Origin of the sequence: Bdellovibrio bacteriovorus (assembly GCF_002208115.1) — a bacterium.
Classification (GTDB): domain Bacteria; phylum Bdellovibrionota; class Bdellovibrionia; order Bdellovibrionales; family Bdellovibrionaceae; genus Bdellovibrio; species Bdellovibrio bacteriovorus_C.
Window position 1 is genome coordinate 2,233,887 of sequence record NZ_CP020946.1, and the last position, 115,343, is coordinate 2,349,229.

A 115,343-nucleotide genomic window follows, 5' to 3' on the forward strand; every position below is an offset into this window, starting at 1 on the left:
ACCGTATCGGGTCTGGATGTTGTTGCCTACAAGTACAAACTGGGTTTATCTGGATCTGTCGACTGTTCAACGTCCACGGGCTATTCAGCTGAAATTCCTGCAGCGACGCACATCACTGATGATATCAGCGTGCATCCGAAGTATTCATTCCTGAAGATCTGTGTGCTGGGTAAAGACAGCGCCGGCAACTGGCAAAAAGCCTTTGCTGTGACTCAGGCGCAATGGCATTACGTTGAAAATCTGCCATCCTTCAATCTGTGCGGAACCGTCAAGTCCACGACTGCCCCCAAAGGCCGCCTGTATGATTCTGGCGGACCTACAGCAAATTATGGCGACAACGAAACCATTGCCAACTGTTACTTCTCGATCACGACGGGAGCCGCAATCTCTGCCACAGTCACTTATGACACTGAAAATAATATCTCTTACGACTTCCTGAGACTGCGTGAAACAGGTGCGGCAGGAACGGTGATTTTGGGACCGGTGGCAGGGACCGTTTACAACACAGCGGTCAATTCAACATCAGGCACTCTGTTCGCCGAATTTAAAAGTGATGGGTCTGTGACCGGGACCGGGGTTGCCCTGATTTGGGGTGGAGCTCCGAACCTGTCCCCGATCCTGACCATGACCAATGTCAGCAATGCCAACGTGAACACGGTTTACACGCGCACCTCTGCCGTCACGGGGCTGACCACAGCCACAGTCATCTCGGTTTCTGGCTATGATGCCGAAATCCGCAACATCACGACCTCTTCGGGATTCGCAAGCTCTATCGTGGCCAACCCCGGCGACGCCATCGAAGTCCGCATGACTTCACCGAATGCCACTGACCAATACCGCCTGGCCCATGTTCGTGCTGGCGATGCCAGTTACTACTGGATGATATCAACGCCCCTGCTGCCAACAACAGTCACCCACGTCACAGCGACAAACCCGGATGGCACTTATAAGCCGGGTGATAACATTGATATTCAGGTTGTCTTCACAAAACCAGTCACGGTTATAAGCCCGAACCCGGTGATGACGGTGGCTGCCGGTTCCGGTGTGACGGCGACTTATCTTAGCGGCAGTGGCACCACGGAACTGACGTTCCGTTACACCGTGGCCTATGAACACAGTGCTGCGGATCTGGACTATTCTTCAACAGCTTTGACCAACGCCACCTCGATCAAGGATGCCGGGGGTGCCAATGCCACGGCCACCCTTCCGGCCATTGGATCTGCAAACTCTTTAGCGGGCAGAAAAAACCTGGTTATCGAAGGTTACCCGTTCGTTGTGGCAACAGCCAGCAACGTGCCTGCTTCCAACAACAGCACAAATACCCTGGACGCTACGGTTGGCGGCACCAATGTTGTGTCTTATAGATATAAACTTGGAACATCTGCAACCACGGACTGTGCCGTCAGCACAGGTTATGGATCAGAAACTGCCATTTCAACCAACATCACCGCAGACCTTAGCGCCTTTGCAAATGAACGACTGAAGCTTTGTCTCCTGGGCAAACACACCAATGGAACCTGGCAGGCCAACTGGCACCCAACGGAATATCAATGGGACCGTTACAATGTACAAAACTTTTACTCAATGTGTTCGGCGACCGCCGCGACCGCAACGGATGGATTTATTTACGACTCCGGCGGCGCCAATGGCCAGTATCAGAACAACGAAAACTGCCAGTTTGAGATCAACACTGGGGCCCCAATCAACCTGACCTTCATAGCCTTCAACACCGAAGCCGCCTGGGACAAGGTCAGTGTTTACGACGGGACGACCGCCGGGACTCTGCTGCTGAATCAGGTCAGCGGAACCACAATCCCGGCAACCCAAACGGCCAACTCGGGAAAAATGACGATCAAGTTCACCAGCGACGGCAGTGCCGTGCGTGATGGCTGGGTTGCTTACTGGGGAAATCCGGGTCCGATCCTGTCAAGTCCACCCACTTTTGCAAAAATTCATAATGCCGCCTTGAACACTCGATACACGACATCGAACACCACCGTTGGCTCTCTTAACCAGACAGCTATTGCCACTGTCAGTGGATCCGATGCCCAGATTCGCAATATCACCACGGGAAGTTATTGGGGCAGCTCCGTTCCGGTTTCTACCGGACAGGTCATCCAGTTGCGCATGACGTCCCCTGCCGCCAATGCGCAGACAAACACCGCCACCGTCACCATCGGTAACGCAGTCAGCACTTGGGAGATCAGCACACCATATCCACCTCCGACTCCAAGTCTGGCCGGATACCCGGTCGGCACTTCCACGACTTCCACGTTGAATGTCACGGTGTCGGGCTTCCGCGTGTCACAATATAAAAAAGCAATCATCACTTCCGGCACCTGCGCTGCTGCCACCTACTCGGCTGCATACAACGTCTCAACAAACATTACAGACAATATCTCTGCTTTACCCAACGGTCCGGTGACTTTGTGTGTGCTGGGAGGCGATGCCACCGGAGCATTCCAGGCTGCGACTGATGCGGTGTCTGTCAGCTGGACCAAGGATTCTATTTCAACTGTCAACATCACCAGCGCAAGAATGAACCGTGTGCAGGAAGGATCAGGCTCAAGAACCATCAACATCAGCCTGTCCCCGGCGAAAAGCTATGATGTGACCGCCTACTATCGAATTACAGGTGATGCTGTGAATCCGGATCACCATGACCTGAGCTCTGGCTTTATCACGATCCCAGCGGGATCGACCTCCGCCACGATCTCCGTCAACTTCCCGGATAACAGCCTGGTCGAAGGTGAAAAATTGATGAGCCTGCATTTCACCCACACCGACACTTTGCTTGCAACCCTGGGTAATGACTATCAGACCCAGTTCTTTATTGCCGATGACGAAAAAGATCTTAAAGCTTCGCAGCTTTCCATGGCCCGGGGTCACCAGTGTGCGATCATGGAAGATTCTTCGCTGCGATGCTGGGGTACAAACATGTACCGCCAAATTGATGGCACGGTCAGTGACTTCAAGGCTTCTCCGTTCGTTATCACTATTGCAGGCGTGACGGGGTATAGAAGTATTTCTACAGGTGAATACCACACCTGCACCGTTACTCTGGACAACCGCCTATTCTGCTGGGGCGACAGCGCCGACGGTCAGGCCGGTGGCGGAGTGACCGGCTCGCAGCAAACACCACTGCACGTCGACAACACGACGACTTATCTTACGGTGTCTTCCGGCGACTATCATTCGTGCGCCATCACCACAGACAACAAGCTGAAATGCTGGGGCAAAAACGACTATGGCCAACTAGGCTTGAATGATACCACCAGACGCCTGTCGCCTACAGACGTCGACAACGCCAATTCCTACAAATTTGTCCATGCCGGATCCAGATCAACCTGCGCTATTCGCAGTGACGACAAACTGTTCTGCTGGGGATCCAACGTCAACTATCAACTGGGTGATGGCTCGGCCACATCTAAAAGCGTTCCTACCGCCATTGATGCCGCAGAATCCTACAAGTCTGTTTCGATTGGTTCAAAACACGCCTGTGGCATCACGCTGACGAACAATCTGAAGTGCTGGGGCACGAACAACTATGGTCAGGTTGGCGACAACGGTGTCACCACACGCTCCACTCCCGTTGCAGTCACCAGTGCTGAAACTTATAAAACTGTGGCCGTGAATGATGACGGGAATATCGCAACGGCACGCGGATTCACCTGTGCCATCACATCCAATGACGTCTTGCAATGCTGGGGTGTGAATTCACTGATCCAGCTTGGAAATGGCACCTCCAATATTCAATACGTTCCAGCGGCATCTGACGCCGGAACCGCTTATGCTGCCATTCAAGTTACTGGCGCCCGCGCTTGCGGCATCACCCTAGCCGGAGCCTTCAAATGCTGGGGCAATCTGCTGGGCGACAATTCGCCACAAAATGCTTACAGTTACGGAAGTGGTAACAACCGCCACATCTATGCAGAAAAAATGACCAAAGCTTTGGAATGGACCTTTGATACACTTTCGGTCTTTGGTGCTGATGCCATTGACGATCATTATTCAGGAACTTGCGGACTGTCTTCGAATAAACTTTATTGCTGGGGATCCATGCGATCGACAGAAGGGCCGTTTGGTGACGGCTCGCAAACAGATGCGCGCAGACCGGCCCCGGTGATGATTGATCCGGGCACAAACTACAGCTACATCCATTCCAAGCGCACGCATGATTTCTGCGCCATTACCAGCACAGGACAAATGAAGTGCTGGGGCATAAATAGTTCCGGAGAGCTCGGGGAAGCTGGCGCCATCGGGGCGACTGTTTATTCTCCGACAGTGGCCGATACCACCGACACTTACACGAAAGTGGTTTCCTATTACAACGCCACCTGCGGCATCACCACAACAGGCGTTCTGAAGTGTGCTGGATACAACAATAATGGCAGACTGGGGCTGGGAGATACGAATTCCCGAACCAGCTTCACGGTTGTTGACAGTGGCGTCAGCTACAGCGACATCGAACTGGGCATGTCCCACGCCTGCGGTCGCACAACTACGGGAGTTATTAAGTGCTGGGGCTCTAACTCCCATGGACAGATCGCAAAACCAAGTGGCACATCGTCCTCTTATCTTCCGGAAGAGGTGGATTCTGGCGTCACTTACACGAAGATTTCCACGGGCCCCTACAACAGTTGCGGCATCACTTCTGCCAACAAGCTTAAATGCTGGGGTTCTAACTTCAATGGCTTACTGGGGGATAGCACAAGCACAAACCGGTACACACCGACCGCGATTGATTCGACGGCCGATTATACAGATATTTCCATGGCCTCGGGACATACCTGCGGCATCACCGCAAGTAAGATCAAATGCTGGGGTAATGCCACGTTCTCGGGCCTGTACATGCCGCACTATACAGGAAGCCACAGTCTCTTCATGGTCCCACTGGCGGTGGATGGCGCCAACACGTACACCAAAGTGTGGGCCGCGAATTCATCCACGTGCGCCAAGGCCACCTCGGGCGAAGTACGCTGCGTGGGCCGGGCTTACGGAGGCAACTTTGGTTATGTCGATTCCGCCGTCCTGATGAACATCGGTGGCAGTATTACCAAATCGGTTCACCACCCGACCTTCATACACAAGTGGCAAGGGTATTGACCTGACCGGTGAACGTGGCAGAATTTCAGCCATGATAAACCATGAAGTTCTGCCCAACTATCGCTCTTATGAAACCCCGCAATTCAAGGTTGAGACTCTGAAAATCGAGTCCTCGGTTTTGAAATCAAACCCTCTGCAAGATTCCCCGACTCGTTTTAATCCCCTGCTGGTCCCGCATGGGACGGGTCCGTGGCCGGTGGTGGTGGTCCTGAGCGGTTTCACCAGCAACGCACCATTCAACTTTAATGGCAAATTCAATGAAAAGAATCCGGTGCAGGTTATCAATGAAGCCGCTGCCAAAGGCGAAGCCCCGCAGGCGCTTTATGTCTTTGTGGATGCGCTAAGCACCTGGGGCGGTTCGCAGTTCATCAATTCAAGTGCTGTGGGAAATTACGAAGACTATATCATGACTGAGCTGATCCCGGCGGTGAAGTCCCAGTTCCCGGTTTCTGAAAATCCTTCCCACTGGTGCGTGACCGGTGGTTCCAGCGGCGGATACGGCGCGCTTCATCTGGGGTCAAAATACTCTGAGGTGTTTGGTGTGATCGCAGCGATTGCGCCGGATTCATTCTTTGAAGCAAGTTTGCTGTCAGAGTTTTATCAAACGGCCCCTCTGTGGGAAAAGTATCAGTCCGGTCTGAAAGCGCTGGAAGAACTGCGCAACGGCAGACTTACTAAAATGCGCAACTGGCACACTCTATTAAATGCATTCGGGATGGCGGCTTGTTATGCGCCGAAGGGCGATCACGGCGACTTCCACTTCCCACTGGAAAAAGACGGCACCCGCAACGAAACCGTATGGGCCACGATCCTGGAAAAAGATCCGCTGCACTTTTTACCCCAGCGCCTGAACGCTTTGAAAAACACCGCGATCTATCTGGATGTGGGAAACAAAGACAACTTCCATTTGCAGTACGGCTGTCGCCAGATTTCCGGAATGTTTAAAAAGAACGGGATCAATCACGACTATGTGGAATTTGACGGCAACCACTTTGATATCGGTGAACGCCGGGTGGAAGTGTGGCGCTGGCTGTCCACCCAGTGGAGAACCTAATCAGACTTCCAGAATCAAAGTCACCGGGCCGTCATTCAAAAGACTGACCTTCATGTCGGCTCCGAACTGACCGCCTTGGGTTTTCACCCCTTGTGATTCGCTGAACGCCAGGGCTTTTTCATACAGGGCATTCGCGCGCTCGGGCGCTTCAGCACCGACAAAACTGGGACGATTGCCCTTGGAGGCATCCCCCAGCAAAGTGAACTGGGACACAATCAGATGCTCCCCGCCCACATCTTTTAACGACAGATTCATCTTGCCGGCTTCGTCCGGAAAAATTCGCAGTGCCAGAATTTTTGTCATCAGCTTCTGCAGCTGTTCGTCGGTGTCACCCTTGGCAACCCCCAACAACGTCAAATAGCCTTTGCCGATACTGGAGATGGTTTTTCCGTCGACCACGACCGAGGCATTTTGAACTCTTTGCACGACTGCTTTCATTTGCGACCTCCTAAAACAACAAAACCCACATTTTCATGTGGGTTTTGCATTTGCCGACGGTGGTTTTTATTCCTCGTCTTCGCCTTCAACTTCTTCAAGCTCAGCAAGTTCTTTAGTGTCCTGCTTGGACTTGTTCGGGTGAAGCTTCTGGTATTCCTTGATCTTAAGTGGGTCTGGACCCAGCATCAAGAACATGTTCTTACCTTCCATTTTCGGCTGAGATTCAACCAAAGCCAGATCATCAACGAAAGCGATACATTTCTTCATCACTTCCATACCCAGCTCTTGGTGGGCCATCTCACGACCCATGAAACGCAAAGACACTTTCACTTTGTCGCCTTCCAGAAGGAAGCGGCGGGCGTGATTCATCTTGGTTTCAAAGTCATGCTGGTCCGTACGAGGACGCATCTGGATTTCTTTGATCGTCACAACAGTCTGTTTTTTACGGGCTGCAGTGGCTTTTTTCTTATTCTCGTACTTCCACTTGCCGTAATCCATGATTTTACAAGTAGGAGGAGTTGCTGTTGGAGCAATCTCAAGAAGATCGAGGCCTCTATCTTCAGCAATACGTAACGCCTCAGGAACGGTCATCACACCCAGCATGTTACCTTCATCATCGATAACACGAATCTGTTGAGCGCGAATCTCGCGGTTGACTCTCAATGAGTCTTTAGAGTCTTTCTTGTTGCGATCGAAGCGACCGCCACCTCTAAAATTACCTTCAAACTTGCTAATGGCAAACCTCCGGGGTTTAGTTAAATCCTAGCGTCGCGTAAGTGCGACGTCTAGTTTGTCGTTGCAGACTTCGCAAGAGAGCTCTGCAAACTTCTTGTTTTAATATCAGTCGTAATCAAATTCATCACCTGATCCACAGTCAGACCTTTGTGTTCTGAACCGTCTCGCAGACGCAATGAAACCGTTCTGGATTCAGCCTCTTTATCCCCCACGATAATCATGTATGGGATTTTTTGCAGCTGAGACTCACGGATTTTATAATTCAACTTCTCGTTACGGCGGTCAAACTCAACGCGAACGTTATGTCCTTTCAAAGAGTTTTGTAACTCTTCACAGAACGTATTCACACGGTCCGTCACGTTCAGGATCGCCACTTGCACCGGCATCATCCATGGTGGCAGGTGACCTGCGGTGTGTTCCAGGTAAACGCCGATAAAGCGCTCCAAAGAACCCAGGATCGCACGGTGAAGCATTACTGGACGGTGTTCCTTGTTGTCCTCGCCCGTGTATTTCAGATCAAACGCCTGCGGAAGATTCGGATCCACTTGCAGTGTACCCAACTGCCAAGGACGATTCAACGCATCCACGAACATGATATCCAACTTTGGTCCATAGAAGGCCCCGTCGCCGGGATTCAGTTCAAATGGCAAATTCAGGGAATTCAGCGCTTCGGCCAAAGCACCCTCTGCCATATCCCAGTACTCTTCACTGCCCATACGGTTGTCCGGACGAGTGGAAAGGAAGATCTTGTAGTTGCTCATGCCCAGCTTGTCGTAAACACGATTCAGCAGGTTCATGAACTTGGCGATTTCTTCCTGCAACTGGTCCATACGGCAGAAGATGTGCGCGTCGTCCTGACAGAACGTACGAACACGGGTCAAACCGTGCATGGCACCGGATTTTTCATAACGGTGCAAACGACCAAAGTCCGCCATTTTGATTGGCAGATCACGGTAAGAATACTTCTCAGAGTTATAAAGCAAACAGTGAGAAGGACAGTTCATTGGTTTGGACGCAAAATCACGCTCATCCACCTTGGTGAAGAACATGTTTTCTTTGTAGTTCTGATAGTGCCCGGAAGTATGGAACAGGTTCACGTCAAAGATTTGCGGCGTGATCACTTCCTGATACCCGGTTTCGAAATACAGCTCACGCAGATAAGTCTGCAAAGAGTTATAAACCGTCGCGCCCTTGCCCGTGAAGAACGGAGAACCCGGAGCCAGTTCGTTGAAATAGAACATGCCCAGTTCTTTACCCAGTTTACGGTGATCGCGTTTTTTCGCTTCTTCGATGTTGTGAAGATACGTTTCCAGATCCTTCTTGTCGTTGAACGCAGTTGCGTACACGCGCTGAAGCTGGGCGTTTTTCTCGTCACCTCTCCAGTACGCACCCGCCACACTCAAAAGTTTGAACGCCTTGATTTGGCCGGTGGATTGGATATGAGGACCACGGCACAGGTCAAACCAGCTGGTGCCGTTGAAGTAGATACCCACAGTGGTCTCGCCCTTTTTAGCCAGGTCTTCGATCAACTCGACCTTAAAGCGCTCGTTCATACCCTTGAAGGTGTCGATCGCTTTTTGAATCGGCCAGTTTTCACGGTGGATGGGCAGATCCTTGGAAACGATGTCGGTCATTTTCTTTTCGATTTTCTCGAAATGCTCTTCAGTGAAAGCAAACGGAGAATCAAAGTCGTAATAGAAACCATTGTCGATCACCGGACCGATGGTCACTTTCACTTCAGGCCAGATGTCCTGAATTGCCTGCGCCATGATGTGCGCGCAAGAGTGACGAACAACCTCAACTGATTCAGGAGATTTTGTAGTGACCAGAGCCACCTTCGTTTGATCTTTCAAAACGGTGCGAAGATCAGAAATTTCAGTAGATCCGTTGATTTTTACACCCAGAGTTTCCTTGGCCAAGCGAGGGCCAATGGACGACGCCACTTCCAGCGCTGTCGGTTCATGGTCAAAAACCTTCGTAGAGTTATCCGGCAGAATGATTGTAATTTGTGACATTAGAATGCTTGCACTCCGGTTGTACCGGAGTCAGAAAGGGTCGTCGCAGAATGCGCCGTACTGGTTTGAAAATGTGATGAATAATTATGCATTTGCATCACATTAGTAGTAATCCCCCACCCTCAAGGGGTCAAGCACTCACCGCAAGAAATTGCACACCAATAATCTGTTCTCCTTCGGGCGAACAGGCGACCCAGCGGACCTGAGATTCCACAGACACCCAGACACCGTGCTGGTTCTTGTACATCAAACTAATGAAGTCCTTTTTCTGGACAGGTTCCTGCCCCAGGGAGATCTGCGCCCCGCCTTGGGAAAAGTCTACCATATGCCCTTCACGCAGGAACTGCACCCACGCCCCGGTCGGCGAACTTTCGGCCATCACGGACTTCTTTAACATCACCGGCGAACTGACGATCATGCGATCCTGCTTGCGGCTTTTTAAGCTCTCACCATTTAGGCGACGCGTCACAAGCTGTTCTATGCGTTCGCGTTCAGACTCCCTCAGGACAAGGATGTCCGGGCGATTCAGAATAAGTTGATGTACAGAGTTTTCAATATGTTGGGCGATAAAAATAAACGACGCCTTTACTTGTGAATGGCTCCAGCTAAGAAAGGCCTGAACAGCACGCAGACTGAGGTTTTCGGTGCGAATAATCACGTGAAGATCCCCTTTTGAAGATTGAAGTGTTTCCTTAAGTTCAGCCGCACTTCGCGACCGATACCAGCGCACACCCCGCAGTCTTTGCAGATACAGTGGCAGATGCTGGCTCGAACTGAGATAAATAAGGTCCTTAAAACGCTCATTGGGCATAAGGGACTTCATTGCAAAACGGAAGCCCGCGGATCAGCCCCGTCTATATTTGAGATCACCGTATAGCCCGTGGACAGTCGTATAGAATGCTTTAAACAACATTGTTAAATTACTGATTTACCTCAGCAAAAATACAAATGAACATCTTTGAATATTGCTCATAAAAACCCAACCCTTTTCAAGGAGAAGCACGTGAAATCGATCCTTATGGCAAGCGCCGCATTCCTGGCAATGACCTCTTTTGCAATCGCGGAAGAACCCAGCATGGCCGACAAAGCCGGTGCCCAAATGGAAAAAGCCGGCGAAGCCACCAAAGACGCCATGAACAAGGCCGGAGACAAAACCAAAGAGATGTATAAAGACGCCGAAGTCGGCACAAAAAAAGCCGCCCGCAAAGCCAAACGAACCGCGAAGAAAACCATGAACCGCGCCGAAGAAGCCGTATGCATGGATGGCGACATGAAGTGCGCGGCCAAGAAAGCCGGCAATCGTATGGAAGAAGGCAAAGACGCCACCGTCGACGCCGTGAAGGATGCTTCCGACACACTGAAGAAGTAATCCCCCGAAGTCCTGAAAAAGAAAACGACCGGCTTTCAAACCGGTCGTTTATTTTATTCAGATTAGGGAAGCCCGCGAACTATCGACATTGCTGAGCCACTTCCCGCAGCTCTGAAATCTCGTCGCACTCAAACCTCGACAGACGCGAACACACGTAATCAATACAGGACACATCCACCACACCCCGACAAAGCCCGGCAACTTCAAAGACCTCGACCTTTTCATCGCAGGCAAAACGCGACATGCGACTGCAAATGCTGGTCACACAAGGCCCACTGACATTGCGACAAGCCCGGGTGACTTCATACATGTCATCCTTGTCGTCACAATCAAAGCGACTAAGCTGCTTGCACACAGCCTCAACACACCGACCAGGAAATCCCCCACCCCCACCACTGTCCGGAGGACAATTCGGAGGCCGGTTCGGCGGCGGATTGCCAGGGTTGTTAGGAGAATCCGGCGGATACTGTTCCGGCGGTAAAGGCCGAGGCGGATTCCCCAGCACAGAGACCCACAGGTCTTTAGCAGCATAATACTGGTCCACTAGCTGCTGAGTTTTGTCGCCAGTTTTAGGCGAAGCCGCCAGCGAATCCACGGTCGTTAAGAGCAACAAGATCACAAGCACAGAGAGCAAGTTTCCCATACGTCCTCCACACAGCCCAAGCATCTGCCAACACAAATCAGAAACAACTAAAGACACCAAATAAGGCCAAAATACAGATCCAGCCCCCAACGATTGACACACCGTAGGTGTAAAAAATCACCAGGCACCTTCTCTCCCCCGCCCCCGAGCGGGCGCCTTTCACCAAAGGTGAAACAGCCAGAAGGTATTCGAGGCGGCAATGAAGCACCACGATGCTGGATAAGAGCACGAGGCTGGCGGAGTGGGGGCCTTGGCCCTCAAAACCGAGTTCCGCAGCACCTGAAAAAAACTGCCGTAGTAATCAGAAGAGTAAAAAGAATAAAAAAAGGGAGCCAAGATAGGCTCCCTTTGTGCGAGGACTGCCTGAGCGTTTTGAGGGCCAAGGCCCCCACTCCGTCAGCCGACCACGTGCTACTTAGTAAGCAACGTGGTGGTTCAGCGCTTCGTGCATTCTTGGGTCTTTCAACGGAACCAAAGAGTGCTTAGACCAGAAGGACATGATTGTCAGAAGGAACGCACCCGCGAAACCAGCGAAGATGCCGATTTCCCAGAATCCGAAGGTCACGTGACCGTCGAAGAAGTTCGGGTAAACCATCCAGTAGATGTCCACGTATTGCATTACCAATACCAAGACAGAGATCAACAACACGTTGTTGTCGTTGCGTTTCATTCCACGAGGCAAAAGTGCCAGGAACGGAACCACGAAACGGAAGATCAGAAGAGCCATGGAGATGCTCATCCAGCCGCCTTGAGCGCGCGCGATGTAGTACTCAGTTTCCTCAGGGATGTTAGCGTACCAGATCAACATGAACTGAGAGAACGCAATGTAAGCCCAGAAAATGGAGAAACCTTTAAGGTATTTCACCACGTCGTGCTGGTGCTCTTCAGTCACATAACCTTTAACCAAACCAGAGCGTCTCATCAAAACGATAACGATCGCCAGGAATGCCATGCCCGCCTGGAACATACCAGAGAAGCCATAGATACCAAAGATGGTGGAATACCAGGTTGGCAGCAAGGACATCAACAGATCCACGCAGAACAAAGAGAACATCAAAGCGTAGAACACGATGAAACCAACAGACGGAGCCACAGACTTCGTCGTCAAAGACTCGTCACCGGACTTGTCTTGTTTCAAAGAGTTGCCCACGATCACATGACGGAAGATCATGCAGCCGACCGCAAAGATGAACAGACGAATCACGAAGCCACCCATGTTCAGGTAGCCGGTTTTCGCCGCGATCACCGGATTTGCAGCCACCACCTCTGGGTTCGCCCAAGGGTAAAGGTGCTTGAAACCAACCAACAGAACCAAACCACCGATTAGAATCGCCGGAAGGAAGGACGTAGTTGCTTCAGCATAACGACGGATGGACACGGACCAGCCGGCTTTAGCCACGTTGTTGATTACGATCCAGAACAAACCACTCAAGGCCAGGCAAGAGAAGTAGAAATAGGACACCAGATAAGAAGTCCACAATCTGTCCTGATTTTTCATAAGACCGATCACGAAAGTCAAAAGACCGATCGCGATCAGGGCGAAGCTCAGCGTTTTCAATTTCGCTGGAGCTTCAAATTTCGATACATGCAGATTCACATGATGATTGCTTGCGCCCATTTACAACCTACTTAGCTTCTTGCTTCTCTAGGAAGCGGATATAGTTAACAACCTGCCAGCGGTACTGCTGAGGAATGTGGGAAGCATAAGGACCCATCACACCCTGACCCACTGTGATCACATGATAAAGGTGACCATCGGTCCAGCCTTTAACCTTGTCGCTCACAACTGCAGGCGGCTTCAAAGCCATTTTTGCAGAGATGGTGGACTTCGCAGCCTCACCGCCTTCACCTTTGTAACCATGACAAAGAGCACAGTTGGTCTCGTAGAATTTCTGACCTACGATCAAAGTCTCTTCGTCCATTTTACCAGCCAGTGGATTTTTCAGATTCTTGGAAGCTGCTTCCACGTCGGTAGCATACTGGTACGGTTCAAAACCAACCGGAGCTGTCCCTTCCGGAGGAACACGCATACCACGGTGATGAGGAGCATCCGCATCGTAGGACTGAGCCTTCACGGCCGGAGTCACCATCATATCCTGGATCAATTCCACATTCGGCTTGTTGCCACGAGGACCGCAGCTGGACAACGCCAGAACAGCCAATCCCGCTGCTGCAACACCCATTGAAATATTCACGATGTTTCTCATCTTACTAGTACTCCGTCTTCTTCACTTCAGTTGCGCCAAGCTCTTTGAACATAGATTCAATTTTAGCTTCGTCGTAACCGTTGTCATTGTGCGGGATAAAGATAGCGAACTTGTGGCAGCTTAGATCCGGATCGATCACCGGTGGATCCATGCGCGGAATACCGCAGGCATAGAACAAAGCCCCTACTGAAGAAAGCGCCGACAACAAAATCGTCAATTCGAACATGATAGGTACAAACGCAGGCAAGCTGAAGAACGGCTTACCACCCACGTTCACCGCCCAGTTCACAGCAGATGTCCAGTAAGTCAATGCAAGACCACCAGCCAAACCAGCCAGACCCATAGTGAATGCCACGTAAGGAATCCAGGAGCGTTTGATACCCGCTGCTTCTTCCATTCCGTGAATAGGATAAGCAGAGATCGCTTCAAACTTCGTGAAACCGGACTCACGCACTTTGCGGGTCGCTTTCAGAATTTGAGCCTCTTCCAACCAGATACCAGCAATACCTTTTGTATATTTAGCCGCCATTAGTGGTGCCCTCCTTTATCATCGTAACCCACATGCAATACGGGCTTCACTTCCGCGATAGAAACCGCAGGGAACAGACGCAAATACAACAAGAACAGCGTCAGGAACATACCGAAGGATCCAACCAGAACCCCGGTATCGAACCAAGACCAAGCATACATGCCCCAGGAAGAAGGCAGGAAGTCTCTGTGCAAAGAAGTCACAGTGATCACGAAACGCTCGAACCACATACCGATGTTCACCAGGATGGACACTACGAACATCACCGGTATGGAACGACGGAATCTGCGGAACCAGAACAACTGAGGGAAGATGGTATTACAAGACACCATGATCCAGTAAGACCAGCCGTAAGGACCGAACGCACGGTTGATGAACACGAAGCGCTCGTATTGGTTGCCAGAGTACCATGCAATGAAGAACTCAGACGCATAAGCGTAACCAACCAGCATACCTGTGGTCATGATGATCTTATTCATCACTTCCATATGATCCAAAGTGACGTAGTTCTTGAATTCAGGGAATCCAATACGAACCAAAGTCATCAGAGTCACAACCATCGCGAAACCGGAGAAGATCGCACCGGCAACGAAGTATGGAGGGAAGATCGTGGTGTGCCAACCTGGCAAGTTAGAAACCGCGAAGTCGAAGGATACGATCGTGTGAACGGACAAAACCAGCGGAGTGGAAAGACCTGCCAGAAGCAAGTAAACCATTTCGTAGTGAGACCAGTTCTTCGCAGTACCTCTCCAACCCAAAGACAACGCACCGTAAACGGTACGGCGAAGTTTGTTTTTCGCACGGTCTTTGATAGTTGCAAAGTCAGGAACCAAACCGATGTACCAGAACACCATGGAAACTGTCGCGTAAGTGGATACCGCGAAAACGTCCCAAAGAAGCGGAGAACGGAAGTTCACCCACAATGGACCACGTTGATTCGGGTACGGGAACAACCAGTAATCCAACCAAGGACGACCGGTGTGCAACAGCGGGAACAGACCCGCGGTCATAACCGCGAAGACGGTCATCGCCTCTGCGGTACGAGCTACGGAAGTTCTCCACTTTTGACGGAACAGGAACAGAACCGCGGAAATCAGAGTACCGGCGTGACCGATACCGATCCAGAATACGAATGTAACGATCATCGTACCCCAGAACACCGGGCTGTTCACACCCAGAAGACCGATACCCACACCCACCACGGATGCCAGGATACCGATATAGAACAGAAGCAACGTCTTCGCACCCAGGAACATCCCCACCCAACCTTTGGATGGGAAGCGTTCCACCGGAGCGCAGATGTCGTCAGTAACATCTTTCAAAGTTTTATTGCCAAGGACTAATGGGCTACGCTTCATCATGAGTGCTCACCTTGTTTTGCAGTACCGTGACCTTTTTGATCACCAGTTGATTCTTTATCATTGTTACGGATCTTGGAAAGATAGCGAACGGACGGAGCCGCATGCCACTCTTCAAGAAGTGCGTAACCACGTTCTTCAGTTTTGAAGATTTTGGCTACCGCACTGTTTGGATCGTTCAGGTCGCCGAATACGATACCGCCTGCAGGACATGCAGTCTGACACGCAACCTTAACATCCCCGTCTTTCAACTGACGTTTTTCATTGCGAGCCACTGTTTTGGCATCCTGGATTCTTTGAACGCAGAATGTACATTTCTCCATCACCCCGCGGGTACGAACACCCACAGAAGGATTCAGAGCCATGTGCATCGGCTTCTCGATCAGTTTCGCATAGTTGAACCAGTTGAAACGACGTACTTTGTACGGGCAGTTATTCGCGCAATAACGAGTACCAACGCAACGGTTGTAAACCATGTCGTTCAGACCCTCGTCAGAGTGAACCGTCGCCAGAACCGGACACACCGTTTCGCACGGAGCATTGTCACAGTGTTGGCACATCACCGGCTGGAAGACCGCTTCTGCGTTTTCCGGATTGCCGATGTAGTAACGGTCGATACGCAACCAGTGCATTTCACGACCTTCGATCACATAGCGCTTACCCACAACCGGGATGTTGTTCTCGGATTGACATGCAATCACGCAGGAAGAACAGCCTGTGCAGGAGTGAAGATCAACCGCCATGCCCCATTTGTGACCACTGTATTCGTGGCCGGACCAGATGGACCAAACGTGTGGGTGCGGGATGCCTGTGGATTTCTTTTTGTTGTAATCAGCCAATGTCGCTTCAACGGCGATCGTACGGCCTTCCATTGTGTGGTGACCTTGCGTGATCGCAAGTTCATACTTTTTGGAAGTTTTCTTGAAAGTCGCTGAAGAACCAGCGGCAACAGTTTTACCGTCTTTAGCAGTCACAAAGACAAAGGCGTTTTGACCGATGCCATTACCCACTTTACCAGCGCGCGTGCGACCGAAGCCGACAGCCACTGCCAAAACGTCATCATGCAGACCCGGCTGGATCAACACTGGAAGTTCCAGAGTTTTACCGCCCACAGTCAGTTCAACCACAGTCGCTTGTTTCAGGCCGTGCTTTTCAGCCGTCGCCAAAGAAACCATCACATAGTTGTCCCAAACTGCTTTGGTCACTGGATCTGGAAGCTCATGCAACCAGGAAACGTTCGCAAGCGATCCGTCACCGTGTTGAGAAGTGGAATAAAGAGCCAGCTCAAAGCCTTCTTTAACCGCTGCAGGTTTGATGGATGTGAATGCATCCACTTTGAAGGAACGAGAAGAAGAACCAGAGTTGATCTCCCCGACATAACCTTTTTGCAGAGCCGTCTGCCAGAAGTCCTCGAAGGACTGACCTTTTCCGTATTTAGGGAAGATGTCAGATTTCCAGAAGACGCGCAGGTAATCATAGAAGGTCTCGTAGTCACGAAGACGGGATGGACCCATGTTCGCAAGGTACGCCCAAGTCATCAATGACAACTGGAAGGAACGAGTGTCGTACATTGGACGGATGGACGGCTGGCAGATGCTGTAAACACCGGAAGCCAGTTCCATATCGCTCCAGGATTCCAACGCGTGGTTGTCCGGAGTGATGTAGTCAGCAAAGACGCCTGTTTCGTCGATACGGTCACCTGTGTAAACAACCAGGTCGACTTTTTTGATAGCCTCAGCAAAGCCCATGTCCGCGCCCAGAACGAAGCCTGGATTCACACGGTGGATGATCAAAGTTTTCACTTTGCCATCTTTCATGTCTTTGATCAAAGCAGCCATATCCGCCTGAGAAGCTTTGTCACCTTTGTTTCCACCGTTGTGGTCAACTGTCTTGCCGTCGTTACCCAGGATGGAGTTCAGGAAGTTCACTGCCACCTGAAGTTCTTTGGATTTTTCAGTCAGAGTGGTGATACCACCTGCAACCACCAGGGAAGTGCCCTGATTAGCCCAAAGATCTGCCGCCACTTTCGCGAACAAAGCAGGTTCCACATTCAGTTTTTTAGCTACGTCAGCAAACGGAGCCAAAGCCGCTTTCACCGCGCTGTTGCCAGCGTGAGAGGAAGCACCTTTCTTCACGATGATTTCGTGAAGAAGACCCATCACAACATCCAGTTGCTGGGAAGGCTTGATTTTCATGCGGATGTCCGCATTGGCGCCAGTCAAAGAGTAATTAGAATCGAAGGACACCAAACGGTTCATGTTTTTGATGTCTTTACGGCCTTCAACGAACTGATTCGTGAACGCTGTAGGAGAAATCCATGTACCCAGGAAGTCAGCGTCGATGGAAACGATCATTTTCGCTTTATCGAAGCGGAACGCCGGAACCACGTCGTCGCCGTAAGAGGCTTTTTGACCTTCACGAACGTCGTCATTGGAAAGAGCTTCCCAAACCACGTGTTTGGCTTTGAAACCTTGAGCGAAATCACCGATCACCGCGCGGGTTGCCGGAGAAGCCACGTTGCCGGAAAGGATGACAACGTCACCTTTTTTCAGCTGCTCGGCAACTTTTTTATCCAGGTCTTCCCACTTAACGTCGATAACCTGACTGTTGGATTTCTTTTCGTTGAACAGGTTGCGCTGAGGACCTTTCAGTCTTTCAGGATCATACATGGACAACAAAGAAGCCTGGGAACGGATGCTCAAACCGCTGATGCTGAATGGATGACCAGGGTTTGCTTCAATTTTAATAGGACGGCCTTCGCGTGTTTTAACCAAAACACCCAAAGCGTCAGAACCATCGAAGTAAGCAGAGGTATAGTAGTTCGCCATACCCAGAGTCACTTCTTCTGGTTGTTTATTGTAAGGAACGATTTTCTGAACCGGACGACGGATGCAACCTGCAGAAGCCATCGCAAGGGATGCACCCATCAGCTTCAGGAATTCACGGCGTGCCCAGCCGCCTTCATCGTCGCTCTCACGCAGTGGAGAGGACTGGAATTCAGTGGAAGCAATTTTGTTGAACTCTGGATCGTTGCTCCATTGTTCAAGACTGTTCCAGTATTTTGTGTCGCGCTCCACTTTCGGGCGAAGCGCTTTTTTCATTTCTAAATCGTGATCGTGATCATGATGTTCAGACATTTTACCAAACCCTTAGTAGTGGCAAGTTGAGCAGTTAAGTGGAGCTTTGTTCTCTGGCTGACGGTGACAGTTCACGCACCAACCCATAGAGAGATCAGAGAACTGTTGAACGGTTTTCATGGTCTCGATTGGACCGTGGCACGTCTGACAGTTCACGCCTTTGGCAATGTGGGCGTTGTGGTTGAAGTGAACGAAGTCCGGAAGCATGTGAACGCGAGTCCATTCAATGGAGTCCCCGTTATCATAAGCTTCACGCAGCTTTTGGATTGCCGGCTTGTCGGTGGCAACCTGCAAGTGACAGTTCATGCACGTTGAAAGCGCAGGAATGTTTGCGTGTTTTGTTCTCTCGATTTGATTGTGGCAGTACTGACACTGCATTTTGTGCGTACCCACATGTAGAGAGTGATCAAAAGGAATCGGCTGCTCTGGAGCGTATCCTTTATTATATCCCCAACCCGGCTGGAATTTACAGCCTGTCAGAAGTGTTGTAACCATGAGCGCGCCAATAAACGCCATTGCGCCCGCCGCTGTTCTTTTGAATACCCGATGCATAATCATCCTTCGCTAACTCATTACGATGTGGGCCAAAGACAAACGAATGCTGTCCTAATTTTAGTTTGCTCCTATTTAATGGTGGAAAAGTCCAGTTGTCCATATTCTTTTTGCAAGCATATTGAAAAAGAGAGAAACTCGGACCCGTCCGCTCAAAAAGTGTGCACACCAAATTTAAGACTCTTTCGTCGCCTTCTTCCCTCTGCCTTGTCTAATCACACTCACATAAACCACTAACAGCATGTGCGCTGCCACGAAAGCAGACACATACTCAACCCCACCAGCACCGAAGCCGTAGGAATGGAGCCCCGCGCCAAGTACGAAGTTCACTCCGTACCACGCCATGATCACCAACGAGAAAGTGATAACCGCTGTCACTACCATTCCGAAATGCTTCAACATGCCTGCGTAGCGCGCATGCAACACCGCCAGATAACCCAGCAGCGCGATCAAAGCCCAAGTTTCTTTTGGGTCCCAACCCCAGAAACGGCCCCAAGAGTAATCCGCCCAGATACCACCAAGGATGATCCCCGGAGCCAGGAACGCGACACCAATCTGCATAGCGCGATAGATGCTGGTGGTGATGGCTTTGATCTGCGCCTGGTGCTTTTCTTCCCCACGCAGATAATAGATCAATCCCAAATCACCCAACCCGAACGCCAGGAAGAAGGCCGCATAACTGATAGTGATTGTCATCACGTGGATCGTCAGCCAGTAGTTGCTGCGCAAAACCGGCTCCAGCGGCTGCAAGGAAGGATCCAAAACTGCCGGCGCAAAGTCCGCGATCACCAGACCAAAGGCAGCCACCAAAGTCCCGGCCACCAGAATCAACCGGTACTTGTAAATGATTTCCAAAATCGCCGCAAACAACACAGTTCCCCAGGCAACCCAGACAACTGTTTCATACATATTGGATACCGGCGCACGGTCCATGATGTACATGCGCAAACCAAATCCATAAGTGTTCAGCGCAAAACCAATGCCCAACAGCACCCACGCCGCCGTCATCAGGGACTCTTTGCTCAAAGCCCACACCAGCAACAACACAAGGAATGCCAGGAAATAGAACACATACGCCCAACGGAACGGATGGAAGGAGTTATAGTGAACCTCTGCCGTGATTTTACCACCCAGGCTGTACAATGCCGGATTTTCCGCCTGCGCCGCCGTTTCAAAGGCCGCCACGGCTTCATCCAGAGCTTTGCCGGAAACAGAAGAGTCCCCTTTTTCCGCGATCACACCCAGATAAGTCACAAAGGCTTTGGTCACATCCAGGAATTTCGCCTGAAGATGCTCTGGCAAATCCGCCACCGCCAGCCACGTGTCCCCTTCTTTAGGAGGAGCGACCTTCAGCATACGGCCGGCTGCGATTTCCTGAAATACAAAGAACTGGTTTTCCAAACGCTGCAAAGCCTGGAAGTACGGATCCAGCTTTTCTTTGGTTTCACGCTTGGCCTGAAGTTCCTGACGAAGCAGGGTGAATCTTTCGTTGGCAAAAAGCTCTTCACCGTTGAAATAGCGCTGGTCTTTCGGAAGATTCATCGCCTGCAGAACCTGGTGGTTGCGCACTTCAAAGATTTTTTTGCCTTCCCACGCCTGCGGAGACAGCATCCAGGTCAAAACGATTTCGGTGGCATTGCGGCCCTCGAATTTGGTTTTGCCATAGACGATTTCCAGCATTTCTTTGGCAAAGCTGTCGTAAGGCTTGATACGACCGCCGTCCTGAACCGGCATGGATTTCAGCAGATCACCGGGCTTGGCCACAGCGGCACAAGTCACCAACAATGAAGCAATGATGAGAAATATTTTTTTCATGATTCTTTCGTCCCTGCTCCCGTTTTACGGGCAAGTTTGAAGTCCAGATGTTTAAACCACATTAACAGCACGATACCCAATGAAAGCACCAATGAGCCCAGATATTTCAGGAATCTTCCCGGGTCATGATTGATGGAGAAGATGGAGGCCACCGGACGCCCGTCTTCCTCCTGGAAGCTCGCCTGATAGATGGTCAAACCCTTATATTTCAAAGGCTCGTTCATCGAAATCAGATATTCGCCAAAGTCCGGAACTTCCACCAGACTTTCGTAGGCGGCCGCACGCATGGTTCCCTGATAGCGCGCCACCTCGAATTTTTTAAGCTTCAGGTTGAAACCCAGATCGATACGGCGGTTGCCGTAGGTCAGCAGATAGACTGAATTCGTGGTGAACAGCTTCACCATGTCATTCAGCAGAACCCAGTTTTCTTTACCATCAAAGATGATCTTCACTGCGGAAGTGGTCAGCGGGGTTGGACGGCTGGAATCCTGCAGATCCCAATCTTCACGCGCCGCCGGCAGGAAGCGCAGCACACGGAAATTCAGGGCCATTTTAAAGCCCGGATCAAACACGTCGCCCTCTTTCACAAAGCCTTTCTTCAAGGGCTTGTCAGAGTCTTTCTGGAAAACAACATAACGAAGACCGTCTTTTTCCGGAGTCAGGAAGATTTCATTGGCACCACGAGGCTTTTCCGGAGCCGGACCCATAAAGATTTGTGCCGGACCGAAATTGTGACTGACCAGATTGCCTGGTTTTTTCTGAACCAGCCATTCGATCACATTCACGTTGTCATTCTGAAGCTGGAAGCGCAGGCCCGAACCGGCCTTCCCCACTTCGCCTTCGATCACCTTCTTTGAAGGAACAACGTATTTTTTGTAATCAACAATTCTGATTTCGCCTTCATACGCAGGAATGATGAAGGGCTTTTCGACAGTCGGCGGATTCTTGAAGAAGTCCACTTCTTGTTCCAGAGTTTTTGTGTAGCGGTCACCGTCAAAGGACGTGTACACGACGATGTCAGTTTCTGCGGTTTGCACGAAGTTGTTGGCTTCACCGATGCCCACACGCATGGATCCATCCAACCCCCACTTCCAGGTCAGAAGCGAGCCTGCCAGCAGAATGATAATCCCGATGTGAGCCAGAACGAAGGCGGCATGACGTTTTTTCCAAGGCCAACGATCCGCCATCACGGCGGTCAGATTGATCACCAACAGACCCATGATTCCGTACATGTACCAGGTGTCGTAAACCAGCTTTTTTGCCGCATAAGCATCATAGCGGGCTTCAACAAATGTCCCCACCGCAGTGATCACAGCCAGAGCCACGATGATGAAAACCGCGAGCTTCAAGGACGCCAATGGCTTGTTGATTCTTTTAAACAGGGATTTTTGGGGCGCAGAGGTCTTATCCAAAGCCGATCCTTATTGAGAGCTTATTAATTTTGGTATAGCTATCAATAGTTTAGATCGGCTTTTATGACCACGCTTTTTGCCTTTACGACGCCCTACATTATATGCAGCAAATTGTTGCGGACATAACTGACGGCGAACAACAGCTTCTCTTGAACCTTTTTCGCTTCTTCAGGTTTGAGCTTTTTGGTCTTTTCATCCATATACAATGAGCGGTTCAGCTCCACCTGAAGTGTATGTTGCTCGCGTTTAGGATCACCGTATTGCTCCGTGACGCGCCCGCCAAAATACGGCCAGTTGTAACCGACTTTGAATCCGGCAGAGGCATAGGCCGCAATCACCAGATCTTTAAAGCGCGGGTCACAGCTTTTGCCTTTGCTGTCGCTGACAACGATATCGGCTCTCAATTCGCCCGGATCGCGGTGCTCGCTGGTCCCCAAAGAGGGCATGCTGTGGGCATCAATGTGATAAGTTTTCTTGAAACCTTTTTCATGCAGGTCCGCATACAGCTTGCGAACGCCGGCATGGAAGGGCTCATAAACCAGCTTCACCAGTTCGTTGTGCGCATCCAGTGACATTGGCTCTTTCATCAGCTGATGTTTGTAAGTCGTGATCACCCAGTGAAAGCCACGGTTGTGCATGCCGGCCGGGTTGCTGTTGCCGATAACGGACGTTGCGTCCACGTCTTCAGGCACCCGGTTCAAGTCGGCCGCATAACGATGCCATTCGGTTTTCACATAGGGAATGTGCAGCTTGTGCAAAGTCGGTTCATACAGAAAGTCGACAAAACGATCCACGTCGCACATCAAAACTTCCTCGGGCAAAGACTTCAACCACGGCGTTTGATCCGGAACTTTTTCACCGGAATGGGGGATCGTCACAATCAAGGGTACTTCATTTGCATTAGCCATATCACTCTCACTTCTTGACCTGATAGACCTTAACCGTGACACTAAATACAAGAAGGGTCAAATCTATGACGAATGCTCCCAAAGCCAAAATTTATACGCGCACTGGCGACAAAGGCAGCACCCGCCTTGTGGACGGCTCCTGTGTTGAAAAATTCAATCCACGCGTCGAGGCTTATGGGACCGTGGACGAACTGAACAGCTATCTGGGGGTGGTGCGTTCGACATTGGCCCCCTTCCCCGAGATGTCAGATCTCAATCATTCCCTGGAAAAAGTCCAAAACGAGCTTTTCAACATCGGAAGCCTGCTGGCCACCGAAAAAGATGAGGTCTTCAAACTTTTGCCACCCATTACGGAAGAACAAATCCGTTATCTGGAGCTGCAAATCGATGAACTGACCACAACCCTGCCGGAACTGCGCAACTTTATTCTGCCGGCCGGCCACCCGACATCCGCGCACCTGCATGTGGCGCGCACTTTGTGCCGTCGCAGCGAGCGTCGTTCTGCCGAAATCGCCGTGAAAGACGAACGCTATTCCATGACTTTGCAGTATTTGAACCGACTGAGCGACTATCTGTTCGTAGCGGCCCGCTGGGCCAACATGAAACACGGGGTTGCCGACGTTCTTTGGAAGAAAACCTAGGAAAAACTTAATGAGATTAGAGATCGCAAAACCTGAGGACTCCAAAGCCCTTGTTGAGTTTTACAAAAGCTTCCCGCTGAACGGCCCGGTTGAAATCCGCATTGATCGCGAAAAGGATTTTTTCGCGCCCTATTCCGTACAATCCGACCAGCATCTGACTTATCAGCTTAAAACCGATGAAAATAAAATCGAGGGCATGGCAAGTTTCGTCGTGCGCGATGTGTGGCTGGATGGGAAAGTTTCCACCGTCGCCTTTGGCCGGGATCTGCGTATTTCTTCCAACCGCCGTGCGATTCTGGAATGGTCCCAGCACTTTTTACCCGTCATGGACGAAGTGTCCCAAACTCTGGGGAACAAGTACCTCTTCTCAGTGATGAGCATGGCGGATGTGCAGGCTTTAAATGCCTTTGTCCGCCCCCGCTCGATGAAACGTCCTTTGCCGAACTATCATCTGTTCCGACGCTTTAACATGGTTTCAGTGCACGGACGCCTGCCGTGGGCTTCCAATCCATTGCCCCATTTGCGCCTGCGCCGCGGAAGCGCGCAGAACGTCGATGCGTTGATTTACTATATCACGCAAAAATCCCGTCAGCGCGATCTGGCCACGACCTGGGATGAAACCAGCTTTATGGAAAAACTCGAACGCTGGAAGGGTTTGAAGCTGGAAGATTTCATCATCGCTTTTGACAAGAATGAAAACATCGTGGGCTGCGTGGCCCCGTGGTCTGCCGGAGGCATGCAGGAATTCATTCCGATGCAGTATTCTTTGCGCGGGCACAACTTCCGTCAGTTCCTGAAATTCGGAAAAATGCTGGGTTGGACCCGCACTTTGACGAAGCCTTATTCCCGTCTGAAAATTGAAGCCGGTTTGAATTTCAAGTATTTGAATTTCCTGTTTGCCGACAACGGCGACATCTTTGAAAGTCTGCTTTGGAAGGCCTTTGATGATGCCAAGGAAAATGAGTTCCTGGTGTACACCCAGACACGGTCGGAGTTCATCTATCGCCGTCCGCGCAACTGGATTTCTGCGAAGATGCCCTTTGGGATTTACCTGCTGATTCCACCGGATTCCGAGGTGCCATCCTTCATGCATCCCAACAACGAAAAACCCGCAGAAATCGAGCCCTTCTTTGCCCTGTAGACGGTAACCATTTTGGGCACTTTCGACAGTGCTTAGGGGCTTAAATCAGCCCTGCTTTATCCCATGCAGGCTCTGGTTTTGCTTGTGTTTTCCTGTATGGGAAAGTCACAAATGCGCCGTCTCAAAATGAAACATCTCTCCAAAGCCCTGGTTACCGGGTTTTTGGGCCTTTCTTTGACCGCTCAAGCCAACGACTTGGGGACGGATGTAAACAACATCTCTTCCGCCAACAAAATCGCCCTGACCCTGATCAGCAAACTTCCCAATTCCGGTGTTAAAGACGGCCTGGAACGCTATTACAACATTCTTTCCCTGAAGTCCTACACCTATGACAACCAAGTGGCCAACGCCAACACGGGCGTGGCTTTGTTCTTTGAACAACAGTTCCAGCAAAATGCCTGTTTCGCGGAAAAAGCTTATCTGTTCTATCGTGATTTGAAACTAAATACGAAGCAAAGGCAGGCCGCCGAAGGCGACAAGTCCCGCCACGCCCGCCCGTCTTTGGGGGATGTTGCCGGAAAAAACCGCAAGGACCTGAAGCCGGGCTGGTTGTATGAAAAAGCCCTGAAATATGCCGACGGAAACCCCAACGTGGCGATGAGCCTGATTGGTCTTTGCGGGCACGATGATAAAAATCAGGGTGAATTCACCAATCAGGATGTTGAAATCAAACTGACCAACAGCGGTATTTCCTCTGACGAACTGTACTCCCCAACCGATGGGAACTCGGAAATAAACACCGTCTGCCCGTCACAGTATGCGGATTTCTATGTGGCGGGCGGCCTTTCCAAAGCCTCGGACATCAGTGATGACTTAAAAAAGAAAGTTCTGAGCATTCAGTACCCCGGCAAAAAAGACGTTCAAATCGCCTCTAAAAACTATCATGTGATGGGTGCCGCGTTTATGACCTGTCAGATGATTGAGGCCGGCTTAAGTCCGCTTTTGGCCATTCAGGTTGAATCCATGGCGGCCCACCTTTATCGCGGCATTCGCCTTTGTCAGCAGATCGAAACCCCGGCCCATCTGTTCTGGTCCCTGCAGCGAACCAAAGAGGTCGCTTTGCGCGGCATGGGCCGCACCTTTGAAGAAACCGTGATTGAAACCACTCTGAAACGTGGCCGCGAAAAACAATGTGGTTACGACAAAGTCGCGAAGGATCCGTTCTGTAACTTCCTGAAAACCGTCGGTGCGCCGTTTGATCTGTCCGTGCCACGCATTGAAGAGCGCGCCCGCAAGATGCTTGAAAAGTACATGGATAACATGGTTGCCAGCGGGATCTATTCCTCGTGGCATGTCAGCGGCGAAGTGGCTGGCATCAGCCTGCCTTGTTCGCGCGATCAACTTTGGGGTCCGCACCCGTTCCTGCAATGGCTGATCGCCAAAACAGAAGTCAGCCTGAATATCTGCGGCAATGGATTGACGATGGATTCCTGCCGCAAAGCTGTGCGCACGGTGAAATCCTGGGAAACTGATTTTGACTGGACGGTTTCCCAACACGCTGCGGGCGCACGTTTTGCCGCCCGTGTCTGCAAGCCCTATCCAAAGGGCACGAACTCATTTGATGGTATGTGTGCTCAGAAATAAAAAAAGCCCGGTGCAACCAGGCTTTTTTTTAGTTGGCAATGCCTTCTGTCGGCAGCACTGACTCTGCGACGTGCGGCCAGAACCAGTCAAGTTGTGGATCCGATGCGATCACGTCTTTAATCAGCACTTTCACATCGCTGCGAGTGGAGATTTCGCGTCTCAGCCACATCTCAATTTCGTCGTAGCCGGGGCCAATAATGGTGATCTCAATTGAACTTAAGAAATGCAGCAGGTGCAGGTCTTTTGTCGCCACGGGGCGACCTTCCAGCTTGCCGTGGATGAAGTTCAAAACTTCCGCTTTGATTTCCGCAAAGTTACGATGGTTGATGCGACGAAGGATCAAGTCAGCACGGTGATCGCGATTGATCCAGCGCTGATGCAGTCCCCGTTGAACCAAATTGATCAGGTAGTTTCTCAATACAGAAGGGACCAGACGAAAATCTTCGTCCGGCAACGACATCACCTGCATCAAATCTACGTATCGTGCCTGTTCCTGGCCTCGACGTAGAGAGGTGAGCACCTCCGGGATACGCAGTAAAGACTCGCGAATACCCAAGAGATCGATTCCTGCTCCATCCGTGAAGTAGAGAATTCTCATATCACTATCATGACCTATCTTTACGAAATGTGTGCAGAAAAATGCAGGACCCAGACCAGGGTCCAGTATGTATTTTTTAGTGCAGTCACCTCGCCTTTTTGATAGGCTAAACAGAGGCCCAAGGACTAGGAGCTGTCAGCAGCAATGCTGGTTAATTACAAAGGATTGTACAACCGTGACTTCACGCAACTCGAAGAATCAAAGACCACCACTTGAAAAGTGGTATCCCTATATTCTCTTTGCATTTATTGGTTACTGCGTGGCCGATCTGGGCATTCTCGCCTATCGCGACAAAATGCTTCCGCAATCTGCTCCCCCGTCCCATCCGAAATCCAGTCAGTTTGAGGCCGGCGTCAGCCGTGGCGCTTACAACTCCATCACCAGCCGGAACATTTTCGCCTCCAGCGGCGTGATTCCTGATGCTTTGGTGGATAAATCCAAAGGTGCCGAGGCCCAGCGTGAAGCGGATCCGGTTCCGTCCCAGTTGCCTTTGAATCTGATCGGAACTTTGGTGCACTCCAATCCGGAAAAATCCCTGGCCGCCATTGAAGTTCGCGGCAAGCAAGGCGTGGTTTCTTACAGCCCCGGCAAGCAGATCGACGGCATGGCTGAAATCATGAAGGTGGAACGCCAAAAGGTCGTTTTCCGCAACCTCAACTCCAACCGCCTTGAATACATCGAGATGAAAAAAGAAGGCGGAAAAGTCGCCTTCGGCGCCGGTAAATCTTCCGGCGGGGATTCCGGCAAAGACGTGCAAAAAGTTGGCGACAACAACTTCATGATCAAACGCGCCGATCTATTGAAGTACACCAACGATCTTTCCAGTATTTTGATGCAAGCCCGCGCCGTTCCGAACCGCGAACCCGGCACCGGCAACATCAATGGCTTCCGCATTTTGGACATGCAACCCGGCAGTATTTACGAACAACTTGGCATCCAAAGAATGGACGTCATTAAGTCTGTCGACGGCACTCCTGTCGACAGCCCGGCCAAAGCCATGGAGCTTTACAACACCCTGAAGAACTCACCGAAAGTGACTCTTCAAGTAGAGCGCAACGGTAAAACCGAAACCATGACTTATAACATTCAGTAGTCGGCCTGGCCGGCAGAGCCGCAGCGCCGGAGGCGCGTAGGCTGAAGCAGCTTTAGAAGAACTTAAAAGGATTTTAAGACAACTCCTCAGGAGGAGAAGCAAAATGAAAAAGAACGTCAGCATAGGACTTGCTTCATTGATGACGGCCCAACTTGTGGGCCCGGCAGCAAAGGCTCAGTTTGAGGACTTCCCTCCTCCACCGCCGCCACCGGATTTCGGTGACATGGGTGGTGGTGATTCCGCTCCTTCTGATTTTGGCGGCAGCAACTCCGGCGGCCCTTCAGGCATGGCTCCACGCGGTGGATCTGACGCACCAGCAGGCTCTTCCCCTTTGAACAAGGCGGAAAAAGACAAGTTCGCCAAAGCCCCGATTGAAGACATCAACAACAAGAACTTCCCGGAAACCATCGAATCCTTCGATTTCCCGAATGTTGAGATTTCTGATATCATTCGCGCGATCAGTGAATTGACCGGCAAGAACTTCATCATCGATCCGGGCGTTCGTGGTAAAATCACGATCATCGCGCCAACCAAGATCACCGTTTCTGAAGCTTACAAGGCCTTCTTGTCCGCTTTGGCGATCAATGGCTTCACGGTGGTTCCTTCCGGAAGCTTCCTGAAGGTCAAATCCGCAAGAAATGCCCAGCGTGATAATATCGAAACCTTCTCTGGCGCTTACTACCCTAACGCCGATCAGATGATCACACGTATCATCCACTTGAAACACATCTCGGCTTCTCAAGTGAACCGTGACCTGCGCATCCTGCCGTCCAAAGACGGCGAAATGAACATCTACGAGCCAACAAACTCCATCATCATCTCGGACTACGGTTCCAATATCGACCGCGTGATGAAAATCATCAGCCAGTTGGACGTTCCAGGATTTGAAGAACAACTTGAAGTGATCCCTATCAAGTACGCGAAAGCCAAGGACCTTGCTGACCTCGTTGATAAAATCGTCAATAAAGGCAATAAAACTCAAGGTTCTGCTCCGGGCACCTTTACCGCCGGCGTGCCAAGATTCTCCCGCTCTGCGGGGGCGACGTCCCAACAGGGCGCCAGCTTCTTTATGGCGATTCCTGATGACCGTACCAACTCCATCATCGTTGTGGGTAATAAATCCGGTATCGTGCGTATCAAAAAGCTGATCTCTCAGTTGGACTTCAAGATCCGCGCTGAAGAATCCGGTGGCGTTTACGTTTATAACGTTCGTCACGGCGATGCTGAAAAGATCGCGCAAACACTTCAAGGTGTGACCAAAGATGCCGCTCCAAAACCGGCAACTGGTGGCAGTCTGCTGTCCCCGCTGGGTTCCCAAGGGATGCAAGCTCCTCAGGAAATCTTCGGTGGCGATGTTAAAATCACGGCCGATAAAACCACAAACAGCCTGATCGTGACTGCCAGCAAGCAGGATTACGACGTGGTTCTGAATATCCTTTCCAAGATCGACACACCTCGTGACCAGGTGTTTGTGGAAGCCATCATCATGGAAATGTCTGTGAATGACGGTAATTCCTGGGGTATTGGTTACTACCAGTACGGCGACAGCGGTTATGGCAAGGTTGGTTTCAACGGTCTTTCCAATATCAATGACTTCCTGTCCCCGACAGGTGGCTCTGGTGCCGTGATCGGTTTCGGTCAGGGTAAAACAGTGGAAGTGACTGATCCGGTTTCCAAAACGACTTTGAAGATTCCTAGTCTTTTGGGTTTCATCAACTTCCTGAAAACCGCGAAAAAAGCCAACATCCTGTCCACTCCTCAATTGATGACTTTGGACAATCAAGAGGGTGAATTGGAAGTGGGTGACAAGGTTGTTGTCGGTGAAAACGTGCAGAACGTTGGAACCAGCGGCACGACGGTAAGAACACCGCAGTTTGAAGACGCAACGATCAAACTTGCGATCAAACCGTTCATCAGCCCGGCTTCCAATCAGATCCGCATGGAAATCAAACAACAGGTGGCGCAGCTTTCTACAGCTTCCACACCGAAAGCATTCCAGGATTCCACACAGCCTTTGGCAAAACGTTCCCTGAAAACAGTGATCAACGTGAATAACGGCGACACGGTGGTTCTGGGCGGTTTGATGAAAGAACAAGATCAAGAGTCCGTCACGAAAGTGCCTCTGCTGGGCGATATTCCAATTATTGGATGGTTGTTCAAGTCCCGCACGATCGTAAAGGACAAAACGAACATGGTTGTGTTCCTGACTCCGAAAATCGTGCGCAACAACATCGAAGCCAACGCCATCGTTTCCAAAAAACTTGATGAACGCGTTGATTTCGTAAAAGCTCAGGGCGGCGTGGATCCATACGGTGCAAAACTGGATGAAATCCGTCGCAAAGCAGAGGCACCTTCCGCTGCTGATGTGCCTGCGACTGCTGAACCTATTATTGAGGAGTAATTCTGATGGCCTCCGTGGATGTTTCAACGATACTTGCCAAATCAACCTCTTTAACACAGGACCAAATCCGTTCTGTGTTAAACAACCCTTCGGTGGTGAGACCCGTCACCGTTGGTGAGGCTTTGGCTGCGAAGGAATTTTCCACGGCGGATGAAGTGGTCTCCGATCTGTGCAAAGAACTGGGCTTGGATTTTATCCGCGACATCCCGGTCAGCGAGATCGCCGTCGACTTGATTCGTGACCTTCCAATCAACTACGCAAAACAACACAACGTCCTTCCCTACAAGGAAGATGCGGACCTGCTAGTGGTACTGACCAGCAATCCGGTGAACCTCAAAGCCCTGGATGACATGAAGGTACTGTTCGGAAAGCGCGTGCGCCCTCTGATCACCACTTCCAGCCGTGTTCAGGATGCAATCAATAAAGTTTACGAAAAAAGCACCGCGAATCTTTCCGGTTTGGATGAAATCGCCGAAGAAGATTACGATTTAGATGATCCTATCGTGGATTTGCTTGAGGCCGGCGAAGACGACGCTCCGGTGATCAAGATGGTGAATAGTCTGCTATTCCGTGCGGTGAAAGAAAAAGCGTCCGATATCCACATCGAACCCTATGAAAAAGACATGGCCGTGCGCTTCCGTACGGACGGTATTTTGTTCGACGTGTTCAAACCACCTAAAAAGCTTCAAAACGCCATCACGTCTCGTATCAAAGTTATGGCCAACCTGAACATCGCCGAAAAACGTTTGCCTCAGGACGGTCGTATTCCTTTGAAAGTCGGCGGTAAAGACATCGATATCCGTCTGTCCTGCGTCCCGACCACGTTCGGTGAGCGTCTGGTTATGCGTATTCAAGACAGATCCTCTGTCGTGCGCGAACTGGCGGCCTTGGGCTTTTCTCAGGAAAACCTGTCCCGCATGGAAGAAGACATCCTGACTCGTTCTTATGGCATCTTCCTGGTCACGGGTCCGACGGGTTCTGGTAAGTCCACGACTCTTTACGGGGCCCTTTCCAAACTGAACCAGCCTGACGTGAATATCCTGACAGTTGAAGATCCGGTGGAGCAACGTATCCACGGCATCGGTCAGGTGCAAGTGAACTCGAAGATCGGCCTGACCTTCGCAGCCGGCCTTCGTTCCTTCCTTCGTCAGGACCCTGACATCATCATGGTCGGTGAGATTCGTGACTTGGAAACCGCCGAACTGGCGATCCAGGCTTCTTTGACGGGTCACTTGGTTCTTTCCACGCTGCACACGAATGACTCGGCCGGGGCCTTCCCCCGTCTGATCGACTTCGGGGTGGAACCGTTCCTGATTGCAACCTCGATCACAGGTGTTATCGCCCAGCGTTTGGTGCGCGTTCTTTGCCCACACTGCAAAGCCCCGCATGAAGCGACGGATTTTGAAATCCAGCTTTTGGGTATCACCCGTGAAGAGGCGAACAAAGCCAACATCTGCAAAGCCATGGGTTGCAACCACTGCTCGCAGAAAGGCTACTCCGGTCGTACCAATATCGGAGAGCTTTTGATCGTAACGGATGACATCCGTTCATTGATCATGCAGCGTAAAGACGGTAATACAATTAAAAGACAAGCAGTTGCCAACGGAATGAAGACCTTCCGTGACCACGGGATCCAAAAAGTCCTTGCGGGCATCACGACAATTGAAGAACTGACTTCCAATACGCAGCTGGATATTTAGGGCGGCGGCAGCCGCGGAGAGCGCAGGGGCCTCGCCCCTGCAGCTGAACCAGCTTAGAAACGACTTATAAGGTAACCACAATGCCTATTTTTGAGTACAAAGGCCTGTCGAAAGACGGAAGAAATGTTAAAGGGACCATCGACGCTGAAAACCAGCGAGCGGCCCGCACCAAGCTCAAAAAAGACAATATCTTTGTCATCGACATCAAAGACAAAAAGAAGATAGATCCAAAAAAGAAAACCGGTCCCCGCGCCACTAAAAACGTGGGCGTAAAAGACCTTTCTTTGATGACCCGTCAGTTGGCGACTTTGATCAAAGCCAACATCCCCCTGGTGGACGCGTTGACGGCCGTTTCTGAACAGGTGGAAAACCCGACCCTGGCGGAAGCTTTGGCCGACTGTAAGAACATGGTCAACGAAGGTTCCACCCTGCATAAAGCCATGCTGAAATACCCAAACGTCTTCACCACGATCTATGTGTCGATGGTGGAAGCCGGTGAAATGTCAGGCAGCTTGGATGTGATCCTGATGCGTCTGGCGGAATTCACCGAGGCTCAGGCCGATTTGCGCGCCAAAGTCAGCAGTGCCATGACTTATCCGGTGATCATGCTGGTTGTGACGTTTGGTTTGATGGGCTTTTTGTTCATCTTCCTGATTCCTAAAATGGTGACCGTGTTTGAGTCCGCTCCGCAGTTGCAGCTTCCGTGGTACACGGTGGCTTTGATTGATGCGTCCCAGTTTGCGGTGAACTATTGGTATCTGATTTTGGGAAGCATGCTGATTGTGTATCTGCTCTTCCGTAACTGGAGAAACACCCCGGCCGGCAAAAACCAATGGGATGCGATTTCTTTGAAATTGCCGCTGATTGGCCCGACGGTTCGCATGGTTGCTGTATCCCGCTTCACCCGCACCCTGGCGACACTTCTAAACGGTGGTGTTCCGATGCTGGCCGCGATGGATATCGTCAGAAACGTTGTCGACAACCACGTACTGGCTAAAGCGATTGATGAAGCCCGCAGCAATATCTCTGAGGGTGAATCCATCGCCGGTCCTTTGAAAAAATCCGGCCAGTTCCCGCCTATCGTGATTCACATGGTGAACATCGGCGAAAAAACCGGCGAGCTGGAAAACATGCTAAGTCAGGTCTCTGATGCTTATGACTTCCAGGTAAAAACCAAATTGGAAGGTCTGACCAGCATCATGGGTCCGATCGTCATCGTTATTATGGGTGCCGCGATCGGTATGATCGTTATGGCGGTCATGGTCCCAATGTTCGAAATGGCGAACGTTGCGGGGTAGAATTTAGAGCAAAAGTAGAAATGAAAAAGGAGCCCTTGGGGCTCCTTTTTTTTATTCGGAGAATTGCAGATCGTAGGTGGAGCATTGCGAGACTGGATACGTCCCCTTCTTAATGCCCTCGATCAGGTGGCGGGCTTCGCGGCCCACGGACGAAACGTATTTTGGTCCATGGCACATCACCGCGCTGGACGGACGATACACCGGAGCTGACGGAGTTGTATCATCCACATACTTTTGCAGTTCTGCGATCTCGGCTTCACCCCAGAAAGTGACAGCCGTTTTTTCAATCATCACGCCATTGCAGCAATGACTCTTCAATCCTTGCAACAGATTCACGGGACCCCAGGTTTTCAGTTCCTGACTGGTCACAGAAGCATTATCAGGCTTGCGCACAGGCGCAGCCTCAGGCCCCTTCCATACAGACCCACAGCCCGCCAAAACAAATCCTGCCAACAACATCAACAATGCATTTTTCATTAGCGAGCTCCTTTTCTAAGCTGCTTTGCAGAGGCCTGTAACATCTCGGCCACGTATTTCAATTCACCCGCAGTCTTAAAGGTGTCACGATCCTGTCTTTCCATTGCCACGAACTGCAGTTGCTCTCCCAAAGCGGCAAGGCGCAGTTGCAAACTTCCCAGCAGGAAATCACGTTCTTCAGACTTCATTTTGGCAACTTCTGGCTTGTTCTTGGCGTCTTGCAGATACTCAACAAGAGCAACCCCGGTATCACGCAAATTCTTGCGGGCCTCAGCGCTTAAAGCATCCCCCTTGAACATGGCTTCCTGCACGCAGTTTTCAGCCGCATCCATATTCTTGAAGGACTCACGCACCTGATCCGGCACATTCTGATTCTTTTGCAGATAACTTTCCATGGAATCACAACGATAGAAGGCCACCGCCTGACCACACTGGGAGCTCTTGGAGTTGATCACATTTTGGCGACATCCCGGTTTATCCGGGACTTCGTAGGTCCTGTAAACCTTGTCCAGGGTTTGCAGCTCATAAGGGGCCATGCTACTGAAACCATTTTTTGAATAAGCGATCTTTTCGTCGATATAAATGAAACCGTGATATTCCGTGGTCTTGGCAACACCCGCGATCTGACGAATGGCACCGACATCCCCCGGCTCTTTCTTTTCACCGTCTTTTAAAGCGCGGCAAAGAGGCGGACGCATATAGAAATTCATTTCTTCCGGCGTAGAATAACGCATGGCTGGCAAAATTTTACTCATCACCAAAGACAGATTCCAACAGTTTGGCCCATCCACTTCCGGCGTGGCCCCATGATATTTGACCACATGTTCAGGCACACAATCCGTGATATCCAAATTACAGGAACCACCGGACTCCCCAGCCACAGCCGCAGGATCACAAGTCTTCCCGGTCTTAGCATTCGTGCTCCACCGCGCCAAAGAAGAGTAAATACTTTTCCCCTCTTCACACGCCCCAGACAAAATAAGCTTGCCCGATTGCTTCGAAATTTCGAAAGCCTGCGCCTGCATCAAAAACAAGAACACGACACCAAATATACTTCTCATTCCAAACTTATCGGCAGCTTCCTTACTCAAAACAAGACAGACAAACGTCCACCCAAAAACCTAAAGTAACCCATAAACTCCCCACCCCAAACTATCCCAACACCTTCACAACCCAGCAAAGGCAGTCCCGACCAATGTCCCATACAATCTCACTGTGATGCACATACGAGCTTTGAGGGGATTGCTTTGGAGCCTGCGCGCCGAGTTCCGCAGTCGAGGCAAAGTAAAACGCGAAACAGTAGGGACAAACACGAGCGAGGACTGTCCGAGGCGAGAAGGCTCCAAAGCAATCCCCTCAAAGCGTCGCAAAACCGAGCCCACAGAGCGAAGAATTATTATGTGACATTAGTCCGGCTGCCGCTCTGTCCTTTGATTTTGGGCTAGGTTTTGCTATCCTCAATGTCTGTAAAAAGGAGTAAGTATGTCTCTTCTCAAAAACCGCAAGGGTATGACTCTGATTGAAATCATGATCGTCCTTGCCATCATCGGTGGTATCGCAGCTCTTCTTCTTCCTAACATCACGGGACAATTGGATAAATCCAAAGCCAAAGAGGCTAAGATCCAACTGACACAAATCGTGAATGCCCTTTCCATGTACTACACGGATTGCGGTAAATATCCTCAGACTTTGGAAGGTTTGACGACTGCTGATCCAAACTGCTCCAACTGGGGTCCTCAGCCTTACTACACCAAGAAACTTCAAGATCCATTCGGTCACGATCTGGTTTACGAACTGGAAGGTGGCGAATACTCTTTGAAATCTTTGGGTAAAGACGGCCGCGAAGGTGGTTCTGGCTTTGACAAAGACATCACACTGGATGATCTGAACTAATTCAGATGCCTGGTAATCAGCGGGGATTCACTCTCATTGAAATCATGATCGTGCTGGCCATTATGGCCGCTCTGATCACAGTGGGAGCTCCCCGACTTCTCAAAAAAGACGGCAATATCAAAGCCGTTGCCCGCAACTTCATCGTTCTTTCCAAAGAAATCCGCAATAAAGCCCGTTTGACCAACTCTACTTACCGCCTGGCCATCAGCATGGAACCGGGAGAGGAAAAGTATTGGCTGGAACGCGCCAGCGGCCCTCAGGCGGTCGATCCTGACGCTGCAGAAAAAGAAAAAGACCGTGACGAGGAAAATGCACCTCCCCCTTTGTTTCAGATGGATAAATCCCTGCTGAAGAAAGAAAAAGAGCTTCCCGAGGGCTTGCGTTTTGCCTCGGTAGAGACTGTGAATATGAAATCCCCTATGACTTCCGGGGTGGCCTATATCCATTTCTTCCCAGAGGGCTTTGTGGAAGCCTCTGCTGTGCAGATCACGAATGGAAATAATTTAACTTGGACTCTTGTTTTTAATCCTTTAACGGGTCAAGCTGATATCATTGAGAAAGCTTCTTCGTTAAAGGAAGTCCAGCGGTGAAAAAAAACGGATTCACATTGATTGAAACCATCATGGCGATGGTGATCCTGTCCTCAGGGATTATGCTTTTGGCAAATTCCTGGAGCGGTTCTTTCATGCGTGTCCGCAAGACCCAGTTGTCCACCGAAGTCACCGCCTTACTTGAACGAAAAATGGTCGAAGTCGAAATGGAGTATGCCGGAAAACCACTGGACTCGATCCCGGAAGAAACTGAAGACGACTTTGGCTCTGAGTACCCGCAATACACCTGGAAAATGACCTCCAAAGAATTTGAAGTCCCGGATATTTCCGCGACCCTCACCGCCCAGTCTGGTGGTGCGGATGAAATGGCTTTGACCGTGATGAAGACACTGACAGAGCATCTTTCCAAGTCCGTGAAGGAAGTGAAAGTGACCGTCATCTATAAAGGTGCCAAAAAACCTATGGAGTTTTCTGCCACCCAGTACTTTGTCGACTATGACAAGGAACTGCCACTGCCTTCGATGCCGGGGATGTGATGATGAAACACAACCGCGGCTTTACCATGATTGAGCTTATGATCACGATCACCATCCTGGGGACACTCACGATGCTGACAGCGCAAGCCATTCAACAGGCTGTGAAGGCCAAGGTCAAACTGCAAGATCAGATCGATGATGTGTCCCGCATGCGCGATGGTTTGCGCCTGCTGGAAAGAGACATCAATCTGGCTTACCACTATCGCGACGTTGAAAAAGAGCTGGAACAACTGATGAAGAAGAAAAATAACAATTCTTCAAACCAGAACGGCACAATCCCCGATAGCAGCATCCCCGGCGTAATCCCCGGCGGCCAAATCACCAACGATATGCATGAGCAGCCTGAGCAACGCGAAGTTCCCCGCCGCGATCCCGAGACTCACTTCGTAGGCAACAACGAGTCCATCAATTTTGTGACCATGAACAACGCCCGCACCGTCAGAAACACCAAGCAGGCGGACTTTATCGAAGTGGGCTATGCCCTGCGCGATTGTAAATCGTTGCGCGAAGGTGGCGGCAGTTCCAAATGCCTGTGGCGCCGAAGCTCCCCGTATGTGGATCTGGATGTCACCAAAGGTGGCGACGAGGTCGCTTTGCTTGAAAACGTCAGCGAATTCAAACTGCGCTATATGGGTAAAGGCAAACAGGATTGGGCCAATGACTGGCGCACGGACGCCCAAGGCGACGCGGCCACCAAGGGCAAATTCCCACAAGCTGTCGAGATCTCTTTGACCGTGGAAAAGAAAACCGCCGGCAAAAGCAAAAAATACTCAATGCAACTGATCGTCCCGATTCACTTCCCCAACAATCCAGAGGAGGGTGCAAATGCTCAAGGCAATCAAAGCTCTTGGCCGCGAAGTACACCGTCCACTCAATAACGCCAAAGGCATCGCGCTGATGATCGCGATCGCCTGTATCATGCTGATCATGTGGATTGCAATGGAAGTGTCCTATGATTCCAACGTCGAATACCTGGTGAATTCACAGGGTTTAAACCGTGTGAAGGCCTACTATGCCGCGAAGTCCGGCATGCAGCTCAGCCTGCTGCGTATCAAGATCTATCAACAGGCCCAAAGCAAATTGGGCGACAAACTGGGTGACACCAAAATGCTGGATCAAATCTGGCAGTTCCCGTTTGCATGGCCATTGCCAATTCCAGATGAATTAAGCGCCATCGATAAAGATGCCTTTAAAAAAGCCGTCGCCGATTCCACGATGGACACAAGTTACATTGTGACGATCGAGGATGAAGGCTCCAAGATCGATCTGAATGACCTGGCCTCCCCGTCAAAGTCTTTGCAGGAACTGACAAAAAAACAACTGGTCACGATCTTTGCGCAAAAAATCAAAGAAGACGAAAACTTCCAGCGTGAATACAGCAATGTCCGATTTGACGAACTGGTGAACAACATCGCCGACTGGATGAGCCCGAAATCTGCCTCCCTAAACGGCGGCGATAAACGCGCCAACTATGCCGAACTGAACCAAGCTTCGCAAAGCGACCACTATCCCCCAAACCGCCCGTTCCGCTCTGTCGCCGAGCTACACATGGTCCCTGGGATGAACGATGATTTCTATGACTTGCTGGCCCCACGAGTGACCATCTATGGAATGAAAGGGATCAACCCGAACATCGCCACCCGCGAAGTTCTAAAGTCCCTGGACCCAGCGATGACTGATGAAGTGGTGACCGAAATCATCAAACGCCGCGATTCCGAAGAAGAAGGCGGTCCGTTTAAATGCGATCAAGGCGGCGGCAGCAGCGACTTCTGGCAGTTCGTTCAAGGCAAAGGCATCCGTACCGAAGGAAATCCCGAAGATGTGCCGCTGATCTGCGACAGCGTGATGAACTTCAAAATCCGCAGCACCGGAGAATTCGCCGGCGCCACCCGCGAAATTGTTGCAGTGGTGATGGACCTGCAAAAAACCGCAAACAAAGTGAAAACCTACGTCGACAAAGACAAAAAAAACAACGGCGGCGAAAGCAAGTCTGACCCAGGCGGTGGAGGCAATCAAGGCACCACACCCGGTGGAAATGCCGGCAACAACGCCAACGCCACGCAAATCCCGAAAGGCCCGCCAAGAGTTGTGTACTGGAACGAAAGATAAAAAGAAACCCCGGCGATGAACCGGGGTTTTTAATTTTTAGGACCTAAGATTTTCTTAATTAGTAATTATATTCTGTGCAACATTATATTCTGTGCAACTTCCACGAATGGTTTGTTTGGCAGATTCAACAGCCTCACGCACCTGTGCCACTTCGGCAGTTTTGTACGGGCAACTGGCCTCCAGCAAGTTGGCATAGAACTCATAAAGTTTCGCCGTCGCCTTGGCATTGTCACAGATCCCAACGCCTTCATTAATAGTTGCAGAATGTTTGTCCATCTCAAGACCCAGAGCATAGTCATCACAAGCCACTTTCGGAGCTTTGTACTTGCCGATACCATATCCGCCACCAGAAGGATTCGGACGAGGATTGGGATCAAATGCCGGAGGGCGATCCCCACCCCCACGAGTATCAGCAACAGGAGGCATGAAATCCGACACCGGAGCCATTCCTTCAGGATTCTTCCCACCCAAAGCCTTCGCCGCCATCAACTCTTTACAAGGCTTGATAGATGCGCAGGGCTTAATGCTTTCAATATGAATCGGAGTCAATGCAGGCCCAACCTGATAGATAATTGACGACTTCGAACCATTAATATCCGCATCCCATGAATAGTAGCTTCCAACGATTCTCTTACCTTGATGATAGCGAATCAAATAGACCATCTTGCCAATAACAGCGTCCTTATCGTTCAAAGCAGGCGCTTTAATAAAGCCATATCCTTCAGCAAATCCATTCTCGCACTTCCCACTCCATGTCACCTGAGGTCCTCGAAGAAAAATACTTGGCTGCTGAAGTTTACATCCATCAGACGTAAGGATTTGTTCGTATGGTGGGTTTGTTGCGACAAAAGATTCTATGCGCGCGCACTCCTGCAAATTGCTCTTTCTGTCTTTGCAATCATGACCACCCAACGTGCTCTGGTAGTATTCAGGAGATCCAGCGTACCAATAGCTGCTAGGGATAATTCGACCCCCTCGCATCTGAACTGCAAAGGCTTTATATGAAACTCCATTGGCTTGTTGAACAGAGACCCAACCAATCCCCTCCGCATAACCGCCAGGGCAGGCTCCGCTCCAAGAATGTTTATTTTTAGGGTTGATATAAAGATCTGACAAATTCAAGCTGCACCCGTCAGCAGTTTTAATTGTATGTCCCTTTGAATACTCGGAAACAGGAGTGTTTTTTTTCTTCTTCCCAAATAAAGCATGAGAATTAAACGACACAAGACAGACCAGGACAAAAACGCCAAAAGAACGCATGAAAACCTCAAAAGATTTGAATTTGATCCGCGTTTCTACCACTAAATACGTTTCTGTATGATTACATCGAAGAAACCAGCAAAAATTCCCCAACCGTCCACCCCATAGACACCCACACTCGATCAAGGTCCAGTCAAAACATATCCCCCATCCCCCACCGCGCCTTCCCCAAAGGGGAACAGCCTACATCCCCAGCGCCAAGATGCAGGTCTTCTGTGCAAGGAGCCTTGGTGTATAGCCCTAAGTTCGCGGCCTTCGGTGGCGCATGGATGCGCGAACCGCAGCGAAGCTGCGGCACCGACCGAGCCCGGACGGCGTGCCGCTAACTTAGGGCTATACACCAAGGCGATCCTCGCATAGACTTAGACCAAAGCCAGTTCATGGAGGAATTGCTTTGAAATCTCTCGGCATTGACATCGGATCCAGCAGCATCAAGGTTGTTGAAGTGCAGTCCACTTCAAAGGGCTTTCAAGTCACTCAGTTCATGGAGCATCCACTCGGAATTTCTCCAGGCGCTGATCAGGAGCTTGAAATCCTTGAGTATTTGCGTGACCTCTCCAGTCTTTATGACCCGTCACAAACTCGTTTTAACTTTGCATTGCCACAAAATCGCGTGGCGATCCGAAACAAGTTCTTCCCGTTCAATGACCGTATCAAGATCTCCAAATCTCTGGCCTTTGAGCTTGAAGAAGACCTGCCGTTTTCATCTGACAATGCCATCTTTGATGCCAAAATCATCCGCACGGTAGGTTCTGGCGCGGAAGTTCTGGCCTGTGCGGCTCCGAAAATCCATGTGCAAAATCTGATTCAGCGCGCGCAGGATTCCAACATGGATCCATTCATCATTTCCTCTGAAGGCACGTCCTTTGCGAACGTGTTCGAACGCTGGAATGAAGCCCCACCCGCTTTGGCGGCCCCGGCGCTGGGTTTGGATGAAGAGGTAAAACCGGTTCGTCAGATCAGCATCACTTTGAATATCGGCCACAGCCGCACCCTGGTGTGCGCTTTTGAAGGCAGTTCTTTGATTCAAGTGGGTTCTATCCTTTGGGGTGGTAAAAATATCGCCGATGCCATCGCCAAGAAATACGAAATTCCGTACATCGAAGCGATCAAAGAGCTTCAGACCAAAGCTTTCATTCTGACCAACAAACAGGGTGCCACTTTCGATCAAGTCACATTCTCGGACACAATTGCCAAGTGCGTCCGCGAAATGGCGCGTGATCTGCAACTGGCGATTCTGGAACTGAAGAGTGAATTCAACGCCCAGATCAACAACATTCACCTGACCGGTGGTGTTTCCCAGATTCAGAACCTGGGCCCGTTCCTGACTCAAGTTCTGGAAGTTCCGGTGAACCGCGTGTCGGTTCTGGATCAGATCCCGAATGTGAATTTTGAACGCTCGGCTTACCATGGCGCTGTTTGCGGTGTGGCTTTGGGTCTGGCGATTGAAGGCTTCAAAAAACCAAGAAATCCGCCTTTGAACTTCCTGCGTGGTGAATTCGCCAAAGAAAATCACCAACTGAAAATGTTCTGGGAAAAATGGGGCTCCACGATCAAAGTGGCGACGGCGGCTTTGGTGGTTCTGTTTGTGTATTCCTCCCTGCGTGAAAGCTTTGCTTTAAGCCTTGCCGACCGCACTCAGGAAGTGCTGAAGTCCCAGGCCAAGTCCGTGGCGGGACTGAAAGGCCGTGCGGCTTCTGAAAACGGCATTCGCAAGTACATCCGTGACAACAAAAAACGCGCCGCTGATCTTAAGACTCTGGCCAGCGTTGCCAATATGAATTCCGCCCTGGATATCGCCAAAAAGATCAACGATGCGGCTCCGCCGAAATCCTCGATCACTTTGGACATCCACCAGATGGCGATTCAGGATGCACAGGTGACCTTGCAGGGTTATGTGAACTCTCCGCGCGAGATGAGCCTGCTGCAACAAGCCCTGACCAACGTTTCCACAGACGGTCAGGTGAAAAGCGGCCAAAGCACTTTGGGTACTCTGCCCGGCCGCACCGCTTTTTCATTCAGCTTCAATGTCGATCGCAATGTTGAGAAGGTGACAAGATGAGCAGTTTTGATGATTTGAAAGAAAAACTTGTCAGCGACGCCCGTGTGACCTGGGAACGCATCCAGGAAAGTGGTGCTTACAACCAACTGCGCGACCGCTATGAAAACATGACTCCGGCCATGCAAAAGCTCACGCTGGTGGGTGGCGTGGCGCTGGTTTCTTTGATCATCCTGTCCATTCCCTACGGCAAGTACACTCAGTCCAATGAATACGTCAGCGAATTTGAAAGCAAACGCATGACCATTCGCGAGTTGCTGAAAGTCAGCCGCGAATCTTCGGAAGTTCCGCAAATTCCGCAGGCACCCAGCATGGACATGATCCGCAACAATATCGACAACCAGATCAAAGCGGCGAATCTGCTGCCGGAACAAATCAAAGGCACCGAGATTCAGGAAAACAACTCCAATCTGGTTCCTAAGAATCTGACCGAAGGTCTTTTGCAGGTCAGCCTTGCAAAGCTGAACATCCGTCAGGTGCTGGATCTGGGTTATCAGTTCCAAAGCATCAATCCCAGCGTGAAAATGAAAGACATGGTGATGACCGCCAACCGCGAGGACAACCGCTATTTTGACGTGGTTTACAAGCTGGTGGCCCTGGCCGTCCCGGCGGCTCCGGCACCGGAAGCCCCAGAGCCGCCTTCCCGCGGCAACCGCTTTAAACGCAATAACAACAATGACAGCGGGGACGAATAATGGAGCAGTTTCGTCAGTTGCTGAAATTGATCCGCGAAAGCAAAGGCAAGATCTTTGTCATGGTGGTTTCCGCCCTGGTGTTTGCTTTCCTGCTGTTCCCGTTTGATGACCTGAGTGATTTGATTTCATCCCAGGTGTCCCGTCTTTCCAACAACTCCGTTTACGTGCAGTTCGAAAAGCTGAAAATGAGCCTGTTCCCGCAACCGGGTGTAAAAATGGATCAAGTCTATATTGAATCCATCAGAACTCCGGCGATCTCGGCGACGGAGCTTGTGATCACCCCGTCTGTTCGCGGCCTGATTCAACAAAAACCTTACGGCCATGTGTCTGCGAAGGGTTTGTTGAAAGGGGACGTCGATGTTCAGGTGGGTAAAGGCAGCAAAACCGAAAACGGTGCCGAACGCCACAAGATCGAAGTCAGCGCGAAGAAGATTTCCCTGCATGATCTGCGCGAAATGGCGAACCTGCCAATTCTGCTCAAAGGTCAGTTGAATCTTGAGTCGACGGCTTTGGCTGATCTGACTTTCCAGGAACAGCCTGATATCGAGATGAATCTTTCCATCAATCAGTTTGAACTTCCCCCTTCCAACGTGAACACCCCGATGGGGCCATTGACGTTGCCGGATCTGAAACTGAGCACGGTGGAACTGAAAGGCCGTCTGGCCGCCGGACAATTTGTGATCGAAACTGGTACGATCGGAAAACCAGGTGATGAGCTTTACGGCACTATCAAGGGCAAGATCGGCCTGACGATTGTGAATCGTGGAAACTCTTTCGGTCATCAGATCGGCGCTTACAATATCGAAGTGGACCTTAAAACCAAACGCAGCTTCCAAGAGCGCGCGGCTTTGTTTTTGACGTTCATCGATGGTTACAAAACACCGACCTCCGAAGGCTCTCAGTACAAATTCAAGGTTTCCGCCAGCAACCCTATGATGCCGCCAAGCATCGGAGCTGTGCGTTAGTCCGATTTTTAGATCCCCCACCAGCCCCGCTTAAATTAACTTGATGCGGGGCTCTGCCTAAATATTGCTCACCCTCTTCACAATACAAATCAAGAGCGAAGTCCTTATTGACTTCAACCCGGTTCTGACAAAAAACGGACTGGTAAATTAAGTGGAGGGAATATGTCCGGAGTAAATAAAGTTATCCTTGTAGGCCGTTTGGGCGCTGATCCTGAAGTTAAAGCTATCGGCAGTGGCAGCACTGTGGCGCGTTTGAACCTGGCTACAAGTGAGTCATGGGTAAAAGACGGTCAACGCCAAGAGCGCACTGAATGGCACCGTATCACTGTATGGGGCAAATTGGCTGAGATCTGCGGCAAACACCTTTCCAAAGGCCGTCAGGTTTACGTAGAAGGCAAATTGCAAACTCGTCAGTGGGAAGACCAACAAGGTCAAAAACGCTACACGACTGAAATCGTGGCTTCCACAGTTCAGTTCCTGGGCGCAGCTGGTGGCGAAAAATCCTCTGGCAACTCTATGGGTAACGACGATTTCAACTTCCAAGATTTCGGTCCGGAGCCTAGCTTCAACTCTAACGACGAAATTCCTTTCTAAGGGATGAAAACGGCCCGCCTGCTGCGTTGAATGAGCTTCGTCCTCATCCAGCGTAGCGTAGGCTACGCCTCCTTGCGGGCGAAACTCATCCGCCTTGCATTCAGACCATTTTGATCCCTTAGTGATTTTTGGGATTAGCCTAAAGCCCTGAAGTAATTCGGGGCTTTTTTTTTGCCTTTTAAGTTCTTATAATTAAAGGGCTATGAAAAGTTTCATGCTTTCCTCCCTTTTTGTGGTTTTACTCAGCGGTTGTACAATCTACCGCTCGGAGGGTCGTAAGCAGTTTGAATCCGAAGCTCCGGGTAAAGTCGCTGCCGCCTCTTTCCAGTTGGTCAGCTGCAAAAAAGAGGGCAAACTTGAAACCTGGTTCAACGAGGAATTCCCTTCTCACACCTACGAACTTGTTCTTTCGGAAACAGATCTGGAGATCTGGCGCACTCACCGCGGTGAAGTGGTTGAAGTCAAAGCTTTGCAAAAAAGCGAAAAGGCCACGCAGTCCTGCATCTATCAGTTCGCCAATGAAACCGTCTGGACACTGTACAAAGATCAATTCATCCGTGAACTTGAAAACAACCTGATGACTCTGGAATAGAAGAGGTCCCCGAGTGAATTTCAAAAACCAGCTGTGCGCATTGAGTCTTCTGCTTTGTTTTTCCTCGACAGGCCTTGCCGCATCGGTTTCTGCAGTCAAAGGGCAAAAAGTTCTGATCAACCTGGATGGCGATACCACCGAGGTGGGTGAAGAGTTCTATCTGATCAACCCGTCCACGCAAAAACGGTCGGCCATCATTCGCATCAAACAAGTCAAAGGCACCAAAGCTCTGGGCGAAATCGTCCGCGGCAAGGCTGCCGACGGCTTTACCTTGCAGGCCAAAGCTCCATCCGCCATGTCGGCTGACGCCCCTCCAGAAACGCCTGAAGAGGCTGCCCCTAGGCAAACCAATGCCACCGGCTATTTGCGTGTCCTGAAGGATTCCTGGGGCGTTTTGGGCGGCTATATGATGAACTCCATGGACGCCGAGATCACCTATCGTGACAGCTTCGGCATCAGCCAGAAGGCCTCCGCCAGCATGTCCGGCACCGGCTTTGGCTTCGGCGGCTTTTATGACTATGCCCTGAACAACAGCCTGGTGGGCCGCGGGTATGCGGCGATGGAACAATTCAACGTCACAGGCAGCACCACCGAAGCAGCTTGTAACAGCAGCACCACGTGTGATGCGAAAATCAATTATTTGTCTTTGTATGGTCTTTTGAAATGGTACCCAATTCAGGACAAGTACCGTGTGTGGCTTGGTGGTGGCATGGGCTATCTGCTGGCGCTTTCCAAGTCCTCCACTGCGTTGAATGAATCAGAAATCTCCACCAATCAGGTCTTCACTTTCGGAGGCGGTTTGGACTGGCAGATGGATCGTAAAAACTACATTCCGGTCAGTATCGAATACAACATGTTCCCGGCTTCCGACACTGTGAAAGCCAGCATGATTGTGATCAAAGCCGGATGGGCCTGGAATCTGTAAAAATACATCTTATTTCGGAGTCAGTAATTCCTGAATTGATAACCCGTTTATCAATAGATTCTCATTAGATTTCAAAAGTTGACCCCTGCCCGCTTTAATTTTAGAAACCACGCCAGTTCATTAAAACCTCAATTTAGGAGAAAACATGAAAAAATTCGTACTGGCACTAATGATGGTTCTTCCGTTCTCTGCACAAGCCAACCAAGACCTGGTTCTTGATGGCGAAAGATGGTTGGCAAAATTCACAGCTTACGTTTGTGACGATGGCAACACTCAAACAGCCACTCCGGTTGATATCTCTTCCCGCAACATCATCTTCACCACTGCATCTGCAGACTACTCTTTGGACAACATCCTTCTTAAGGCGACTTACACAGAAGGTGACTCCACTTGCAACTACAGCACTTTGATGTTGGCAGACAACGCTCTTTGGACAGTTTCTTTGGTTAACTCCAAAGCTTATGCAACTTCCGGCACCTCTGACTGCTCTGCTGGTAAAGCTTACCTTGATCAATTGCTGGCGAAAAACGACTACAAATACCTTCACGGTCGCGTCGCGGTTTACGTTCCAGTTTCTGACGCTCAAGACCTGTGCGATTCTGACAAAGTGGGTATCCACATCCAGGTTACTGGCCGCGTAAAGTAATTTTACCGTCACCCTGACTGGTAAACCTCAAAAACTCCCATACCTAAACGGATGGGAGTTTTTTTATTCCCAAGCCTCCCTCACAAAGACCCTCCAATATTTTCTCAATACGCTTACATCCACTCTGAAAACTTGCCCCCTCTGTCGCCCCATATTAAAACCAACCGATCCTAAATGACTCTTATTTGCAGGAAGACTTTGTGAACGGACGGCTTTTTAAAATTCTCTATAAAATCCACATATATGTGGGCATTTTCGTGGCCGTACATCTGTTCGTTCTGATCCTGACCGGAACCGTGCTGATTCTGAAGGACGAAATTGAAGGCAATGCAGGTCACGGCGAAGAACACCACGCCGAGGTGATTCCTGCCATGGACGTCCACCTGGAAAAAATCCTGCAAAAGTACCCTGGGGACCGCCCGCAATCCTTCAACATCGAAGAGGCCGACCACGATGTCGCGCAACTTCGCATGGGTTATAACGGCGCAAAACTTTTCCGTGAATCCCACCGCGTGTATTTCAACGTGCACACAGGTGAAGAGGTCTCTGCCCCGAAAAAATCTGACGGCGTGATGGACTTCATCCTGCGCCTGCACCGGGAGTTCCTGCTGGGTTCCAACGGCAAACTGTATGTCGGCTTGATCGGCGTGCTTTATGCCTTCACTTTGCTTTCCGGATTCTTTATCTACGGAAACTTTGCGCGCAAAACAAATTTCGGCGAAGTTCGTCGCGGTTCCACCCGCGCCACCATGGGTGATCTGCACCGCTTTATCGGCATGACCGCCTTTGCGTGGAGCTTGATGATCGGCGTGACCGGATCGTTCCTGGGCTTTTCCTCCACCCTGATCAAAGTCTTTCAGTACAGTGAACTGCAAAAGCTGAACGTTCAGTATCCAACAGCTCCGCAGGCGCCGCTGGCGTCTGTGGACAAGGTGATCGCTTCGGCGCAAAAAGCGCTGCCGGAATCCACCTTCGACTTCATGGTGTTCCCGGACACGCAGTTCTCGCCTCCAGGCCACTTCATGGTGCTGATGCATGGAAACACGCCGATGACCGAGCGTCTGGTGGAACTGGTCATCATTGATGGCGTCACCGGTGAACTGACCGAAGTGCGTCAGCTTCCGTGGTATCTGAAAGTGGCGATGCTGTCAGAGCCTCTGCATTTCGGAAACTATGGCGGTCTGTTCCTGAAAATTTTGTGGGTGATTCTGTCTGTGGCCTCCTTAGTGATGCCGGTGTCTGGAATTTACATCTGGTGGAACCGTCGTCGCAAAAAAGCACCCGCCCCTGCTGCCAAAGCCACTTCCGTGCAGCCATGGAAAGGGGCCCTGTTTAAAAAAATCTACACCGTGCCGGTGATCCTGTCCGTGTTTTCGACTGCGGCGGTGATCGGAAGCTTCCTGATTCAGGGGGCTCTGAACACGGTATTCGTGGCCGCTCTTGTCGTTCCCGTATCCATCGTCGTTTACTTCCTGATCTCGTGGTTGAAAAAGGGAGCTCAATGAAGAAACTGAGCGCCCTGGGACATTTAAACACCACCACTTTCAGCGCCATCCAGATGATGACCTTCACCTTGATTCCGTTCATCGCGGAAAAAGGGAGTTTGAGTTTATCTTCTGTGGTGCTGAGTTTCAGCGTGGGCAGTTTTTTGTTCCTGTGGTCCAGCCCCTTCTGGGCATCTCGCAGTGACAACTGGGGCCGCTTGAAGGTTTTGTCTGTCGGCATGCTGGGACTTTTCATTTCCACCGCTATTCTGACCGCTGTGCTGATGTCACCGGGGGCTCACTGGGTGAATGAGCTGGCCGTATGGGGCAGTCGCCTGCTTTACGGTCTGACCGCCGCTGCGATCGTGCCGGTGTCCCAGGCTTTGCAGATTGATCAGCACCCGGAACAAACTCCATTAAAATCCATGCTGTCCAATTCCATGAGCCTGAATGTCGGCCGCGCTTTGGGGCCGTTGTACCTGCTTTTGGGTGGTGGCTCCAACATGCTTCTGGTTTTGCAAAGCACGACGGCGTGGGCGTTGGTGGTATTTGGCTTAAATTTACTTGGCATCACACAATCCGAAGCTCCGAAGGCCACAAAAACTGAGCGCATTTCTTTGGTTGAGTGGAAGTCCGCTTTGCACCACATCGCCGATATTTTTTCCCTGGCAATCTTGTTCACAAGCTTTGTGGGCATCTTGAATTTCTCTTTGGCTTCCATCTTGAAAAAATCTTTCGATCTGACTTCGGTGGATTCCAGTGTCCTGATGGCAAAATTGCTTTTGGTCAGTGCGATTCTGGCTGTGGTTACCCAAGCCCTGGGTAAAGTTCTTTTCAAAAATCCATGGCAAGGCGCCATGATCGTGGGCGTAGCCACCTTGTTCGGTGCAAGTCTGATCTTGGGTCACTTGGGTGGCTGGCCACAACTGTGGGTGGCGATTGTTCTGTTGTCTGTGGGGCTTTCCCTGATTCCACCGTGCTACATGGCTTTGATGGCCACACGCGGACCTGAAATGCAGTTTGGCCGTCGTGCCGGGCTGGCAGCAGCTGCCAACACTTTGGGTTACACCTTGGGTGGCGGCTTGGCGGCTTTGACTTTTAAAATGGATCTTTTCGGCATTGAAAGTGTGATGACCGCGTTGGTTGTGGTCATGGCCCTGAACATTGCCCTTCTTTACAGACGTCGCGAGGCGGTCTATGCATAACTTCAAAGAACTTTCCCTGAAACACACGGTCTCTTGCTTTATGAATTCCCTGTTCCGGGAATATCAGAATTTTTCTTTTGAAGCAGGAACCACCCCGGAAAAAACCGCTGTCATTTCGGTGGATCTGGAAAATGGCATGGAGGTTCTGATCCCGTTAAGCAAAAAATCCCTGTTGGGGCGCCACGAATATGTCGGCACCTTCTATCTGCGCCAGGGTGCTGAACTGAAATCCGTGGACTTCAATCAGGCCGTGAATGAGCTTTTGACCTTCCTGTGCAAACACTGGGAACAGGATCTTTCCAAAAAAGACCTGTTCATGGGGCGCCTGGAAAACAGTCTGCACAACATGGAGCTTTCCCTGAAAGCCCGTGAAAAAGACATCGAACACATCTATTCCGGCAAAGTCAGCTTTATCGAAGCCGAACAGGGCCTGATGGTCGGTCACAACTTCCACCCCTATCCAAAAATGCGCGAAGGTTTTGATGACCGCGATTTTAAGATTTACTCGCCAGAAATGGGCGGCCACTTCCCGCTGCACTGGTTCTTTGTAAAGCCCGAAGTTCTGCATGTGCAAACCGCGGAAGCCTTTGCCACCAAGAACTGGACTGAGAAGCTGTTCCAGGCCGAAGGCGCGGGCCGCATCCCTGAGGGCTTCATCGCATTCCCCGTTCACCCCTGGCAGCGTCAGCACCTGCTGAAAAATGCCACTGTTCAGTCCTATTTTGAAAAGGGTCTGATTGTGGACGCCGGCGCGCCTTCCACAAAAAGCTGGCACCCGACGTCTTCGCTGCGTTCGATCTATGGTGCTCACAGCCCGTACATGCTGAAGTTTTCTTTGACCGTGCGACTGACAAACTCCATCCGTCATCTGACCGATGTGGAAGTCGTGCGCGGCCTGCAAGTGTACGATGTGATGTCGACCACCGTCGGAAAGAAATTCCTGAACGAAAATCCGCAGTTTGAAGTGATCTTTGAACCAGCCTTCGCCGCACTGAAAACCGCCGATGGCAAAGTCATCAACGAAAGCATCGTGGTCTGCCGGGAAAATCCGTTCCAGCAGGAAATCCCGGGCGAAGAAAATATCGTGGTTTCCACACTGGCCCAGGACAATCCGTTGGGTGGCGAGACCCTGATCTGGAAACAGGTGCAGAAGCTTGCGAAAGACTCCGGTAAAAACCTGAAAGACGCCAGCCGCGAATGGTTTAAGCACTATATGCAAGTGGCACTGCAGCCGTTTATCACAGCCCAAAGCGAATACGGTATTTTGCTGGGCGCGCATCAGCAGAACATGATTTTGCGTATTTCCAGAAACCTCCCAGTCAAAGCGTACTTCCGTGATTGTCAGGGTACGGGCTACAGTGAACACGGCTACAATCTTTATCACCAAGACGTGGCAAGCCTGACCCGTGAAAACGGCAATATTCTGGATAACAAGGGCAATATTCTTTTTGCTTACTATCTGCTGGTGAATTCAACCTGGAATATTCTGGCGGCCCTTTCACACCCTGAAGGAGCCAGCGAAGCTCAATTGACTGCCGACATGAATGATTTCATCAGAGGTCTGTACAAACCAAATCTGCCGGATACAAGTTTCCTGGATTATGTGACCAAAGATGCGCGCATCTGGCAAAAAGGTAATTTCATCTGCAGTCTGCAAAGCCTGAATGAAAACACCGTGGCCAACCCCTTAGCTATTTATAATTTGATCGACAACCCTATTTCTTTCTCTGGAGCCCTGTCATGAACATCCAATTCTCCACTTATGCCTGCGCCACTGGCCAGGCGTTTAACGTACAAATCGAAAGCACAACGGGCCTTCTGAAAACGGACAAAGTTCAAGTCCCTTTCAAAGTTTCTGTCGACGGCGACAATGCCACCCTGACTGCTGAAACCGCTTCAGGTGTTGAGTCTTTGGCGATTCTGGAAGCACTCTTTAACAAAAACACTTCGTTGCAGTCTGTGACAGTCACCAACTCCAACCCGGAACTGCAAACCCTGGTGGGTGCGAAAGCGTCTCCGTTTGCCGTGTCCCGTGATGAATTTTTCCAACTGCGCCCTCTCTGGGTTCACAGTGGATTGACGGCGTTGACTCCGGAAAAATGGACCGTCACCAAAGAAGTGGCCCACCCGGTTCGCCCGGCAATCACTGAAGGTCAGATTCTTTACCGCCGCACACTGGCTGACGGCAAAGTTTTGACTTTCCGTGTGGCGCATATCGAAAAAGACCTGGATATTTTCCACGAATGGCACAATCAGCCGCGCGTGTTGAAGTTCTGGGAGCTGGACAAACCCAAAGAAGAACTGCGTGATTACCTTGCAAAGGGTCTGAAAGACGGCCACCAGTTCCCTACGATTCTGGAATTCGACGGCGTCCCAGTCGGATACTTTGAGATGTACTGGACCAAAGAGGATCGCCTGGGACCTTACTATGATTCCGAGGCCTTTGACCGTGGTTTCCACTTCCTGATCGGCGACGTCAGCGTGCTGGGCTTTGCCAACACCGACGCGATCTTGAAGTCCGTGTGCCATTACCTGTTCCTGGAAGAGCCTCGCACCCGTAAAATCATGGCCGAGCCACGCTCGGACAACGTGAATGTTCTGAAGTATCTGGAAACTTTCACAGCGTGGAAGAAACTCAAAGAATTCGATTTCCCTCACAAGCGTGCGGCGTTGCTGGAATGCCGTCGTGAAGCCTTCTTCGGGGGTCGTTACCTATGAGTTCGCAGGCCGACTGGAAAAACATCAATCTGCAGATGATTGCAAAAAGTCTGCAGGAACTCACCTATGAACAGGTGATCAGCCCCGTGGCCACCACCACGCGGGATGAATCCGTCGTCGGCCCTTATGAACTGACTTTGGCCAATCAGGCTGTTTACAAATTCAACGCGTGGCGCGGCCTTTGGACGGATCTGAAAGTCGATCCGGCGTCCATCACGCGCAATGGTGTTCCTGCTGAAAGTGCGGGCCAGTTCTTTATCGACAGCCAAAAAGAAACCGGCATGGATGACATTATCCTCGCTAATTTCCTGGAAGAAATGCACAACACTCTTTATGCGGACTTGCGTGTTCTTGAGCTGAACCGCCGGGTTTCTTCAGACGACATGACCAAATTCAGCGGCGAAAAAGTTCAGACCTTTCTAAAGGGGCATCCGAAAATCCTGCTGAATAAAGGCCGCATCGGCTGGAGTGCCGCAGATCAGGATCTTTACGGACCTGAAAACGCCAAACCGGTTCAGTTTTACTGGTTGGCGGTGCGCAAAACCCAAACTCTGGAAGGACTGGATGCCCGCCTTTCCTGGGATGACGTTTTGAACGAATGCCTTTCGGACAAAACGGCATTTGAAAAAGAGCTGGCCGCAAAAAACATCGCAAAAACCGAATACCACTTTGTCCCGGTTCATCCGTGGCAGTGGGACCGCTATATCAAAATTCAGTATGGAACGGATCTGGCCTGCGGTCACATTCACCTCCTGGGTGCGTTCGGAGATGAATACCTGCCGCAGATCAGTCTGCGCACGTTCAGCAATATCACCCGCCCCGGCAAGCTTGATATCAAACTTCCGATCACGATTCTGAACACTTCCGCCATTCGTGGGATTCCGGGCAAGTACATGCAGCAAGGTCCTTCCTTGAGCACTGCCCTGACCGAGCTTTGCCAAAAAGATGACATCCTTCAAGGGGTCACCGTGCTGGAGGAAAAAGCCGGGCTGTCGGTCAGCCATGGCCTGTACAGCCAGATCGGCCAAGCCCCTTACCGCTATAACGAACTTTTGGGAGTGTTGTGGCGCCAAAGCTCGGACTTCCACCTTGCTGAAGGCGAAACCGCCATTATCGCTGGCAGTCTATTTCATCGCGACACCATGGGTAAGTCGCTGCTGGGCGCTTACGCCAAAGCGTCAGGGCTTGATATTGGCCAGTGGCTTTCCCAGTACTTTGAAAAAGTCTTTATCCCGCTTTACCACCTGCAGGCCCGTTATGGGATCGGCTTGGTGGCCCATGGGCAGAACGTGGTCATCCGTCTGAAAAACTCCACACCGGTGGGGGTCTTCCTGAAAGATTTTCAGGGGGATCTGCGCCTGAGTGATGACTCTGGCTCTCTTTCCGGCTTCGATCTGACCCGATTACCGAGACATTATCTGATTCATGATCTTTTGACTGGTCATTTAGTAACGGTATTACGTTTTATCTCTGAAACTTTGCAAGAATGCGATACATATCCCGAGATTGAATTCTATGCCGTTTTGGGTAGGACCCTGGAGTCCTATCTGGCGAAAAATCCGGAGATCAGAGCTTTGAACTATTTTGGCAAAATCGACCTTCTTCAGAACACCTTCCACCGCGTTTTGGTGAACAAAGTCCGCTTCAAAATCGGCTATGCGGATTCTGCCGAGCGCCCGCTGCCGATCCTGGGTGAAGATCTGAAAAACCCCGTGGCATTAGCTCTGAAAAAGGGGCGCGTATGAGTGAAAACAAACACTACGACCTGATCGGTATCGGCATTGGTTTGTTCAACCTGAGTCTGGCGGCCTTGCTAAGCAAGACTCCGGATGTGAAATTCCGCTTCTTTGATCGCAAGCACCGCTTTGACTGGCACTCTGAAATCATGTTCGCGGATTCTGAAATGCAGACGTCCTACATGAAGGATCTGGTAACGGCCGCTGATCCGACGAACCCATTCAGCTTCATGAACTTCCTGGTTCAAAAGGGTTTGTTCTATGCGTTCCTGAACACCGGACGCCAGACGATCACCCGTCGTGAATTTGAAATGTACTGCCAGTGGGTCAGCCAGAACATGCCTGATCATCTGAGCTTTGACAGCGACATCGAGTCCGTCAACTATGACGGCAGCAAATTCATTCTGACCATCAATGGTGAAACTTTCACCGCCACCAACATCTGCATCGGTACGGGCCTGGTCCCGCACCTGCCGGAATTTGCTGAAGCTCTGGAAGGACCGGACGTCTTTCACGCCAAATCCAGTTATCTGAAACTGCTTGATGCCACCAACAAAGATGTTGTTGTCGTGGGCGGTGGTCAGACCGGTCTTGAAATCTTCCGCAACTGCCTGCAGGGCAAATGGGGAAATCCTAAAAGTTTGAAACTGATTGCCAGCCGTCCGAATCTGGAGCCGCTGGACAATTCTCCGTTTGTGAATGAATACTTCACCCCGGCTTATGTGAAGGAATTCCTGCAGTTGGGCCAGGATCAGAAAGATCCTATCGTGAAATATCAAAAACTGGCCAGTGACGGGAACACTCCGGAGTATCTGGAGACCTTGTACCGTGAGCTTTACCAGTTGAAACACGTCTGGGGTGACAAACGCGAGATCGAGATTCTGCCGTTCCGCCGCGTGACGGAGATGGCAAAAATCGGCGACCGCTACAAGCTGCACATCCAAAACGGCTTCAACGGGCAGTCCGAAACAGCCGCGGCTGACGCTGTGGTGCTAAGCACAGGCTTCCGCGTGAACATCCCGGCTTTGATTGATCCTTTGCGTCCGATGATCAATTTTGATCAGGACGGTCGCTTCCAGATGAATCAGGACTTCCAGGTTTCCTGGAATGGATCTGAAAACAATAAAATCTTTGCGCTGAACTTCAGCCGCCATGGTCACGGGATTTCTGAGCCCCAAACCAGTCTGATGGCATGGCGTTCAGCCCGTATCATTAACAACCTGACTAAAAAGAGCATCTTTCCTATCGAGAAGGCTGTGCCCAACTTTATTACTTACATCTAGAGAGAAACAATGAAACGCATCATCACACTTCTGACTGTCTTCCCGCTGATTCTGAACGCCCAGACTCCGGCCAATGAAGGGACCTCAACAGAGGAATCCTCCACTCTGGAGGCCGTGCAGGTTCAAGGGACTAAAGAAAACAAATCCTATCAGGAAAGCACCGAAAGTATTTCTGTGGTTCCCGGTCGCGAACTGGATTCCCCGATTCAGTCTGATTCCATCCAGGCCCTGAATGCGGTTCCCAACGTTTCCATCAACAAAAACGATGACAGCTTCAGTATCCGTGGTGTGAACAACACGGGTGTGACCGGATTCCAGAAAGACAACCTGTCCTCTATTTTGGTGGATGATGTTTTCCAGACGGATCTGGCGGTGAAAGCCGGCAGCTTCGATTTGTGGGATGTCCAGCAGGCGGAAGTGTACCGCGGCCCTCAGTCCACCACCCAAGGGGTAAACTCTTTGGCTGGCAGCATTTTGCTTTTCCATAACAAGCCAGCAGATCAGACCGAAGGCGCGGCAAAGCTGGGTTATGGAAGCTTCAACCGCATCGAAGCGGGTGTGATGACCAACAACGTATGGCTGGATGGAAAACTGCTAAGCCGCGTGTCAGTGAATCACGAGCAGGGTGATGGTTTCATCAAGAACATCAAAACTGACAACAACAAATGGGGCAAAAAGTCCAAAGACCATCTGGGTCTGGATCTGACCTACAAAATCAACGAAACTGACTATGTTCGCTGGAACACCAAGATCATGCAGAATGAAACTGGTGGCAACTATGTGCAAAGCGCCAACCCGTTTGACTATGAAGTTAACGAGGACGTGGACTTTGACAGCAAAACCACCAACCAACAGACCAGCCTGCGCTATTTCGTTAAGCTGAACGACAACTGGACGAATGAAGTCATCGGCGCCTATTCTCAGGCGAAAAACGATGAAACCAGCGATGCCGATGGCACTGCCAACCCGACTGCGGGTGTTCGTACGGAAGAACACAACGACCGTTTCGTCAGCGTGGAAAACCTATTGAAATTCCAGAACGAAAAAGTGAAAAACGTCCTGGGCTTCCATGCGCATGATTACTATTTGAAGGACAACGCCAGATTCGACATCCTGTACCCCCTTTCCGCGTCCGTTTACACTCCAATTGCTTCAAGTCAGGTGACGGACAAGTATCGCACCGTATTCGCCCTGTTTGATTCATACCTGTGGAAATTCACTGAAAACCAGTCCATTAATCTGGGCCTGCGCTATGAATTTGTAAAAAACAAATACGGCGCGGACGTCTCTGCCACCCGCAAACAGAATCTTGGTGCCGGCACCAATGCCGCGGTCGATGCTTATCTGGACAGCGTGACTGGCAGCTATGAAGACGAAGAAAACAACTCGATTGTGCTTCCTAAGGTGGCGTACATGCTGACTCAGGATCAGCACAGCTACGGCATCTCTTACACCGAAGGTTATCGCACCGGTGGTTTGTCCATCAACCGCAAGCGCGTTCGTGTTGACAGCTACGACCCGGAAAAAACCGGCAACTATGAGCTGTCTTACAAGTATGCGGCCTCCAACTGGAACTTCAGCTCCGCGGCTTTCTACACGGACTGGAAAGACCAGCAGGTCATGGTTCAGTTGTCGAACGACCCGTTTGACACTCAAGTGGTCAATGCGGCGAGCTCGGAACTTTATGGTGCCGAAGCTGAAATAAACTGGAAGCCGGCGTCCCGTCATGAATTCAATCTGGGCGGGGGTTATGTAAAAACACGCTTCAAAGACTTTGTGAACGGCAGCAAGGATTACACGGACAATGAATTCCCATTTGCGCCCAACTGGACCGGACGCCTGTCTTACGGTTATCAAATCAGCCAGGACTGGAATGCTGCAGGTATCTTCAGATATTTGAGCAAATCCTATGGTAATGCGGAAAACACGATGGATTCACCGGAACAGTTCTATCTGGATCTGCTGGGGCAGTATTCATTGGCTGCCTGGAGCATGAACGTGGATCTTTACGTGCGCAACGTCCTTGATACCCGCTATGTGATCTATGATCGCACAAGCTCTATTGGCGGCCAGTCCGTCAGCTACAATCAGGTCAACTCACCACGTGAGCTGGGTCTGCGTCTGAATTATTTCTGGTAGTTATTGTTTAACCGGAAGCCAGACAACAAAACGTGTTTGTTTGGCTTCTGTATCCAGATAGAATTTCCCATCATGGGATCTGACGATCCCCTCCGAGATACTCAATCCCAGCCCCACGCCCTTGCCGACTTCCTTGGTCGTAAAGAACGGCTCCATGATCTTTTCACGCAGGAATGCCGGCACACCCGGACCGGAATCAGAGACTGAAATCTCGACACCATCACTAACGGCTTTGGCTTCCACCACCACTTTGCGGGTGCCGACAGACTGAACTGCGTCTGCCGCATTATTCAAAAGATTCAAAAGCACCTGGGAAATCTGATAAGGCCGTACGAACACTTTCAGGTTCGGCTCAAGCCGTGCAATCAGATCCACCCCTTCATGGCGGAACTTATCTGAACAAAATGCCAGGGTGTCATCAATGATCGCATCCACGGTCACCCATTCCATGTCCCCGTGGTCTGATTCACGAGCGTAATAGCGCAGGCCTTTGACAATCTTGGCAATACGCTGAGTGGTGCTTTCAACCACCTCCACACGCTTTTGCACCTCAAGATCTGCGGCAAGCCCGCGAGCCCCCAGCAAACGGCGCAACACGCCCACGTGACCATTAATGATGGTCAATGGATTGTTGATCTCGTGCGCGATTCCAGCGGCCATTTCACCCAGTGAAGCCAGGCGGGCGCTGGCAATGATCTTGTCTTCTTGTTCTTTGATCTGCTTTTCGCGCTGACGTTTTTGCGTGACGTCTTCCACCACCGCCAGATAGCCCGTGGTGTGCCCGTTTTCATTGATGACTTTTCCGATAAACAGCTGCCCCAGGAAGCGGCTGCCCGAACGATGCACATACACCCACTCGGAAGCGGCATTAAAGCCAGCATCAAACATGGCGTCGATAAATTCGACTCCCATTCCGACCGGACGACTCAAGGCCCCTTCCAGTTTCAAGCGCATTAGTTCCACATCCTGACGGTCATGGAAAATAAAGGGATGCTCTTTGCCGGCAAGTTCTTCGGCTTTCCAGCCGGTCATTTCTTCTGCGGATCGATTCATTTCGCGCACGATGCCGTTTTCATCAAACGAGATCATCATCAATGGCGTGGCATCCATCGCGGCGGACTTCCAATCCACCATGGCGCGGGCGCGACGACGAAGCTCTTCAGCGCGACCAAAGAAACTTAGCGCCAAGCCCAGCAACACAAACAATCCCACGGCGAAAACCAGAACGACCGAAGGCACCGCGGATGTGTTGCTGCGGATAACCCCGCTGGATGGAGTGAAAGCGATCTCCCAGTCCACACCCATGTTGCTATAACGAATGCGAGTCACCCAGTCGCGGGACAAAACAGGGTCCCACTCGGTGCTGCGATAGATTTCCTGCCCGTCTTCATAAAGGGCCACATGATAACCTTCAATGCGCGCAAAACGATCCAAAAATGCGCGGATATCAATCCCGGCACTCAGCATTCCAATAAAGACCGAATTTTTATAAACCGGAACCAACATGCCAAAACCGCGGCCACCGGATTTCATCTCGATCACGCGGGAAATTCGCGATTCATGGGTCTGGCGGGCCAGATCCAGACTGCGGCGGATTTCTTCAGAACGCCCCATCGCTGTGTTACGAATGTCCCGACTGAATTTATCCATCGGGTACAACCAGCGCAGCATCAGGTTCTGATCAGCCCAGGCGATACGGCGGATGCCTTTGAATTCTTCATAGTAAAACTGGGCATCCATGGACCACACGTGTTCGTCACGATAAGCCCCGACCGCCATACGGCGAGCCATCTGTTGCAGGGCTTTTTCCAGCGGAATGAAAGTCCCGTCAAGTTTGGCGCGGAAGCTTTCTGCACGGGATTGCGTGACACTGCGATTGCGTTCAATGTCTTTCAGAAGCAACAGCTGCCAGATTCCCACCGCGATCAGAACACCAATCATCACCACGTACATCGGCACCACGGCCGACTGTGCGTTGTCTTCTTCCTTGATCACACGCCCCAGGCGCACAATCTTGGCCCCTGCCAAAAGCATAAAGCACAGTGACGTATGAATCGCCATGCGGGAATGAGTCCCCCAGCCATATTCAGAACTGAAATTCAGGAAGTACCCCAAAAAACCCAGGATCGCAAAACCCAGCACCAACGAACTGCCGGTGATGCGCACCATGCGGCGAGCATAGGACTTTCCGGACACCAGCCCCATCACACCCATCAGCAGCATGCACACGGAAGTACTGACTGACATGCGCCCCGGCGAACTGACCCCAAGGTTATAGAATGGCTGCACCAGCGCCTGATCTATTCCCAGATCAACACCGGTCAGAAACTGGGTCAGATTCACCGCCGCCAGAGCGACGACGAAGATCGAAGCATAGACCGAGATGCCCCTAAAACGGCTGTCCGAGAAAAGAATAGAGATCGCCAATGCCGCAAGCCCCAGCGCGGTGTTGATCACCATCGGGGCAAAATCAGAGCGAATTTGAATGATTGCCGGGTCCCGCAGAATCCATCCGAAAATCACGGTGGAAGCGATACCCAGCACTGTCAGAGCCATCAGGAAATGAAGATTCTTCCTGATGTTAGTGAATAACACGGGTGACCCCAATGATCCCCTTGATCTTCTGAATTTCAAAGACCGCCTGATTCAACTGGCTGGCGTTCTGAACGCTGACCTCGAAGTTACACACGGCTTTTTTATCCTTGGTCGTACGAATTTGGGCTGACTGAATGTTGATCCCCTGCTGGGCAAAGGCCTCTGACATCAGTTTTAGCAATCCCGGCACGTCTTGGGAGATGATCTTCAGGCGCACGATGCGCTCCTGACCTTCTCCGGCTTGTTTCACGTTCCAGGTCACATCGACTTTGCGAAGTTGATCGAATTCAAAAGCTTTGCGGCAATCGCTGCGATGAATGGAGATACCCCGGCCACGGCTGATAAAGCCCACGATCGGATCCCCTGGAATCGGATGACAGCACTTCGCATAGTGCACCAGCACGTCATCCATGCCATCAACGCTGATAAGAGAATTGGTCTTGCGCGTTTTTTGAGTCGCGGCACGCATGACTCTTTCCATAAAGGTGGAGTCTTCGGTTTTCGCCGCTTCTTTGGCGATGTTTTCCGGGGAAAGTCTTTCCACCAGAATGCGCGTTTCAAGTTTTCCGTAACCGACGGTCACGTACAACTCATCCAGATCTGCCAGGCCGTGATCTTTCAGGTACGCCTCAAAGGCCGGACCTTTCAGATATTTTACGGCAGCCATGCCGAACTTGCGGAATTCTTTTTCCACCAGTTCTTTACCCAGCATGATCGCACGACGGCGCTGTTCTTCTTTGACGAAGGCGCGGATTTTGGATTTGGCTTTATTGGTAACTACAAACTTCAACCAGTCCTTGGAAGGCACCTGGGTTTTGGAAGTAACCACTTCCACGGTGTCCCCGTTTTGAAGCTGGTATTTCAAAGGCACCATCTTGCCGTTCACGCGGGCGCCGACGATGCGATTGCCAAGCTCCGTGTGAACCGCGAAAGCAAAGTCCACCGGTGTGGCACCTTCCGGGAACTCACGCACATCCCCTGTCGGAGTGAAAACGTAAATTTCCGTTTCGAACAAATCTGTTTTAACCGTATCCAGGAACTCATCAGGATTGCGCACGTTCTGATGCCACGACACCAGATCACGCAGCCAGTTGGCCTGTTGCAGATCGCCGTCATCCATCATTTTGCCGCGCTCTTTGTACTTCCAGTGAGCGGCGATACCTTTTTCCGCAACCAGATGCATTTCACTGGTACGGATTTGAATCTCGATACGTTCCCCGCCCGGGCCCATGACGGTCGTGTGCAGGGACTGATAGTTATTGGCCTTAGGCATGGCGATGAAGTCTTTAAAACGACCCGGGATGGGCTTCCACAAAGAGTGGACCAAACCCAGAGCGGCATAACATTCCGCCACAGATTCCACCAAAACACGGAATGCCAGAACATCGTAAACCTGATCGTAATCGATGTTACGGGATTGCATCTTGCGGTAGATGGACCACAAGTGCTTGGAACGTCCATACACTTCATAGCGGAAACCGGCTTTGTTAAGCTCTTTACCGATAAGCTGTTTTACTTCCTCGATATAGCGGTTTTGCTCGGCTTCCGTCTTTTTTATCTGCTGAACAAGTTCATAGTACATGTCCGGGCGATAGTAGCGGAAGCAAAGGTCTTCCAGTTCGATCTTCAGCGCACTGATACCCATGCGCCCCGCCAGCGGACAGTAGATTTCCAAAGTTTCAAGCGCGATACGCTCTTGCTTTTCAAACGGCATGAAATTCAGGGTGCGCATGTTGTGCAGTCGATCGGCCAGCTTGACCAGAACGACCCGCACGTCTTTCCCCATGGCCACAATCATCTTGCGGATGTTTTCACCCTGCTTTTCGTGGCTGTTTTTGAATTTCATCTGACCGATCTTGGTCACCCCGTCCACCAGATGCGCGATCACATCCCCGAACTCGCGGCGAATGTCTTCCAACGTGGCCGCCGTGTCTTCCACGGTGTCATGCAAAAGGCCGGTGGCAATGGTGTCCAGATCCAGGTGGAAGTCCGCCAGAATAGCGGCAACAGAAAGAGGATGAGAAATGTAAGGCTCCCCGCTGCGGCGGATTTGTCCTTCGTGCATTTTCTCAGAGAATGAATAGGCCTTCTCAATAATTTTGAGATCCGCATTCGGATAATAGATGCGAATGCGTGCCAGCAGATCGTCGACTGTTTTGACCGGCTTGTTGGTTAAGCCATCCTCTTTCAGGAAATTAAACATATTCCCTATAGCTTACCTGACCCCAGAGGGGTGTCCAACGAAGAATTACAGGCGTCCAGAAAACGCAAAAAGGGAGACTTTCGCCTCCCTTCATTGGGTTCACATGAGTATGGCTTTCGCCAGCAATGTGATTACTTATTCAAATCTTTTTCGATCTGACGGATAGCTTCGTTTGCATCCAGGCTGTCCTGGTAGCCCACGTTGCCCATCGCCACTTCACGCAGGGAGCTTACGATGTACTTGTTGCTACGAGTGGAAACAGTCGCCTCTGCACCTTTAAGAAGTTGCTTCGCACGTTTTGCAACCATCAAAACAAGGGCAAATCTGTTAGGTACTTTTTCCAAGCAATCTTCAACGGTTACACGAGCCATTACGCCTCCAGCAAATAGATCAGGCCAAATTACAGCTAAGCTAGCAAATCTTCAACGATTTTCTTAAATTCCCCATAGGATTTCTCAAACACGTCGTTGACGATCTGATAATCGAACTTGGAGGCCTCACGGATCTCCTTTTCGGCATTGGCCATACGAACTTCAATGTCCGCAGGGACCTTGCCATCGCGCTTTTCAATGCGGCGACGCAGCTCGTCAATGCTTGGAGGGTGAATAAAGACGGTTTTGGCGTCCGGGAACTTGGATTTGAAGGTCGCCACCCCCTGGATATCGATATCCATGATGGCGGTTTTCCCCTGATTCCAGGCTGTTTCCAGGGACGAATATGAGGTTCCATAGAAATTGGTGTGAACCTTCGCCCACTCCACAAAGAAGCCTTCTTTGATCTTTTGTTCGAAATCCGCATGATCAATGAAGTTATATTGAAGACCGGGTGTTTCACCCTGACGGATCGAGCGCGTTGTGAAAGTGACGATGTCCACCAAGCGGGAGTCTTCCCGGGTGATCCTTTCAACAAAGCTGCTTTTTCCTGCGCCACTTGGAGCGGCGACGATAATCATGCGCGTTTTCATAATTACTGAACGTTTTGAACCTGTTCTCTAAGTCTTTCAATAAGGGTTTTAGCTTCTACCACAGCCGCAGTGATCTTGGCTACCTGAGACTTTGACCCGATGGTATTCACCTCACGCAGCAATTCCTGGGTATAAAAATCCAGCTTTTTACCCTCAGCCGTCACCGACCCCACCAACTGGCGGTAGTTCTTAATGTGTTCCGCCAGCCTGCTCAGCTCTTCGTTGATATCGGCTTTTTCCAGTTGAATCACGATTTCCTGGGACAAACGGGCTGCATCGATTTCATTCCCCTTCAGGCGCGCACGAACTTTCTGTTCGTAACGATCCTGAAGTTGCGCATTGGCTTCACCGCGCAACTCACTGATAATCTTCACTTGTTTTTCCAAAGCCACCAGCAGTTTCTGCAGATCCTTTTGCAGGGACTTGCCTTCACGGGCGCGTTCCTTGTCACAATTGGAACAGGCTTCCGTAAATGCTTTTTTCAGAATCTTGTCTTCGCCACTGAAAAGCTCATAGGTCTCTTCAACTTTGATGATCTCTGGAAGTCTTGCCACAACCTCAAGGTGCACATTAAAGGGTACACCCAACTCCTTGGAAAGATGCTTGTAAGCGGTCATGTATTTTTTGGCCAAAGCATCGTTCACGGTCATCTGCGCTTTGCTGGCGGTGTTCTTCACACGACGGGAAACGAAAACATCCACAGTGCCGCGATGAAGAGTGCCGCTTAGAATCTTCTTCAGCTCCCCTTCATAAGAAACAAATTCACGAGGCAGGTGAAAACGTGGCTCCAGGAAACGTCCGTTCACAGAACGGATGCTCACTTCCACAGTGACGTCTTTAGTCTGAACTCTTGCGGTGCCGTAGCCAGTCATGCTTTTCATAAGTACCTCTATTCTCGGCTTTCCACCGAATCAGGGTCAAGGTTTGAGAAATTTCTCGACCACGGTTCGAGCCTCAGCAAAACCCGAGGCCCCATCGAACCACTGAATGTCTTTGTCTCGCTGAAACCAGGTTCTCTGCCTTTTGGCGAGCTGATGAGTGTTTGTTGTGATCTGTTCCTGTAACTGCGAAAGACTCATCCCCCCACGCAGATACTCGAGTGTCTCTTTATAACCCACGCTGCTCATTGGCGCCCACGAAGCCAGACCTTCATCGAGAAGCCCCTGAACCTCACTCACCAGGCCAGCCGCGAGCATCTTTTCCACACGCTGCCCGATGCGCTCACGCAACACCTCACGGTCCCAACTGGGGCCGATCTTTAGCAGCGGAAACGGAAATGGCTTTCGCTGGGATTCAAATTCGGCCTGAATCTGTGTGACACTTTTTCCCTGACTGCGAATCAGTTCAATCGCCCGACCGATGCGATAGCGATCAGACAAATGAATCTTGGCGCCGTATTCAGGATCCGCCTTCATCATTTCGGCATGCAGACGGAGGGCCCCTTCTTCAGTTTCAAGCTCCAAAGCCACCTGGGCCTGAATTTCGGCCGGCACCGGGATGACCGGGTACATGCCCTTTTCAATGGCCATGAAATAAAACCCTGTACCGCCCACCACAAACACCGGCTTTTCTTCCGGGATGTTTTCAAGGATGGCGTAAAAATCACGGCAGTAATTCCCCGCCGTCATTTCTTCCGGAGGGTTCACATAGTCCAGCAGATAGTGCGGCACCAGAGCCTGCTCTTCCTTGCTGGGTTTGGCTGAACCGATATCCAGTTTTTTATACAGCTGAACCGAATCACAGTTGACGATGACGCCTTTGAACTCTTGCGCAAGCTTCAGCGCCCACTCGGATTTCCCGGTGGCTGTAGAGCCGACAACAAAAATCACATGCCGTTTCGCCATTAAACAATTCGTCCGAAATCTTTTTCCAGTTTGTAGTACGGGTATTCCACGCTGACCGGGCGACCGTGAGGACAGAAGCTTGAAAGAGGGAACATGTCCATATCACGAAGCAAGCTGCGCATCTGATCCGGGCTTAAAGACTGCCCCGCCCGCACCACCGAGTGGCAGGCCATCGTGGCACAGATGTCGCCCACAGTTCTTTCCAAAGAATAACTGCCGCCCTGATCCACGATTTCGGTCGCCATTTTGTCCAGAACCCCGCTGAGGCTGGATTCTTTGATCATCAAAGGGGCGGCTTTCACACCGATGGTCCCAGGTCCCAGAGCTTCAATGTAAACGCCCAGGCGTTCCATCTCTTTGGCCATGGTCAAAAGGCCTTCAACTTTTTCCGGAGACATATCAATGGCCAGCGGGAACAGGAAGTCCTGAATGTCGACCTTCCCGCCTTTCCACGCGTTCATCAGTTTTTCAAACACCACACGCTCGTGAGCGGCGTGCTGATCGACGAACACCAGCTTGTCTCTGGACTGAGTCACGATGTAAGTCAAATTTGCCTGCCCCAAAACTTCCAAAGAAGACCAGTAACCCAGCGGTGCATCCTCGGATTTCGGCGCAAATGATTCGCGCTGAGCTGCCGATTCCGCCAGCGTCTGATAAGTGGTCTGCGGCTGTTGCACCGCAGACGCCGGGAAACTGAATTCTTTTTTCTGGAACTGCGTCACTTCCAAAGAATTGTCCTGGAATCGCAAATTCTGCTGAGGCATGGGTTGCGAAGCAAAGTTCGGCAGACCTTCGCTGGATTTGAATTCTTCAGAAGAATTCTGCGCCAGGGGCATCGTCACATTCTGGGTTGGCACATCCGAGCGCTTGATCCACGGCGCTTGTTCCAACGTGCCCCGCAAAGCCGCCGCCACCGCACGGAATGCCAGGGAAGGATCCTGAAATTTCACCTGGGATTTTGTCGGGTGAATATTCACGTCCACGCAATCCGGATCCACTTCCACCCACACGGCGGCAATCGGATATTCTCCGTGCATCAGAAGACTGCGATAAGCTTCGTTCACGGCGGCTTGCAGACTGCGATCCTGAATCCAGCGGTTTTGCGCAAACAGCCAGATATTTTTGGAAGTCTTGGCGACGTTGTGAGGATCCGCGAACACCGCATAGGCCTTCACGTTTTCACGGGAGGCTTCGCCTTCAAACAGCGGTTTGATTTCAAGAATTTGCTCAACCCGGTCCTTGCGGTTTTTGCAGGCCGGCCAGAAAGCCACGAGCTTGCCGTTTTCCTGAATGCGGAATTCAACGTCAAAGTGTGACAACGCCATGGCTTTCAAAGTGGTTTTGATCGCCGAGTTTTCCGCGGAATCCGATTTCAGGAACTTCAAACGCGCTGGCGTGTTGTCGAAAAGATTTTCAATCAGGATGGTCGTGCCTTGCGAGCCCCCGACCTTGTCGATGTCTTTTTTCTTGCCGTATTCACTGATCAACTGGTGGGCCTGTTCATCCCCCGCACGACGCGAAGTCAGCGTCAGTTTGCTGACAGAAGCGATACTGGCCAAGGCTTCACCGCGGAAGCCGAAAGTGCGCAAAGACCACAGGTCATCGGTTTTTGAGATTTTGCTGGTCGCAAATCGCTCCAGGGATTTTGGCAGATCTTCCGGGGACATGCCCTTGCCGTTGTCGATCACTTTGACGATGCGACCGCCGTCATAGAATTCCACGTGCACGCGGGTGGCGCCGGCATCGATGCTGTTTTCCACAAGTTCTTTGACAAGATGAGCAGGACGCTCCACCACCTCGCCGGCGGCGATTTGGTCAACAACTTCAGGGGATAAAATCTGGATCGACATAGGGGGAATTTGCATGAGCTCCCCCCTCAAGTCAAAGGACTATTGTGGGCGCAGACACTCGCCCCAAGCCTGACATTTCAGCAGCTTGGAGCGCAGTTGTTGGACCTCGGTCAGCGTCAGTTGGATCTCTTGATCAAAGCCCTTTTTAAGACCGCCGCACTGAGAAATAGCGCGGAATTTAAATGGACCCTGGAAGTCCTCCACGCGGAAGCTCAAGCCCTCATCCGGCTGAAACTGAATATGAGCGGCATGTTTGGTCAAATTCCATGTAAAACGGTCGCGCTGCGCTTTCAGCTTATCCATGGCCTGCTGCAGATTTTTCCAGCACTTCACTTCGGCCACCAGAACGACTTTATGCGTGGCTCTTTCAAAGACCACCACGTCAAGCTCGCCAATAGTGTCCTTACCCAGGCTGTATTCCACCCCGGTGGTCACTTCATAGGCATCACCAAATTCTTTGGTCACTTCCAGACGGGCGATTTCTTCGCAAACAGTTCCATCAGGTTCGAAATTAGCTCCGGAATTTTTCAAAGCCTCAAAGTAAGGCTCAATGTCCCCACCGGCAAAAGAAACAGAACTGAAAAGAACGACAAAAAACAATGCAGACAAAACACGCACAAAGAGCCCCCTCCAAGAAACGCCGTCATAACACCTCGCTTCCACAAAAGCTACCTCTTAGGCACCCTCCACAGGAGGGCCCACCTAAGTTTTTCCGAAGCTGTGCGTTAAAAGCCCCAGCCCAGATTCAGGCCGAAGGCGAAATATTTGGTTCGCTCCCAGTAGTATTTGGCGTTGGTTCTGAGGGACATGCTGCCCAGGCGGGCCCCGATTCCCAGGTCAATCACCACACCCAGGGTCATATCGTCGGCAGAATAGCTGAGTGTTTCGCCGTTGCTGGGGACGTCGATATTAAAGTGCGAGTACTTAAACATCGGGCCGAAGCCGTAGTAGTAAATAAAGTTTTTCCCCTGAGGGATCACCGTCTGGAAAGTAAAATCCGTCATGAAGATGAAACCGTCGGCGGCTTTTTTAGTGTAGTCTTCGTAGTACGAGGGCGCGCCGAAGTGGAATAAGATATTGGCGTCGGTGTAAATCTCGCCACTAAAAAGCGTGTTGAAACCGTTAAACTTCACCCCGTAAAACAACAGGCTGTCGGTGCGCTCCTGCCCCAGAGTGTCTTCCGTAAAATTCGTCATCTGCAAAACCGGACCGCGATAGCGGGAGGCAAAGAAAGGTCTTTTCTTTTTTTCTTCCTTCGGCTCGCTCAATTTGGTCTGTTCCGGCTTGGGAATTTTGATAATCCCCGGCTTGATGTCCGTGTCAGAAATCCAACCCAGATGACCGGGCTTTAAGCGGATTTTATAGAACGGACCTTTTTTATTGGTGGAGATATTATAAACTGAACCCAGCTTCAGGGTTGTGATCACCGGCGCATCAAAGTCGGCGTCCTGATACACCAGGGCGCCATCCAGAATCACCGTCGCCTGCTGGGCCTGTGCCCACAAGCTGAGGGGAAAAAGAAAGAACATCAAGAGCAGCAGAGCTGCCCTATTTAAAGCGCATAAGCCAAACACGATAGAAAGCCTCAAGCACAATTTTCAGAGACATTTTACTTTGGCCCACACGACGGTCTTCAAAGACAATCGGAGACTCCGCCCCTTTGAAACCCTTTTTCAAAGCTTTGTATTTCAATTCAATCTGGAAGCTGTAGCCGTTGGACTCCACCGTGGAAAGATCGATTCCATGCAGAACTTCTTTCTTCCAGGCGTTAAAGCCCCCTGTCCAATCATTCAAAGGGAAGCCCAGAATCAGACGGGAATAAATACCGCCACCACGGGAGATGATCTTGCGGATCAGGCCCCAGTTCACCGTGCGGCCACCAGCCACATAGCGGGAACCCACGGCAAAATCATTGGCTTCCATGGTTTTAATAAGCGGCCCCAGATCTTCGGGACGGTGGGAAAAATCTGCATCCATTTCGATGATGCCTTCAAAGCCATGATCCATGGCCCAGCGGAAGCCCGCGATATAAGCTTTGCCCAAACCCTGCTTGCCAGGACGGGAAAGAATATGAAGCTGCGGGATGCTTTTTTGCATTTCACGAACGATGGCACCCGTGCCATCCGGAGAGTTGTCATCAACAACCAGAATTTCAACGCCCAGGTTCTGTGCCAATACGGCAGGCACAATCGCCTGAATGTTTTCTTTTTCGTTGTAGGTAGGAATTACGACCAGATTTTTCATGGCTCTAAGCTGTCACAAAGAGCCCCGACTTGCAATCTTTAGATCAAATTGAACGCGATACCAGGCGGCCTTTACCCTTATCCTGAAGGGCCTTCGCCTTGTCTGCGGGAATTGCGGGCAAATTCAGGGGTTTTGCCAGCAGATATTTCGGATCCTGACGGCGAACATCCAACTGCTCTTTCACTTTGCTTGCTGCCTGCTCCGGCGCCTTCAAATAAAGAACAGGATCAAACCCGCACACACGGCACACCACGGAAAGTCTCCAGCGGATTTTCACGAAGACTTCCGAAATCGCCAGACACACCACGAAGGCCACCATCACACGCGGATCATACTGCTGCCATAACGCGAACATAATCACCACCGATGCCAGAGCACTGCCCAGAATATTCATCAGAGAAATATTCTTACGACGATAAATACGGCGGGGGCTTTTACAGAAGGCACAGTAACAATTATGGCGAGTCTTAAAGAACGACAACATACAATCAGTTTGCCAAAGACAAGGTCCAGAACGAAAGATCAATTTTTGAAAAATGACAAAGCCTTGATAGAATGGGGTATGCAAATCATTAAAACAATTCAGTTCGCTTTGATCGCCGCTTCCCTCTTTACCGCTCCCACCTTGGTCCAGGCCGCTTCCGGCAGTTCCGAGTACGAAGAGGTCAGCTATGATGACCTGCTCAATGAATTGAGCGCCAAAAAGCAAAAAGTGACCCAAAGCTCCACGAGCTCTTTTGATGATGTGCGCCTGCACGCGGGCATTGGTTATGCCAACTCTTTCACCAACATTTCCGCCAACAATCAGAACTTCAACCGTCACACCAACGGCATTCAGTTGTCTCTGGGAATGGATCTGTTTTCCCCAAACTGGTACTCTGAAGGTGTGTTTAAGAACTACGGCGTGTCTTCTTCCGGCAGCGAAGAATTCACCTTGCGTGAACTGGATTTGAAAATCGGTTACACCAACCGTCTGGAAAGCATCTGGTCTTATTCCATCAGCTCGGGCCTTTCCAACCGTTTCCTGCGCTTCAGCGACTCGTCCAAAGGTATTAGTGTTAATGAAACAACACCTTCCCTGATTGTTTCCACGGGCTTTATGGCTCAGGTCCACAAACACCTGTCTTTGGGGGCTGAAGTCAGCGCTCACACCGCCATGGTGAACCGCACATCTGACAAAAACTCTTTTGACTTCGCGTTCCGCCTAAACACATCCCTGTAAATCATTCCCGAACCTTGCCCGCATGCCTAAGAACTGTTAACTCTAGGCATGCCCTTTTTCCTGCTGTTGCTGACACTTCTGATCTCTGTTTCTGCCAAGGCGGCCACCACATCCCTGTGTGGCATTCGCATTGAAGGCAGTGAAGAGATCAAATTCACCGACACCGAGAAAGACTGGCTTTGCGGCACCTCCAAAAATGACGCCTGGAAAAGCATTCCTGACAATCAGCGCATTTTCTTTCTGAAAAGTTTTCTGCAAAGCCGTGCCTATCATCAGGCCCAATTCAGCTATGAAAAAGACCTGCTGCTGGTGCAGACCGGCCCCAAGTCCCATGTGCAGAAATTCAACGTTCTGCACGCCCCGCCTGAATGGGACTGGAAAAAACGCCGGTATATCTTAAACCGTCCGTTCACCCCGAACACTCTGGATGAGATCAACAAATGGGCCCTGCGCCGTCTGCAGGAACACGGCTATGTGTGCCCTCAGGTTGAGTCTCGCGGGATCATTGATGAAGGATTATTTCTGCTGGATGTGACCGCAGGATCCCCGTCCACATTTGGAGCCTATCCGACTGTGGGCGAAGAGGACTTGGACCCGGCCATCTTGGAACGCTTTTCTGCCTTTTTACCCGGGGACCCCTTCGACATTCGCTTGCTGGAACTAAGTTCCACCCGTGTCCTGAATGAAGACTTGTTTCTTAGCACCTATTACGACATCGCCTGCCAGAAAGACGGAAGCTATTCGATCGTGCGCCGAATGATCCCTGCCAAGCCCCGCCTGCTCAGCTTTGGCGTGGGCTTTGATTCCGAAGGTGGAGCCCTGGTCAAATCAACCTTTAAACAGGCGCGCCTGACGCCCGCCGCGGATTCACTGGAGACTTCACTTTATGCCTCGTTCATCGAGCAATACATCACCTTCAATCACTATCACTACTTTCTGGATGACTTAAGCTCGCGAACCCATCTGATCAGCGGAGCAAAAATTCGTCATGAATCCGAAAGCAACTATGAGGCCATGACTTATGAGCTGGGCTCGGGGGTCTCGTTCGGAAAAGAGTGGTCCACCGCCACCAGCAGTTTTCAACTGGGTCCTTATCTGACCCGCACGGATGTCATTCGCGGGCCGGGACCATATCGGATTGACTCTTTATATCTGGGCACTGAAGTCAGCCTGACCAGTCATATGTATGAATACTATCTGGCCGATCCGCAAAAAGGCTGGACGATCACTTTCAACTCCGCGTCTCAAGTTGAGGGCGCCGTCGCCAATGAAGACCTGCACCGTCTGACTCTGCGTCACCAGGTGCTTTGGAATATTCAGGGCTGGGACCCTCCATTTTTGATTCTGGGTTGGCGCGGATCTATGGGAGCTTTCATCCTGCCGGATGGCTTCACCCAAAGCAGCCAAATCCCTGTCAACTGGCGCTTCTTCATGGGTGGTGATGCCGACTTGCGCGGGTTTGCTCGTAAGCAATTGCCTCAGGACGGACAAGGTTATTTGACTTACATCTATCAGGGCCTCGAATTGCGAGCGGGCGATGTCCTTCCCTACAACTTACAACCGTTGATCTTTTTTGATGCCGCCAAAGGAGGCGAGTCATCCATGAAGCTCAGCTCTGCCCTGTATTATTCTCCTGGCGCAGGACTGCGATGGGGTTCGCCCATCGGCTCTATGCGCGCCACCCTGGGCCGGGGCTTTGTGATTGATCCTGTTCCCAATGATGTTGATCCGGGTTATCAGTTCTTCTTCAGTTTCGGAAGGGAGTTCTGATGGCTGTGCTTAAGAAAACCCTCAAGATTCTTGTTTTGACTGTACTGCTTCTTTTGGCGCTGTTGATCGGCGCGTTGGCTTATGTGTGGATGCGTCCTGAAGTCGTCATCAATGAAAAGAATGTACGCTGGGCTTTGCAATATGCTCCGGAAAGTCTGAAAATATCCTGGGATCATCTTGAATTTAAATTTGAAAGCCCCGACTGGACACATAAGCGCATTCAAGTTTCGGCCAAGAATCTGTGTGTGTCCTATGCGCCGCTGCTGCACACCTGTGCGCCGGGTATTTCAATTGATGTCGCCATGGCCTTCACCAACTGGCGTCCGCAATTGGAACAACTGCGCGAAGTCACCATGGAAGTTTCTGAGCTGACTTTGAATCTGCCCGCCAAAGAAGAGGCGCCCGAAGAGCCTCAGTCTTTGCTGCCAAACTTGAAACTACCCGCCTTTGCCGAGCTGATGCCACAACAGTTGGATTTTAATCTGATGGGGTCTTTGCGTCTGTCGGTAAAGAATATACGCGTGAATTTCCCCGAAGGGGCTCCGCTGCTGGCACAGGCCGAAGTCCTTCGCCGGCCGTCCCCACTTCCTGCTGAACTTAATTTCGATCTTTCAGCCCAGGCCGAACAGGAAGGATCATTTGCAGCCAAGGTGCAGTCCAACATCCTTTTGAATTTACAAAAGCTGTCGATCAATGGAAAGGCACAGGTCTCAACGTCTTCCTTGAGCATTGCAACACCTTTGACTGCCACCTGGGGCCGCGATCTTCGCGCCCAAGCCAAACCCTTGGTTCGCTATGGAAAAATCAAACTCGACCCCGCCGTGAACCTGCACTGGTCGGATAAGGAACTGGATATCACCCTGGGCGATATCCAGTTAAAAAACATCTGGCGCAAAACTTCACTGCGTCTGCAAGGCTGCGCCATCAAGTCCACTTTGGATTCAGAAAAAGGTTATCCTGCCAAAGCCGGATTGCAGTGCGGTCTGATCGTGACACCGGACAAAAACCGCGCGGGAATTAAAAACGTCGATACACTTTTAAAGGCGACACTGGCCGCCCACACGCAAGGAAAAGGGGCTTCCGAGCGCCTCCGAATCGACGGCCAGGCCGAACTGACGGGAGCCAACACCTTCCTGCAGGGACAAGTCAGGATCAACGGTGAAACTGAAATCAAACTGCAAAAGCCGATGGAAATCACAGCCGCCAAAGCCGCTGCCGAAGTTCACTTGCGCATTCCGGACTTTGTGGTGTGGAAGGACCTTTTTGAATCCACGCCATTTGCCATCCCTGCACCAATGCACGTGCTTAAGGGCGATGTCGATCTTGACCTGCACGCACAACTGACCGACCTGGATTCACCTCTGACGGCTGATGCGACGGCACAGACACGACTCAGTTCCAAAAATCAGAAATTATTTGTTAAGGCCAAGGCCGACCTTGAAACTCTGGGGAAAGTCCTGAAGCCCCAGGGACTGAAAGTTCATGCCGATGTTATCTTGCAGGACGTCCACCTGCAGGCCCCGCCATTGCGCCTGGCCATTCCCCCACAAGTCCTTCCGGACAAACGATTTGTCATGCGCAAGGACCTTGATATCACGGAAGAGGAAAAATCCGCCTCCAGCAAAATTCCTTTTGAGCTGCACTGGTCAGTGAAAATCAAAACCGAAAAACCGGTGCTGATTTCTTCAAACCTGCTGCAAAGCCCGGTGCCTATTGCTCTGGATATTCAGGCGCAGAATGATCGCAAGCCGCAAGGAAAAGTCATGGTGCAGAGCTTTCCTTTTGAGTTCTTCCGCAAAAAAGCCACGGTCAACAATGTGGATCTGATTTTCCATCCTGATACCGTGGCACCGGAACTTTCCGGCAAGATCTCGTATTCAAACCCGGAAGTGGACATCCGCATCCTGTTGCTGGGAAACACGCAACGCCCGATCGTGAATCTGGAAAGCGATCCCCAGTTGAATCAACAGCAGATCCTGTCCGTGTTGCTCTTCGACAAGTCTTTGGATGAACTGAACGAAGACGAAGTCAATTCCACCTCTAATATGAGCCGGGCGGTTTCTGATGGCGCACTGGGATTGTTCTCGCTGCTGTTCCTTTCATCCACCCCGATTCAGTCCATCAGCTATGACCCCAACAGTCAGTCCTACACCGCGCGCATGCGTCTGGATGACAACACCACCTTCAGCATGCAGTCGAACATGACCGAGCAGCGGCAGTTCACTTTGCGCCGCCGCCTGGGCGGCAACTGGTCCGTTCGAACAGAATTAAGCCAGGAAGATGACCGCGCCGATGTGGTGCAAACCCTGCTGGAATGGATGCGCCGGTTCTAGATGCCTTGATTTTTCTGCGGAAGACTTTCTATAATCAACTGTGGACGTTATTGTATTTACTCTTTCTTTGGCGGTTTTCTTTCTGGGGTTGGCCTTGATGACCAACCGGGCTCGTCGTCACAAAGACGTGGCCTTTGAACTGAAACCCAATTGTCTTTTGACCCGCTTCCCGATGCTGTTTGTGACCGGCCCCCGCTCGATGTTTTATTTCAGCACTTACTGGAACCTTTACACTCCGTATCTGGCCGAACACGGGTATGAGGTTTTCACTCTGCATCTGCCTTGGAACAAAACCCGCCTGCGCCAGCAGCGCTTTGAATATTTTCTGAATCAGCAAGAATCCCAAAATCGCAAGTTCCATCTGGTGCTCGACACCCCAACCTTCCTGGAGCTTCAGGATATCTTGCGCAAACAGTCCCCTTCGGTCGTCAGCATCACCCGGATCTGCGACAGTGATCTGGAAGCCGGCCCTGCCGACCTGCGCGCCTTTCCGTTGCCAGTGGGTGAAGTCGAAATGAAGGACACCCCGAAAGGCAGTCTGTTTTTGCATCTGGGATATCGCCTGCACAAACAATGGGTCCGCCGCAAGGACTTGAACAGTCTAAGTTCGTTGGGGGCTTTACCCGATACGGCTCTTGAAAACTCGGGCTTACTTCTGGAGCGCGCGCAAACTTTGGCGGAAATGGATCTTCGGGGCTCCTAAATACGCCTTGCCAGACTTAAAGCGTGGTGGTGAGATAAGGGTATGAGCGACTATCGTGACGTCACACCGAACAAGCAGCAGCCCTCTTTTGAAATGACCAAAGAGGTCATTCGCTACATCATCAACTACCTTCGCCACCCGGTTGAAAAAATCAAAACTCTTCCTGACTGGAACTGGCCGTTGTTGATCATGACTTTGGTGGCCTTGTCGATCATCTCCGGAGTTTTGACGGGCCTGGTTCCGCCAAACTTCTTCCGCATCATGGGGGGCTTTATTGTGTCCCCGATCGTGGCGGCGGTGACGACCTTCATCGGTTCCTTGTTCATTTACTATTACTTCCAGGTTTTTGAAAAACGCACCTGTTCCCTGCGCAAGATCTTCACCCTGGTGCTCTTTGCGAACATCCCGTTCTTTATTTTCCAAGTGGGCTCTGAACTGCTGCCACCGATCACTCTGGTGGGCTTTGCCTTCACCGCCCTGCTGATGGCCGTGGGCCTGACTGAAAACTTCCAAATGGAAAAGCGCCGCGCCCTCAGATTGGTCACAATCCTGTTTGCGATCGTCTTCATCATCTGGCTGTGGAACCGAATCGACATCTCCCGGCTTGAACGCCTGGGGTAGATACGACGGGCCTGTCTTGGCTCCGTCAGTCTGCTGCCTGCAACTCCGCGACACGCCGTCCGGGCTCTGCCGTGGCCCGCGCTGCGCGCGGGTGCGCGCCGTCGTGGCGCCCACGGAGGTCGCTTCCGTTTCTGGCATCAGTCTGCCGGAACCAAGACAGACCCTCTTTCTCGGGTTAACTTTAACAACGGACTTATCTTGAAACAAAAAAAAGAGCACCTCTCGGTGCTCTTTTTGATTGTCCAACTTTGACAGACAGTTTGGTTTTTTTTCGAAAGAACTATGCTCTTCCAGTGGAGCCGAAACCACCTGCGCCACGCTCGGTGTCGCTTAGTTCGTTAACCAGTTCGAATTGGGCTTGGATTACGGGTGCCAGCACCAGTTGAGCGCAACGCTCTTGATCGTTGATCGTGACGGCTTCGTTGCCCAGGTTGATCACGATGATTTTTACTTCGCCGCGATAATCAGCGTCGATGGTGCCCGGAGTGTTCAATACAGTCAGGCCGCTTTTTGCTGCCCAGCCACTGCGGGGGCGTGCCTGGATTTCGTAACCCAGTGGGATTTCGAAGCTCAGGCCGGTTGGGATCATCGCTCTTTCGCCCGGATTCAAAATCACCGGACCTGCAAGCTGGGCGCGCACGTCAAAACCACTGGCGCCCAAAGACTGATACTGAGGCAGTTCGCCATGGAAGTTTTCAAGTTTTTTGATTTTTACAGCCAGCTTTTGCATGTGATGCCCTTCCCAAAAATTACAGTTTTAGATCTTTCCACCAGTCCTGAAGCTTGGTCACTTCAGGGCCCAGCAGAACGCCTGCGGCTTTGTCCAGATCCAGGACGTTGCGAATATAATCGTTCACAGAATCCACCGTCACTGCTTTGATTTCATCAATGACGGATTCCACCGCACGATAACGGCCAAAGACCATCTCGTTCACAGCCAGTGAGGTCATGCGGTTTTCGATATCATCAGAGCCCAAAAGAATGCTTCCCACAACCTGGGTTTTGCACATTTCAACATCCGCCTTGGTGACACCGCTTTTGCGGATCTTGGCGAATTCTTTCGAAATCAGATCCCCCACCTTGCGCGCATTTTTCGCCTCGGTGCCGGCATAAATCGTCAGCATGCCGGAATCAATGTTGGTGTTCAGGCTGGAATGAATCGAGTAAACCAAGCCTCTTTTTTCACGCACACTTTGATACAGCTTCGAGGTCATCCCGCCGCCCAGCAAAGTGTTGGTGACCACCGCTTCAAAACGGTGTTTATCCTGGAAGCTCGCCGTGGGAAGACCCAACAGCATATGAACCTGCTCCGCCTGTTTTTCAACGACGTGACGACGGTTCAACCAGCGTGGCACGCGACGGGTGTTTTTCAGTTCGCTTTTCTTTTTTGACCCCAGGCGCTTTTGGATCCCGGCCATCAGATCATCATGGTCAATGCACCCGGAGGCGCTGACGATGATGTTTTTGCCGGTGTAGGTTTTTTTATAATAGTTCATCACTTGGGTCTGCTTCATGCGCGCCACCGACACCGGCGTGCCCAGAATAGGACGACCCAATGGATGTGCGCCATAGACCTGTTCATAGAACACGTCATAGACCATGTCTTCATGGCTGTCTTCGGACATGGCGATTTCCTGAAGGATCACACCCTTTTCAAGGTCGAATTCCTTCTGGGTCAGCTTCATGTTCGAAACCAGATCCGCCAGAACATCCAGGGCTTTTTCCCAGTGATCCTTCAGAACCAGCGCATGATAACAAGTGTACTCGCGGGTGGTGTAAGCATTCAGCTCCCCGCCCAGAGCTTCCAGTGATTTGGCAATTTGATAGGCCGAACGGGTTTTGGTTCCCTTGAACACCAGGTGTTCCAGCAAGTGCGAAATTCCGGCCACGTCAGGAGTTTCATCCCGGGTGCCCGTCAAAACCCAAATACCCATAGAAACGGCACGGGACCCTGGATGGAGTTCACTCACCACCCGGATCCCGTTAGAAAGTTCAGATTTTTTGAACTTTGTATTCATCTATTACTGTAGCAAAGCCTTGCGGGAAAGCTTGATGCGACCAGCGCGGTCCACTTCAAGAACTTTCACATCGATGATTTCGCCTTCTTTAAGTACGTCAGTCACTGCGCGTACACGTTCGTTGGCGATCTCAGAGATGTGCAACAGACCTTGTGTGTTCGGAAGGATTTCAACGAAAGCACCGAACTCAGCGATTTTCACGATGCGGCCTTTGTAGGTCTTGCCCACTTCAGCTTCAGCGATGATGTCGTTGATCATTGCAATTGCTTTCTTGGTTGCTTCCGGATCAGCAGACGCGATGTTGATAGTACCGTCGTCCTGGATCTCGATCTTAACGCCAGTAGCTTCAGTGATACCACGGATCACTTTACCACCGGAGCCGATCACTTCACGGATCTTGTCTGGCTTGATTTTGATGGTTTCGATACGAGGTGCAAATTCAGAGATCTGACCACGAGGAACCTTCATCACTTTTTCCATTTCATTCAGGATGTGAGCGCGGCCTTCTTTAGCTTGCGCCAAAGCCTGCTCCATCACCTCGAAGGATACGGAGTCAATTTTGATATCCATCTGCAAAGCAGTGATACCGGCAGGAGAACCCGCCACTTTGAAGTCCATGTCACCCAGGTGATCTTCGTCACCAAGGATGTCAGTCAGAACCGCAACACGGTCACCTTCTTTGATCAGACCCATTGCCACACCGGCAACGTTGGCTTTCAAAGGAACGCCGGCGTCAAGCAAAGCCATGATACCGGAGCACACTGTACCCATGGAAGAGGAACCGTTGGATTCCAGAACTTCAGACACGATACGGATTGTGTAAGGGAACTTTTCGAAATCCGGAAGAACCGCTTTGATCGCGCGTTCAGCCAGGTTTCCGTGACCGATTTCACGACGGCTGGTACCGGACATACGACCCACTTCACCCACAGAGTATGGAGGGAAGTTGTAGTGAAGCATGAACTTGCGTTTCTGAAGACCCAACAATGAATCAACCATTTGTTCGTCGTCAGCCGTACCCAAAGTCACAGTACCCAATACTTGAGTTTCACCACGAGTGAACAAGCCGGAACCGTGAGCACGAGGCAGGATACCCACTTCGTTCGTGATCGGACGTACAGTTTTCACGTCACGACCATCAATACGAACAGCGCGGTCCAGAATCATGGAACGAGCTTCCTGGTATTTCAGATCTTCAACGATAGTGTTCAGTTCTTTTTTACGCTGCTTCAGAACTTCTTTGTCAGTGATGTCTGCAAGAAGAGCTTTTTCAGCTTCAGCCGCTGCTTCGTTGGCAGCTGCATAGCGGTCCTGCTTTTCTTTGATGGAAAGAGCCGCTGCAATTTTGGATCTCAACAGGCCTTCAGCTTTGCCTTTGAAGTCTGCATCGATGGATGGAGCCGTGAAAGCACGTTTCGCCACAGAGCCGGCTTTTTCACGCAACTCATCCTGTGCGTTCAACAGAGGGATGATGGACTGGTGACCGAATTTCAAAGCTGCCAAAGCGTCTGCTTCAGAGATGAATTTCGTTTCACCTTCAACCATCAACAAACCATTGCGAGTACCCGCAACGATCATGTCCATGTCGGACTTTTCCATTTGTTGTGGAGTTGGGTTGGCGATGAACTGACCGTCAACGCGAGCCACTTGCACAGCTGCAGTAGGACCGTTGAATGGAATGTCAGAGCAATGCAAAGCCGCGGATGCACCAAGGCTCGCCAGAATTTCCAGTGGGAATGCGCCATCCGCAGACAACACCGTCGCAACGATTTGTGTTTCGTGGCGGTAGCCTTCAGGGAATACAGGGCGGATAGGACGATCGATAAGACGAGCGATCAGAACCGCATCGTTGGTTGGTTTTGCTTCACGTTTGAAGTAACCACCTGGGATTTTGCCTGTTGCGTAGAACTTCTCGATGTACTCAACAGTCAGAGGGAAGAAATCCAGTTCAGAGGCTTTTTTAGAGGAAGTTGCAGTAACAAGAACCATGTTGTTACCGGAGCTTACCAAAGCGGCGCCATCCGCTTGTTTCGCCAAACGGCCTGTTTCGATGGTAATTTGTTTTCCACCCACCGATGTCGTGACAGTCGTTTTCATTAAATCTCCTTGAAGTTATCACAGAGCCTTATGCTCTGCTGCTGTGGCTTGAAACGACGAAGGGGCTCTGCGCCCCTTCATTGCATTTAGAATCTTTTGATTACTTACGGATATCCCGGATATCCAAAGCCTTGATAAGGTCTTGGTATTTTTTAACATCTTTGCGATGCAGGTAATCCAAAAGTTTTCTTCTTTTGTTAACCATAGTCACCAAACCGCGACGGCCGTGGTGGTCTTTTTTGTGTTTCGCAAAGTGGTTTGTCAAATCGTTGATTTTCGCTGTCAAAAGAGCGATTTGAACTTCAGAGGAACCAGTGTCCAGGTCAGAAGTTTTGAATTTCTTTACGATCTGAGATGTTTGATCTTTAGTGACTGCCATTAGCGTCTCCTTAAGTGTTTTCAGGTTGCCCTGAAATGGTTTTAGTTATCACATCCCCCTCGGGCGTCATGGCTGTCGCTCCAGAGAGATTTTTTGTGAAGTTATGGTTTAAACCCAAGCCCCATACGGGTCAAGAGTATTTAAATACCCTGCGTAGAACGAACCCCCGGCCGGGCTCCAGGCCGATCACGGCCAAAAGCTCGCCCCCTTCTTGGGCCAGAACCTGGATATACTGGTCCACATCGGGGTTGAAGGCGGAAATAAGCTGGGATCTAAGGTCATGGCTGATCTGGCCATTGCCCAAAAGGACCTTGTCCTGCCCCTTGATTCGAATACGTTTCACCTGAGGCAAAGCCAGCTCCATGGGAACAAAGGCCGGGCTTAAAATACCGCCTTTGACCGTGGCTTCAATCTGCTCCAGGGTCTGAGCCTGGTCAATTTTATAGGGTGAGGACCACGTCCGGCGCAGGCCGCTCATCGCCGCCCCACACCCCAGGGCCTTACCCAACAGGTCAATCCAGGTGCGAATATAGCTGCCCTTGCTGCATTTGATATCAAACTCAGCCCAATCCGGGCCGATTTCAACGGGCTCAATATCCCAGAACTTCATGACCTTCTTGGGGATGGCCACTTCCTGCTCGCCCCGGGCGTATTCGTAAAGCTTTTTACCCTGAACCTTGATTGCCGAGTAAATAGGCACTTCAACTTCCATCTCACCCTGAAGCTTCAGGGCTTCAGACAGGATCAGTTCACGGGTCAGGTGGTCGGTGGAGCTGGTTTCCAGGGTTTCACCGGTCGTGTCCAAGGTGTCGGTGCGAAGCCCGAACTGCGCGCGCAGACGGTAGCCCTTGTCCCCTTCCAGAATGTACTGGCTGAGTTTCGTGCCCTCGTTCACCAGGCAAGCCATCAGGCCCGACGCCATCGGATCCAGAGTTCCCGAATGCCCCACGGCACGCGTGGAAAGAATGCGGCGCAAACGCGCCACAACGTCATGGCTGGAGATCCCTGAAGGCTTATCCACCAGCAGCAGACCATTGAATTGATTTTTATTCGTCATCGGATTCGTCGGAACCTTCGCCAGGATTGTTGGCTTTACGCTCGAGCTCAAGCTCGTGAAGGATCTTTTCAACCTTCAGCACCTGCTCGGTGGCGTGATCCAAGTAAAAGGTCAACTTCGGACAATAGCGCATTTTCAGCTCTTTGCCGATGTAGTTCTGAATTTCAAAGGCACGCTCCTGAAGAAGATCCAGCGCTTCATCCTGCTGTTTTTCGTCCCCAAGAACACTGACATAGACTTTCGCGGCACGAAGGTCCGCAGGCATTTTCACTGAAGCCACCGTCACCAGGCCTGGCAACGGTGTTTTGAAACCACGAATCAGAAACTGAGCAATGGTCGCTTGAATTTCACGCTCAACGCGGGCAACACGGCGCCCATCACCCATATTCTTCATTAGTTCGCTCCGCCCTCTAGCTCGCGAGCCACTTCTTTTTTAACGAAGGCTTCCATCTGGTCGCCCACTTTAACGTCGTTGTAGTTCTCGATACCGATACCGCACTCATAGCCGGAAGCCACTTCTTTGGCGTCGTCCTTGAAGCGTTTAAGGGAGGCAATTTTGCCTTCGTATACAATTTTATTTTCACGCAGCAAACGGATGCTCGCGTTACGCTGAACTTTACCATCGATAACGAAGCAACCTGCAATCGTACCAACTTTAGGAACAGTGAACACGTTACGCACTTCTGCACGACCCAGGACTTCTTCCACGATGTCCGGAGACAACAGACCACCCATGGCCGCTTTCATCTGGTCGATCAGTTCGTAAACGATAGAGTACGTACGAACGTCCACGCCCATTTGTTTTGCTTTCGCCTGCGCACCCAGATCCGGACGAACGTTGAAGCCCAGAACGATACCTTTTGCCGTGTTGGCAAGAACGATATCACCTTCGTTGATACCACCCACTGCAGAGTGGATAACACGGGCTTTAACTTCCGGAGTGGAAAGTTTCGCAAGCATGCCGTTGATCGCTTCCAAAGAACCATGCACATCGGCTTTCAAGACGATCGCAAGCTCTTTCACGTCACCGGCTTTCACCTTCGCAAACACCTCATCCAGAGACAGTTTTGCCGCCGGAGCCGCTGCAGCTTTTTCAGCCTGTTCTTTTCTCAATTCAGAAACCTTGGTCGCCGTGACTTCGTCTTTCACGATGTCGAACTTGTCACCGGCCGCAGGAACCGCCTCAAGACCCAGCACCTCAACAGGGATACCAGGACCCGCAGACTGAACGCGCTCACCACGGTCATTGGTCAAAGAACGAACGCGGCCTTTCATGGTGCCAGCAACGATGTACTGACCCACTTCAACCGTACCGTCTTTAACCAGCAAAGTCGCCACAGGGCCTTTGCCTTTTTCCATCTTCGCTTCGATCACCAGACCGGTACCGGAGCGTTTTGGATTCGCTTTCAACTCGGCCACTTCCGCAACCAGTTTGATCTGTTCAAGCAATTCGGTGATACCCGTCTTCTTCAAAGCGGAAACTTCGCAGAAGATCGTGGATCCACCCCACTCCTCAGGAACGATTTCAAGCTCAGTCAACTGTTGCTTGATACGCTCTGGGTTGGCGCCTGGTTTATCAATTTTATTCACTGCCACGATGATTGGTACGCCCGCTGCTTTGGCGTGGTTAATCGCCTCTTGAGTCTGAGGCATCATACCGTCATCCGCCGCCACCACGATGATCGCGATGTCAGTGGCATTGGCACCACGGGCACGCATTGCCGTGAAGGCTTCGTGGCCCGGAGTATCCAGGAATGTGATCAGGCTGCCATCTTCGATTTTCACGCTATAAGCACCGATGTGCTGCGTGATACCGCCGGCCTCACCTTTGGCCACGTCCGCATTGCGAATCGCATCCAAAAGGGATGTTTTACCGTGATCGACGTGACCCATAACAGTCACTACTGGAGGACGAGTCACTGGAGCTGCATCCAGATCACCGAATGCCGTCTGTTCAGCAACTTCGTCCGCCGTTTTAAATACGTTTTGTGCTTCCCAGCCGAACTCAGGCACGATCAACGCGATCGTGTCGAAATCCAGATCCATGTTCATGTTGGCCATCACACCCTGTTTCATCAGTTCACGAACCAGTTGAGGAGCCTTCAGACCCATTTCCATGGCAAGGTCGCTCAACTTCATCGTGTTATTCACTTTTACAACACGCTTGTGAGCGGATGGAGTCGTGATCTGTGTTTTCATAGCGTCACGCTCCAACATGCCTTTTTTCTTTTTCGGTTGGAAGACCATCTCACGCTTACGGAACTCAACCGCATTGAATGAAACAACTTCTTCCTCTTTTTCGCCTCCGCGACCTGTCGCACCCGGACCCGCAGCCGCTGGCGCCGCAGGGGCACCAAAACGCTTGCGCTTGTCGAAGTCACGACCACCGCGATCCGCACCTGCATCCGCAATAGGTTCAGGCGGCTGATTCGCAGCTACGAAGCCTGTACGGATGTTGCGCGTTGGCGCTCCGCCCGCAGGGCGATTGAAGCCCCCCGGACGCTGTCCGGTGAAGCTTGCACTGGCACCGCGCTGCTCGCCACCGGCACGTGGAGTGAATCCACCTGCAGGGCGCTCGCCTTGAGGGCGCTGCGGAGCCTGGGACTGAACGCGGGAAAGATCCATGCGTCCGATGATATTTCTTTTAGGAGCAGAAGCCGGTGTGGCCGAGCTGGATACACCGCTCGTGCCCACAACAACTTCCTTCTTGCGGGCCTGAGGAGCCGGAGCTTCAGGAGCCGCTGGCGCCACCGGTGCCGCAGGAGTTTCTTTGGCAACCACAGGCTCGGCCTTTTCAACCGGCGCCGGAGCTTCCTCTTTCACTGCCGCTTTTGCTGGGGCTTTTTCTTCAACCGGGGCCGCTTCCACTTCCGGAGTTTCTTCAACTTCCTCCGCTTCCGCTTTTACAGCCGGCTTTTTCACCACGACACGTGTGGTTTTAGGAGCCGCTGCCGCCTCTTCAACTTCGCCTTCAGGCTTCGCCACCACTTTGGCTTTTGGAGCCTCGGCAGGCACTTCGTCTTTTTTACGACGAATCACAGGAGTTTTTGCCGCCGCCGCAGAAGCATCTGCTTCAGGAGCCGGAGCAGCTGCAGCCGCCTTTTTCGGCGCCGCTTTGCGAGCCGCTGTCTTTTTTGGTTTCGCCTCGTCAGCGGATTTTTCTCCGCCGCTGAGTTTAATTTTAATCTGCTCCAGAACTTCGGGCTCCAGCTCCGCCATGTGGCTCTTCACCGGCAAATGCCACTCGCGGATCTTGTCCATGAGGGCCAGCGGGGTCATCCCGATCTCTTTTGCAAATTCAAAAACCTTTGGATTACTCACTCAGTCTCCCTGCCTAGACCCCGGAACTTTCCGGGGCAGCCTGCCTCACCCTGATACTTTGCCAGGGCGGCGTTGTTGTTCTCTATCCAAATAACTAAAAACTACTCTTCTTCCGCTTCGAGTTTTTTCAACTCTTGTTTCAACAGAAGATCAGCCTGCTCTTTCGCAGACACGTTGGAACCTTTGTCCTTGGCAACTGAAGGAGCGGTTGGAACCGGCACACCTTCAGATTCATACTTCGCCACCAGGGCTTTGGCTTCGTTGGAAAGCTTTTCTGCCTTGTCTGGATCGTCGTAACCAGGGATGGTCATCAACTCATCAACACCTGCCGTCGCCACAGCCTGGAAGGAACCGAAGCCGGACTGGAAGATGTTCTGAGCCATGGTTTCACTCATACCCGGGATCAACATCAGATTGAAGATGGATTCCGCAGTACGGGAAGCCGCTGAAGATTCAGAAATGATATCCAGTTTCCAAGTCGTCAGTTTCGCTGCCAGACGCACGTTTTGACCGCGTTTACCGATAGCCAAAGACAATTGAGAGTCCGGAACAACGATTTCCATTTCGCGGTTCGCATCATCAAGGAACACGCGGGAGATTTCCGCAGGCGCCAAAGCGTTGCACGCGAAACGAGTGATATCCTCGTCCCAAGGAACGATGTCGATTTTCTCGCCACGAAGTTCCTGAACGATATTCTGAACACGGGAACCCTTCATACCCACGCAAGCCCCTACCGGGTCCACGGAGTTGTCTTTGGAACGAACCGCGATTTTCGCGCGCTGTCCTGGTTCACGAGCGGCAGCCATGATCTCAACAACACCGTCGTAGATCTCTGGAACTTCCATTTCGAAAAGTTTCATCAAATAACGTTCATCAGCGCGGGACATGATGATCTGAGGACCACGTGTCGTCTGACGAACTTCAGAAAGGTAACCCTGAATGCGGTCGCCTGGCTTGTATTGTTCGCCCGGGATCTGTTCACGAGGCGGGATGTAAGCCTCAGTGCGGCCCAAATCGACAACGATCGCGCCTTTTTCAACACGACGTGCGATACCGGAAGCGATCTCACCTTTGCGCTCTTCAAATTCGTTGAAGATGATGTTGCGTTCAGCATCACGCACTTTCTGCATGATGATCTGTTTCGCAGTCTGAGCGGCAATACGGCCCAGGTCGGAAGCTTCCATTTTGATACCGATGGAGTCATCCAACTGAACGTTTGGATCCAGCTTTTGCGCTTCATCAAGAGGAATCTCAACTTCTTCGTCGATGTACTTTTCACGAGGAACGACTTCCTTGAACTCAAACAGTTCAACTTCGCCGGTGTCTTCGTTGTAAGCTGCTTCGATCTCGCGGTAGGTTCCGTATTTTTTACGTGCCGCTACCAGCATGCCCTGAGTGATTGCATCGATAACAACCTGTTTGTCGATACCTTTGTCTTTTCCGACTTGATCAATCACCTTGGAAAGATCTGAAAACACATTTTCAGCCATGATTTTCCTCTCTCGTTACTTTTTCTGACCTTTAGTAAATTCAAAAACCAATTTTGCCCTGTCGATCATCGCGTACGGGATTTTGATCTCCACGTCCTTCACAACAAAGCGAACGCCCTGCTCGTCGGCGGATTCAAGAACCTCTTCGACGGTTTTGGCGTTTTTCCATTTCTTGTCTTCCACACCCATGGTTTCAAGCGCCTTGGTGGTTTTAATGTAAACCTTTTTGCCAATCGCTTTTTTAAAGTGCCATGGTTTCTTAAGATGACGATCCAGCCCCGGAGTGGAAACCTCCAGATTGTATTCGCCACCAGGAATCATCTCTTCATCCGCATCCAGGATTTCGCTCAAGCCGCGGGACACATTGGAGCAATCATCAATGCTGATCGCGCCTTCTTCTTCTCTGTCGATGAAAAGACGAAGCGTGCGCCCCTTGCCCAAACCAACGAATTCGATATCGTAAAGCAAACAGCCCTGCGCGGCCGCTACGTCGTTGGCGATCTTTTCTACTTTTGCCATCCAAGATGGAGACTCTGACATTTCGTTCAATCCTAAAAATAAAATAAGCTCAAACAAGCCCCTAAGAACCTGTCTCAGCTACCTCGTCGCACGTTTTGGGTCGACATGTGGGAACTGCCCGGGCGGGGCCGGTACAAAAAAAAATGGGCCTGCGGGGCCCATTGAACGGATCCAAATTAACAAGAAAATCGAAGAAGTGCAAGGGTTTATCTGCGCTGAGCCCCTGGGGGTCGGATGGGTCAGGACAGTGAGTACAAAATCGCCGTAGCCCCGTCCTTATAGTACCGAGGACGCCGGCGGACTTCTGTAAACCCGAGTTTTTCATAGAGTTTTTGCGCTGAAACATTCTCTTCATGGACTTCCAGCCACAGCGCCCGACCTTGACCCTTTGCGGCGATCATATGCCCCAACAGGTGCTCCATGAACCCGCGACGGCGAAACTGAGGATGGGTCGCCACCAAAGAGATCTCCCAAACATCCGGGGTTTCACGGTACAGGACAAAACCCGTAAGAACCTCGCCTTCGAACACGCCGATGGCTTCAGCCGTGGCCAGCTCGGCGCCCAAAAGATCCTGGGGCCAGTAAAAAGACGGCATCAACCCCTGCTCGGCATGAATCGCCTCCACCAGGGCTCGCATTGCGGGCTTATGAAGCCCTTTCAGAACTTCCACGTGCATAGTTATTCCGCCACGAAATTTCGGACTTTGTATTTGCGCTGGATGACTTCAAACCATGAGCGGATGCGCTCTTCCAGCTGCTGCTGCGCCAGGAACGCCTTGATATTGTCGCGGAAATCCTCAAACGGAGAACTTCCGAACTTGGCGCGGTTTTTCTCATAGTACGCCTGGGCCTCCTGATCCGTGATAATCCCGGTCATGGAGTTGGTTTTAAACTTTAAAAAGCTTTTGGCAATCAGCTTGCGTGTGGCGAAACGGCGAACTTCTGCGGACGTAGGTTCAATCCCCGCCCAGTAAGCCCGGCCCGCCACTGCTTTTTCAACTTTGGCCACCGCCGCATCGACTTCCGCATCCGGCACACTGGCGACATTGAAGTTTTCCGCTTCCAAAGCCACAACCTGCTCCAGCAACACCTGAGTCACCGCACCGGAAAACTCCGGCTGCCCCGGACGCACCTCCGGCAACGTGTTTTTAGGCAATTTTGAACTGGGCTCCAAAACCTGCCCAATCACCAAAGAAATCTGCACCTCTCGACTGGTCACCACATAATCAGAAACCTGCCCCACCGTTTCCGTCACCAGAGTCGCGGCAGAAGCCGAAATCGTAAAAAAGAAAATCAAAAGAAAGCGCATAAAGAAACTATGCCCAAGAAAAGCCGAGGAGTCTACATTTCCCCGAACCCCAATCTGTCTCCCCGCAAATAAAAAACCCCCGCTCTTTCGAACGGGGGCCTAACCACTTGAGGAATTTAACTTCTTACTTTTCTAATTAGATTAGAAATTTACGCGTCCGACAATAGACATTACGTAATACTGCAGTTTTTCGATCGGAGTCCCATACTGAGGTCCAGACATCCAGGTGTTTTCCGCGTTTACACGGCTGGAAAGATTCCACATGTAACGGAAGTCCACACCCAAAGAGTACTTCGGAGAGAACTCAAGGTCCGCACCCACGATAGTACCGATATCAATCGCGTGAGAGTTCGCCGTTGTATCGTTGTAGTAACCATAGTTGTCGTTAGACCAACTGAACGCTCTGTAAGAGTAAGACACCAAACCACCGATGACTGGCTTGATGATACCGCTGAACAACTGAACTTTCGCAGCCAACTGACCAGAGTACTGGTTCACGTCGATATTGTTCGGGATCCAGGTGCTGGCGTTGTTGTATGGATAGTTGTAGCCGTAGCCGTAACCACCAGAGTAGTAACCCTGACCTTCAACTGTGTAGTTGGAGTAAAGGAAAGTACCTTCAACAACGAAGTTGTCGTATTTAGTACCGAAAGCCACACCCAAAGAGTAGTTGCCTTTAACGTTCTTAACATCTGGATAGTCACCCACCCCGATAACGCCAGCTACATACTTGGTTTCGATTGGAGCCAAAGCTGTTTCTTCTTCCACTTTCATGGCAGCAGCCAGTTCCTCACGAATGATGTCGCGGGTATTTTCTTTTGGTTCTTCAACCTGCTGAACCTGAACAGGCTGTGCATACACAGGCTGCTGAACAGCTTGAGGTTGTTGCTGTTGTTGTTCGTTCATTTGATTGAACTTGTCGCCGAACAACACGTTAGCACGTTTTTTCTCGTCTTCCATACGAGCAGATTCCAGTTTTTCAACAATGCGCTGCTCTGTTTGCATTTCAGCGTCCTGACGGGCACGACGGATTTGTTCCGCACGGCTTTCAGTCAGTGGAGAAGCCTCAATAATAGTTGTAGGCTGCTTCTGAATTTGTTGCTGTTGCAACTGAGCTGTGGAAGTCGGTGTCGCCTGATTCAAAATATAGATAGGCTGACCGCTTACCGGTGCAGTGTTGGCAATTCCGGCCTGAGCGGCTGGAGCTGCAGGTGCTGTCTGGCTTGAATACATTTGGTCAAGCTCAGCATCAACATCGCTTTCAATACTTTGAGCAAGAGCAAACGTCGGCGCGATGCTCAAGGCAGCAAGTATATAGAAATACTTCTTCATAGAATCTCCTCGTGGTTCTGGTTATATAAAAACCTTTTAGTCACTGGTCGCATAGAGCAAGCCTGATGCCAACAGCGCCAAAAAGCGTCGCCGGCGTCTAAGTTATTGATATCCCCGGTATCTCGGGAACCCCCTCTCAACACCGCTTTTTCCGGACTGACGGGATTTGTGACAACTTCCAGTACGGTTTCTGAAATTCTTGCAAACCAGGGTCATTGTGCCCCTGACTATGGATAAATTTGGTAAAACCTCACTTCATAGTGATCCGGTGAAGCCGGAGCGTAGACCATATATAAGGAGATTCCTGGATGTCCCCTGCTCTATTCCTTCGTTCCTCTGCTGTTCTTCTTTCTCTTTCTCTTCTTAGTGCATGTGGCGGCTCTGGCGGCGGCAGCGACCTGAAGGTCGAACCTTCGAACTGTGAAGTATCCGGGAAATCCTTTGGTATTGTGAACGGCCAAACTCTGGCTTCCGGGAATGAGCTGAGCTCTTCCACGGTCATGGTTATCCATTTGAATTATAAAGAAGAGACCAGCATCTGCACCGGAACCCTGGTCGCCAAAGATAAAGTTCTGACGGCGGCTCACTGCATCTCCCGCTGGGGCGGCAAGACGGCCATCGCTTTCTCCAATAACGTGGGCTGCGTTTCTTCGGCTCCGAAAAGAACTTTGCGTATCGTGACCGACACGGCCGTGCCTGATGCTTATTCTTATTGGAACAAAACAGACTTTAACAACGCCTCGACAGATCTGGCCGTGTTGAAGTTCTCTGGCAGCATCCCTGAAGGTTATAAAATTCGCGAACTGCCGCAAAAATCCTATAGTGTGGCACCCACGGACCGTCTGGTTATGACGGGCTATGGAACCACCACGGAAAAAGGCGAAGACTCTGGAACTTTGCGCTTCACCTCCACACCTTCCTCCAATGTTCTGGGTACCAGCTTCTATCTGGCTTTGGTGGGCAAATCAGTTTCCGTTCCAAAAACCATCATCGTCGACCAGGCTAACACGGGCGTTTGCACGGGTGACTCGGGCGGTCCGCTTTATAATCAAGTCGGTTCCGACCTGACTCTGGTGGGTATCACTTCCATGGGTGTCGACAACCGCGCGACCGATGAAAAGAAAGTGCGCGTCTGCCACGGTGTTGCCCTGTTCACGGACGTTCGCGAACACCTGGATTGGATCAACGATCAAATCAATAAGCTTTAAGTCAGCTTAAAATTAAGGCAAATTCATGACAAAAGGGGCTTAATAGTCTCACTGCGGGTGTGGTGAAATGGTAGACACAGGAGACTCAAAATCTCCCGCGAAAGCATGGGGGTTCAAGTCCCTCCACCCGCACCAATCTTTCCCCTTTAAATTCTTCGGACACATCCTCGCTCTTTCTTTTTGGTTCTGGCTTCGCACTTTACACCTAAAAAAGTCTGGATATTCTCAAAAATATTCTCCTTGGCTCCGGGAATAGGTTTCCAGTTCTAATTGGCATCCTACAACATTCTCTATTGCCAGATGCCGCCTGTTCATTACCTCATTTTGCCACCCCACAACCCACATCCCCCACGAGGGGCATTTTTAAACAAATTGCGGTCGCTTTAATTTAAACACGCTATCCTTTATTCATGAAACTTGCTGATTGGTTTCGCAGTAAAGCCGCCCGCTTCTTCCTGTCGGAGTCTGAAAAGACTTTGCTGGATCGGTTCGAAATCAGCGAACAACGGACACGGACCATCTTGGATTCAGCCTACAACGCCTTTATTGGCATGGACAGCCAGGGGCTGATTACCGACTGGAACCGTCAGGCGGAAAAAACCTTCGGCTGGAAACGCACTGAAGCCCTGGGAAAAGAACTTTCTGAAATCGTCATTCCGCACAAGTACCGTGAAGCACACAAAAAAGGCCTGGCGCACTATATTGCCACGGGGGAAGGGCCGGTGCTGAACAAGCGGATGGAAATCACCGCTCTTCATCGTGACGGCCACGAAATCCCGGTCGAGATGACCATCTTTCCGTTTGAATACAACGGCAAGCATCTGTTTGGCTCTTTTCTGCATGACATCTCGGAACGCAAAGCTTCTGAAGCCAAAGTCCGCACGTTGTATCAGGATCTGGAGCAGCGGGTGCAGGAACGCACTCAGGAACTGGCACTGGCCAACAAACAATTAAAAGAAGAGGCCGCCAGCAGACAGCGATTGTATGAACAGGCGCAAACCGCGAACCGCCTGAAAGACGAATTTCTGGCCACCGTTTCGCATGAACTGCGCACTCCTTTAAATGTCATTCTTGGGCACAGTGATATTCTGAAAGACCCCGCAACAATACCGGAAGAAGCTCAAGCCTCTATCAACGCCATTCATCGCAATGCCCAGATTCAAGTGCAGATCATCAGTGACCTGCTGGATGTTTCACGTATTATTTCCGGCAGGCTGCAACTGCACGTGAAACCCATTGAAATCGAATCCGTGGTGGAAGCCGCTTATGAAAGTGTACAGATTGCAGCAAAGTCAAAAAACATCAAGGTGCGCGTGGAAGGCCCGGAGCGGATCAAAGCTGTCGGCGGCGATCCTGAACGCCTGCAACAGGTCCTGTGGAATTTGCTTTCCAATGCCATCAAGTTCACTCCCAAGGGTGGCAACATCACCGTAAGACTGTCCAACGTGGAGTCCCGGGTGCAGATAGATATCATCGACAACGGCAAAGGCATTGATCCGGATTTTCTTCCCTATGTTTTTGAGCGCTTCCGTCAGGAGGACGCCACCACCACCCGCCGCTATGGCGGGCTGGGACTGGGACTTGCCATTGTCCGGCACATCGTCGAGGGACACGGCGGGACTGTTTCAGCGAGCAGCGCCGGTCCCAATCAGGGAGCCAAGTTCACGGTGACGTTGCCGGTGCTGGCCGCGCAGTTGCACGAAGGATTTACAACCAGCCACTTTGGTTACGAGAACTTTGTGGAAACAAATCCCGAACACCCAAAAACTCTGGATGAAGTTCGCATCATGATCGTCGATGATGATGCCGACACCAGAAATCTTTTAAGTATTGTGTTGAAAAAAGCCGGAGCGAACGTCGTGACGGCGGACTCAGCCCAAAAAGCATTCGATCTGTATCAGGTTTTCAATCCCCAGATTCTGCTCAGTGATATCAGCATGCCTGATGTGGACGGATACAGCCTGCTTAAGATGATTCGCACTTTACCCAACACGGAAAATCTGTGGGCCGTGGCCCTGACTGCACACGCCCGTCCTGAAGAACATGAACGCGCTCTGGCTGCGGGCTTTCATGTGCACATCGCAAAACCGGTTCAGACTTCCGAACTTATCAATACCATCTCGGACCTGCTCACCTCTGGTGACAAGAATTCTTCATTACAAGATCGCACATTGTAATGTTCAATTTAGTCCGCACTTTCTTGCTTTCATGGGATTAAATACTTCATTGTAATTATTCAATTCATCTCTTTTGACTTAGAGTTTCTGCTTCATTTTTGCAAAGAGGTAGAAATTCATGGGTAGAAATTCATGAGCGTAAAAATTCCGACCACTCCCATCCCCTGCCAAAATTTTGTCAGCGGAAAATTCCAAAAAGGTTCCGGCCCGGCGATGGAGGTTGTCAGTCCTTATAATGGACAAATCATCGGTGGCCTTCATGCCTCCACCGCCAAAGACATCGATCTGGCTGTCCAGGAAGCTCATGCGGCCCAAAAAACCTGGGCCGATGTGCCTTTGAAAGAACGCACCAAAATCATGTTCAACTTCCGTCACATCCTGATGCGCGATCTGGATGAAATTGCCCACTTAAAAAGTTCTGAATCTGGAAAAACCTTTGCTGAAGGCAAAGCCGGCCTGATGAAGGGCATCGAAGTTCTGGAGTACGCCCTGTCCCTGCAAAACATGGATCTGGGTGGAAAAATGGAAGTCTCGCGCGGAGTCAGTTGTGAATTCCGCCGCGAACCTTTGGGAGTCATCGCAAATATCACGCCCTTCAACTTCCCGGCAATGGTTCCCATGTGGACGATCCCTATCGCTCTGACTTTGGGAAATGCCTATATCTGGAAACCTTCTGAAAAGACGCCGTTGACATCGATGAAAATCGCCGCGGCCCTTCAGGAAGCCGGGCTGCCGGATGGATTGTTCCAGGTTCTGCACGGAGGCAAAGACACCGTTGAAGCGATCATTGATCATCCTCAGGTCAAAGCTGTGGGCTTTGTGGGTTCCACCAAAGTGGCCCAGCAAGTTTATCAGCGTGGCACTGCTTTGGGAAAACGGGTCCTGGCATTGGGGGGCGCTAAAAACCATATCGTCCTTTTGCCGGACGCAAATCCTGAACTGACCGGAGCTGGCATCAGTGATTCATTCACTGGCTGTGCCGGTCAGCGCTGCATGGCTGCGGCGGTGGTTTTGGCCGTCGGCGACGTCGATCATCATATTCAAAAAATCATTCAGCGCGCCCAGTCCCTGGTTCTTGGAAAAGACATGGGGGCCATCATCACGAAATCGCAAGTGCAATTTTTGAAAGACGCCATCACCCGCGCCGAAAAAGAAGGCGCCAAAATTTTACTGGATGGTCGAAACACTCCGGCGCCGGCGGGCCTGGATCACGGTCACTGGATAGGTCCCACCATCATGGACAATGTCGCACCGAACAGCGAAGCCGCGACACTGGAGTTCTTCGGTCCGGTTCTAAGCATCATCCGCTGCCGCGACATCACTCACGCCATGCAAATTGAGAACAGCAATCCCTATGGCAACGCCTGCTCGGTGTTCACTTCCAGTGGCAGCCTGGCTGAAAAAGTCATTCGTCAGGCCTCCACGGGCATGGTCGGCGTGAACGTCGGAGTTCCGGTGCCGCGCGAGCCGTTTTCTTTCGGCGGCGTGAATGCTTCCAAGTTTGGTCATGGCGACATCACCGGCGAGCAGTCCCTGGATTTCTGGTCCAACACCAAAAAAGTAACAATGAAATGGGAAAAACAAGACGACAGCAACTGGATGTCTTAAAAAAGGATTTATAAGATGAAAAGATCAGCCCACGTTATTCTGACCTCTCACTCAAGCCAGGTGTTCAAGGACAGCCTGCCGATTCACTGGGGTGTCAAAAACCCCATGCAGCGCGGTCCGGTCATTGGTTCTTTAACCGATGTAAAACAAAGAAATGCCATCGGAACTCACAGCGGATCCTATGCTGTCTATCGTGCGCTTTCCATTGCCCAAGGGTCTTATTCCACCACCCACAAACCCGATCTGCACAACACCGACAGTCCGGTGCGCATGGGGCCGTTCCCGTCCTGGTCAGACCCGGACAAAATCGTGTCCATCGATCCCTGGGGCTTGGATATTCCAATTCACTTCAAAGATCTTTATGAAGCGGGCTATGACATCCGCCCTACGATCGCAGTGACCCAGGCGCATCTGCAAATTCCTGAAATCCATCAGGCCATCGATGCAGGTCGCCTGAAAGTTGACGGAAAAATCATTTTGGAAAGCAAAGACATCAAAGTCACCAAGGTGGCTTTTGAACCCGTGTGGTACCTGCCCGGCATTGCCAAACGTCTGAATGTCGACGAAGGCGATTTGCGCAAGATCCTGTTTCAGGAAACCGGCGGTATGTTCCCGGAACTGGTGACCCGCCCTGATTTGAAGGTGATGTTACCACCTATTGGCAGCACCACCGTTTACATTTTCGGAAACCCGCAGGATCTGTCGAACGAAAAAGTCGAGCTGACTTGCCGGGTGCATGACGAATGCAATGGCTCGGACGTGTTTGGTTCAGACATCTGCACCTGCCGACCTTATCTGATCTACGGCATTGAAGATGCCGCACGCACCGCCCAGCGCGGTGGCGTGGGATTGATCGCCTACTATCGCAAAGAGGGCCGGGCCTTGGGTGAAGTCACCAAGTTCCTGGTTTACAATGCCCGAAAACGTCAGGTGGGAGGCGATTCCGCATCGACTTACTTCCACCGCACGGAGTGTGTGGCCGGGGTCGAAGATGCCAGATTCCAGGAACTGATGCCGGACATTTTGCATTTCTTTGGCATCACCAAAATCCACAACCTGCACTCGATGAGCAACATGAAATACAACGCCATCGTCAAAAGCGGCATCGAAGTCGTGAACCGCATTTCTATCCCTGCGGAACTGATCCCAGCCGATGCGCAGGTTGAAATCGAAGCAAAAAAAGCCGCCGGCTATTTCAATCCGGGCGAAACCAAAACCGCCAAGGAACTGGAAACAGTTCTGGGGAGACCCATCGATGAATAACTCACACACCTACTCTGCCCAGGATCTGGATTTTCTGCTGTCGCCTTTGGCCATCCGCCAAAGTGCGGAAAAAATTCTGGAACTGACCAAATCCGGTCAGACGCATTTCCACTATCATGACGATCAGTTCGAACCGGTGGTGGACTATGTGATTGAAGTCATCCGCCAAAATTATCCGGCCCTGGAAATTCCGTTTCACTCGCGCTGGGGGCACTTCCGCGCCGGGGGCATTGATCGCATAAAAATCCTGCAGGAGCAGATTCAAAAATTTGACTCTTTGGAAAAAGCCCGCATCAAGCTGGATCTGGTGATCACCTCCGTGCTGCTGGATGCCGGCGCCGGAAATGTCTGGTCTTTCCATGAACAGAGCACCCAAAAGGATTTTGCCCGCTCTGAAGGCCTGGGAGTCGCGAGCTTTTATCTTTTCATGGAAGGCGCGCTTTCTGATGACGCCGACAAGCCTTTGCAGGCCACCGCAAAGGGTTTGCAACACCTGACCGTTCAAAAGCTTTCCGAGGTCTTCCAGGTGAGTGCCCAAAATCCTTTGGTGGGAGTCGAGGGTCGACTGTCCCTGCTTCGCAATCTGGGTAAAACCATCAGCGAGAAAAAGGACCTGTTCCCGGGGGGCCGTCCCGGCAGTCTGGTGGACTATCTGCACTTGCGATATGGAAAAAAAATCACCGGACCGCAGTTGCTGCGCGCGGTACTTGATGGCCTGGGTGAAATCTGGCCCGGTCGCGTGAAAGTCGCGGGTGTCAATCTGGGGGATATGTGGAACTATTCCAAAGTTCCCGGAGGCCTTGCAGCCTTCCACAAGTTGTCCCAGTGGATGACCTATTCTTTGATTGAGCCCCTGTTGGAAGCAGGCTTTGAAGTCATCGAGGTCGAAAAACTGACCGGCCTCGCGGAATATCGCAACGGCGGCCTGCTGCTGGATCGCGGTCTGATTTCTTTAAAAGACCCGGGCCTGGCCGAAAAAAGCCATCGTCCGGATTCAGAACTGATCATCGAATGGCGCGGTTTGACCGTGTCTTTGCTGGATCGAATCGGCCAGCAGGTTCAAAGCAAGCTGAAAAAATCCCCGTCTGAATTCCCGCTGGCCAAAGTTCTGGAAGGCGGCACCTGGTGGGCGGGTCGCAAGGCCGCAAAAGCCCTGCGTGCAGACAGTTCTCCGCCGCTGAAAATTGAAAGCGACGGCACGGTTTTCTAAGGTTTATTTTTTAAGGAGAATTTTGTGAATTCAAAAGTCAAAGTCATCGACCATCCCCTGCTTCGTCACAAGCTGGGTTACCTGCGCGACAAGAACACGTACTCTCAGGACTTCCGCGAAATCGTCAAAGAAATCTCGAAGGTTCTGGTTTACGAGGCCATGCGCGACTGGCAGCACATGGAAAAGATCGCCATTGAAACCCCGATCGCCAAAACAGAAGCCCAGCGCATTGTGCGTGCCCCCGTAGTGGTCTCCATCATGCGCGCAGGAAACGGCATGCTGGATGGTGCCCTGTCCATGCTGCCTTTTGCAAGCACCGGGTTCATCGGCATTTATCGTGACAAGTTCATTCAAAACACCGTGGAATACTATTTCAAAATGCCTCAGGACATCAAAGGCAAGGACGTGCTTTTGTGTGATCCATTGATCGCCACGGCCGACACGATGATTGCCGCCATTGACCGCCTGAAAAACTATGGCGTGGGTCAGATCAAGGTCATCAGCATTCTGACCAGCCAGACTGGTCTGGACAAAGTTCACCACTATCACCCGGATGTAGAAGTCTATACCGTTAACATTGAACATGAGATGAACGAAATGGGCTATCTGGTGCCGGGCCTCGGTGATGCCGGAGACCGTCTGTTCCAAACCAAGTAGGTGTTATGAGTCGTCCCCATATTATCGGAGTCGCTGGCGGCAGCGGCTCGGGCAAAACATACTTCGCCAAAGAACTGCAAAAGATGCTGGGATCTGAAAACTGCAGCATCCTTTATCAGGACAACTACTATATTGACCAGTCTGCACGTTTTGATGGTGATGGGGGCTCGGTGAACTTTGATCATCCCCAGGCTTTGGATTTCACCCTGCTGGCTCGGGGGCTTCAGACCCTTAAAATGGGCCAGCCTCTGCATGTCCCGATATATGACTTTGTCACCCATTCCCGCAAAAGCGAAACCCTGCTGGAACGGCCCAAACGGGTCATCATTGTCGATGGCATTTTGATTCTGCATTCGCAGGAAGTGCGGGCCGAGCTGGACGAAGCCGTCTTTTTTGACACGCCAGAGGACCTGCGTTTTCAGCGTCGTCTGCACCGCGACGTCCATGAGCGCGGCCGCACCCCCGAAGGCGTGAAAAAGCAATTTGAACTTCAGGTCCGCCCTATGCATGACGAGTTTGTAGAGCCATCCAAAAGACACGCCCAAACTATTGTGACAGACTGCGGGGATTATCACGCAGTACTTTCAAGGATTTCACAACGTCTGCAAAACACCCTGCCCGTGCGTTAATTGCCGGGCTTTCGTTCATTCAGCTTTCACTTAAAGCGAACGTGGCATTTTGAGATAGACCCTGAGTGCGGACAGGTGTAGACATTTCACCATGGCACACTCTAAAAGCTCATTCCAGTCTTTCTCTCGCCTTTTTTCCTACACCAAGAAACACCGTCGTGACTTCTATTTGGGAAGTCTGTTTTCTTTCCTGAATAAAACTTTCGACATCGCACCGGAAATTTTAATCGGTATCGCGATTGATGTCGTCGCCAACCAGGAAAAATCCTTCCTGGCCAAATGGGGTGTGGAAGACCCGGGACATCAGTTGATTCTTCTTTCGGTTCTGACTTTGCTGATCTGGATGTGCGAATCCCTGTTTGAATATCTGTTGCTGCTAAAATGGCGCGGCCTTGCCCAGTCCCTGCAGCACGAATTCCGCACGGAAGCCTATGATCATCTGCAAAGACTGGACATGTCCTTCTTTGAAGATCGCAGCACCGGCGGTCTGGTTTCAATCCTGAACGATGACATCAATCAACTGGAGCGCTTCCTCAACGGCGGCATGAACAGTCTGATTCAGGTCTTTACGTCTGTGGTTTTGATCGGGGCTGTGTTCTTTGTACTGGCACCAAGCATTGCCATCTTCGCCTTCCTGCCGATTCCGGTGATTTTGTGGGGCGCCTTCTATTTCCAGAAACGCGCGGCCCCCCTGTATTTGGATGTCCGTGAAAAAGCGGGTCAGATTGGATCTCGTCTGGCGAACAACATTTCCGGCATGGCGACCATTCGCAGCTTTACCTCAGAGTTGTTGGAATCCCAAAAAGTTGCCAATGACAGTATGACTTATCTTCAGTCCAACAAAGAAGCGATCAAGGTTTCTTCGGCGTTCAATCCGCTGATTCGTATGGCCGTTTTGATGGGCTTTATTGCCACCTTCGTTATGGGCGGACAGATGGCTCTGCGCGGGGATCTGAACGTGGGGTTCTATGGAGTGCTGGTGTTCCTGACCCAGCGTCTGCTATGGCCGCTGACGGGCCTTGCCGACACTGTGGATTTGTTTGAACGTGCGATGGCTTCCGCGGACCGTGTTTTGGATCTGATCAAAACCCCGGTGAATCTTGAATCAAGCAAGTCCCCTCGTGAATTTGATCACAGCAAAGGCATCGAGTTTTCACATCTTGATTTCGCCTATAGCAACGGCGTTCCTGTACTAAAAGACGTGAACATACAGGTGCCAGCAGGAAAAACCGTGGCGATTGTGGGTCCGACAGGATCCGGCAAATCCACAGTCACAAAGCTGCTCTTGGGGTTCTATAAGCCGTCAGCAGGGAAAATCCTGTTCGGCGGTCAAAACACCGCCGACTGTGATCCGAAAGATCTGCGCTCCCAGATCGGCCTGGTCAGCCAGGATGTGTTCCTGTTCCATGGAACCATTTATGACAACATCGCCTATGGCAGCCCGGGGGCCTCGCGAGAAGCCGTTCTTGCCGCTGCCCAAAAAGCCCACGCCATGGAGTTTATTGAAAAGCTTCCGGAAGGTCTGGATACCGTGATTGGCGAGCGCGGGCAAAAACTGTCCGGCGGTCAGCGCCAGCGTATTTCCATTGCCCGTGTAATTTTGAAAAATCCGCCAGTTCTGATTTTGGATGAAGCCACTTCGGCCGTGGACAATGAAACTGAGGCGGTTATTCAGGCTTCGCTGGCAGAGGCCACAAAGGGACGAACGACCATCGTGATCGCGCACCGCCTGTCCACCGTCACTCAGGCTGACAACATCTATGTTGTCGCCCAGGGTGGCGTGGTGGAAAGCGGCACTCATCAGGAGCTCTTGCAAAGCCGCAAAATGTACTTCCAGCTTTGGAATGCCCCCCTTTAAGTGCAGCCCCGGATCAGAAAAAGAATCAGCAGAATGGGAACCGGGATGCCGATCAGCCACAGGAAGATCCATCCCAGTTTACCGCGCTGATTTTGCAGGGGCTTTTTAAAGTCAGAGTTCATACCGCACCTCCGGCGCCGGCCACAATCTGTCGCGCAAATCCGGTCCGGTGACTGCCGGGCCCAGATCCTTTGGAATTTCCATGGAAACGGTGTCTCTCAATGGTCCACTGAACATACCGCGCAAGCGACCCAAAAACTGCGGTGCTGCGATCAGCACGACTTCGTCAAATGAATTGGCATGACGGGCTTCTTCCAGATACTCGGAAACCCTTTTAGCAAACATCTGCGACACACGGTCTGTTGGTGACTGGGCTTTTTCTTTGGTGCCCCCGTGACCGGCCACACCTGGAGAAAATCCGGGTTTATCAGCATTGATGTCCTGGGATTTCAGGCGTCCCCGGGGATTTTCAAGTTTCTCGATGAACTTCACATCCCCTTTATGTCCTTTACCGTCACTTTCAAAAACTTTTGCTTCAACTCGATTGACGACTACAATCCATGTTTTCATGACTGTCCTCTTTTCTTGGAAGTTGAGGATTCTCCTTTCACTATAACGGCTGCAACCGCTACGCCACAAGCTGACCCCTCACACTGGACTGTCACAAGACACTTTGAGTTCACCCGCAAAAAATCGGATTATAGAGAGATTCCCCACCCGTCTCAGGAGTTCCCCATGCTAGAAAAACTCACCCACGATGATTTATTGATGCTGACCTCTGTGAATGAAGGTCCGTGTATTTCGATTTACATCCCGGGCATGCCTGATAAGACTCTGCTTTTAGAGTACGAGACCCTGGTACGACGAGCGGCTCATTTGTTGTCGTTGGATGCAAAAAATGGTGAAAAGAAAGACCTGCTGGATTCACTGTATTCTTTCAATCCGGCAGAACATCTGCAGCGCTCTGATTTTGGTATGGCCATCTTTGTGAATAAACACTGGAAGGGTTTCTACGTGGCAGCTCACACGGTCCCGTCCAAAGTGGTGGTGGCCGAAAGCTTTCACCTGAAACCGCTGCTGGAGGACCTGCAAGGTGAAAGCAGCTATCACATCCTGACGTTGACTCCGCAAGAGGCGGTGCTGCTTCACTGTGACGGCGGTAGTGGCACGGAAATTCACAACTTCCTGTTTCATCAGGGACAGCACAGCAACAGCATTCACTGGAAACATCTGGATGAAACCGAAACGTCCCAGATCCCACACCTGAAAAGCCATATGCGCGGGCGCGGCCTGGACGACAATCAGTGCAAAAAGAAATCCGGCGTAAAATTATTCCTGCGATGGATTGAAGCCAAGATCAGCCGAGAGCCGGGATACAAACAAGTTCCGCTGTTTGTATTTGCCGGCGAAAATCTGTTTCAAACCTATAAGGAAGTCACCCTGCACCCCAGTGCGGTGTTCTTTAAAATAGACCCTTCCAAGACCACCCCCCGCATGGAATCCCTGATCCATCAGGCGCAGGTGCATGTCAAAAAGGAACTGGCCCAGCAGCGCAATCTGTCCGCCTATGAGCTGGAAAAGATGAATCATCAAAAGAAGGTCATCGATGATCTGGTGAAGATCAGCCGGGCCGCCATCAATGGTAACGTGCGCACGCTGTTCTTACAGAACAACAGCGAAATCTGGGGCGAATTGCACCGCAAGAGCGGCCAGATCACCTTCCACGAAAAACAAACCAATGCCAAGGATGACGACATTCTGGATGATATCGCCTGCGAGGTGATCCGCCACGGCGGCGAGGTCGTGGTGCTGTCCAAAGAGGATATGCCCAGCAGATCCCCGGCCGCAGCTATTTTAAATTCTTAAAGATCAAGCCCTGGCCCAACGAGGCCTGGGCTGTTTCGACTTTTTCAATTTTCAGCGCCTTCATGTAACCCAGTACCAGCGCCAGATTGGAAATATCTGAAATACGGTATTCACTTTGAATTTCTGAATCCTTTAACTGAGAACGCACTTTCAGGGTTTCTTCCAGCGCACTTTGTGTGAACTCAGATCCTCCCGCCTGCACCTGTTTTTGTACGGACATCGAGATCACGCCCCCCACTCCGACCCAGCGGGCCGTCGGCGCCTTGGCTTTGAAATACGCCGGCACATTCAGATACGCATGATTCTTTGCCAACTGCAAAGCAGCCTCGCGCTGCCGGGCAAAAGGATTCGGCGAAGATTCTTTTTTAGGGTCCTTAAACTGCAGCACCTGCAGAATCTGGTTTTTGAAGGTGACCGACGCCAGATTCCCTTCAAAGATATGCACCTTTCCTTTTTCCCGGGAATACATCTGCATGGAACCCCCGCCAATATCCCAGACAATCAGATTGTCGGTGTTGGTGATGCCTCGTTGCGCCAGTGCCGACCAGTAACCCAGTTCCGCTTCCTGTTCCTGGCTGATGACCTCAATGGGGATATCAAGTTTTTTTGAAATGCCCTTGGCCACCGCCTGCCCGTTTTTCGCCACCCGGAAAACAGAGGTCGCCACCGCGTTGATGCGTTTGACGTTGTAGGTTTTCACTTTTTGCAGCAGCAGTTCAATGCGCGGAGTGTATTCCTGAACCGTGGCATCCGGTATTTCCCTGGCCGGAGATTTTTCCAGTGCTTCGTTGAAAGCCAGAGGCAAACGTTCCTCGAACAACACATTCACGATTTTCTTTTCACAGGTGTCAACCGTGGCCACATAGGCTTTGGTGGTGCCGGAGCCCAGATCCAGCGCCGCGCGATTTTCATGACAGGGATTCGCATACGCGATTGCGGAAAAGACAGAAACAAGTACGAAGGTTTTAATCATGCCGTCATGCTAACGCAAAGACCGGGTGCGGGGCAAGTTTCCAGTCCAGCGGGGACTATTTGCCTCTGAAAATCAGTGTACTGCTGTCTCGTTGAAGCTGAGGCTGGCACCAATGCTGCTACCGTCTTACTTTGAGTTGCATTGCTCGTACTATTAACCATGAGAAAAGGAGAAATGCCATGGAAGCTACTACAGGCGAATTCAGAAAGAAAATGGGCGACATCAAAGAAAACGTGGCTCAGGAGCTTGAAAAAAGCGCATGGAGCGACCGCTATCATGCCGTTGAATCAAAAGTGAAAGAAGGAGTCGAGGCTTCCGAGGACCTTGTGAAAGCCCATCCTTTCTATGCCATCCTCGGAGCCGCCGCAGTAGGCTTTGTGGCCGGAGCCCTTATCAACCGTAAACACTAATCGGAAAGGCCCCGCAAGGGGCCTTTTGTTCAGCCAGGAGAATGCTATGAAGTGGTTAGGATTTATACTTCCTTTCATCATGGGTTTGGGTGGAAAAGGCAGCCATAGACCTCGTCGCAGTCTGAAGGACAGCGCCCTGGAAATTTATGACGCCATCACCATCCGCAGTCGGACGGCGGTCTTTTTGTCAATGACCGGCCTTGGGGCCATCGCCTTTGTCTGTGGCGGCGTCTTTATGTTCATCACTGAAGCCACCAGTCAGTACGACACGACCGGCTACGTGTTCTGGAATTCAACCTTGATCACAAGTCTGTGCCTGACCGCTGCGGCTGTCGGCGGATTAAGCTATGTCTACTTCTTTGCCTGGCCCGGTGTGCGCGCCGCGGATCGACGCCGTGAAGCCGCAGAGATCGAATTCAAACGTCAGCAAGAGCTTCATGCCGGTTCACTGGAAGCCGCTCTGTCGGCCCTGGTGATGGACTTTGTTCGCGAACGTGAACTTCGCCGTGCCCAGCGCACCAGCAGTCCTTCTCCGGCCCCGGAATCCAGCACCGAAGGCGAACTGCACCGCGCCCGCGCCGAAGCCGAACGCCCTTCCGCAAATCTTCATTGAAGAGGCGCGTGAGTTTTCCGGTACAGCGTTTTTCGGTCAATTCCCAGATCGCGGGAGCTTTTTTCACGGGCTCCCCGGTTCGTTTTCAAAACATATTCGATGTAAGCTTTGTTCAATTCATCCAGGGACAGAAAACGCCCCTGGGTCTGATGGAGCTTTTCGAAAATCTGATCCAGACTGCACTCCCGAACCTGAAGATCATCCTGCAGAACTTTCAGCGAGATGGTGCCGGCCGGGCTTAAGACCACGGCCCGCTCAATCGTGTTTTCAAGTTCCCGCACATTTCCCATCCACGGACGGGTCAGCAAAAAATCTTCGACGTCCCGGCCCCATTTCTTTTCGGGCATCTGATAACGCCGCGTGAACTTATCCAGGAAATAGTGAGCCAGAGGCAAAATATCCTCGACGCGCTCACGCAGTGGCGGAATCTTTATCGACACCACTTTCAGGCGAAAATACAGATCCTCGCGAAAGCGTTTGTCCTGCACATCGCCTTCCAGGTCATTGTGAGTGGCCGCCACGATACGCAGATTCAACGGGCGATAATGGTTTTCCCCGACTCTTTTGACTTTCTTTTCCTGCAGCACACGCAGAAGCTTCGCCTGCAGATGCAGATCCAAGTCCCCGATTTCGTCCAAAAACAAAGTGCCGCCGTCTGCTTCCTCAAACAATCCCTGACGGGCGTTCATCGCGCCGGTGAAAGCGCCGCGCGCATAACCAAAAAGCTCCGACTCCAAAAGAGGTTCCGGAATGGCGGAACAGTTGATCGGCACAAAGGTTTTTCGCTGTCTTGCACTCTGATCATGAATAAGCCGGGCAATAACCTCCTTGCCCGTGCCACTTTCCCCGGTGATCAGAACATTGGCAGAACTGGCCGCCACCAGACGCGCCAGATCCAGCACCTCCAAAAAACGGGGGCTTTTTGCGATGATGCGCGAATCCGCCGTCACAGAACACCTCGGTGGTCCTGGCGGGGCTCGTGCCATTCACACCAGTTTTGTTCCGGCACGATGCGCCCTTCCTCGATGAACTCAAGCACTTCGACCATGGCTTTGCCCACTCCCGCGGCCGAGGCGGGATTTTGACCGGTCACCAGGCGACCACTCTTCACGACGTGCCCGGCAAACTTCGGGGAGGAGGTGTGATGAGCGCCCCGCTCCTGCAAACGCGTCTGCAGTAAAAATGGCACCGACTTTTCCATGCCGACGAATTCTTCCTCTTCATTGGTGAAACTGGAAATCTCGTGGCCCTTCACCAGATACTGCCCGTCAGACAGACGCACGTTCACCAGCGCCGCAGGACCGTGGCAAACGGCTCCGACCACTCCATTGTTTTCATAAATTTCCGCTGTCAGTTTTTGCAACTGCAGATTTTCGGGAAAATCAAACATCGTCCCGTGCCCACCGGCAAAAAAAATCGCGCAGTAGTCCCGACTGGAAACCTGCCAGGGTTTTATCGTGCCTTCCACCTTGGAAAGAAACTCTTCATCATTCATCCAGGTGGCATTCAGAGGATCGTCCATCTTCACACCGTCCAGGGGCACTTTGCCTCCCAGGGGACTGATCATATCCACGTCATATCCCGCACGCACAAATTCATCATAGGGATGGGTTATTTCAGAAAGATAAGCGCCCGTGTGATGGCCGGTGTCGCCAAGCTGATCGGTGCTGGTCAGAACAAAAAGCACTTTGTGGCTTTTCATGGCCGTTCCTCCTTCGCAATACACCTATCTTCTCAAAGCGGGCTTGCGAACTCAAAGCTATGCCGGCACAAATGCAAATCAACAGTCATTCACCGAAAAAGGTTTTCAGCACTTCCACTGGTTGCAAGCCCAGCAACACTTCACCATCATCCCGGACCAATGTGGGTACAGAGCCTGTGCCCAGATGCTGCCATTCTCTTTGCCAGCGGTCGGCTTCGGATGCGGCGGCACTGTCGACCCTCACAGAATCAAACTGAAACTGATGAGCCACAGATCTGATAACACTTTCATCGGAGATGTCTTCGCCGTTCACCCAAAATTCCCGGGCCAGAGTGTGTCTGAAAACCATTCCCAGCAACGGATCCTGCCGGGAGGCTGCGATGGAATACTGAATGGCCTTCAATGTATTGGGCTTTCCAATCGGAAACGCAATGTCGATTTCCGGCATCAGTTCCTTCACCGTCACAACTTCCCGCTCGATACTTTGAGAAAACCCCAGATTCGCCATTTGCATCGGAACCGGCAATTCGGGAGCATGCTGCACACCCCGCCACTGGATAAAACCGGCCAAGTGCTGCGCCACCAGCCGTTCTTCAAGGGCGTAACAAAACGGACAATTGAAATCACTGTACAGAATCGCTTTATGTCTCACGCCGGGCCTCCCGCCCAAGTCTAGATCAGTGGACTGTGACGTCAAGTCCACCCAAAAGCTTCAAAGGTCCCTGCCTTGACGACGTTTATTTTGACAAGACCGCCAACAATAACTATTTCTAGTCCCGATAAAACACAGAAAAATCGAAAAAGGACCTTCGTGGAGTTGCTGTACAAAGATGAACACTTTATTGCCGTGAACAAACCATCGGGTTTTCACGTGCATCCCCACGAAAATGTCCAGCACCGTGTTTCCCGTGACAAGATCTGCCTTTACCATGCCCGTCGTATGATGAAACAGCACGTGTATCCGGTTCACCGTCTGGATGCGGGAACCAGCGGGGTGCTGCTGTTTGCTCTTTCTTCTGAATCCGCCAGCAAGCTGTGCCGTTTGTTCACCGAACGCGCCACCCATAAGACCTATCAGGCCGTGGTGCGTGGCTATGTGAAGGAAGAAGGCGACGTGCAATTGCCCTTGGAACTTGATTCCACCGGGGACCTGGTGGATGCTCATACCAGCTTTAAACGCCTGGCGACCGTGGAGTTCCCGGTGGCCGTCGGTAAAAAGTTTCCCACGGCCCGCTATTCCTGGGTGGAGGTCACCCCACACACCGGTCGATACCACCAGATCCGCCGTCACTTCAACCGCATCTCCCACCCATTGCTGGGGGACGCCGTTCACGGGGATTCCCACCACAACCGTTTCTTCAGAAACCACTTGGAAATCGAGGGGTTGTGCCTAAAAGCCCTGCGCCTGGAGTTCACCCACCCATGGAGTGGCGAAAAAGTCTCTATCGAGGCCCCGCACTGCGAGAAATGGAAGAAAATTCAACTTCTGTTTGATCCTGCACTTCCGCCAGAGAGCAAGCTGAAATCCCTTTGACGTTACCTGGGGACGGGCGTAAATACAGACCCCGTTTTCAGAGGTAAATCATGTCCAAAGCGCAAGCGCTTAACAAGTTGTTGATCGTAGTCGGTCTGCTGTTCATTTTGCTCGTTTCCATGCAGTCCCACGGCCAGACTTTGCATCACAAACTGAATGTCGAGCTTTATCCGGGCCTGAAAATGATCAAGGCCCAGGACACCCTGACTTTTCCAAAGGACTCTCCCCGCAAAATCAGCTTTCTGCTGCACAAGGATCTGCAAGTCTCTGTGACCAGCAGTGATGATTCCGTTGTTCTGCTGCACCCGGCGACACAAAAAGAACCCTATGCCGAATACGGTCTGACGTTGGGGAACATCGACAACAAGGTCAGCGTGCAGTACTTCGGTGTGATCTTTGATCCGGTTCTGAATGACAACAGCAACGGTTTGATTGCTCCGGAAGGTGCCACCCTGTTTGGCAGCACCTATTGGTATCCGTTCTTCCTGGGATCCCAGAACAGCTTTGAAGTCACCGTGCAAACGCCGGGGGACTGGATGTCTTTGGTGCAAGGGCAAATTGCCAGCACCTTGGTGGAAGGCTCGATCCGCACGTCCCGCTTTGTCGAGATCTATCCGCAGGAGGAAATCTATCTCGTAGCGGGTCCGTTCAAAAGTTATCAGGTGGATACTCCGTCCGGGAAAAAGGTGCAGGTTCTTCTGCGCCGGGATGATCCTGCCTTGGCCCAAAGTTTTTTGACTCTGGTGCCTGAGTACATCAAGCACTATTCACAGATCATTGCCCCGTATCCGTATTCGTCTTTCAGTGTGGTGGAAAACTTCTGGGAGACCGGTTACGGCATGCCGAGCTTCACCCTGCTGGGGCCGACGGTCCTGCGCCTGCCATTTATTTTGAACTCGTCCCTGCCGCACGAAGTGCTGCACAACTGGTGGGGCAACAGTGTCTATGTGGACTATGAAAAAGGCAACTGGTGCGAAGGTTTGACCACCTATATGGCCGATTACTGGCAGCAGGAAAAGGCCGGCAGTGAACGCACCTATCGTATGAATACCCTGTTGAACTATATGGACTTTGTTGCGAGCAGTCCGGAAAAGGACTTCCCGCTTCGTCAGTTCCGCGGCCGTCATAACTCCAGTTCGCAAGCCGTGGGTTATGGCAAGTCGATGATGCTGTTCCATATGCTGGAGTTCCGCTTTGGCAAAGAGACCTTCAACAAGGCCCTGCAGGATTTCTATACCCGCAATTTATTCAAAAAAGCGTCCTTCACGGAAATCCAAAACAGCTTTGAAGCTGTGACCAACCAGAATCTGGAAACGTTCTTCAGCCAGTGGCTGGATCGCAAAGGGGCGCCGGAAATTGAACTGGGTGATGTGCGTATCATGAAGTGGCATGATGGCTCGACCAGCACCACCTATGTGCTCAGCCAAAAGCAGGCCGAGCTGTATGATCTGAACATTCCCGTGATCTGGACACTGGAATCCGGCGCAGAAATCCGCCAGATGGCGCGCCTTTCTGACAAGTCCCAGTTTTATTCTTTGACCTCTCCGTCCCGGCCGGTGAAGGTTTCTGTGGACCCTGACTTCCGCTTGTTCCGCCGTCTTTACACGGAAGAACGCCCGGCGACTTTGTCCAGCGTGCTGGGCGCCTCTGAGATTCACTATTATTTTGACCCGGCAGATGTCACGGCCAAGCAGTTCGTCGAAGTGTGGTCACAGAAAACAGAAGGCAGCGACGTTCTGCACTTCAGTGGGGAACCATTGGATGTTCCGGCACAAGGGGCCATGGTCTTTGTCGGTGATCAGCAAAACTTCGTGAATTTCATGAAGACCCAGTTGGCAGAACAAAGCCTGCAAATCACGACCGATACCATGACCATTGAAGGCCAGAAGTATTCCCTGAATGAAGTCAGCACCGTACTGGTAGCGCGCCTGAAAAACCATGCACAGCAAACTGTGGTGTGGGTGCGCTGGAGTCCTGATAATAATGCTGCCGAGTGGGCGTCCCGCCTGACCCACTATGGCACCTTTGGTGTGTTGGTCTTTAAAGGCCGTCCCGTAATCCACAAGTCCACCTGGCCAGTTCTTGCAAGTCCTCTGCAGCGCGCGCTCTAGACTGCCGCCCTTTCGGCAGTCGCCAGGCCCCCGGCAGCTCGACCTGCCGGATTCCCGGCACAGAGTGCACCAAGTCTTTTAAATTGGATCTGAACAGCCTTCAGATGACCGTTCGCAACCAAACACCTTACATCGCGCAATATGTGATTAAAAAAGGCGACATGGTCATTGCCCGTCTGCCAGGCATCGCACCCGACGCGCAAATGCTGATTCCCACCGACAGCACCTATGAAGTGACGGCCTCTGCCTTTATCAACGGCAACACCTACACCTCGGCGCCGTTGGCCGTGACCGGCCCGATGGGATTCCTGGCGCAGGTCGTTCAGAATCCATCTCAAGGCACCTATGAGTTTAATGTCGTGGAAATCCCCACTTCAAAACCGAACGCTTTGATCTTCGAAAAAACGTGCCTCAGCCCGGTCGTTTTCACCATCTCCAAAGACGGCCGGCCGGTTCAGAATGTCGTGGTTAACAACAGCTTTGAAACTCAGGAGCTTTTCATTGATGATGTTTACTACATCTATGCCGTGATCAACGGCGTGACCACAGACGTCTATACAACGACAAATCCGAATGCCACCATCACAGCAACGGTGGAGCATTCGGATCTGGGGCCGGGTTACTTCAGTCTAGTGATTGATTAGAAACTAATAACCTTCGTCAGGCTCACCGTTATAACGGCACTTGGCATCTGTATGAACTTTCTTTGCGCCACTGCGAAGGTCATCAGTTGTGATGGTGTTGGCCTGACGATCCACGGTAACCACATAAAGATCACTGGCATAATCTTTCACCTGACCGTTTTGCCAGCGCGGAGACAGGAAGCCCTCATTGTTGGATGCCGTCAGCAGAATCGCCATATCGGCCTCAATCATCAGCACATCCTCGGCCTTGTTCTTGTCAGCATCAAACCCTTTGCAGGTGATCGTTCCATCAGCCAAAGCCGAAGACGCAACGACTGACATCAAAGAAAACAAGATCCACTTTTTCATAAAGCCTCCAAATAATTAAGCACCCACCCTTTGTTGCAAGGCCCTTGCCCGCGCAAAGTGGTTTAATTTACTTATAAAGCCGCCACCCCTGTTAAAAAGGCTGCGGGGGTGACAAATTAGAGCGGCGCCCTCCCCGAACCCGGATGAGGTAATAGACCAAGGCCAAATTCCCCAGAGTGATCGCGATCCGAATCCATGTGGGGTGCTGAATCAGTTTGTACATTTCAATGGGCACATAAAGGCTGCCAGAAAGAATCGCCAGCCATTCTGCCCAGGCCTTGGCAAACCACAACCCCACGGCTTCAATCAGCCGCAGCAATGCATACAATAAAGCCACACCGGCCATCATCAAAACGCTGGAGTCGTTGATATTGTCGAGCAACCGCCGAAATACTCCGGCCAATGCGCCGTGATCCAGTCCCAGATGATGCACAATCTGCGAACTTGATTCCTGAACGTCGGTTCCCAATAAATGCAAAAGTTCAAAGCCCACCAGCAAAATGAAAAGGCCCTTGGCTCCCTCGAATATCGCAATGGCCCTGAGCCCCCGATTCTGACTCACGAATCCTCCAAAAGCAGGACCATTATGCCCTGATTTTGTCTCATTTTGATACAGCGACTGCGAAGACACAGGTGAAGCTCCGGTAATCTCTGGGAACATCATGTCTTTGTCAGATTTTTCCGATAAATTCAGAATGAAAAAGACTGAAAACTTTGGAACGCTGCTTGGTGTTTTACTTCTTTCTTGCACTTTGATTTCCTGCCAGACTCCGGCACAAAGAAATCCCAGCTCTGCCGAGGTCCCGCCGGATGTGGCGCCTTACGTGCAAAAGCTTTACAGCGATAAATTGCAGGCCGAACTGAACAAAGAACAATTGCTGATTCTGAAAAGACGGCAGTCGACTCCGCATCCGCACAAAAAAGACTCGTTCCCTCAGGAAACCCGCGAAGAACGCGACTACAAGGAAATGAACGCACGCCAAGAGCGTCAGTTGCAGGTGGTAAATCAAAGTTCGGCGCTGGCTCAACAACGCATTAACGCCCTTCGAGCTGACGCTCCGGTTTCAGTTTTGACCAGCAACAACGAATCCTGGAGAAAACAGGAACAACGCCTGGAGATGGGCTCAATCGCTGAGTTCGCCCTGCGCGACGGCCAGATTCAGCGCATTTTCAAATTCGACCGCATGCACGCCAAAGACTATGAAGTGCAGATCAAGAACTATCTGATCAGCGCTGACGATCCGAATGAAGAGCGTAAAAATGAACACTTCGATGCGACCGTGACCTGTGACGGCCCCTTCCGCATCAAAAAGACTTTCTCGGACAAAAAGTTTGTGGCTTACCAGAAAGCCACCTTCCGCATGTACGACAACAAATACAATGGCGACAACCTGCGCCTGATCCCGGCAAGCTCGGTGACCAGTTGTGAACTGAAAGCAGGACCCGCAGGTGCGCCTGCGCAGTTTGGGGTGCGCTTTGTTGAACCGGCCAATCCCTATCTGGATTTGCACAACCTGGTTGAAGGCTGCCTGATGCCTCGCACAGACAACCTGACTGGCATCGAAAAATTCTTCCTGACTGACAAGTATTCCTCCATGACCTGCCCGCAGGCCGTCCCGTCCGTGGTGAATCTGCCAGAGGCGGTGGACTCGCTGAAATCGAAAGCGGAAGTTCTGCTGGGCCAGCCTTTACCGGGAAACTTCATGGACTTGCACGACCCTTATGCACCCCTGGATTTTTCAAAGGCACCGTACTTTGACAGCATCTATGTGTCCTATTTGGTGTTCCGTGCTGACTATTATGGGACCTTTATGGCGCGGCTGCTGGATTTCCATGCCAAACGCGGCACCAAAGTAAAGATCCTGGTGGCGGGCGTGATCACTCTGGAAAAAGATGAAGTTCTGCTGCGCAAACTGGAAGCCCAGAACCCGAATATCCAACTGCAGGAACTAAAGTACAAAGTTCCATCCGGCGGCAGCCTGGGCGACCGTTTCGATCGTCTGCACCGCTCGATGCACGTAAAGCTGCTATTGACCCTGTCGAAGAAAGAGCCCAAAAACAACGTGGCCTTTATCGGGGGTCGTAACATTCATGACGGTTTCATCTTTAAGAAGCCTTACGATTATCCCCGTCCGGAAATGGTGAACTATGTGAAGGGCGATGAAAGTTTCGTGCACTGGCGCGACTTTGAATTCAAAATTCACGACAAGGACTTCACTGAAAAGGTGGCGGCCCACTTCCTGACCCTGTGGGATCGTGACTATAAAACGATGCAATTCCGCAGCATCAACGTCAACGTGCCCATGGCGTCTCAGGTCAGCCCTTCTTACTTTAACAGCCGCGAACCTTTGGTGCGGCACTTTATGTCGGTGCCTTACAAGGACGACGAAAGCCTGATTCAATTCTATGTGGAAATGCTCGACAGCGCGAAAAAGAAAATCATGATCTCCACCCCGTACTTCCGCCCGCCCGCACCGATTGTCGAAGCACTGGAGCGCGCGGCTGGCCGTGGAGTTCAAGTCACCGTCATCACCCGTCTGGATCTGAAAGGCGACACGGTTGACTGGATCTTGAGTGAATCCAACAAACCGACCGTGAACCGTTTGTTCCAGCAACTGGCGATCTACGAGTACACCGAACCGAAGGTGATTCTGCATTCAAAAATTGTTTTGATTGACGATGTGTATTCGTTCCTGGGTTCCGTGAACCTGAACAAACGCAGCTTCATCCACGACATGGAAAACGGGGCGATGATTTACGGAGCGGCCTATAACCGCGAAATGACGGAAATCTATAATCAGTATAAAAAAGATTCCCGACTGATCGACGACCGCCTGAAGCGAAACTATTTCAAAGCCATGATTCTGGGCGTATTCGACACAGAATTCTAGGATCAGGATTAAGTTCCTGTCATAAAATAAAAGAAACTGGAGGGGTGCGAATCCCCTCTGTTACAACCTAAGGTCTCAAATAAATCAGGAGGCCTTACCATGTGGAAGCTGACCCTTTCCTTTGCCATCGTTTTTTCCGCACTTAGTGCAAACGCATCCTTTGTCACCATCACTCAATGTGATTCTGCATCCAGTACCCACACGTTGAAGATCGTTCAGGATGGTGATGATGCTGAAGTGACCTTGGGCGACAAAAAGCCTCACAAGTACGACGACCTGGTCAGCAAAGCTCCGGGCAGCAAGAAATACAAACTCACCGGGCAGATGACGAACACCTTCCGCGTGGCCGATATCAGCCTGCCTGAACTGCGCGACACTCAAAAGGTAACAGATTTGGTGGCGTCATTGATGTTCCAACGCCCTGAATTCGACGGCGAATACGACATGGTCTATTCCTACGCCAGCGAACTGGTTCATGATCTGAACTGTCGCTAGTTTGTAGAAATAAAAAAGCCCGCTGTAACGCGGGCTTTTTCATTTTTGAATGTCAGATCACTCTAGTGAGTGGTGTCCAGCATCTTAACAACTTCTTCGATATGCTCAGTTTCCATGCGCACCATGGAACGGATCAGTTCTTCCAAGGCAACGTCATCACCGCAGTGTTTAAGTACTGCTTTGTACTTGGCCAAAGCGGCCTGTTCAAACTCAAGGCTTTCTTTTAGGATGTCCAAAACCTTGTGAGTTTTGGTTTCAGGAACCGGAGATACGCGCAAAGTGGGATGACCACCCAAGGCCGTCACTTTTTCACCCATCATGGACGCATGCTGGTAACCTTCGTTCGCCTGTTCATGGAACCATTTCACGATAGGAATGCGGTTCGGTCCTTTCACCATCAAAGCATAGTGCAAGTAACGAACAACGCCAGAGATCTCCATCTCGATAATTTCATTCAAAAGATCCACTACTTTTTTGTTTTCTTTAGTCATAAGACCTCCACCCCCCGAATGATTACAGAATCAGTCAGCCAAGGCAACAGTTGAAAACGTATTGAGAATAATCAAACTTGATAATCGTTTTCGATTTCACTTAGACAAGACTTTCGCCAAAGGCCTAAAAAAGCGAGAAGCCCCGCCGACAACGCAGTCGATGGGGCCTTTTTCAACGGTTTTATTACGTCGCCCGGAAGGGGCGCTTATTCATCGTCAAGCTCGTCGTCGCCGACTACGCCTAGATTGTATTTTTCGATGCGATATCGCATGGATCGGAAGGAGATGTGAAGCAGCTTTGCAGCTCTCTTTTTCACGCCGCCCGCAGAGTGGATGGCTTTGATCAGAAGTTCTTTTTCGATCTGACCCATCACCTTGTCCAAATCAACCCCATCGTCACCGATTTCGATTTCATTGGAGGAAGCCATTTTACGACCGGAAGAAGTGTTCACCATCGGTGGCAAAGACTCTGGAAGAATCGTCGCCCCGCCTTCCAAGGCCACCGTGCGCTCGATCATGTTTTCAAGCTCACGCACGTTTCCTGGATAGTCGTACTTTTTCAGGATTTCCATCGCATCCGCACTGATGGCGCCGATGTTTTTATTCAGACGCTCATTGTACTTTTTCAGGAAGTGATTGGCCAAAAGCGGGATATCATCACGACGGTCACGAAGGCCCGGCGTTTTGATATTGATAACATTCAGACGATAGAACAAATCCTGACGGAAGCCGCCCTTTTGAACCATCTCTTCCAGATTACGGTTGGTAGCGGCGATGATACGCACATCCACCTTCATGTCTTCCGTCGCACCCACGCGGCGGATCACACGCTCTTGAATCGCACGAAGAAGTTTGACCTGAATTGTCAGCGGCAATTCACCGACCTCATCCAGGAACAGTGTACCGCCGTCAGCGACCTCAAAAAGACCCGCTTTATCAGCCACCGCACCGGTGAAAGAGCCTTTTTTATGACCGAACATTTCAGATTCCATCAGGTTTTCAGGAATGGCACCGCAGTTCACTGTTACAAACGGACGGTCTTTCAACGGACCGTTATAGTGAATGGCTTTTGCCACAACCTCTTTACCAGTACCGGATTCCCCTGTGATCAAAACGTTGGTTGGCGTCTGGGAGACACGCTTCACCATATCGTAGATCGCATGCATTGCCGGGGAATTCCCCA

101 protein-coding genes and 1 tRNA gene (2 of these 102 cut by a window edge) are annotated in these 115,343 nt (G+C 51.2%); 51 read left to right on the forward strand and 51 right to left on the reverse strand.

Annotated features, from left to right (window positions below; translation table 11 throughout):
• A protein-coding gene (locus B9G79_RS10775; protein ID WP_088565508.1) for an RCC1 domain-containing protein crosses the window boundary here: on the forward strand, positions 1–5,106 show its 3' portion. The gene continues 3,381 nt to the left of window position 1, outside the view; only the last 5,106 of its 8,487 coding nucleotides appear in the window; its start codon lies off the left edge, out of view; the stop codon is at positions 5,104–5,106.
• 31 nt (positions 5,107–5,137) lie between these two features.
• Positions 5,138–6,160 carry an alpha/beta hydrolase gene (locus tag B9G79_RS10780; RefSeq protein WP_088565509.1) on the forward strand — a complete coding sequence of 341 codons (1,023 nt, stop codon included), beginning with the start codon at positions 5,138–5,140 and terminating at the stop codon, positions 6,158–6,160.
• Here the strand turns inward: B9G79_RS10780 and dtd are convergent, their stop codons facing one another.
• The 4 genes from dtd to B9G79_RS10800 all read right to left on the reverse strand — a co-directional run bounded on the left by dtd (position 6,161) and on the right by B9G79_RS10800 (position 10,006).
• Entirely contained in the window at positions 6,161–6,598 is a 438-nt protein-coding gene (gene dtd / locus B9G79_RS10785) for a D-aminoacyl-tRNA deacylase (RefSeq protein WP_088565510.1), read from the reverse strand.
• A gap of 66 nt (positions 6,599–6,664) precedes the next feature.
• Positions 6,665–7,261 (reverse strand): translation initiation factor IF-3, encoded by a 597-nt coding sequence (gene infC / locus B9G79_RS10790; protein WP_088565511.1) that lies wholly within the window; start codon positions 7,259–7,261, stop codon positions 6,665–6,667.
• 122 nt (positions 7,262–7,383) lie between these two features.
• The gene (gene thrS, locus B9G79_RS10795) at positions 7,384–9,348 is read right to left on the reverse strand and encodes a threonine--tRNA ligase (RefSeq protein ID WP_088565512.1); all 1,965 of its coding nucleotides are present in this window, start codon (positions 9,346–9,348) and stop codon (positions 7,384–7,386) included.
• A gap of 130 nt (positions 9,349–9,478) precedes the next feature.
• Positions 9,479–10,006 (reverse strand): PilZ domain-containing protein, encoded by a 528-nt coding sequence (locus B9G79_RS10800; RefSeq protein ID WP_232468577.1) that lies wholly within the window; start codon positions 10,004–10,006, stop codon positions 9,479–9,481.
• Positions 10,007–10,351: 345 nt separating this feature from the next.
• Here B9G79_RS10800 and B9G79_RS10805 point away from each other — a divergent pair, with 345 nt between their 5' ends.
• Positions 10,352–10,717, forward strand: coding sequence for a hypothetical protein (locus B9G79_RS10805; RefSeq protein WP_088565514.1), 366 nt, complete (start codon positions 10,352–10,354; stop codon positions 10,715–10,717).
• 79 nt (positions 10,718–10,796) lie between these two features.
• On the opposite strand, the gene B9G79_RS10810 is transcribed toward B9G79_RS10805, so the two are convergent.
• The 10 genes from B9G79_RS10810 to B9G79_RS10855 form a co-directional block, all read right to left on the reverse strand.
• Positions 10,797–11,360 carry a hypothetical protein gene (locus tag B9G79_RS10810; protein WP_088565515.1) on the reverse strand — a complete coding sequence of 188 codons (564 nt, stop codon included), beginning with the start codon at positions 11,358–11,360 and terminating at the stop codon, positions 10,797–10,799.
• A gap of 415 nt (positions 11,361–11,775) precedes the next feature.
• Positions 11,776–12,978 carry a hypothetical protein gene (locus B9G79_RS10815; protein ID WP_011164091.1) on the reverse strand — a complete coding sequence of 401 codons (1,203 nt, stop codon included), beginning with the start codon at positions 12,976–12,978 and terminating at the stop codon, positions 11,776–11,778.
• Positions 12,979–12,985: 7 nt separating this feature from the next.
• The gene (locus B9G79_RS10820) at positions 12,986–13,567 is read right to left on the reverse strand and encodes a c-type cytochrome (RefSeq protein ID WP_011164090.1); all 582 of its coding nucleotides are present in this window, start codon (positions 13,565–13,567) and stop codon (positions 12,986–12,988) included.
• Positions 13,568–13,571: 4 nt separating this feature from the next.
• Positions 13,572–14,096: a DUF3341 domain-containing protein gene (locus B9G79_RS10825; RefSeq protein WP_011164089.1), complete on the reverse strand. Its 525-nt coding sequence runs from the start codon at positions 14,094–14,096 to the stop codon at positions 13,572–13,574.
• Positions 14,096–15,457, reverse strand: a complete 1,362-nt coding sequence (nrfD, locus tag B9G79_RS10830) for an NrfD/PsrC family molybdoenzyme membrane anchor subunit (RefSeq protein WP_011164088.1) — start codon at positions 15,455–15,457, stop codon at positions 14,096–14,098. Before nrfD ends, B9G79_RS10825 begins: the two co-directional genes overlap by 1 nt.
• Positions 15,454–18,591 carry a TAT-variant-translocated molybdopterin oxidoreductase gene (locus B9G79_RS10835; protein WP_051626273.1) on the reverse strand — a complete coding sequence of 1,046 codons (3,138 nt, stop codon included), beginning with the start codon at positions 18,589–18,591 and terminating at the stop codon, positions 15,454–15,456. Before B9G79_RS10835 ends, nrfD begins: the two co-directional genes overlap by 4 nt.
• 12 nt (positions 18,592–18,603) lie before the next feature.
• Positions 18,604–19,143: a cytochrome c3 family protein gene (locus B9G79_RS10840; protein ID WP_231839315.1), complete on the reverse strand. Its 540-nt coding sequence runs from the start codon at positions 19,141–19,143 to the stop codon at positions 18,604–18,606.
• 174 nt (positions 19,144–19,317) lie between these two features.
• Positions 19,318–20,958, reverse strand: coding sequence for a cytochrome c biogenesis protein (locus B9G79_RS10845; protein ID WP_011164085.1), 1,641 nt, complete (start codon positions 20,956–20,958; stop codon positions 19,318–19,320).
• Positions 20,955–22,370, reverse strand: a complete 1,416-nt coding sequence (locus B9G79_RS10850; protein ID WP_088565516.1) for a cytochrome c biogenesis protein ResB — start codon at positions 22,368–22,370, stop codon at positions 20,955–20,957. The genes B9G79_RS10845 and B9G79_RS10850 overlap by 4 nt, the downstream gene beginning before the upstream one ends.
• Before the next feature lie 92 nt (positions 22,371–22,462).
• Positions 22,463–23,278, reverse strand: a complete 816-nt coding sequence (locus B9G79_RS10855) for an N-formylglutamate amidohydrolase (RefSeq protein ID WP_198298003.1) — start codon at positions 23,276–23,278, stop codon at positions 22,463–22,465.
• Between the two features lie 65 nt (positions 23,279–23,343).
• Between B9G79_RS10855 and B9G79_RS10860 the strand changes: the two genes are divergently transcribed.
• From B9G79_RS10860 to B9G79_RS10870, 3 genes are all read left to right on the forward strand, one after another.
• Positions 23,344–23,919, forward strand: coding sequence for a cob(I)yrinic acid a,c-diamide adenosyltransferase (locus B9G79_RS10860; protein WP_088565518.1), 576 nt, complete (start codon positions 23,344–23,346; stop codon positions 23,917–23,919).
• Between the two features lie 10 nt (positions 23,920–23,929).
• Complete coding sequence (locus B9G79_RS10865; protein WP_088565519.1) at positions 23,930–25,060, forward strand: hypothetical protein; 1,131 nt, start codon at positions 23,930–23,932, stop codon at positions 25,058–25,060.
• Between the two features lie 111 nt (positions 25,061–25,171).
• Positions 25,172–26,644, forward strand: a complete 1,473-nt coding sequence (locus B9G79_RS10870) for a hypothetical protein (protein ID WP_232468578.1) — start codon at positions 25,172–25,174, stop codon at positions 26,642–26,644.
• A 28-nt stretch (positions 26,645–26,672) separates the two neighbouring features.
• Here B9G79_RS10870 and B9G79_RS10875 read toward each other — a convergent pair whose 3' ends face one another.
• Positions 26,673–27,242 carry a hypothetical protein gene (locus B9G79_RS10875; RefSeq protein ID WP_157678773.1) on the reverse strand — a complete coding sequence of 190 codons (570 nt, stop codon included), beginning with the start codon at positions 27,240–27,242 and terminating at the stop codon, positions 26,673–26,675.
• Positions 27,243–27,417: 175 nt separating this feature from the next.
• Between B9G79_RS10875 and gspC the strand changes: the two genes are divergently transcribed.
• From gspC to gspF, 4 genes are all read left to right on the forward strand, one after another.
• The gene (gene gspC / locus B9G79_RS10880) at positions 27,418–28,335 is read left to right on the forward strand and encodes a type II secretion system protein GspC (protein ID WP_088565522.1); all 918 of its coding nucleotides are present in this window, start codon (positions 27,418–27,420) and stop codon (positions 28,333–28,335) included.
• Between the two features lie 103 nt (positions 28,336–28,438).
• Positions 28,439–30,736 (forward strand): type II secretion system secretin GspD, encoded by a 2,298-nt coding sequence (gspD, locus tag B9G79_RS10885; RefSeq protein WP_088565523.1) that lies wholly within the window; start codon positions 28,439–28,441, stop codon positions 30,734–30,736.
• A 5-nt stretch (positions 30,737–30,741) separates the two neighbouring features.
• A complete protein-coding gene (gspE, locus tag B9G79_RS10890; protein WP_088565524.1) occupies positions 30,742–32,436 on the forward strand; it encodes a type II secretion system ATPase GspE in 1,695 nt (564 codons plus the stop codon).
• Between the two features lie 80 nt (positions 32,437–32,516).
• Positions 32,517–33,734 carry a type II secretion system inner membrane protein GspF gene (gene gspF, locus B9G79_RS10895; protein WP_088565525.1) on the forward strand — a complete coding sequence of 406 codons (1,218 nt, stop codon included), beginning with the start codon at positions 32,517–32,519 and terminating at the stop codon, positions 33,732–33,734.
• 51 nt (positions 33,735–33,785) lie between these two features.
• Here gspF and B9G79_RS10900 read toward each other — a convergent pair whose 3' ends face one another.
• On the reverse strand, positions 33,786–34,211 hold the full coding sequence (locus B9G79_RS10900; protein ID WP_088565526.1) for a hypothetical protein: 426 nt from the start codon (positions 34,209–34,211) through the stop codon (positions 33,786–33,788).
• Entirely contained in the window at positions 34,211–35,272 is a 1,062-nt protein-coding gene (locus B9G79_RS10905; RefSeq protein WP_232468579.1) for a hypothetical protein, read from the reverse strand. Before B9G79_RS10905 ends, B9G79_RS10900 begins: the two co-directional genes overlap by 1 nt.
• Positions 35,273–35,693: 421 nt before the next feature.
• Between B9G79_RS10905 and gspG the strand changes: the two genes are divergently transcribed.
• The 5 genes from gspG to B9G79_RS10930 are packed head-to-tail and all read left to right on the forward strand — an operon-like array spanning position 35,694 to position 39,300.
• Positions 35,694–36,104, forward strand: coding sequence for a type II secretion system major pseudopilin GspG (gspG, locus tag B9G79_RS10910; protein WP_011164071.1), 411 nt, complete (start codon positions 35,694–35,696; stop codon positions 36,102–36,104).
• A gap of 5 nt (positions 36,105–36,109) precedes the next feature.
• A complete protein-coding gene (locus B9G79_RS10915; RefSeq protein WP_088565528.1) occupies positions 36,110–36,694 on the forward strand; it encodes a pilus assembly FimT family protein in 585 nt (194 codons plus the stop codon).
• Positions 36,691–37,191, forward strand: a complete 501-nt coding sequence (locus B9G79_RS10920; protein WP_088565529.1) for a type II secretion system protein — start codon at positions 36,691–36,693, stop codon at positions 37,189–37,191. Before B9G79_RS10915 ends, B9G79_RS10920 begins: the two co-directional genes overlap by 4 nt.
• Positions 37,191–38,069 carry a type II secretion system protein GspJ gene (locus tag B9G79_RS10925; RefSeq protein ID WP_088565530.1) on the forward strand — a complete coding sequence of 293 codons (879 nt, stop codon included), beginning with the start codon at positions 37,191–37,193 and terminating at the stop codon, positions 38,067–38,069. Before B9G79_RS10920 ends, B9G79_RS10925 begins: the two co-directional genes overlap by 1 nt.
• Positions 38,017–39,300, forward strand: a complete 1,284-nt coding sequence (locus B9G79_RS10930; protein WP_232468580.1) for a general secretion pathway protein GspK — start codon at positions 38,017–38,019, stop codon at positions 39,298–39,300. The genes B9G79_RS10925 and B9G79_RS10930 overlap by 53 nt, the downstream gene beginning before the upstream one ends.
• 54 nt (positions 39,301–39,354) lie before the next feature.
• Here B9G79_RS10930 and B9G79_RS10935 read toward each other — a convergent pair whose 3' ends face one another.
• Positions 39,355–40,560, reverse strand: a complete 1,206-nt coding sequence (locus tag B9G79_RS10935; RefSeq protein ID WP_088566861.1) for a hypothetical protein — start codon at positions 40,558–40,560, stop codon at positions 39,355–39,357.
• A gap of 394 nt (positions 40,561–40,954) precedes the next feature.
• Between B9G79_RS10935 and pilM the strand changes: the two genes are divergently transcribed.
• The 14 genes from pilM to B9G79_RS11005 all read left to right on the forward strand — a co-directional run bounded on the left by pilM (position 40,955) and on the right by B9G79_RS11005 (position 57,601).
• Positions 40,955–42,622 carry a pilus assembly protein PilM gene (gene pilM, locus B9G79_RS10940; RefSeq protein WP_088565531.1) on the forward strand — a complete coding sequence of 556 codons (1,668 nt, stop codon included), beginning with the start codon at positions 40,955–40,957 and terminating at the stop codon, positions 42,620–42,622.
• Positions 42,619–43,314, forward strand: coding sequence for a hypothetical protein (locus tag B9G79_RS10945; RefSeq protein ID WP_088565532.1), 696 nt, complete (start codon positions 42,619–42,621; stop codon positions 43,312–43,314). Before pilM ends, B9G79_RS10945 begins: the two co-directional genes overlap by 4 nt.
• Positions 43,314–44,279 (forward strand): type II secretion system protein GspN, encoded by a 966-nt coding sequence (gspN, locus tag B9G79_RS10950; protein ID WP_088565533.1) that lies wholly within the window; start codon positions 43,314–43,316, stop codon positions 44,277–44,279. Before B9G79_RS10945 ends, gspN begins: the two co-directional genes overlap by 1 nt.
• A gap of 162 nt (positions 44,280–44,441) precedes the next feature.
• On the forward strand, positions 44,442–44,873 hold the full coding sequence (locus B9G79_RS10955; protein WP_011164062.1) for a single-stranded DNA-binding protein: 432 nt from the start codon (positions 44,442–44,444) through the stop codon (positions 44,871–44,873).
• A gap of 202 nt (positions 44,874–45,075) precedes the next feature.
• Positions 45,076–45,465 (forward strand): hypothetical protein, encoded by a 390-nt coding sequence (locus tag B9G79_RS10960; protein WP_088565534.1) that lies wholly within the window; start codon positions 45,076–45,078, stop codon positions 45,463–45,465.
• A 13-nt stretch (positions 45,466–45,478) separates the two neighbouring features.
• On the forward strand, positions 45,479–46,390 hold the full coding sequence (locus tag B9G79_RS10965) for an outer membrane beta-barrel protein (protein ID WP_088565535.1): 912 nt from the start codon (positions 45,479–45,481) through the stop codon (positions 46,388–46,390).
• A 145-nt stretch (positions 46,391–46,535) separates the two neighbouring features.
• Positions 46,536–47,036, forward strand: coding sequence for a hypothetical protein (locus B9G79_RS10970; protein ID WP_088565536.1), 501 nt, complete (start codon positions 46,536–46,538; stop codon positions 47,034–47,036).
• A gap of 200 nt (positions 47,037–47,236) precedes the next feature.
• A complete protein-coding gene (locus tag B9G79_RS10975; protein ID WP_088566862.1) occupies positions 47,237–48,541 on the forward strand; it encodes a PepSY-associated TM helix domain-containing protein in 1,305 nt (434 codons plus the stop codon).
• A complete protein-coding gene (locus tag B9G79_RS10980) occupies positions 48,538–49,725 on the forward strand; it encodes an MFS transporter (protein WP_088565537.1) in 1,188 nt (395 codons plus the stop codon). The genes B9G79_RS10975 and B9G79_RS10980 overlap by 4 nt, the downstream gene beginning before the upstream one ends.
• Positions 49,718–51,469 (forward strand): IucA/IucC family protein, encoded by a 1,752-nt coding sequence (locus B9G79_RS10985; RefSeq protein WP_088565538.1) that lies wholly within the window; start codon positions 49,718–49,720, stop codon positions 51,467–51,469. Before B9G79_RS10980 ends, B9G79_RS10985 begins: the two co-directional genes overlap by 8 nt.
• Entirely contained in the window at positions 51,466–52,443 is a 978-nt protein-coding gene (locus B9G79_RS10990) for a GNAT family N-acetyltransferase (RefSeq protein ID WP_088565539.1), read from the forward strand. Before B9G79_RS10985 ends, B9G79_RS10990 begins: the two co-directional genes overlap by 4 nt.
• Positions 52,440–54,188, forward strand: coding sequence for an IucA/IucC family protein (locus B9G79_RS10995; RefSeq protein WP_088565540.1), 1,749 nt, complete (start codon positions 52,440–52,442; stop codon positions 54,186–54,188). The genes B9G79_RS10990 and B9G79_RS10995 overlap by 4 nt, the downstream gene beginning before the upstream one ends.
• Positions 54,185–55,462, forward strand: a complete 1,278-nt coding sequence (locus tag B9G79_RS11000) for a lysine N(6)-hydroxylase/L-ornithine N(5)-oxygenase family protein (RefSeq protein WP_088565541.1) — start codon at positions 54,185–54,187, stop codon at positions 55,460–55,462. The genes B9G79_RS10995 and B9G79_RS11000 overlap by 4 nt, the downstream gene beginning before the upstream one ends.
• A gap of 9 nt (positions 55,463–55,471) precedes the next feature.
• Complete coding sequence (locus B9G79_RS11005; RefSeq protein WP_088565542.1) at positions 55,472–57,601, forward strand: TonB-dependent receptor; 2,130 nt, start codon at positions 55,472–55,474, stop codon at positions 57,599–57,601.
• On the opposite strand, the gene B9G79_RS11010 is transcribed toward B9G79_RS11005, so the two are convergent.
• From B9G79_RS11010 to B9G79_RS11060, 11 genes are all read right to left on the reverse strand, one after another.
• The gene (locus B9G79_RS11010; protein ID WP_232468581.1) at positions 57,602–60,196 is read right to left on the reverse strand and encodes an ATP-binding protein; all 2,595 of its coding nucleotides are present in this window, start codon (positions 60,194–60,196) and stop codon (positions 57,602–57,604) included.
• Positions 60,183–62,399, reverse strand: coding sequence for a RelA/SpoT family protein (locus B9G79_RS11015; protein WP_088565543.1), 2,217 nt, complete (start codon positions 62,397–62,399; stop codon positions 60,183–60,185). The genes B9G79_RS11010 and B9G79_RS11015 overlap by 14 nt, the downstream gene beginning before the upstream one ends.
• A gap of 131 nt (positions 62,400–62,530) precedes the next feature.
• On the reverse strand, positions 62,531–62,770 hold the full coding sequence (gene rpoZ, locus B9G79_RS11020; RefSeq protein WP_011164049.1) for a DNA-directed RNA polymerase subunit omega: 240 nt from the start codon (positions 62,768–62,770) through the stop codon (positions 62,531–62,533).
• A 35-nt stretch (positions 62,771–62,805) separates the two neighbouring features.
• Positions 62,806–63,363 carry a guanylate kinase gene (gene gmk, locus B9G79_RS11025; protein ID WP_038448884.1) on the reverse strand — a complete coding sequence of 186 codons (558 nt, stop codon included), beginning with the start codon at positions 63,361–63,363 and terminating at the stop codon, positions 62,806–62,808.
• 2 nt (positions 63,364–63,365) lie between these two features.
• Positions 63,366–64,244, reverse strand: coding sequence for a YicC/YloC family endoribonuclease (locus B9G79_RS11030; RefSeq protein WP_088565544.1), 879 nt, complete (start codon positions 64,242–64,244; stop codon positions 63,366–63,368).
• 36 nt (positions 64,245–64,280) lie between these two features.
• Positions 64,281–65,207 carry a tRNA (adenosine(37)-N6)-dimethylallyltransferase MiaA gene (gene miaA, locus B9G79_RS11035; RefSeq protein WP_088565545.1) on the reverse strand — a complete coding sequence of 309 codons (927 nt, stop codon included), beginning with the start codon at positions 65,205–65,207 and terminating at the stop codon, positions 64,281–64,283.
• On the reverse strand, positions 65,207–67,072 hold the full coding sequence (gene mutL, locus B9G79_RS11040) for a DNA mismatch repair endonuclease MutL (RefSeq protein WP_088565546.1): 1,866 nt from the start codon (positions 67,070–67,072) through the stop codon (positions 65,207–65,209). Before mutL ends, miaA begins: the two co-directional genes overlap by 1 nt.
• Positions 67,073–67,096: 24 nt before the next feature.
• Positions 67,097–67,675, reverse strand: coding sequence for a hypothetical protein (locus tag B9G79_RS11045; RefSeq protein WP_088565547.1), 579 nt, complete (start codon positions 67,673–67,675; stop codon positions 67,097–67,099).
• 107 nt (positions 67,676–67,782) lie between these two features.
• Positions 67,783–68,586 carry an SH3 domain-containing protein gene (locus tag B9G79_RS11050; protein ID WP_088565548.1) on the reverse strand — a complete coding sequence of 268 codons (804 nt, stop codon included), beginning with the start codon at positions 68,584–68,586 and terminating at the stop codon, positions 67,783–67,785.
• Between the two features lie 19 nt (positions 68,587–68,605).
• Positions 68,606–69,301 carry a polyprenol monophosphomannose synthase gene (locus tag B9G79_RS11055; RefSeq protein ID WP_088565549.1) on the reverse strand — a complete coding sequence of 232 codons (696 nt, stop codon included), beginning with the start codon at positions 69,299–69,301 and terminating at the stop codon, positions 68,606–68,608.
• Between the two features lie 43 nt (positions 69,302–69,344).
• A complete protein-coding gene (locus B9G79_RS11060) occupies positions 69,345–69,785 on the reverse strand; it encodes a hypothetical protein (protein WP_011164041.1) in 441 nt (146 codons plus the stop codon).
• A gap of 78 nt (positions 69,786–69,863) precedes the next feature.
• On the opposite strand from B9G79_RS11060, the gene B9G79_RS11065 reads away from it, so the two are divergent.
• From B9G79_RS11065 to B9G79_RS11085, 5 genes are read left to right on the forward strand one after another with little or no spacing between them, the layout of a single operon-like run.
• Positions 69,864–70,523: a hypothetical protein gene (locus B9G79_RS11065; protein ID WP_232468582.1), complete on the forward strand. Its 660-nt coding sequence runs from the start codon at positions 69,864–69,866 to the stop codon at positions 70,521–70,523.
• A 48-nt stretch (positions 70,524–70,571) separates the two neighbouring features.
• Complete coding sequence (locus tag B9G79_RS11070) at positions 70,572–72,293, forward strand: BamA/TamA family outer membrane protein (RefSeq protein ID WP_088565551.1); 1,722 nt, start codon at positions 70,572–70,574, stop codon at positions 72,291–72,293.
• A complete protein-coding gene (locus B9G79_RS11075) occupies positions 72,293–74,626 on the forward strand; it encodes a translocation/assembly module TamB domain-containing protein (RefSeq protein ID WP_088565552.1) in 2,334 nt (777 codons plus the stop codon). Before B9G79_RS11070 ends, B9G79_RS11075 begins: the two co-directional genes overlap by 1 nt.
• A 40-nt stretch (positions 74,627–74,666) precedes the next feature.
• The gene (locus B9G79_RS11080; RefSeq protein WP_232468583.1) at positions 74,667–75,329 is read left to right on the forward strand and encodes a hypothetical protein; all 663 of its coding nucleotides are present in this window, start codon (positions 74,667–74,669) and stop codon (positions 75,327–75,329) included.
• A 42-nt stretch (positions 75,330–75,371) separates the two neighbouring features.
• Entirely contained in the window at positions 75,372–75,950 is a 579-nt protein-coding gene (locus B9G79_RS11085; RefSeq protein ID WP_088565553.1) for a Yip1 family protein, read from the forward strand.
• A 280-nt stretch (positions 75,951–76,230) separates the two neighbouring features.
• On the opposite strand, the gene dut is transcribed toward B9G79_RS11085, so the two are convergent.
• From dut to B9G79_RS11145, 12 genes are all read right to left on the reverse strand, one after another.
• Positions 76,231–76,680 carry a dUTP diphosphatase gene (gene dut, locus B9G79_RS11090; protein ID WP_088565554.1) on the reverse strand — a complete coding sequence of 150 codons (450 nt, stop codon included), beginning with the start codon at positions 76,678–76,680 and terminating at the stop codon, positions 76,231–76,233.
• A 19-nt stretch (positions 76,681–76,699) separates the two neighbouring features.
• On the reverse strand, positions 76,700–77,968 hold the full coding sequence (locus tag B9G79_RS11095) for a M16 family metallopeptidase (protein ID WP_088565555.1): 1,269 nt from the start codon (positions 77,966–77,968) through the stop codon (positions 76,700–76,702).
• 3 nt (positions 77,969–77,971) lie between these two features.
• Positions 77,972–80,065, reverse strand: coding sequence for a polyribonucleotide nucleotidyltransferase (pnp, locus tag B9G79_RS11100; RefSeq protein WP_088565556.1), 2,094 nt, complete (start codon positions 80,063–80,065; stop codon positions 77,972–77,974).
• A 100-nt stretch (positions 80,066–80,165) separates the two neighbouring features.
• Entirely contained in the window at positions 80,166–80,444 is a 279-nt protein-coding gene (rpsO, locus tag B9G79_RS11105; RefSeq protein WP_088565557.1) for a 30S ribosomal protein S15, read from the reverse strand.
• 130 nt (positions 80,445–80,574) lie between these two features.
• A complete protein-coding gene (truB, locus tag B9G79_RS11110; protein ID WP_088565558.1) occupies positions 80,575–81,501 on the reverse strand; it encodes a tRNA pseudouridine(55) synthase TruB in 927 nt (308 codons plus the stop codon).
• Positions 81,491–81,895, reverse strand: a complete 405-nt coding sequence (gene rbfA, locus B9G79_RS11115; protein ID WP_088565559.1) for a 30S ribosome-binding factor RbfA — start codon at positions 81,893–81,895, stop codon at positions 81,491–81,493. Before rbfA ends, truB begins: the two co-directional genes overlap by 11 nt.
• Positions 81,895–84,822 carry a translation initiation factor IF-2 gene (gene infB / locus B9G79_RS11120; protein WP_088565560.1) on the reverse strand — a complete coding sequence of 976 codons (2,928 nt, stop codon included), beginning with the start codon at positions 84,820–84,822 and terminating at the stop codon, positions 81,895–81,897. The genes rbfA and infB overlap by 1 nt, the downstream gene beginning before the upstream one ends.
• A 101-nt stretch (positions 84,823–84,923) precedes the next feature.
• A complete protein-coding gene (gene nusA / locus B9G79_RS11125) occupies positions 84,924–86,312 on the reverse strand; it encodes a transcription termination factor NusA (protein ID WP_088565561.1) in 1,389 nt (462 codons plus the stop codon).
• A 15-nt stretch (positions 86,313–86,327) separates the two neighbouring features.
• Complete coding sequence (gene rimP, locus B9G79_RS11130; protein ID WP_232468585.1) at positions 86,328–86,831, reverse strand: ribosome maturation factor RimP; 504 nt, start codon at positions 86,829–86,831, stop codon at positions 86,328–86,330.
• 239 nt (positions 86,832–87,070) lie between these two features.
• Positions 87,071–87,508 carry a GNAT family N-acetyltransferase gene (locus B9G79_RS11135; protein WP_088565563.1) on the reverse strand — a complete coding sequence of 146 codons (438 nt, stop codon included), beginning with the start codon at positions 87,506–87,508 and terminating at the stop codon, positions 87,071–87,073.
• Positions 87,509–87,510: 2 nt separating this feature from the next.
• The gene (locus B9G79_RS11140) at positions 87,511–88,140 is read right to left on the reverse strand and encodes a hypothetical protein (RefSeq protein ID WP_088565564.1); all 630 of its coding nucleotides are present in this window, start codon (positions 88,138–88,140) and stop codon (positions 87,511–87,513) included.
• 141 nt (positions 88,141–88,281) lie between these two features.
• Positions 88,282–89,472 carry a hypothetical protein gene (locus B9G79_RS11145; protein WP_088565565.1) on the reverse strand — a complete coding sequence of 397 codons (1,191 nt, stop codon included), beginning with the start codon at positions 89,470–89,472 and terminating at the stop codon, positions 88,282–88,284.
• Between the two features lie 308 nt (positions 89,473–89,780).
• Here B9G79_RS11145 and B9G79_RS11150 point away from each other — a divergent pair, with 308 nt between their 5' ends.
• The 9 genes from B9G79_RS11150 to B9G79_RS11190 all read left to right on the forward strand — a co-directional run bounded on the left by B9G79_RS11150 (position 89,781) and on the right by B9G79_RS11190 (position 100,082).
• Positions 89,781–90,680: a S1 family peptidase gene (locus tag B9G79_RS11150; RefSeq protein ID WP_088565566.1), complete on the forward strand. Its 900-nt coding sequence runs from the start codon at positions 89,781–89,783 to the stop codon at positions 90,678–90,680.
• 53 nt (positions 90,681–90,733) lie between these two features.
• A tRNA-Leu gene (locus B9G79_RS11155) sits at positions 90,734–90,815 on the forward strand.
• Between the two features lie 275 nt (positions 90,816–91,090).
• The gene (locus B9G79_RS11160) at positions 91,091–92,857 is read left to right on the forward strand and encodes a PAS domain-containing hybrid sensor histidine kinase/response regulator (RefSeq protein ID WP_088565567.1); all 1,767 of its coding nucleotides are present in this window, start codon (positions 91,091–91,093) and stop codon (positions 92,855–92,857) included.
• A 132-nt stretch (positions 92,858–92,989) separates the two neighbouring features.
• Positions 92,990–94,465 (forward strand): CoA-acylating methylmalonate-semialdehyde dehydrogenase, encoded by a 1,476-nt coding sequence (locus tag B9G79_RS11165; protein WP_088565568.1) that lies wholly within the window; start codon positions 92,990–92,992, stop codon positions 94,463–94,465.
• Between the two features lie 15 nt (positions 94,466–94,480).
• Positions 94,481–95,728, forward strand: a complete 1,248-nt coding sequence (locus tag B9G79_RS11170) for a GTP cyclohydrolase II (protein ID WP_088565569.1) — start codon at positions 94,481–94,483, stop codon at positions 95,726–95,728.
• Entirely contained in the window at positions 95,721–96,938 is a 1,218-nt protein-coding gene (locus tag B9G79_RS11175) for a URC4/urg3 family protein (RefSeq protein WP_088565570.1), read from the forward strand. Before B9G79_RS11170 ends, B9G79_RS11175 begins: the two co-directional genes overlap by 8 nt.
• Before the next feature lie 24 nt (positions 96,939–96,962).
• The gene (upp, locus tag B9G79_RS11180; RefSeq protein ID WP_088565571.1) at positions 96,963–97,595 is read left to right on the forward strand and encodes a uracil phosphoribosyltransferase; all 633 of its coding nucleotides are present in this window, start codon (positions 96,963–96,965) and stop codon (positions 97,593–97,595) included.
• A gap of 5 nt (positions 97,596–97,600) precedes the next feature.
• Positions 97,601–98,224 carry a uridine kinase gene (gene udk, locus B9G79_RS11185; RefSeq protein WP_088565572.1) on the forward strand — a complete coding sequence of 208 codons (624 nt, stop codon included), beginning with the start codon at positions 97,601–97,603 and terminating at the stop codon, positions 98,222–98,224.
• A 91-nt stretch (positions 98,225–98,315) separates the two neighbouring features.
• Positions 98,316–100,082: an ABC transporter ATP-binding protein gene (locus B9G79_RS11190; protein WP_088565573.1), complete on the forward strand. Its 1,767-nt coding sequence runs from the start codon at positions 98,316–98,318 to the stop codon at positions 100,080–100,082.
• On the opposite strand, the gene B9G79_RS18500 is transcribed toward B9G79_RS11190, so the two are convergent.
• The gene (locus tag B9G79_RS18500; protein ID WP_269768113.1) at positions 100,079–100,204 is read right to left on the reverse strand and encodes a hypothetical protein; all 126 of its coding nucleotides are present in this window, start codon (positions 100,202–100,204) and stop codon (positions 100,079–100,081) included. The two genes, B9G79_RS11190 and B9G79_RS18500, sit on opposite strands and share 4 nt — an antisense overlap.
• Entirely contained in the window at positions 100,194–100,652 is a 459-nt protein-coding gene (locus B9G79_RS11195) for a host attachment protein (RefSeq protein ID WP_088565574.1), read from the reverse strand. Before B9G79_RS11195 ends, B9G79_RS18500 begins: the two co-directional genes overlap by 11 nt.
• Positions 100,653–100,817: 165 nt before the next feature.
• Between B9G79_RS11195 and B9G79_RS11200 the strand changes: the two genes are divergently transcribed.
• Positions 100,818–101,948, forward strand: a complete 1,131-nt coding sequence (locus tag B9G79_RS11200) for a baeRF3 domain-containing protein (RefSeq protein ID WP_088565575.1) — start codon at positions 100,818–100,820, stop codon at positions 101,946–101,948.
• Here the strand turns inward: B9G79_RS11200 and B9G79_RS11205 are convergent.
• On the reverse strand, positions 101,932–102,921 hold the full coding sequence (locus B9G79_RS11205) for a Ppx/GppA phosphatase family protein (RefSeq protein ID WP_088565576.1): 990 nt from the start codon (positions 102,919–102,921) through the stop codon (positions 101,932–101,934). The genes B9G79_RS11200 and B9G79_RS11205 overlap by 17 nt on opposite strands.
• 179 nt (positions 102,922–103,100) lie before the next feature.
• Between B9G79_RS11205 and B9G79_RS11210 the strand changes: the two genes are divergently transcribed.
• Positions 103,101–103,331 carry a glycine zipper domain-containing protein gene (locus tag B9G79_RS11210; RefSeq protein ID WP_088565577.1) on the forward strand — a complete coding sequence of 77 codons (231 nt, stop codon included), beginning with the start codon at positions 103,101–103,103 and terminating at the stop codon, positions 103,329–103,331.
• A gap of 46 nt (positions 103,332–103,377) precedes the next feature.
• The gene (locus B9G79_RS11215; protein ID WP_088565578.1) at positions 103,378–103,944 is read left to right on the forward strand and encodes a hypothetical protein; all 567 of its coding nucleotides are present in this window, start codon (positions 103,378–103,380) and stop codon (positions 103,942–103,944) included.
• Here the strand turns inward: B9G79_RS11215 and B9G79_RS11220 are convergent.
• The 3 genes from B9G79_RS11220 to B9G79_RS11230 form a co-directional block, all read right to left on the reverse strand.
• Positions 103,938–104,894: a sigma-54 interaction domain-containing protein gene (locus B9G79_RS11220; RefSeq protein WP_088565579.1), complete on the reverse strand. Its 957-nt coding sequence runs from the start codon at positions 104,892–104,894 to the stop codon at positions 103,938–103,940. The genes B9G79_RS11215 and B9G79_RS11220 overlap by 7 nt on opposite strands.
• The gene (locus B9G79_RS11225) at positions 104,891–105,646 is read right to left on the reverse strand and encodes a type 1 glutamine amidotransferase domain-containing protein (protein ID WP_088565580.1); all 756 of its coding nucleotides are present in this window, start codon (positions 105,644–105,646) and stop codon (positions 104,891–104,893) included. The genes B9G79_RS11220 and B9G79_RS11225 overlap by 4 nt, the downstream gene beginning before the upstream one ends.
• 85 nt (positions 105,647–105,731) lie before the next feature.
• Positions 105,732–106,298 carry a DsbA family oxidoreductase gene (locus B9G79_RS11230; RefSeq protein WP_088565581.1) on the reverse strand — a complete coding sequence of 189 codons (567 nt, stop codon included), beginning with the start codon at positions 106,296–106,298 and terminating at the stop codon, positions 105,732–105,734.
• Between the two features lie 159 nt (positions 106,299–106,457).
• Between B9G79_RS11230 and B9G79_RS11235 the strand changes: the two genes are divergently transcribed.
• From B9G79_RS11235 to B9G79_RS11245, 3 genes are all read left to right on the forward strand, one after another.
• Positions 106,458–107,180: a pseudouridine synthase gene (locus B9G79_RS11235; RefSeq protein WP_088565582.1), complete on the forward strand. Its 723-nt coding sequence runs from the start codon at positions 106,458–106,460 to the stop codon at positions 107,178–107,180.
• Positions 107,181–107,230: 50 nt separating this feature from the next.
• A complete protein-coding gene (locus tag B9G79_RS11240) occupies positions 107,231–109,291 on the forward strand; it encodes a M1 family metallopeptidase (protein ID WP_088565583.1) in 2,061 nt (686 codons plus the stop codon).
• Positions 109,292–109,395: 104 nt separating this feature from the next.
• Positions 109,396–109,935: a hypothetical protein gene (locus tag B9G79_RS11245; protein WP_198298004.1), complete on the forward strand. Its 540-nt coding sequence runs from the start codon at positions 109,396–109,398 to the stop codon at positions 109,933–109,935.
• Positions 109,936–109,938: 3 nt separating this feature from the next.
• Here the strand turns inward: B9G79_RS11245 and B9G79_RS11250 are convergent, their stop codons facing one another.
• Both B9G79_RS11250 and B9G79_RS11255 read right to left on the reverse strand, forming a co-directional pair.
• Positions 109,939–110,283, reverse strand: coding sequence for a hypothetical protein (locus tag B9G79_RS11250; protein ID WP_088565585.1), 345 nt, complete (start codon positions 110,281–110,283; stop codon positions 109,939–109,941).
• 91 nt (positions 110,284–110,374) lie between these two features.
• Positions 110,375–110,914, reverse strand: coding sequence for a DUF2127 domain-containing protein (locus B9G79_RS11255; RefSeq protein ID WP_157678774.1), 540 nt, complete (start codon positions 110,912–110,914; stop codon positions 110,375–110,377).
• A 64-nt stretch (positions 110,915–110,978) separates the two neighbouring features.
• On the opposite strand from B9G79_RS11255, the gene B9G79_RS11260 reads away from it, so the two are divergent.
• Together B9G79_RS11260 and B9G79_RS11265 are read left to right on the forward strand one after the other, a co-directional pair.
• A complete protein-coding gene (locus B9G79_RS11260) occupies positions 110,979–113,174 on the forward strand; it encodes a phospholipase D-like domain-containing protein (RefSeq protein WP_232468587.1) in 2,196 nt (731 codons plus the stop codon).
• Between the two features lie 99 nt (positions 113,175–113,273).
• Positions 113,274–113,669, forward strand: coding sequence for a hypothetical protein (locus B9G79_RS11265; protein ID WP_088565588.1), 396 nt, complete (start codon positions 113,274–113,276; stop codon positions 113,667–113,669).
• 62 nt (positions 113,670–113,731) lie between these two features.
• Here B9G79_RS11265 and B9G79_RS11270 read toward each other — a convergent pair whose 3' ends face one another.
• Entirely contained in the window at positions 113,732–114,160 is a 429-nt protein-coding gene (locus B9G79_RS11270; protein WP_011163996.1) for a ferritin-like domain-containing protein, read from the reverse strand.
• A gap of 206 nt (positions 114,161–114,366) precedes the next feature.
• Positions 114,367–115,343, reverse strand: partial view of a sigma-54-dependent transcriptional regulator gene (locus B9G79_RS11275; RefSeq protein ID WP_088565589.1) — the 3' portion only. Its footprint extends 430 nt past the window's final position; the window shows 977 of its 1,407 coding nt (coding positions 431–1,407); its start codon lies off the right edge, out of view — the gene reads right to left on this strand; the stop codon is at positions 114,367–114,369.

Coding starts and splice junctions, on each gene's coding strand:
- B9G79_RS10780 (WP_088565509.1), top strand. CDS start 5,138: ATGATAAACCATGAAGTTCTGCCCAACTATCGCTCTTATGAAACCCCG.
- dtd (WP_088565510.1), bottom strand. CDS start 6,598: ATGAAAGCAGTCGTGCAAAGAGTTCAAAATGCCTCGGTCGTGGTCGAC.
- thrS (WP_088565512.1), bottom strand. CDS start 9,348: ATGTCACAAATTACAATCATTCTGCCGGATAACTCTACGAAGGTTTTT.
- B9G79_RS10810 (WP_088565515.1), bottom strand. CDS start 11,360: ATGGGAAACTTGCTCTCTGTGCTTGTGATCTTGTTGCTCTTAACGACC.
- B9G79_RS10815 (WP_011164091.1), bottom strand. CDS start 12,978: ATGGGCGCAAGCAATCATCATGTGAATCTGCATGTATCGAAATTTGAA.
- B9G79_RS10820 (WP_011164090.1), bottom strand. CDS start 13,567: ATGAGAAACATCGTGAATATTTCAATGGGTGTTGCAGCAGCGGGATTG.
- B9G79_RS10825 (WP_011164089.1), bottom strand. CDS start 14,096: ATGGCGGCTAAATATACAAAAGGTATTGCTGGTATCTGGTTGGAAGAG.
- nrfD (WP_011164088.1), bottom strand. CDS start 15,457: ATGATGAAGCGTAGCCCATTAGTCCTTGGCAATAAAACTTTGAAAGAT.
- B9G79_RS10835 (WP_051626273.1), bottom strand. CDS start 18,591: ATGTCTGAACATCATGATCACGATCACGATTTAGAAATGAAAAAAGCG.
- B9G79_RS10840 (WP_231839315.1), bottom strand. CDS start 19,143: ATGCATCGGGTATTCAAAAGAACAGCGGCGGGCGCAATGGCGTTTATT.
- B9G79_RS10845 (WP_011164085.1), bottom strand. CDS start 20,958: ATGAAAAAAATATTTCTCATCATTGCTTCATTGTTGGTGACTTGTGCC.
- B9G79_RS10855 (WP_198298003.1), bottom strand. CDS start 23,278: ATGGCTAATGCAAATGAAGTACCCTTGATTGTGACGATCCCCCATTCC.
- B9G79_RS10860 (WP_088565518.1), top strand. CDS start 23,344: ATGACGAATGCTCCCAAAGCCAAAATTTATACGCGCACTGGCGACAAA.
- B9G79_RS10865 (WP_088565519.1), top strand. CDS start 23,930: ATGAGATTAGAGATCGCAAAACCTGAGGACTCCAAAGCCCTTGTTGAG.
- B9G79_RS10870 (WP_232468578.1), top strand. CDS start 25,172: ATGCGCCGTCTCAAAATGAAACATCTCTCCAAAGCCCTGGTTACCGGG.
- B9G79_RS10875 (WP_157678773.1), bottom strand. CDS start 27,242: ATGAGAATTCTCTACTTCACGGATGGAGCAGGAATCGATCTCTTGGGT.
- gspD (WP_088565523.1), top strand. CDS start 28,439: ATGAAAAAGAACGTCAGCATAGGACTTGCTTCATTGATGACGGCCCAA.
- gspE (WP_088565524.1), top strand. CDS start 30,742: ATGGCCTCCGTGGATGTTTCAACGATACTTGCCAAATCAACCTCTTTA.
- gspF (WP_088565525.1), top strand. CDS start 32,517: ATGCCTATTTTTGAGTACAAAGGCCTGTCGAAAGACGGAAGAAATGTT.
- B9G79_RS10900 (WP_088565526.1), bottom strand. CDS start 34,211: ATGAAAAATGCATTGTTGATGTTGTTGGCAGGATTTGTTTTGGCGGGC.
- B9G79_RS10905 (WP_232468579.1), bottom strand. CDS start 35,272: ATGAGAAGTATATTTGGTGTCGTGTTCTTGTTTTTGATGCAGGCGCAG.
- gspG (WP_011164071.1), top strand. CDS start 35,694: ATGTCTCTTCTCAAAAACCGCAAGGGTATGACTCTGATTGAAATCATG.
- B9G79_RS10915 (WP_088565528.1), top strand. CDS start 36,110: ATGCCTGGTAATCAGCGGGGATTCACTCTCATTGAAATCATGATCGTG.
- B9G79_RS10925 (WP_088565530.1), top strand. CDS start 37,191: ATGATGAAACACAACCGCGGCTTTACCATGATTGAGCTTATGATCACG.
- B9G79_RS10930 (WP_232468580.1), top strand. CDS start 38,017: ATGCTCAAGGCAATCAAAGCTCTTGGCCGCGAAGTACACCGTCCACTC.
- B9G79_RS10935 (WP_088566861.1), bottom strand. CDS start 40,560: ATGCGTTCTTTTGGCGTTTTTGTCCTGGTCTGTCTTGTGTCGTTTAAT.
- B9G79_RS10945 (WP_088565532.1), top strand. CDS start 42,619: ATGAGCAGTTTTGATGATTTGAAAGAAAAACTTGTCAGCGACGCCCGT.
- gspN (WP_088565533.1), top strand. CDS start 43,314: ATGGAGCAGTTTCGTCAGTTGCTGAAATTGATCCGCGAAAGCAAAGGC.
- B9G79_RS10955 (WP_011164062.1), top strand. CDS start 44,442: ATGTCCGGAGTAAATAAAGTTATCCTTGTAGGCCGTTTGGGCGCTGAT.
- B9G79_RS10960 (WP_088565534.1), top strand. CDS start 45,076: ATGAAAAGTTTCATGCTTTCCTCCCTTTTTGTGGTTTTACTCAGCGGT.
- B9G79_RS10970 (WP_088565536.1), top strand. CDS start 46,536: ATGAAAAAATTCGTACTGGCACTAATGATGGTTCTTCCGTTCTCTGCA.
- B9G79_RS10980 (WP_088565537.1), top strand. CDS start 48,538: ATGAAGAAACTGAGCGCCCTGGGACATTTAAACACCACCACTTTCAGC.
- B9G79_RS10985 (WP_088565538.1), top strand. CDS start 49,718: ATGCATAACTTCAAAGAACTTTCCCTGAAACACACGGTCTCTTGCTTT.
- B9G79_RS10990 (WP_088565539.1), top strand. CDS start 51,466: ATGAACATCCAATTCTCCACTTATGCCTGCGCCACTGGCCAGGCGTTT.
- B9G79_RS10995 (WP_088565540.1), top strand. CDS start 52,440: ATGAGTTCGCAGGCCGACTGGAAAAACATCAATCTGCAGATGATTGCA.
- B9G79_RS11000 (WP_088565541.1), top strand. CDS start 54,185: ATGAGTGAAAACAAACACTACGACCTGATCGGTATCGGCATTGGTTTG.
- B9G79_RS11005 (WP_088565542.1), top strand. CDS start 55,472: ATGAAACGCATCATCACACTTCTGACTGTCTTCCCGCTGATTCTGAAC.
- B9G79_RS11015 (WP_088565543.1), bottom strand. CDS start 62,399: ATGTTTAATTTCCTGAAAGAGGATGGCTTAACCAACAAGCCGGTCAAA.
- rpoZ (WP_011164049.1), bottom strand. CDS start 62,770: ATGGCTCGTGTAACCGTTGAAGATTGCTTGGAAAAAGTACCTAACAGA.
- gmk (WP_038448884.1), bottom strand. CDS start 63,363: ATGAAAACGCGCATGATTATCGTCGCCGCTCCAAGTGGCGCAGGAAAA.
- B9G79_RS11030 (WP_088565544.1), bottom strand. CDS start 64,244: ATGAAAAGCATGACTGGCTACGGCACCGCAAGAGTTCAGACTAAAGAC.
- miaA (WP_088565545.1), bottom strand. CDS start 65,207: ATGGCGAAACGGCATGTGATTTTTGTTGTCGGCTCTACAGCCACCGGG.
- mutL (WP_088565546.1), bottom strand. CDS start 67,072: ATGCAAATTCCCCCTATGTCGATCCAGATTTTATCCCCTGAAGTTGTT.
- B9G79_RS11050 (WP_088565548.1), bottom strand. CDS start 68,586: ATGTTCTTTCTTTTTCCCCTCAGCTTGTGGGCACAGGCCCAGCAGGCG.
- B9G79_RS11055 (WP_088565549.1), bottom strand. CDS start 69,301: ATGAAAAATCTGGTCGTAATTCCTACCTACAACGAAAAAGAAAACATT.
- B9G79_RS11060 (WP_011164041.1), bottom strand. CDS start 69,785: ATGTTGTCGTTCTTTAAGACTCGCCATAATTGTTACTGTGCCTTCTGT.
- B9G79_RS11065 (WP_232468582.1), top strand. CDS start 69,864: ATGCAAATCATTAAAACAATTCAGTTCGCTTTGATCGCCGCTTCCCTC.
- B9G79_RS11070 (WP_088565551.1), top strand. CDS start 70,572: ATGCCCTTTTTCCTGCTGTTGCTGACACTTCTGATCTCTGTTTCTGCC.
- B9G79_RS11075 (WP_088565552.1), top strand. CDS start 72,293: ATGGCTGTGCTTAAGAAAACCCTCAAGATTCTTGTTTTGACTGTACTG.
- B9G79_RS11085 (WP_088565553.1), top strand. CDS start 75,372: ATGAGCGACTATCGTGACGTCACACCGAACAAGCAGCAGCCCTCTTTT.
- dut (WP_088565554.1), bottom strand. CDS start 76,680: ATGCAAAAGCTGGCTGTAAAAATCAAAAAACTTGAAAACTTCCATGGC.
- B9G79_RS11095 (WP_088565555.1), bottom strand. CDS start 77,968: ATGAATACAAAGTTCAAAAAATCTGAACTTTCTAACGGGATCCGGGTG.
- pnp (WP_088565556.1), bottom strand. CDS start 80,065: ATGAAAACGACTGTCACGACATCGGTGGGTGGAAAACAAATTACCATC.
- rpsO (WP_088565557.1), bottom strand. CDS start 80,444: ATGGCAGTCACTAAAGATCAAACATCTCAGATCGTAAAGAAATTCAAA.
- truB (WP_088565558.1), bottom strand. CDS start 81,501: ATGACGAATAAAAATCAATTCAATGGTCTGCTGCTGGTGGATAAGCCT.
- rbfA (WP_088565559.1), bottom strand. CDS start 81,895: ATGAAGAATATGGGTGATGGGCGCCGTGTTGCCCGCGTTGAGCGTGAA.
- nusA (WP_088565561.1), bottom strand. CDS start 86,312: ATGGCTGAAAATGTGTTTTCAGATCTTTCCAAGGTGATTGATCAAGTC.
- rimP (WP_232468585.1), bottom strand. CDS start 86,831: ATGGCAAAAGTAGAAAAGATCGCCAACGACGTAGCGGCCGCGCAGGGC.
- B9G79_RS11135 (WP_088565563.1), bottom strand. CDS start 87,508: ATGCACGTGGAAGTTCTGAAAGGGCTTCATAAGCCCGCAATGCGAGCC.
- B9G79_RS11140 (WP_088565564.1), bottom strand. CDS start 88,140: ATGCGCTTTCTTTTGATTTTCTTTTTTACGATTTCGGCTTCTGCCGCG.
- B9G79_RS11145 (WP_088565565.1), bottom strand. CDS start 89,472: ATGAAGAAGTATTTCTATATACTTGCTGCCTTGAGCATCGCGCCGACG.
- B9G79_RS11150 (WP_088565566.1), top strand. CDS start 89,781: ATGTCCCCTGCTCTATTCCTTCGTTCCTCTGCTGTTCTTCTTTCTCTT.
- B9G79_RS11160 (WP_088565567.1), top strand. CDS start 91,091: ATGAAACTTGCTGATTGGTTTCGCAGTAAAGCCGCCCGCTTCTTCCTG.
- B9G79_RS11165 (WP_088565568.1), top strand. CDS start 92,990: ATGAGCGTAAAAATTCCGACCACTCCCATCCCCTGCCAAAATTTTGTC.
- B9G79_RS11170 (WP_088565569.1), top strand. CDS start 94,481: ATGAAAAGATCAGCCCACGTTATTCTGACCTCTCACTCAAGCCAGGTG.
- B9G79_RS11175 (WP_088565570.1), top strand. CDS start 95,721: ATGAATAACTCACACACCTACTCTGCCCAGGATCTGGATTTTCTGCTG.
- udk (WP_088565572.1), top strand. CDS start 97,601: ATGAGTCGTCCCCATATTATCGGAGTCGCTGGCGGCAGCGGCTCGGGC.
- B9G79_RS11190 (WP_088565573.1), top strand. CDS start 98,316: ATGGCACACTCTAAAAGCTCATTCCAGTCTTTCTCTCGCCTTTTTTCC.
- B9G79_RS18500 (WP_269768113.1), bottom strand. CDS start 100,204: ATGAACTCTGACTTTAAAAAGCCCCTGCAAAATCAGCGCGGTAAACTG.
- B9G79_RS11195 (WP_088565574.1), bottom strand. CDS start 100,652: ATGAAAACATGGATTGTAGTCGTCAATCGAGTTGAAGCAAAAGTTTTT.
- B9G79_RS11200 (WP_088565575.1), top strand. CDS start 100,818: ATGCTAGAAAAACTCACCCACGATGATTTATTGATGCTGACCTCTGTG.
- B9G79_RS11205 (WP_088565576.1), bottom strand. CDS start 102,921: ATGATTAAAACCTTCGTACTTGTTTCTGTCTTTTCCGCAATCGCGTAT.
- B9G79_RS11210 (WP_088565577.1), top strand. CDS start 103,101: ATGGAAGCTACTACAGGCGAATTCAGAAAGAAAATGGGCGACATCAAA.
- B9G79_RS11215 (WP_088565578.1), top strand. CDS start 103,378: ATGAAGTGGTTAGGATTTATACTTCCTTTCATCATGGGTTTGGGTGGA.
- B9G79_RS11225 (WP_088565580.1), bottom strand. CDS start 105,646: ATGAAAAGCCACAAAGTGCTTTTTGTTCTGACCAGCACCGATCAGCTT.
- B9G79_RS11240 (WP_088565583.1), top strand. CDS start 107,231: ATGTCCAAAGCGCAAGCGCTTAACAAGTTGTTGATCGTAGTCGGTCTG.
- B9G79_RS11245 (WP_198298004.1), top strand. CDS start 109,396: ATGACCGTTCGCAACCAAACACCTTACATCGCGCAATATGTGATTAAA.
- B9G79_RS11250 (WP_088565585.1), bottom strand. CDS start 110,283: ATGAAAAAGTGGATCTTGTTTTCTTTGATGTCAGTCGTTGCGTCTTCG.
- B9G79_RS11260 (WP_232468587.1), top strand. CDS start 110,979: ATGAAAAAGACTGAAAACTTTGGAACGCTGCTTGGTGTTTTACTTCTT.
- B9G79_RS11265 (WP_088565588.1), top strand. CDS start 113,274: ATGTGGAAGCTGACCCTTTCCTTTGCCATCGTTTTTTCCGCACTTAGT.
- B9G79_RS11270 (WP_011163996.1), bottom strand. CDS start 114,160: ATGACTAAAGAAAACAAAAAAGTAGTGGATCTTTTGAATGAAATTATC.